The sequence below is a fragment of the Caldanaerobius polysaccharolyticus DSM 13641 genome (assembly GCF_000427425.1).
In the GTDB taxonomy this organism is placed as follows: domain Bacteria; phylum Bacillota; class Thermoanaerobacteria; order Thermoanaerobacterales; family Caldanaerobiaceae; genus Caldanaerobius; species Caldanaerobius polysaccharolyticus.
Genome location: NZ_KE386495.1, coordinates 57672 through 166632, shown reverse-complemented (window position 1 = coordinate 166632; position 108961 = coordinate 57672). Strand labels below are relative to the sequence as shown.

The window sequence follows — 108961 nt, the reverse complement described above, 5'->3', positions numbered from 1 at the left end:
AAAAGTCGAAGAGGTTATTCCTGGCGCACCAATACAGCTCAGGATGCCGGCAGGATGGAGAATGTCGCAAGATGGCATATATTCAATCAATGACAAAACAGGCCTCCCAGAGCGTGTTTGCAGAACACCTGTGCTTTTAAATAGTCGAATAAAATCTCTGGATACTGGTGAGGAGAAAATGGAGATTGCATTCTATCGCGATGGCAACTGGCAAAAAGAGATAGTTCAACGCAGTACGATATTCCAAAGCAGGACAATCACGCAGCTTGCAGACATAGGGATCACCGTCACATCTGAGAACGCAAAGCTTCTCGTAAAGTTTCTCGGAGCTCTCGAAGCTGAGAATATTGATATATTGCCGCTTAAAAAGTCAGTCAGTCAGCTTGGATGGTATGGAAAATATTTTTACCATGTCATAGTGGAGACCTGGTATTGGACATAGATAGAAACTCGAGAAGGTGGGTAGATGCATACAGTCCTGAAGGCACATTGGAACAATGGGTCGAAAGCATGAGGCCATACAGAGAAAATGTGATTTTCAGATTCATATTAGCCAGCTCATTTGCTGCTCCGTTATTAGAACCATTGAATCACCGAATATTCTTCGTACACAACTGGGGCGACTCAAGAAGCGGCAAAACTGCGGCGCTCAAAGCAGCTCTCTCTGTGTGGGGCGATCCAGAAGAATTAATAACGAGCTTCAACGCCACTAAAGTTGGACTTGAAAGAATGGCAGGATTTTTCAACGATCTTCCACTAGGCATCGATGAACGGCAGGTAGCAGGAAGCAAACAGGACTTTATAGATCAGCTTGTATACATGTTAGCTACTGGAAGCAGCAAATTAAGAGGTGCTAAAACTGGTGGATTGCAGAGCATGAAATCCTGGAGAACTATAGTCCTGACGACGGGTGAAGAACCGCTTACCACGATGAGCTCTCAAACTGGCGTAGCGACAAGGGCTATAGAAATTTGCGGAGCGCCTTTTGAAAATGAAAATGAAGCAAGAAAAATGCATGAAATTACTTCGCAGTATTATGGCACGGCGGGGCCTACCTTCATAGAAAAGCTCTTGCAGATATCTGATTATGAGAAAATGCAAGCAAGGCTTAAGGAAATTCAGGACAAGTTTACAGTTCAGTTTCCAGATAAACTGGGATCCCATATTTCAGCAGTTGCAATCGTAACTTTAGCGGATGAACTCATATCTGAGTGGATTTTTGAAGAAAGCTCGGAAAATTCCCTTGATATGGGGATGGAAATACTGGACATGCTGGAAAGCTCTCAGGAAGCTGATGTAGTGGACAAGGCCTATGAATTCATAAAAAGCTGGCTTCTGGCTAATTCGGTGCAGTTTACCGATGACGCAAGACCTCCGAGGTACGGCTATATCGAAAATGACACTTATTACGTCTTTCCTCATATTTTGGAAGACGAACTCAAAAAGCATGACTTTTCATACAGAAAAATCATGCGCGGCCTTGGAGAGAGAGGGTTAATAGGTGTGTCGGAAAACAAAAGAGAAAAGCAATACTCAGTTATAAAAAAGATTAACGGCAAAACTACAAGGTTTATATCTTTTGATCTATCAAAGCTGAACAATGAAGAAGAAACGCCACCATTTTAAATCTGGTTACACCTAATTAATTAGAAGTAACCACAAGTAACTTAGAAGTAACCTGCAAAAACCGCTTATAGAGCGGGTTATATATAAAAAGTTACTGGTAACTTCTAAAAAGTTCCTGTTTTCTATAAGAGTTTGTAACGTTTAGCAAATCAGATCATTTTCTCAACATTACAAAAAATATATAGGTATATTTTTAGAAGTTAGAAGTAACAAGTAACCACCTTCAAAAACCCGCTCGTAATGCGGAATGCAGGGTTTAAAGAGGTTACTTGTAATAGAAGTAACCATAAAAAAGCATTGGTATTTTGTAATCGGAAAGTAAAGGAAAGGAAATTATTAAAGAAGGGAGAGGAATATGAACGATAAAATCAAACTAAAACAACTCGAGCATTTAAAATCACGTCTCAAAAAAGCATATTCACTTCCCAAGCAAGAGCAATTAAAGTGGCAAAAACAGATAAAAGAAATAGAAGACCAGGTATCTACACTAGAACGTGAGCTAGGACTTTTCTCGGAAGACAAGGCCATAAATCTCATGACAGCTGCAATGCACAAAGTAGCAGAACTCGCATGGGATGATTTCAATCTCTTAGAATTCTTCAAAAAACATCCTGATATAGAACAAAGATATACTGAAGCAGAGGATAAAGTTAACCAGGCATTTAAAACCGGCGGGATCTCATACTTTGAGAAAGCACTTCAGGAATATATTGATGTTTTTGCTGAGATATATGCAATTCATAAAGGACAGAAAAAAGAAGATTCATATAAGCAATTAGGCTTTTTTGAGCTTCTATCTGGAGATCCGGAATATCAGGAAGCTATGGAGGTGTTTCGAAATTGGAACGCAAGTTAGAATCAAAGATTACGGCCGAAATAATGCAATATCTTAAAACTTTAGATAAATGCTTCTTTTGGAAAGAGCACGGTGGAATGTACGGCACGGTTGGAATACCAGATATAATCTGTTGCTATCATGGAAAATTCCTGGCCTTTGAAGTGAAGAGGCCGGTAGAGAGACCTACAAAGCTTCAGGGAAAAACGATAAAAGACATACAGGAGGCCGGAGGAATAGTTTACGTGGTGAATAGCGTCGATGATGTGAAGAAGTATTTTGAAAGTCTTAATAAGTCTTTGTGTAGGAAAAAGTTAAAGGAGGTAGTGTCATGACATTAAATGACTATCAAGTTATGGCGATGAGGACAAAGCCACAATACAAAGACTTTAAAGAGCAAATAGACAATGCATGTTTAGGCTTGGTTGGAGAAGTTGGGGAAGTTGTGGATATTGTGAAAAAGTGGCTTTATCAGGGTCATCAATTGGACAGGCAAAAGATTGGAGAAGAGCTCGGCGACATTTTATGGTACATTGCGCTTATGGCCGATGCGTTGGGAATTACAATGAACGATATAGGGCAGCAAAATATAAAGAAGTTACTCGAAAGGTATCCTAACGGATTTGAAACTAACAGATCTGTTCATCGAAAGGAGGATAGCAATTGAGATTAGAACCGGGCTGGGCAATAAAGACTTTGGAACATTATCTCTATAACTATTATGATGAAGTCAGAAAACTACATGAGATGAAGGAAGAAATTATAATGTCATCGCCGGCGCAATTTCAAGAGGTCGGCGGTGGTGGCATAAGCAGGCATAGTGATCCAACGGCATTGAAAGGGATTAAGCTAACAACCAATGCGGAGATTGTACGACGTGAAAAATGGCTTAGAGTAGTAAGGGACCTTGTTGAAGATATGAAAATAATTGATAAAAGAGAAGGCAAGAATTATACAGGTTTAATTCAGAAAAAATACTTTGACGAATTAGGTGAGGATCAGATATGTGATGAGTTACATATTGAACACACAACGTATCATCAATGGAAGAAAGACATTTTAAGGCACGGTTTGTTACTGGCAACCGCATTGGGATTGATTAAGTATGAAGAATTGAGAAAAGTATCTTGAAAAGTTCGGTACTTTTTAAAGTAGAGATATGTGGTATAATCTAAAATAGATGAATAGAAAGTTCAGCCCGGTTGCCCCCTTGCCGGGCTAAATTATTGTCAAATAGAAGGATTTTAGAAAGGAATACAGAATATTAAAGTGAAAAAAGGGGGCAAACAACATGATTGAAGATTATTTATCAAAATATGTTGTGATAGGTTTTATATTTTTTGTAATATTACTAATTTGGCATCCGAATTCATCTACATTATACGATTTAATAAGTACTGTAGTAGGTTCTGCTCTTGGTGCTCTTATTGCTATTGATGGTTCTATATATGTTTTTAATAGAACTAAAGAAAATGATCGCGCGAAAGAGATTAAAAAAAATGCAATGATAATTTATAATGAATTATCTATCTGTTTGGACAGTATTAAAAAAATGTATATAAGTTTTGTGAAAGATAAAAGTAATATTATATATGATATTCCTATAAGAGATATGTGGGTAGAAAATTTAGCAGTATTATTGGGTGCAATTAATTATGATGATTTTAACACGATAAGTGATTTATACCGTGATATTAATATTATTAAAAGCCGAATAGGTAATAAAATTGAAATAGAACAAACTTTTATTAGATTTGCTAATAAAGTGTTTAGTAAGTCTTTAATTGAATTTAATGATAAAAGTATAAGAAATTATTTCAACACAAAAGAAGATTTAAATACTAAGTATAGAGATTTATTTGATAGGTTATTTAAAATAGCAAGGACGGCATCTGAAATTGAAAGATATCCGTAAAAATGGAGGGAGCTCTAACAGGGCTCTTTTTTCATGCTATTAAGAAGGTGAGAAATATGTCAATAGATTTTAAAGAGATAATAAACCAGGTTAAAGAAAATCAAAATAAGCTAAACAGTTGCATTAAACATGATTTCTCTATAGATATAACACCGGAAAAGAAACTAGATAAAAGATATAGATGTATTAATTGTAATGGAGAAGTCAGTTCAATTGAAAAGTATTAGTATGAAAAGGGATTAGAACATGGAACAATGCATTAGCGGGTCCTTCTTATAGGGTGGGGGAGATGCGGGTCTGGCGAGGCCCAAAATTTCACCCAGTATGAAGGAAAAAATTCATGCAACTTTGCAACTTTTGATGGTGATATTTATGGATAAAAAAGTTGATATTATAGATGGAAAAATCTGCTTAAGCACAGGTGCAATGTGCGAGGTATTTAATATAAACAAGTCTACGTTAAAGCGCTGGGGAGATGACGGATGCCCTAAAGCTGCCCGTGGTTGGTGGCCGTTGGCTGATGTTTTGCGTTGGCGAGGCCTCGTTAGCGTTAGCGGCATACAGACAGAGAAGGACATTGAAAGGTTATCACTTCAGGAACAGAAACTGTATTATGAAGCCAAATATAAACAGGCCCAATCAGAGGCGGCCGAATTTAAAAATGCAATCCAGAGAGGGGAATATATCCTCAAGGATGATATAATTGCTGAGCTCCAGCGATTTTTTATTGTACTAAAAAGGTCTATGCTTGGTTACAGCAGGAGGATAGCTACTGAACTTGCGGGTTATGTAGACGTTGTTACTGCCAGGAGGATAGAGAAAATGATAACGGAGCTGACGCTGGATGCCCTTGAACAAATCAGCATTGACGGAGTCTACAAGCCGTCGAAGAAAAAACACAAAAGTTGAATGGTCTCCATGGTTGCAAAAAGCTCTGAAGGTATTCAAACCTCCTGAGCGGTTAACAGTTTCGGAATGGGCTGATAAGTATAGGGTGCTTGATGCAAAGACATCAGCCGAACCTGGGCCTTGGAGGACGGAAAGGACGCCATACCTGAGGGGTATAATGGATTCTTTTACTGACCCTGATATTGAAGAAATTATTTTTGTAAAACCTACTCAGGTAGGCGGTACAGAATGTCTTAATAACATCGTTGGATATATAATCACTCAGGACCCAAGCCCTGCATTAATTGTTTATCCTACCCTGGATCTGGCCGAATACACCTCCAAAAACAGAATCCAACCCATGATAAACCTCTGCCCAGTTTTAAAGGAAAGGTATCAGGAAAGAGAGAGTAAGATACTTGAATTACAGTTTGATGGCATGTATGTAGTGCTGTCCGGAGCAAACTCTCCCGCATCCCTGGCATCCAGGCCAATACGATACCTGTTCATGGATGAAGTGGATAAATTCCCTCCAAGTGCCGGTAAAGAAGCAGATCCAAGGAGTCTTGCCCGTGAGAGAACAAAGACTTTTGCCCACAACAAAAAAATATTTCAGACTTCCACACCTACTAGAAAGAATGGTCCAATATGGCAGGAATGGGAGAACGCCGATGATCAGCGGCGGTTCTATGTGCCATGTCCTCATTGTGGATATTATCAGACCTTAAAGTTCAAGCAGATAAAATGGCCCGAGACGGCCAAGACTCCTGAGGATGCCAAGGCAACAGCATATTATGAATGTGAGCAGTGCAAAGGAATTATTACCGACGGTCACAAACCTGGGATGCTTAGGGCTGGTAGGTGGCAATCCGAGAAAAAAACAGGCACTCGAAAAACAGCTTTTCATCTCAATGCTATTTATTCCCCCTGGGTGCGTTTCGGGGATGTGGCTTATGAATTTCTTAAATCCAAGGATTTTCCGGAGCTGTTAATGAACTTCATAAACTCATGGCTTGCAGAACCCTGGGAGCAGACAGAAGCCAAAATGAACTCTGATAAGGTTTTAGAAAAGCAATCTGAATATGAAGAAGGAGTGGTCCCTGATGGAACCCTGCTGATTACAGCAGGTGTAGACGTGCAGAAGGACCATTTTTATTATACGATTCGTGCCTGGGGTACTAGCATGACTAGCTGGAATATAGCTCATGGGATGGTAGATACTTGGGACCAGATAGAATATATCATGAATCTTCCATATCAGGATAGACAGGGGAACGCATATCAGGTTAACCTTTGCGCCATTGACTCCGGAGACCGAACTGATGAAGTCTATGATTTTTGTGCTTTTAACCAGGAATGGGCGGTGCCGGTAAAGGGTAGCAGTAATCCTTTGTTAAGCCGATATAAAGTGAGCACAATTGATAAAACAAGTAGCAGAGCTTATGGTATGAGGCTATACATTGTAGACGGTAACCAGTATAAAGACATGATTGCAGGCAGATTGAATCGCCCTAATGGGCCGGGATCCTGGATGGTATACAAAGGATGTGATAGAGAATATGCCGAACAAATTTGTGCTGAAGAAAAAGTTATTGAGAAAAAAGGCGGGAGAGAGGTCGAGATTTGGAAACCCAAGGCCATACATGCAGCAAACCATTATCTTGACGCTGAAGTCTATGCTGCACTGGCAGCGGACCTTTTGCATGTTAGATATTTACAGTCAGAGACAACACGGGATCAACCGGAAATAAATAAAACTCAGCCTGTTGAATATCAACAGAATAGTTTTATTAAACCTGACTATGACTGGATAAACCTGAAAGGCAGGTGGATATAAATGACGGTACAAGAACACCTTGACCAGATAAATAAAGCTATAAGTGCTATCGAGAACGGTGCCCAGGAATACCGAATAGGAAGCAGAACTTTGAGACGGCCTGATCTTGTTGTTCTTTATCGTGAGCGCAGGGAATTACAGCGCCAGCTATATGAGGAGAATGGTGGCGGTGTCTATGTTGCCGTCTTTGACCGGCGCTGAAAGGAGGTGACGGTTTGAATTGGCTTGACAAAGCGATATCTGTTTTCAGTCCTGCATGGGCATATAGACGTGTAGCTTGGCGAAATGCTCTAAGAGGTTTTTATGATTCCGGCGAAATAGACAGGCTTAATTCCAGATGGACGACCATAAACGCCACAGCTGAGCAGACAGACCAAGGGCAAAGAGATATAATCCGAGCAAGAGCAAGGGATCTCGAGAGAAATTCAGATATTGCAGAAGCAATCATAGGTGCTTTTGAGAGAAATGTTGTTGGTGCCGGAATAAGGGTCCAGGCAAAAGTAACAAAAGATAACGGAGAAGAAGATGATGAGCTAAACCAGCAGATTGAAAATTTATTTAATGATTGGTGCAGGGCAAGAAATTGTGATGTAACTGGTCAACAATCATTTCAGGAAATGCAGGCAATGGCAATAAGGCGCTTAATTGTAGATGGAGGCATCATATTTCAAAAAGTATACACAAATTCGGGTATAGTGCCGTTTAGCCTACAGGCGAGAGAAGTTGACGAACTGGATACATCAATGAATAGTTTGCCTAGAATGAATGGAAACCGTATTGTCGGTGGTATAGAACTGGACCAGTACAATAAACCTGTTGCATATTGGCTAAAACAGTTTACACCTGACGGCTTTTGGACAGGTAAATCTGAAAGAATAGATGCACAGCGCATTATCTTTCTCTGGAAAAAGACGAGGCCGACACAGATTCGAGAAATATCTCCACTTGCAAAGACACTACCACGTATCAGGGATGTAAATGAGTTTGTTGAGGCAGTTTCAGTTAAAGAGAGGATTCTTGCATGCTTAGCAGTTTTTATAACGAAACAGACTCCTGGTGGATTGGGACGGAATGTAAAGGTAGATCAACAAAGTGGATATCAGCAAAGGACTATATCACCGGGGATGATACAAGAATTACAACCAGGAGAGAGTGTTCAGGCGGTCAGTCCTTCCGGTCAGGCGAGCAATGCAAAGGATTTTATAAGCATACAGCAAAGACTTGCTGGTAGCGGGCAAGGGTTAAGCTATGAAGCAATCTCTAGAGATATGAGCCAGGTTAATTATAGTAGTGCAAGACAAGGCTTATTAGAGGACCAAAGGACATATTCAATGTGGCAGCAGTTCTTGATTGAACATTTTTGTTATGAAGTTTATACCGAATTTGTTATATCAGCTGTGTTATCCGGAAAACTAAATATCCCTGACTTCTGGCAGAACAAGCAAAAATATTTGAAACATATATGGATACCACCTGGCTGGAGTTGGATAGATCCCATGAAAGAAGTAAGCGCTAATCAGGTGGCATTAGAAACAGGACAGGAAACACTTGAAAAAATATGTGCAGAACGCGGTATGGATTGGAGAGAGGTATTAAAGCAGAGAGCTAAGGAAGTTCAAATGATGAATGAATTAGGGATAAATATAGGAGGTGGTAGTAATGCCGGATAAGCCAAAAACGGGAATACAGCAGAATAGAACAATTGAAATGGCTGTTAGAGAGGTCAAAGCAGAAGAAAGGCGAGTCACCGTTTCGTTTTCATCAGAGCAGCCTGTAGACAGATGGTATGGGATAGAAATACTCCAGCATGACGAAGGCAATGTCAATCTTGAACGACTCAACAGCATTGGCGTTGCTTTATTCAATCATAATAGAGATTACGTCATTGGAAGAATAGAAAATGCCAGACTTGCGGCCGATGAAAAACGGGCCTACGCCGATATAGTTTTTGATACCGACCCCGAAGCGGACCTGATATATCAGAAGGTAAAAAACGGGACTCTCAAAGGCGTATCTGTAGGTTATACCGTGGATGTCTGGGAGGAAGTAGCTGCAGGTAAAACATCAAGTAATGGGCGTTTTTTGGGTCCAGCATATGTGGCGACAAAATGGACGCCGCTGGAGATATCTATTGTATCGGTCCCCGCTGACGATACTGTCGGAGTGGGGAGAGAAGTGGAAGAACCAAAACCAATAAAGGAGGAAGAAAAAATTATGGGTGAAGAAAACAGAGATAAAACATTACAGGTTAGTGAACCTGTCGATTTGGAGGCAGAAAGAGAGAAAGTAATCCAGGCTGAAAGACAGCGTGTTTCAGAAATAACTGCTTTATGCAGGGATTTTGAAATTGCTCCCGATGAATATATTAAATCCGGAGCTACAATTGACCAGGTGAGAGCAAAAATCCTTGAAAAACTCAAAGCTGAAAGAAAACCGTCGGCAGCTCCGGTGCCAGATGTACGGATCGAAAAGGAAGAGGCTGATAAATTCAGAGAAGCGGCAACTGATGCAATTCTGCTGAGAAGCGGTATAAAACTTGATAAACCAGCAGATGGTGCAAGAGACCTTAGAGGAATGAAGCTCCGCGACCTGGCTATAGAGTGTCTAATCAGAGCAGGCAGGTCCAACGCACACCGATTGGACAATGATACACTGTTCCGGGAAGCTCTAACTCCCGATAGCCAGTTCACAAGCATCTTATCAAATGCAGTCAACAAATCAATGGCGACTGCTTATAAAGCCGCAACGACCACATATGAGGCATGGACAAGCAGAGGGAGCAATCCGGATTTTAAAGCGGCAACTGTCTATCAAATCTCTGAGGCAGGCGAGCTTTTGCCGATGACACAATCTGGAGAATTTAAGTTTGACGAAATGACAGATCAGGGTGTAACAAAAGCGGTGGCTACCTTTGGGCGTAGCTTTGGCATGACAAGACAGGCCCTCATAAACGATGATATAGGTATACTTACTAGGGTACCTGAGGCATATGTAAGGGCAGCACGACGAGGAATTAATAAGCTTGTATATAAGATGCTTGGAAGCAATCCGACTATTTATGATGGAAAGACATTATTCCATGCGCAACATAATAACCTTGCATCCACAGCTGGGGCAATAGGAACAGATACGATTGGTGAAGGCAGAAAAGCGATGCGTAAACAGAAGAATTTGGGGGGCAAAGAAACACTGAATATAAGTCCGGCGTTTTTAATAGTTCCGGCGGCCCTTGAAACTGTAGCGCAGAAATTTCTGATGTCTACAGCTGACCCGAATCAGGCTAACCCAGGTGTAGTTAATATTTTCAGGAATTCATTAAATCTTGTAGTTGATGCAGAACTTGACGACTATAGTGAGACAGCATGGTATCTAGCCGCTTCTCCCTCAGATATAGACACCATTGAGGTGACATATCTCAACGGGAATGATATGCCGATACTTGAAAGCCAGGTTGGATTTGACTTCCTGGGTATTAAATGGAGAATCTATATTGATTATGGTGTGACGGTTTTAGACTATAGAGGACTATATAAGAATCCTGGCGCATAAGCAAAGTTTATGCGCCTTTAAACATTGATTAGGAGGTAAATAATATGTCGAAAGGAATTTATATCCAAAAAGGCGAAGTTATTGACTTTACAAACAATACCGGCGCTGACATAGCTTATGGCGATGTAGTTCCTATTGGAAGCAGGATCGGTATAGCTGCTGAAACTATAGCTAATGGAGCAACAGGTTCATTGAATGTTACGGGCGTATATGAGTTACCTGCGGATAATACAGTCGCATTTAATATTGGCGATGAGGTTTACTGGGATGATACCGGAGACAAACTCACAAAAACTGTGGGCACATATAGAGCAGGTTGGGTTATTGAGCCTAAAGCTCAGACAGAAACCACTGCGAAAGTGAAGATCAACTGATGAACTTTAAAGATGTTATTCATTCAGATCTTGATGTGTTTTTCAACCTCGATGAATTTGCTGAATCTCATATAATTGATGGTAGGTCCCTTAAAATTGTCATAGACAATGACAGACTCCAGCAGAGAACACAAAAAGAATATGATGGTATATATGTTGGAGACATTCTTTATTATGTATCTTCTGCTGATTATGGCCCGGCTCCTAAAATAGATGAGATACAGATATTCGACGATCAGCAAATGCAGGTGTTTGATGTAAGGGAAGAAGCAGGTATATATGAAATCATTTTAAGGCGTAATCTTGGTGGTTAATATGGCAAGAGATATTTTTGTAGACACAAAGCAATTAAATAGAATCGCAATCGAATTAAAAAATTTAGATAATCAGATACCGGGTGCGGCATCTTCCGCAGTAAATCGCACCCTGGATTTTGTTTATACAAGAATAGGTAGATTAGTAACCCAAGAGTATGCAATAAAAGTATCTGATGTCAAAAAAACAATGACAAAATATAAAGCAAGCAAGACAATTTTGTCCGCGAAAATAATATCAAAAGGACATACATTATCGCTGGCCCATTTTCCCTTTTCGCCTAAGAAGCCCATGACAGGTGGAAGAAGGAAGGCAAAAGCGGTAAAAGTAAAGATAAAAAGGCAGGAAGGATACAAAACGATTAAAACTAATCCTCTGCCTTTTGTTGCTTTTACTGGCGCTAAATCAGCGGATAAGACACAATTTAACGTATTTAAAAGAGAAGGAAGTTCAAGATTACCTATAAAAGTTCTTAGAACTTTATCAATACCGCAGATGATTACCAATGTAAATGTATCTGACCAGATACAAAAATTAGCTCAGGAGAAACTTATGGAGAGAATTCAGCACGAAATAGAATGGCGGCTTGACAAAGCAGCCCAAAAAGTAAAGGAATGATATTATGACAGATAATATTATCCTCGAGGGATTACAAAAATATCTTATCGACAACGTATCTAGTAAAATAAAACTGCAAAAGCCTAATGACAACATTAAAGACTATGAACTTGTCCATCCTGCAGTATTTATCGGTTGGCTACCACCTAAAAACTATCTCCCGCCTGGTATGGAGTCAGAAATGCCATGTATAGTGGTTGGATTAGACGAGGGTACCGACGATGGGCAGGATGCAAGTTTAAACATCAGGATATCTTTTGCAGTATTTAGCCCTGGCCTTTACGATTCAACAGGGCAATATACACCTAACTTTGATGGATATAAAGATCTGTTAAATTTAATAACTCTAACAAGAATAGAATTGTCAAAGAGTATGTCGATTGGAACAGCAATAATTGAGAAACCTTTTAAATGGGGAATGTATGAGGAACAACCCTACCCTTATTGGTATGGATATCTCACTTTTTCTATCTCATGTGCGACTATGGACTATGTCCCCACCATTGAAGAACAATTATAAGGAAGGTGAATGTAATGGCTTATTTACACGGGGCTTATGGAGAGCTTGTGCCAACAAAGGATACTTTGCCTCCTTCCGGAGTAGGAACGCTCCCGGTATATATCGGTACAGCACCTGTGCAACAGTTGGCGGATTACTCGAATGCAATAAACAAACCAATTCATATCACTAGCTTTGATGATGCCAAGGCCAAGATCGGATATGATGATGATTGGGATTCGTTTACCCTTTGTGAAGCTGTATATGCACATTTTAAAAACAAAATACAGCCGATAGGGCCTATAATTGTCATTAACGTCATGGATCCTGCAGTGCATAAAACTGCTTCAACCGCAACTATAACACTAACTAATGGCCAAGGCTATCTTGACGAACCTGCAATTTTATCGAGTATATCTATTACTGGAGCCGTAAAAGGCACGGACTACAGCGTAGAATATACTACCGATGGCAGGGTGCTTATAAAAGATCTTACTGGATCTTTAATATCGCCTGTAACAGTAAGCTTTGACAGGATGGATAAAACGAAAGTTCAAAACTCCGACATAATAGGAGGAATAGATTCTGACGGAAAGCGTACTGGTATTGCCTGCGTAGACTTGATATACCAGACTTATGGCATGGTGCCAACGATATTGGCAGCTCCCGGTTGGAGCCACATTCCGGAAATCAAAGAAGAGCTTGTGGCGAGATCTAATAAAATAAATGGGCACTGGGACGCACAGGTGAATGTAGATATTGACAGCATAAGCGCTAAAACAATTGACGCCGCTAAATCGTGGAAGAGCAATAATATGTACACAGACACTAATTTAAAGGTATGCTGGCCAAAGGTAAAAAGCGGTGATAAAACATATTGGCTTTCTACTATGGCAACTGTACGTATGCAGCAGACTGACTATTATAATGACAATGTTCCATACGAATCGCCATCCAATAAGCCAATTGACATAAATGGGACTATATTGGGCGATGGTACATCAATTGATTTTGATGAATTACAGGCCAATGACTTAAACAGCAAGGGTATAACAACCGCCGTGTTTAGGGCAGGTAATTGGGTATTATGGGGACCTCATAACGGGAATTATGAATATGGTAAAGACATTGATGTTAGAGATAAATTTGACTGCAGTGTAAGAATGGTAAGATATCTTACAAATTCGTTTCAAAAGCGCTATATGATTGATGTAGATACACCTCTTAACAGATCAAAAGTTGATACTATACTCAATGATGCTCAGGTATGGCTTAATGGATTAGTTGGCGACGGTAAACTTCTCTATGCTCAGATAACTTTCAACGAAACGAGTAATCCGACTACAAGTATGGTGGAAGGAGATTTTGTATTTGACGTACAAACCACAACGACGCCTCCGGGGAAGAGCCTGACATTCTCAGTTCAATATACGCTCAAAGGATTAGATTCCTTGTTTGGAGGTGAAACCGCATGAGCAAGCTCACAAATAAGACAATAAATTATAGATTAAAAGCTACAGATGAAAATGGTGTACTACAGCTAATAGATGATTTGGCGGATGTACAGCTTCCTTCAATAGAAAAAATCACTGATGCCATTAAAGGTGCAGGAATAATGGGGGAGATAGATTTACCTGTATATGGTCAAATAGGAAGTATGACATTTACGGTGAATAATCGTGCTGATAATCCGAAATATGCAATACTATCTCGTCCAGGTGCAATAAAATTTGAGGTAGTATGGATAAATGATGTATTTGACTCAACAAACATTGCTATTGGCACTCAACAGAATAAAGTATTTATGATAGGATTTAATAAAAAGTATGATCCCGGTAAGATAGAAGTCGGGGCGGCATCTGATGGTTCTAGTGAATTTGAAATAATTTACTATCGCAAAATTGTAGACGGTAAAGAAGTATTGCTGATAGATAAATTAAATTATAAGTATGTTGTTAACGGTAAAGATTATATGAATGAAATTCGGGCAGCTCTTGGTTGAGCTGCCTAAAATAATCAGGAGGTAAGTGATGATGGATACCTTAAAACTTTCAAAGCCAATAATGATTAACGGTGAAGAAGTGAAAGAAATTAAATACGACTTAGATAGTCTGACAGCTCAGGACTTACAAAATGCCAGCAGGAAATATCAAAAAAATGGCGGAGTTATACAGGTACAAGAATTAGATCCCATATATCATCTTTATTTGTTTGCTGAAGCCGTTTCTAAAGTAAATCCCGAAATAGATTTAACAGATATATTAAGATTAAGTGCAAAAGATGCAATAAAAGCTGAAAGTTTGGTAAGAAATTTTTTCTTCTTAGATTTGGAGGATTCATATCAGTCGAATACCTCAGAGATGCGATTGCTGAATTAGCAATAAACAAAATTAATCCAAGAAGCGATAGCATGAATATGCCCTTAATTGATTTTGTTGAGTTTTATGAAACTCTGGCTGATAAAGCTGAAAAAATAAGAAATGAGATAAATAAAGGCGGCGCATAGTTATGGCCTCGAAAAAAGAACTTCAAGCCCTTATAACATTAGCCGGTAAAATTGATCCGTCTCTGCAAAGCGCATTAAGAAAAGCACAGTCGGAAACATTAAAAACATCAAGCGCAATGTCGAAATTATCAAAAACTGTTGATTCGGTATTTAAGGGAATAGGCAAAGCGGCATTATATGTTGGTGCTCCATTGGCGGCCGGTATTGCTCTAGTTGCTAAGAATGGATTACAATTAGCATCAGATTTAACCGAAGTACAAAACGTAGTTGATGTTACATTTGGATCTAATGCCAAGCAGATAAATCAATGGTCTCAACAGGCATTAAAAAACTTTGGGTTGTCAGAACTACAAGCCAAAAGATATACTGCCACTTTAGGTGCAATGCTGAAAAGCAGCGGATTAACAGGAAAAGCAGTTATAGATATGTCTGAGAATTTGGCGGGTTTGGCCGGTGACCTTGCTAGCTTCTATAATATATCTCAGCAAGAAGCTTTTGAGAAAATACAAGCAGGTATAAGTGGTGAAGTTGAACCACTAAGACAATTGGGTATCAATATGACGGTTGCTAATTTACAAGCATACGCGCTGTCTAAAGGAATTAAAGTAGCATATAAAGATATGGATCAGGCAACGCAGACTGCACTAAGATACAGCTATATCATGAGTGTTACAAAGGATGCTCAAGGTGATTTTAACAGAACGCAAGGCAGTTTTGCCAACCAGATGAGGTTGTTACAAAATAATATAGATCAATTATCTGCAAAAATTATGCAAACTTTACTTCCTGTAATTACGAAGTATGTCCAAAAAGCCAATAAATTTATTGATAGTATAGCGGGAGACCCCACGAAAATACAGCAGATTCAGAATGCCATATCGAATGTAGCTGATGCCATTATTAAGTTTGGCACAGATGCGATGCCATATGTAAGTTCTTTTGCTCAGTATATAAAAGAGAACTGGCTAACCATAAAAGATATAGCTATAGGAGTAGGCATTGCTTTTGCTACATGGAAAGTAGGAGAAACGGTATATGGCGCTTACAAAGCTGTAACAACATTTACACAGGCAATAAGAGAATTGAGCATGGCTATAGCTGCGGCTAAAATAGCTTATGCAACGTATTATTCATGGAAAATAAAGGATATGTTTACCACTTTGTATTTACAGGCTTTATATGCAAAAGACGCCATTGCAATGGGTATTAGAACAGCTGCAATGTGGGCAATGACAGCAGCTACATCCGCATGGACCGCAATAACCACAGTTGCTACTACAGTTGGATCGGCATTTGCTGCTGTATTAGCGTTTATAACTTCACCTATTGGATTGGTTATTTTGGGGATTATGGCATTGGTAGGCGCTATCATATTACTTTATAAAAATTGGGATTCAGTTTCTAAATTGTTTGTGGCATCATGGGAATGGATAAAAAATGCTTTTACAGTAGGGATAAATTGGATAGTAGATAAAATCAATTGGTTAATCCAAAAGATAAACTTAATTCCAGGGATAAAAATACCGCTTATACCAGAAGTACAAACAAGCAATAAAACAGGCCCTAAAATGCGCAAATACGCCAACGGCGGACTTGCTACGCAACCTTCAATTTTTGGTGAAGCAGGTCCAGAAATGGCTATACCTATAAAGTATAAAAATCCTCGAAGCTTATCACTTTTAAATCAAACCGCAAGAGCAATAGGAGCTCAACCTTATGGTACTGTGCCGAATTTATCTTTGAGCTTCAACTTTTATGGGCCTGTAAGCAATCAGAATGATGTTGTATCTGGTGTAAAAATGGCAGAGGAATATATAAGGCAGGTTGTTTCAGATATAATTGAAGAGAAAGAGAGGGTTGCCTTTGGACTTGAATGAATATTACGAATATGAAACGCTCCAAGGTGATACCTTTGATATGATCGCTTTAGATTTTTATGATGATGAAAAATATGCATCCTTGATTATTCAAGCTAATCCTGAATATAGAGATATCCTTATATTTGATGCAGGCGTAATCCTCAAAATTCCTATTATAGAAGAAACGCCTGCGGATACTTTACCACCTTGGAAGAGGTGAAGTGATGAACATAATATATGAGGGAGTGGATATTACCGATTCAATAGAAATAAGAAAAGTCGATATTTATGATAATGCCGGTGGAATAGCTGATAGCATCGATTTGATTTTTTTCGATATAGAAGGCTTATGGAGCAGGTGGAAGCCTCAAAAAGGGGACAAAATCGAGGTTAAACAAGATGGCTTTTCGAGTGGAATAATGTATATAGATCAAATAGAGCAGAAAAGAGGATATTTCATATTAAAAGCTTTATCTATACCGTTAAATGCAAAGACGCAGAATACAAAATCATGGGAAAATATTAGGTTTTTAAGTTTGGCCAAAGAGATAGCCGATAAATATAGTTTTAAATTACAGACATATAATGTTCAGAATTGGCTTTATGATAGGATAGATCAAGTAGAGCAAACTGATTTTGATTTTTTAGCATTTAGAAGTATGTTAGAGGGTTATATGCTTAAAATATGCAATCAAAGTATAATCATATATGATGAAAAATATATGGAGCAACAAGATTCAGCCAAGGTTATAAACATAGAGGATATTGACGGAGATTATCTGTTCAAAATCAAATCAAATGATTTATACAGTTCATGTAATATTCAGTATAACGGACCTAACGGCTTAATAAAATCAGTTTTTAAGCCTTCTAATGCTCCAATTGGTCCTGAATTAAAGATTCAAAATATATATTTATTCAACCAGGGAGAAGCAGATAGATACGCAAAAAACATATTAAGAAACTTTAATAAATATGAAAATACCGGCCGAATTCAAACTAAATTAGATACAAGTATAGCCGCAGGCAATAGCGTAGATATAAATAGTATTAGCATTTCAGACGGCAAATATTTTATTTCTCAGGCAGTATATAAATTGCTTGAGGAGAAAATGCAATTGACACTTAGAAAGCCATTGGAGGGGTATTAATGCAATTGAAGGGATTAATATCCAGTATTGAAGGGAATAAAGCAAGGGTAACATTTCCTGATAAAGATAATAGCGTTGCTTATCTACTGCCAATAGCATCGCATGTAATTGACCTTGAAGTAGGTAATAGGGTTGCGGTAATATTCTTTTCTAATAATATGGCTGATGGTGTCATAATAGCAAAATTTTGAGGGGTGATAAAGATTGCCTATAGCTGTATATGCAAATAAAACATTTCAAGTCAGTCAAAGTCAGGTATATACACTAAATGAATTTGCCTTGTCCAGTGGACTTAATACTGAAAAACAGGATGCAACAAATAAAAAGCCAAGCACTTATATAAAAGGACCCGATCTTGATACGATATCTTTAAGCATACCTCTTGATGCTTCACTTAAGAATAATATACGCGCTGAATATGAAAGTTGGGTAGCATTAAAAGATTCTCAAAGAGCTTATCCTTTTATCCTCGGTGGAAAACCTATTGGTAAAAATAGGTGGATTATCAAAAGTGTTGGTCTTAGCGATACTTTTATAGATAACAAAGGTAATATACGAAAAGCAAAACTACAGCTTGAATTTGAGGAATATGTAAGGGCAGGAAGCGCTAATAATAGTGCGTCAGCAGCTGTTAATAGCAAAGCGCCTGCAAAGAAATCTTCTCGTTCGAGTTCGGGGTCTGTAAATTTAGTAAATAAAATTATATCCGATAACAAATCAACACAAAAAAGAAATAATACTAATGCTAAAAGCGCTGTATCAAAGGGTACCGTATATGCAATGAAGCAAAAACAGTTATTAAATTATTAGAGGTGGGCGATTAATGCTAGTTACAATTGATACTTCTAATATTTCAAACATAAACTGGAGCACCTCTGGTACAGATAGAGTAATACAGAATGTAATTAATATTATAAAAACATTTAAATATGAAGTAGCATATGATAGGACAATGGGACTTACGGGAAAGTTTATTGACAAACCACTTGATGAAGCTATAGCTCTTGCAACAGCTGAAATAATTGAAGTAATTACAGAAAGAGAGCCAAGAGCTGCAGTTAAAGAAGTCAATTTTACCGGTTTGAACGATGATGGCAACATGAGTTTTGAGGTGGTGGTGGACGTTGGCTGACGATATACAATTTGTTGAGGTAGATTCTCAGGCTATACACGATAAACTTATTTCAGATTTCGAAAACGCACTTGGTGAAACATTATATCCTGGTGATGAACGCAGGATTTTTTTATTGCAGGAGTTACCGGTTATAGTTGGATTAAAAAATGATATAAACGAAAGTGCAAAGCAGAATCTTCTAAGATACGCTACAGGGGATAAATTGGACGTTTTAGGTGAATTTTATAATACGCCGCGACTTCCGGCCCAAAAAGCAACAACAACTTTGCGATTCACCTTATCATCAGCACAGCCTACAAATATTACAATCCCAAAAGGTACACGAGTAACACCTGACGGACTTTTATATTTTGCTATTACAAACGACTTGATTATCCCAGCAGGGCAAACAACAGGGGACGTAACAGCTGAGAGTATGGAGGCAGGTGCAAAGTATAATGACTTTGCGCCTGGTCAGATAAAAAATATAGTGGACCCTATACCTTACGTGGCAAGTGTAACAAATTTAGATACAAGCAGTGGCGGTGCTGATGTCGAGGACGACGACAGCTATCGGGAACGAATCAGATTGGCACCAGAAAGTTTTTCCGTAGCTGGTCCGGAAGGAGCTTATATATACTGGGCAAAAACAGCTGATGTAAATATTGTTGACGTTTCTGTGAGTTCTCCATCTCCTGGAGTTGTAAAAATAGTTCCTTTAATGGCTAATGGGGAAATTCCATCCCAGGTCATTCTTGATAAAGTAAGCGCTATTGTAAGCTCTAAAGACAAAAGACCATTGACTGATAACGTTCAGGTTACGGCACCTACCGAAGTTTCATATAACATAGAACTAACTTATTACATATCGGCAGAACGGCAAACCGAAGAAAACGCCATAAGAAACGCTATTGAAGGACCCGGAGGGGCTGTAGATCAATATAAGTTATGGCAGGCGGGGAAATTAGGACGTGCTATAAACCCTGATTATTTACGCCAGCTTATGCTCAATGCTGGTGCCTTTAGAATTGATATTACAAGTCCGGTATATACCGAGATTAATGTTGATGAAGTGGCTAAAGCCGCCACTGTCACCATAAATTATGGAGGCTTGATATAAATGATGGACCTTTCAAATGTTGACCTTTTGAATCTTCAAACCTCCTACATGAAACAGGACCCGACTACGCAGGCGCTTTGCTCGGCTTTGAATCCCCAATTTCGGCAACTAGCAGATGAAGTGAAAGCCTGTCTAATTTTTTCTCGTATTGATGAATTGGATGATGCCGCTTTGGATGAGTTGGCATGGCAGATGCATGTAGACTGGTACGATGCAAATGCTGATGTTGAGATCAAGCGGAACCTCATAAAAAGTGCTATAAAGGTCCATAGATATCGGGGCACGCCTTTTGCGGTGGAGGAAGTTATACAATCTTATTTCGGTGACGGCTACGTGCAGGAATGGTTTGACTACGGCGGAGATCCTTATAAATTTAAAGTAGTGACTAATAATCCATCTGTAACGGCAGAACAGGCAGATCAATTTATTAAGGTTTTAAATAAAGTAAAGAATGTCCGTTCACATTTGGAAACAATAATTGTTGCTCTCTCAGGAGAGATGGATTTATATTATGCCGGTGTAGTACACACCGGTGATTTTATAGAAGTAAGGCAGGTGGTCTGATTTGAGCGCATTTGGTGGTTTGATTTTGACAAATAGAGGTAGAAACTTGCAGGCGAAAGCCCAGGCAGGAGCGCAGTTGAATTTTACTCGGATAGCAATCGGTGATGGTGATTTAGGCGGAACTTCAATTTTAGACCTAAATGCGCTTAGGCACGAGGTCAAGTCGCTTTCTATTACTAAACTCAAGACCATGACCGGCGGGAAGGCAGTTGTGGGAACAACCTTTTCAAATCAAGATATTACATCTGGATTTTACTGGCGAGAGCTTGGCGTTTTTGCCCAAGATCCGGACCTTGGGGAGATACTCTATTGTTACGGGAATTCTGGAGCCAATGCCGAGTATATTCCGGCCGGCGGTGGCCCGGACACCATTGAGAAGAGTATTGATGTTGTTACCATAGTAGGGAATGCATCCAGCGTAACTGCAAGTATAGACCAGTCTTTAGTTTATGCTACCCAACAAGATTTAACAAATATACAGAATCAAATACCTACAAATATAAGCCAACTTAATAATGATGTTGGCTATATTACGCAAGCGGAGGTTCCTCCTGTTCCCGTACAAAGCGTAAACGGCAAAACTGGAGCAGTGACATTGACGGCGTCTGATATAGGTGCGGTATCGAGTGTAAATGGAAAAACTGGTACAGCAATCACTCTTAGTGCCTCTGATGTGGGAGCTGTTTCTACTTCTGCTTATACAGCTAGTGATGTACTTACAAAAATCAAGACGGTAGATGGCGCAGGTTCAGGGCTGGATGCAGACTCAGTAGACAATGTACACGTGACAGGTTCAGGTTCTACAGGACTACGCAAGATAACCACTTCTACATCAACCCCATCTGGTGGCTCAGACGGTGATATATGGATACAGTATTTGTGACAGGGTGGTGAGATTGTGGCTGTATATGTAAATGTAGGAGGTACGTGGGAAAAAGCGATTGGTGTATATGTGAATGTGGGAGGAGTGTGGAAAAGTTTCAGTCAATTAAATGTAAATATAGGTGGCATATGGAAAAGTGTATGGCTTGACCTTGATAAATGGACAACAAAGGCTCCAATGCCTACAAGAAGGTATAATCTTTCCGCAGTAGCCCCAGGTAATGGCAAAATTTATGCTATAGGAGGTAGAGTTAATCCTACCTCTACTGACTATACAAATATCAATGAAGAATATGACCCCCCCACTAATACATGGACTACTAAAGCAACAATGCCTACAGCAAGAGAAAATATGGCTGCTGCGTCTCCTGGGAATGGGAAGATATATGTTATTGGAGGTAACCGTAGTAGTACTGGTGTTACAAATAATGAAGAATATAATCCATCGACTAATACATGGGCAACAAAAACCGCGATACCTACACAGAGAGAAGATGCGGCAGCAGCTTCTATAGGTAATGGCAAAATATATGTTACAGGCGGGGCAAAAAGTGGGACTGTTACTATTTACGCAATTAATGAAGAATATGATAGTTCAACTAACACTTGGACAAGCAAAACAAATATGCCCACTGCTCTTTCAGGACATGTAGCAGTCCCACCAGGTAATGGGAAGATATATGCGATAAAGAGTACAGTTAATATAGAATATAATCCATCAACAGATACATGGACAACAAAGGCTTCATCGTCTACATCAAGAAGTGGCGCAGTAGGAGCTTCACCAGGTAATGGTAAAGTATATTATATTGGAGGAGATGTAAGTACTGGAGTTAATGAAGAATATAATCCCTCAACGAATACATGGACTACTAAAGCTACCATGCCTACACAAAGAGAACTTGCTGCTGCAGCTTCCATAGGTAATGGTAAAATATATGTTATAGGGGGCACCAACAGTTCTGGTGTTCTTACGACTAATGAAGAATATTCAATTTAATAGTAATTTATAAGGGGGTAGTTTTATGGTAAATATTTTACAACAGTTAGCAATTGACAAAAATTTAGCTGTTAGCACTCAGGAAATAACTGATTGGTATAATTCATTAAATCTGATGGATATTGAAAACACGATAAGACAATGGATAAGAGTAGAACTTTGGGATGGTGTAAGCCCAGTAAACGGTGTTCCAGCTGAAACTATAAAAAATTCTGATGGATTTCCGAAAGACCCAAATGCAAAAGGTTATTTTGTTTACATTGACAATAACTTAGTGTATTTCCAATATCACACATTGTCAGGCATGAACGCCATTACCGATGCTAACTTTGCAGAAGAATGTAATAAACATGTTAATCAAATAGTTGAGCAATTAAAACAACAGCAGATAACTCAAATGTTTTTGTCGGCTTTTGCAGATAGAACACAGGCAAATACAGTCAGTCAACAGCAACTTGATATGATGACTGCTTTAGCTGATATAGCAACCAAACTGGGGGTGATATAATGAGTTACTGGGTGAATATTTATTATACGCTTATAATCAATGGCAGAAAGACCGTAAATGATGTGCCTGCAAGTATAAAACAGGACGTAATAAATATGTTGATACAAAATGGATACACGATTAACGCTGATGGAACAGTGACAAAGTAACAGGACAAGTCTACACGCCATGAGGCGTTATTTTTATGCGTGAAAGGAGTAATGTATATGAAGTACGAAAACATATTCAAATCCGCTTGTAGTATTGGAGGTGCTCTCGCCTCCTATTTGTTTGGGGGGTGGAGCGCGTTGTTGGGAATTTTGCTTGCATTTGTTATTTTCGACTATGTCACAGGTGTTATTGCTGCTGGGATAGAAGGAAAACTCAATTCGTCAATTGGCTGGAAGGGCATATCTAGAAAAGTGATGATATTCGTATTGGTCGCAATGGCGCATCTTGTTGATACGGCGCTGGGAGATACGAATGTATTTAGGGACGCAACTATATTTTTCTACCTTGCAAACGAGCTTTTGAGCATCGTAGAAAACACCGGTCGTATTGGATTGCCTGTGCCTGACACGATACAGAAGGCTGTGGCAATTTTAAAAGGGAAGGGAGAGGTGAAACAATGATGCCAAAACAGCCATATATGAATATTCCCTTATATGCAATTTGTCCTGTATGTAGCAAAAAATTTAAATTGTCAGCAAGCCAGCGTTACACGTATAAACATAAGCAACAGCGCAGATTCTTCTGTAGCCAAGAATGCTATAACGAAAGCAAAATTGGTAATGGCAATCCTAAATGGCGTGGTGGTAAGACAATTTCAAAAGGATATGTATATATTTATTGTCCAAATCATCCTTATGCTACAGAGAAAGGATATGTTTGCGAACATAGACTTGTTATAGAACAACATTTAGGAAGATATTTAAAGCCAACAGAAAGTGTGCATCATATCAATGGCAATACTTTAGATAACCGTATTGAAAACTTATTATTAATTCGGAATGAAGCAGAACATAGGCGATTACATGCTAAATATCGCACACGTGATAGATTAGGACGATTTGACGGCCATAAAGAGGCCGTTAATTTTATATAAAGAAAGGATGTGATATTTATGTCGGGGATTAAAATATGCATTGACCCCGGCCATTAGCATGGTGGCAAGGATCCAGGGGCCGTTGCAAATGATCTGAAAGAGAAGGACATTACACTAGATATTGCTTTAAAACTAAATAACTTACTTAAAAGTTATGAAGTAAGCACGATACTAATAAGAGATAAGGATATTGATTTAGGACTTTCACAACGCGCAAACATAGCTAATTCCGCAAACGCTGATTTCTTTATTTCGGTTCATATTAATGCGGGCGGTGGTTCTGGTTTTGAGAGCTACCGACATCCCAACGCCAGTGATAAAACACAAGTGATACAAACTATTATTCATAAAGAAATTGCTAAATATTACGAGCAACATGGATTTGTTGACAGAGGCATAAAAACGGCAAATTATGCGGTACTCAGGGAAACGAAAATGCCAGCGATCTTGGTAGAAAATCTGTTCATTGACTCTGCTAAGGATGCCAACTTTCTAAAACAAGAGACTAACAGACAGGCAATAGCTCAGGCAATATGCAATGGAATCGTTCAGGCTCTGGGATTAAAGCAGAAAACGAAAGATAATCCACTAGACACTGTCATAGATGCCTTTGTAAAAGCAGGTATAATTTCAAGTCCAGAATACTGGAAACAAAATGCGGCACAAGGGAAACAATGTGATGGCAAATATGTCGCTGTGTTGCTGCAGAGAATCTATGAAAAGTATTTGAAAGCATAACGGCCCTTCGGGGCCTATTTTTTGTGTCTTTTTATAAAATCTATTGACACGTATGATAATACGTATTATAATATACTTGTAAGGGGGATTTGAGATGAAAGCATATTCATCAAGAGAGATAATAAAGATACTTGAGGCTGATGGTTGGTACATAGACGCAATAAGAGGTGACCATTATCAATTTAAGCATAAAACTAAAAAAGGCAAAGTTACGGTCCCTCATCCAAAGAAGAATATCCCAATAAAAACAGTTAAAAGTATTTTAAAACAGGCAGGGATTGAAATATAACAATTCCTGCGATCCCCCTGCAATAAGAATAAAAAGGGAGGTTATTTATATGAAAGATACTTATATTTTCCCTGCGATATTTACTTATGATGATGATGGAATATCAATAGAATTTCCTGATTTACCAGGTTGTCTGTCGTGCGCGGATACGACTGAAGAAGCGATGCATAATGCCAAAGAGGTTTTAGGGCTCTTTTTATGGGGCATGGAAAGAGACAATGAGCCAATACCTGAGCCGACTCCTATAAATAAACTAAAACTTGAAACAAATCAAATTCCTGTACTTATAGAAGTTTGGATGCCCCTTGTACGTAATGAAATGGATAATAAGTCCGTTAAGAAAACTTTAACTATACCTCAATGGTTAAACATTATGGCCGAGAGGAATAATATAAACTTTTCACAAGTTCTTCAAGAGGCACTCAAAGAAAAACTGGGAATTAGAGAATACAAACATTAAGCACTCTAATATGGGTGCTTAATATTTTTCCGTTTTTGAAAAGTACAGTAGACATTGTAAGGGACATACAGCAAAAATGAAAACGGCCTTTCGGGTCTATTTTTTTGTGCGCTTTAGAAAATTTAAGATAAATAAAGAGAAACAGAGATAAATAATGATAAATTAGAATAAATAAGGCTAAATAAAGAAAAATAAGGATGGACAGTTTTGTATCAGAATGATATCATTTTGTAATAAAAACCACTTAATATGGTAATACATATACTAGTATTATGGATTAAATAATAAATATTTATGGGTGGTTTTTATGGGAAAGGTGGTTTTTTTAAAAGGGGGATTACAAGTGGATAAACCTAGTATATTTGATGTGGCAAAAACATTTTTATTTATGGATTCAATGACACATAAGAAATTACAAAAATTGTGTTATTATGCTCAAGCTTGGCATTTGGCTTTATATAATGGAGAAAGGCTGTTTGATGCAAATTTTGAGGCCTGGATACATGGACCAGTTTGCCGAGAGTTATATAATGTATATAAGGTATATGGGTGGGATGATATTCCCAAGGAAAATAGTATACCATCAAATATAGATGAAGAAACATATGAGTTTTTAAAAGTTGTTTTTAATACTTATGGAGATTTTACAGGAGATGAATTAGAAAAATTAACGCATACGGAATTGCCATGGAAAGAAGCAAGGGAAGGCCTTGAGGAATGGGAACCCTCACATAATGTTATAAAAGAAGAAACAATGCAGAAATTTTATTGGGATATATATGAGCAAAGCCAAAACGATTAAAAAAAATGAAAAAGTTATTTTACCAAAGCCACAAAAGCCTCAAGTAGGGACAAAAAAATTCCCTATTCCTCAGGAAGAAATTAATGAACTTAAAAAATACAAAGAAGGAAAAATTATTTTTTCTTTTAGGTTTTTAGATTTAACACATGAAGCATTTAATTTAGGAGGAATTTGTATAAATTGGGTGAATGATTTATTTTTTATGCTTAGAGATGTATCAAAAATAACTAAAAAGCAATTATTGAATGAATTATATGAGCATTATCGGCCTCATGCCCATGATTGGTCTAAGCTTGATTATGATTTTGGATTTGATGAAGATTTTTATGAACAAGTTGAATGTAGACAAATTAGAATAGCAAAAAGCAAAGGTGGGATTCACGGGTTTCTAATCGGAAATATATTTTATATAGTGTGGTTAGATCCACATCATAATTTATATCCAGATGAGAATTATGGAGGTAGAAAATTTTTTAAGCCTCCTCAAACTTGTTGTAGCTATAGAGATGGTGAACTGATAAAGTTAAAAGAAGAAAACGATAAGTTGCGTTCAGAGATTTCTACTTATGAAGAATTATTGGATACATTATCTAATTCATGAAAAGAAGCAATATTTTATGATAACTTCTCTATACAGTTATAGACAAAAACATATAACTAAAAAAGAGGCTATTATGCCTTTTTTAATCATTCCCACACTATTCCCACATTAGTTTTAGATAACTTTAATTTTATACAGAATAACATAGTTGAAAAAGCCAGCATTTAAGCCACTTGCAGGGATTTATAGAAAACTATATATAGTACAAAATCGAATCTGGAGGTCGTAGGTTCAAATCCTACAGGGCGCGTAGGGAATATTGGGATGTAGCCAAGCGGTAAGGCACCAGACTTTGACTCTGGCATTCGTAGGTTCGAATCCTGCCATCCCAGCTCAAAAATAAAAGCCCATGGATAGGGGCTTATTTTTATATCTACCTGTTCTCAAATTTTATGATCTTTCGGAGTAAGTTGTATAAATCTTTTGGTTGAATTTCGCAATTATTAATTAATGCATTTACTTTGCTTAGGGGATCTGCGTTTATGTAAAATAAAGCTTGCGGATTTGCGCGCGATTATAAAAATAGTGTTGACAAACAGAAAGAGCTCTGATAAAATATAAGAGTGTTCGGCGAAAAAATGAAAAGCGCCATTAGCTCAGTTGGTAGAGCAGCTGACTCTTAATCAGCGGGTCTGGGGTTCGAGTCCCTAATGGCGCACTACTATTTATACGGGTTGGAGGGTATGGATTAAGTCCATATCCATTTTTTGTGCTTTTTTTGTCTTTGCATAGCTTTGCTTTTGTAAAAATAGTTGTAGTGTTTTCACATGGCAGATCACTAAAGATCAGGGAAGCATCATAACTAGCGAGATTGATGCTATGGAAAAGAATATAGAGCAAAACGGACTTTCCAGCATATTGCACAAAGGTTTTATGGAGAAAAGGCATTTTAACGAGCAGACCACAGAGGGCAATTCCTCCAGCAACACTGATTACGGTTCTGAGATATAAATGGATTAACCGGCTTTTACCTTCCTTTTTGGAGGCGAAAGTCGGTTAATTTTGTGTCTGATGATATGTTGACTTTTTAGTTTGATTGTTATATTATTCCTGGAGAAGGAGGCGCTTTAAATGATGGTAGAGATGGAGCTGGCGACCAGGCAGAGGGAAGAGATGATAAACATAACGGGGATGGTGCGAGAGGAGTTAAAAAAGCAAGGCGTACAGGACGGGATATGTTACGTCTTTGTTCCCCATACCACTGCAGGCGTGACTATAAACGAGAACGCCGATAGCGATGTGAAAAGGGATATTTTAAACGGTTTTAAGGCCATGGTTCCAGACATACCTTACAGGCACGTAGAGGGCAATTCAGATGCCCATATAAAAGCCTCTTTAGTGGGGTCCTGTGTGTCGGTTATTGTGGAGAAGGGCGAGCTTGTACTGGGGACATGGCAGGGTATATATTTCTGCGAATTCGACGGTCCCAGGAGGCGAAAGGTTTATCTTAAGTTCATTAAGGCAAGCTAAGTTATGGGAAAAGGGGAATTGACATGCAAGACAATGTGGTTCAGCAAGTGCTTAAAAGAGCTGTGCTTTACTTTGAATGCGATGCCAGGAGAATACACCATCTGCTTAAGGTCTACACCTTTGCCAGAAACATCGCTGTTTTAGAGGGGTTAGCAGGTAATGAGCTTGTTACAGTGGAGATTTCGGCGATTTTGCACGATATAGGCATAAAAGAGGCCGAGCGAAAGTATAACTCCTCCTCAGCGCGATTTCAACAGGAGGAAGGCCCAGGGATAGCCAGGGAGATTTTGACCCCTTTTGGCCTAGAGCCTGGGCTGGTTGACCGCGTGTGCTTTATAATCCGCCATCATCATACCTACACTAAAATCCACGGGATAGACTTTCAGATACTGGTGGAAGCAGACTTTTTGGTCAATATTTTTGAAGAGGGGATAAAAGACCCCGATGCGATCCGCTCTATAAAGGAAAAGTATTTTAAGACACCTACAGGCATAGCTTACATAGAGAGCGTATTTGGAGTAAGATAGATTAGCATAAATTAGATCCGCTGTGTGGATACAGCGAATTTTTTTCTTTATAAGTCTTATGCCAGGTGTTTTAAACAGTGAGCCGAAGTGCTTTATGTTTCCGTCGGGTAGGCTTATCAGAAAGAGAATGACAAGGCGAGTTCATAGGGGACTAAAAGCCTAACGCTATTCCTACAGCTATAGCACCTATGTAAAAAATACGTTTCAATTTTAACACCCATTGCATTTTTATAGATGTTATTATAGCATATTTATGTAGTACTGCTATAAACTTTTTGGATGGCGGCGATAATAAATTCCACAATATGGCGAATAATAGGTTTAGTGAAGTATAACTTGATAAAGTTATATCACGGGATTAAGTATTTGTCTCCGCGTTTATCGTTTTATTATGTAGAATTTATTGTAATCAAATTTTCTCATTTTGGAGGTGTATCCAATTGCAACACGGTAGAATAAAACCATTTCCAAAACATTTTTTGTGGGGTGCTTCCACGTCGGCTTATCAGGTAGAGGGAGCATGGAACGAGGACGGGAAAGGACTTTCTGTAATGGATGTGTTCCAGCATCCAAAAGATGTAACGGATTTTAAAGTCGCAAGTGACCACTACCACCGTTACAAAGAAGATGTCGCATTATTTGCCGAAATGGGCTTAAAGGCTTATCGTTTTTCTATTTCATGGACTCGTATTTATCCGAATGGCGTCGGAGAAATTAATCAAAAAGGGATTGATTTTTACAATCGTTTAATTAATGAGTTGAGAAAATATAAAATTGAGCCGATTGTGACTATATATCATTTTGATTTGCCTTATGCCTTGCAAAAAAAAGGTGGATGGTCCAATCGTGAAACAGTTGACGCTTTTGAGAATTATGCAAAAACGTTGTTTGAAAATTTCGGAGATCGTGTGAAATATTGGCTAACCATTAATGAACAAAACATGATGATTCTCTTTGGTGAAGTGCTTGGAGTCGTTGACCGATCAATGAAAAATACGAAAAAAGAACTGTATCAGCAAAGCCACCATATGTTTTTGGCCCAAGCCAAAGCGATGATCTTATGCCATAAGATGATACCGGATGCAAAAATTGGACCGGCCCCAAACATTTCTTCCATTTATCCCATTAGTCCAAAACCGGAAGATGTGTTGGCAGCCCATACATTTAGTTCTTTACGCAATTGGCTATATTTGGATGCAGCAGTCTTTGGTCGCTATAACAGTGTGGCATGGAGTTATTTCGAAAAAAATGGGTGTACTCCTATGATTCAGGATGGAGACATGGAGATATTAAAAGAGGCCAAACCGGATTTTATTGCATTCAATTATTATAATACGATGACTGTGGGAGCAAGCAATCCTAGCGAAGCAACTAAAAATAAAAATGTCGATCAACAAATGGTGTTAGATGAGCCCGGTTTTTATAAGGGGTATGAAAATCCGAATTTAGATAAAACAGCATTTGGATGGGAAATAGACCCAGTTGGCTTAAGAATGACATTAAGGGAATTAAATGAACGTTATCATCTTCCTCTCTTAATTACCGAAAATGGGCTGGGCACATATGATACTTTGGAAGAAGGTGATGTCATAAACGACGACTACCGCATTGAATATTTGAAAAAACATATTGAACAATGTCAATTAGCCATCTCTGACGGAGTGAATTTGATTGGTTACTGCCCATGGTCTGCGATTGACTTAGTCAGTACTCACCAAGGAATCAGCAAGCGCTACGGTTTCATCTATGTCAACCGTGATGAGTTTGATTTAAAAGATTTAAGACGCATTCCTAAAAAAAGTTTTTATTGGTACAAAAAGGTGATCGCTTCTAACGGCGAAGATTTATCCAATAACTAAATATAAGTAAGTTGGAAAGGAGATTTTGCTTTATACAAGGTGTGCGGCGTATTAGCCTCAAGGGTTAAAAATGTTAAGGCAAAGTGGTTATATTTTGAGGTGATATAATTGTCGATTGAATATATGATAGTATTGTGTTTTATAGGATTTACTGCTGCATTTATTGATTCCATAGCTGGTGGAGGAGGCCTAATAAGCTTGCCGGGGCTTATGATTTTGGGCGTACCTCCTGCTTTTGCACTTGGCACAAATAAATTTGCGTCAACATGCGCATCTTTTACAAGTTCTCTGACATTTATAAAGTACAGGGTATTTGATTACAATCTTTTGAAGTATCTGGTTTTTGGTACATTAATTGGCGCAGCAATTGGCGTCAAAGCAGTACTTCTGATTGACAGTTCGCATTTGAAGATTATTATAATTTTTTTGATGATTTTTGTTGCAATATATACACTTTTAGTTAAGAATATTGGCAACGAAAATAAATTTGAGGGCTTAAACAAAAAAACTGTTGCAACGGGACTTATAATATCACTAATATTGGGCTTTTACGATGGCTTTTTTGGTCCTGGTACAGGATCTTTTTATATATTTTTATTTTTAACGCTTCTAAATTACGATTTTAAAATAAGCGCTGGAAACGGTAAAATACTTAATTTTGTCAGTAATATAACATCATCGGTTTTGTTTTTCCTAAACGGAAAAATTATGTATTCTGTGGCTGTGCCAATGGCAATCGCGATGATACTCGGAGCGAGGCTGGGGACAAAAGTTGCAATAAAAAATGGAGCAAAACTGATAAAGCCTATTCTTGTTTCAGTGACATTTTTATATGCAATAAAGATGATTTTTGATGCTATATAATATATAATACTCTTGTATTATGTGCATCGGCGCTGAGGTGATTTTATGAATTCAACAAAAATGGCTATATTTGATTCGGCGATAAGGGTTTTTTCTATCAGGGGTTATGCAGGTGCTACCATGGACGAGATAGCGTCCAACGCAGGAGTAGCTAAGGGGACCTTGTATTACCATTTTAAAAGCAAAGAAGATATTTTTAAGTTTATTATCGTGGAAGGGTTGAAGGCAATTATAGAAAAATTAAATAAAGAGACAGAAGGCGAAGTAAATCCCATAGACAAAATCAAAATGCTGTGCAAAGTACAAATGGAGTTAGTGCACAATTACAAGGACCTCTTTAAGGTTATTATGAGCCAGTTGTGGGGGCAGGAATACAGGCAACTGGAGTTGCGAAAGCTGATAAAGGAATACATAGAAAACCTGGAGAAATACCTGGTAGAGGGTATGACCAATGGCGTTATTAGAAAAGGCGATGCCAATTTTATGGCTTATTCCTTATTTGGTTCCATATGCTCTGCTGTTGTGTTTGAGATGATAGGCAATGAGAGCAATCTGGAGGAATTTACAAAAAGCCATATAGACTTTATATTAAGCGGTTTGCAATCTTGATTATAGCCTTGAGCTTTTTAACCTTATTGACACGGGGTGAAAAAAGTTGTATAAACTATACTGAACGGTCAGTATAATAAATGGAGGTGGTTTGTTGAATATCTTAAGAATTGCATGGAGGGATATATCTTCCATCTTTAGAAACAGGTTACTAAGGGTTTCTGTCGCTGCGATAATCGTGGTGCCGTTGATGTACAGCTTTTTTTATCTTTACGCGTTCTGGGACCCTTATAGCAAATTGGACAGATTGCCTGTAGCGGTGGTGAACTTGGACAGAGGAGGTGTAAACCAGGAAAAGGAGATCAATTACGGCTCAGACATCGTAAAGGATTTAAAGCGCAACCACAGCGTAGGCTGGAGGTTTGTTTCAAAAGACGAGGCGTTAAAGGGATTAAAAGGGGATAAGTATTACGCTATGATCGTAATACCTGAGGACTTTACTAAAGATATTTTAAGCGCTAAAGATGGAAAGCCCCGAAAAGCTACCATTGTATACACCGACAACGAGAAGAAGAACTTTCTGGCCGCTCAGATTAACTCAAAAGTCGTACTGGAATTAAAAGATGAGATAGCCAAGAGAATAACCGATGAGTATACACGGGTTACCTTTGACAATCTGTATGATTTAAAAGATGGCCTTCAAAAAGCTGCAAAAGGCAGCGAGGATTTAAATAAAGGGCTGATGCAGGCCAATAACGGAAGCCAGGCGTTGTCAGATGGCGCAAAAGATTTAAAAGATGCCTCGGTAAATATTTCCACAGGGATAGGCCGTTTGTACGAGGGATCATATCAGTTAAATCAAGGGTTAAAAACAGCATACCAAAACATCGCAGGGATGTCTTCCCAATTGGACCAGTACCGGCAGCTGGCTTCATTGCTCAGCCCTGAAAATTTAAGCGCTTCCAGGTCGTTGATTTATGACGCCAGTTTTTTAAAGGATGCGGACACATCTGCACTAAAGCTATTGCCATCTATTTTAACGCCGCAGAATATCAACGCGTTTAACAGGATATGGTCCGACTACGCAGTGGCGAGCAATTCAATTAAAAACTTGCCTGTAAAATCGCTTCAGGAGGCGCTTTCAGTCAATAATCTGCAGAGCACGTCAAAGCTCATGCAGGATGCTTCGGATCTGGCTTACGTGGATATGACGGGGTTACAACCTATACTCGCTGTGGCGAAAAACGCTGATGCCATTCAGTTGTTGCTGGACGAAGCCCAAAAGCTCTCCAACGTGGACGCGGAAGGCATTGCTCAGTGGGTGACACAGCAGCAGCAACAAGCGCAGAAATACATACAAGCGGCCTCGGAATTGAATACGCCGCAAAATGTAGAGGCGCTGAAAAATGCTGTTGCCACCAATGACAAATTGGATTCTGCGCAGAAGGCACAGCTTTTAAAGCTTGTGGATGGCTATTACAACTTGACCAAGAGCACCGAGGATGCCATGGTTAAATCCCGCGAAGCTATGTCCGGCGTGGGTAAGAATTTGCAGACCCTTGAAGAGATGCAAAAATACATCCAAGGCAGCAAAGGCACGATAGATTCTATAAAAAGCGCGTTAAGCCCTGGCAATGTTGAGTATTTAAGCGCGGTCATGCAGAAGTTGATGGCGATACAGCAAGAACTAAAGCAAAACCAAAAGACACTGGTAAGTATTAAAAACACTCTTGAGATATTAAGCGATCCCTCATCGCAGCAGGCATTGGCCAGCGTCAGTAAGCTAATGAACGATGTGTCAAAGGCACAGGTTGCCATAAGCGCCATTCAACAGAAGTTTACGCCGCAGATGATGGATCAGATAGCCAGATCGCCAGAGCAGATTAATCAGCTCATAAAGATGCAAAATGACTTAAAAAGCAGTGGACAGGTACTGGAGCTGATTCAGGGCGCTTTAAGCGGCGACAATATCGCGATGGCGCGAAAGCTCATAGGCGCTATGCCTTCATTGGAAAACGGCATGAAACAGCTTTACAGCGGGTCTGACAGATTGAACGATGGCCTTAAAGAGCTTAACGATAATATGCCCTCCTTTGTAAGCGGCGCCAGCCGCCTGTACGATGGTTCTAGCAGTTTAAATTCCGGTTTGTTGGCACTTTCCAAGGGCAGCGAAGAGCTGTCCAGGAAATTGGGCGATGGTGCCCGGCAGTTAAGGGATAATCTCAAGAGCAGCAGCAAGGATATGGCCAGCTTTGTATCCCAACCTTTGGCTATAAGCAACAGGCCAATGAATAAGGTTAAAAACTACGGCGTTGGTTTCACGCCTTATTTCATCCCGCTCTCATTGTGGGTTGGAGCTATAATGATGTTCTTTATCATCACCGATGAGGTTGACCCCGATATAAAGGCGAGTTCAGCGTCATTGGTTTTAGGTAAACTTTTATCCTACGGTTATATAGGCATAATGCAGGCGGTGCTGGTGAGCATTATCGTCATGATACTAGGATTAAGACCTGTAAATATACCGCTTTTCTTCGCTTTCAATGTGTTTATGTCCTTTGTGTATATAGCCATTATTCAGAGCCTGGTATTTCTCCTGGGGCAGGCGGGTAAGCTTATATCCATAGTTCTCCTTATACTGCAATTGACTTCAGATGCAGGCACGTTTCCCATTGAGCTGGTACCCACGTTTTTCAAGGTCATAAATCCGTATATGCCTTTTACTTATGCGGTTTCCGGCTTAAGGGAGATCATCTCAGGCGTTGACTACGCTGTTTTAGCCCATGATGCCGTAATAATGGTTTTGTTTTTCTTCGCGTTTTTGATTATCTCTATAATGATGAAGGAGAGGATGGATAAAATAAAGAGTAAGTTAAATGCTATTTAATTCATAAAAAATTAATAGTTTTGTCAAGTGTTGTACAAATTTGATGGGTAAAATAACACCATAGAAAATAAATAAAGGAAAAAGGAGTGATTGCAGATGCGGAGAAAAAAGATCATGATTGTGCTGGCAGTGATAGTCGCTTTGGCAGTGCCGTTTTCGGTTTTTGCCGCCACATCTGACACCCAGGCTGCTAAAGCAGTAAGAGGTTTCTTGGGGATAGATACCTCCAAGCTCACTGCCCAACAAAAAGCTGATGTAGCTGATTTTAACCAGAAGTTGGCCGCTCTCCAGAAAGACTTTATCAACAAAATGGTCTCTGATGGGGCCATAACCAAAGAACAAGGAGATGCTGCTATAAAGAAGATCGACGATATGCTCAAGAAAGCCCAGGAGAACGGCTCGATCTTAATGTTTGGAATGGGAAGGCATGGGTTTAAAGATGAGGACTTTGGCTGGCTGGGGAAAATTGACACGTCCAAGTTGACGGATCAGCAAAAGGCCGCTTTAACAGCTGTATACGAGAAAATGGCCAACCTGCAAAAAGACCTGATCAACAAGCTGGCGAATGAAGGGCTTATAACCAAGGACCAGGCGAATGCTGCGACCAAGAAAATCGATAATATGTTGAGCAGTATTCAAAAGAATGGCTTTGCTAAGGGGATAATGGCAAAGGGATTAGGCGGCTTTGGCCACTTTATACTGGGCGGAATTGACCCGTCAAAGCTTTCCCAGCAGCAAAAAGATGAGCTGACGAATTATTTTAAAAACATGGCAGAGTTGCAAAAAGAGCTTGTAAACAAATTCGTAGCGTACGGTTTGATCACTAAAGACAAGGGAAGCGCTATAACCAACAAGATTGACGCCATGGAAAAGAAAATAGAGCAAAACGGCATTTCTAATATGCTACACAAAGGTTTTATGAAGGAGAAAGGGTCCACATCCCAGAGCAATTCCTCTAACAACACTGATTACGGCTCCGAGATATAAAAGGGTTAGCCGGCTTTCACCTTCCTTTTTCAGGAGGTGGAAGCCGGCTAATTTTATGGGTGATGTTGTGTTGACTTTTTAGTTTAATTGTTATATTATTCCTGAAGAAGGGGGGTGCTTGTAAGTGAAAATAGGAGTAAGTACATACAGCTTATCTAAGCTAATCTATAGCAGAGTGATGGACGTACTGGATGTGATACAGTGGATTGCAGACAACGGGGGAGAACATGTAGAGATCGTGCCTTTTGGATTTGACCTGTTTAAAAACCCGGAGCTGGTGGATGCCATAAGAAAAAAGGCCGAAGATGTGGGAATAGACATATCTAACTACGCAATAGGGGCCAATTTTATTCAGAAAACAGAGCAAGACTACGAAAATGAGATAAAGAGAGTTATGGGTGAAGTGGATGTTGCTTATCGCCTGGGCGTTAAATTTATGAGGCATGATGTAGCATGGAGACCATTACCTGAGGTCACAGTGAAGCAGTTAGACGAGGATTTGCCCAGACTGGCTGAAGCCTGTCGCAGGATAGCTGATTACGCTGCTCAGTACGGCATCACTACCAGTGTGGAAAACCACGGCTTTTTTATCCAGGGCAGCGAGAGGGTGCAGAGGCTTATACACGCGGTAGGCAGGCCCAATTTCAAGACGACGCTGGATGTGGGCAACTTTTTGTGCGTGGACGAGGATCCGGTGGTAGCAGTTAAAAAGAATTTGCCTTACGCGTCTATGATTCACTTAAAAGATTTTTATTACAGGCCGTTTTACAGAAACCCTGGAGAGGGATGGTTTCAGACAGCCGGTGGCAACTTTTTGAGGGGCGCTATTGTGGGACACGGGGATATTGACATGTGGAGCGTTATAAAGGCGATAAAGCGCTACGGCTATGACGGGTATATTTCAATAGAATTTGAGGGCATGGAAGACTGCAGGGTAGGTTCAAAAATAGGTCTTGATAACGCCCGAAGGATATGGAATGAGGTCTAATAAGATCAAGGAGGATATGGGAATGGGAGAAAAAATAAGGATAGGGCTTATAGGGGCGGGGAATATATGCCAAAACGCCCATATACCAGCGTACCTTAAACAAGAGGATGTGGAGCTGGTGGCTGTTTGCGACATAAATGAAAAGAGGGCCAATGAAGTAAAAGAGAAATACGGAATGAGGTACGCTTTTACGGACTTTCATGACTTGGTAAATTTGCCTGATGTGGACGCTGTAAGCGTATGCACGTGGAACAATTCCCATGCGGCTGCCACTATTGCTGCTTTAAAAGCCGGTAAACACGTACTGTGCGAAAAGCCAATGGCTATGAACCCTGAGGAAGCTGAGGCCATGATAAAAGCGGCAGAGGACAGTAAGCGTATACTGCAGATAGGGTTTGTAAATAGGTTTAAGGCCGAGAGCAAGTTGCTCAAGGAGTTTGCTGAAAAGGGGAGGTTTGGCGACATATACTTTGCCAAAGCCACTTATGAGCGAAGAAGGGGAACGCCTACAGGGTGGTTTACTAACAGATCTAAATCCGGCGGTGGCCCGGTAATCGATATAGGGGTGCACATCATAGATCTGACGTGGTACCTTATGGGAAGGCCAAGGCCTGTGAGCGTAACTGCCGCTGTATATGACAGGATAGGCGATTACAGCACAAAAGGCGTGAGCAGGTGGCATGCTTTTGATCCTGACGACGCCTTTGACACCGAAGATTCCGCATGCGCTTTTATAAGGTTTGAAAACGGGGCATGTATGCAGGTATCTGTGAGCTGGGCGCTGAACAACAAAGAGAGCATGAACAGCGAGATATTTGGCAGCAAGGCCGGCGCGTCTCTTTCACCTTTTGTGATTTACGACGAGCAGGAGAATTACCTTGTTAATTCTACTCCTGTGGTTGATAAAGAGGATCCTTTTTACAATGAGATAAAGGAATTCATCACGTGCATAAGAGAAGGCAAGGCCCCCACGGCTACAGGACAGGACGGCTTTCAGATTCAAAGGATATTAAATGGAATATACCAGTCCGCAAAGCTGGGAAGAGAAGTAGTACTGTAAGGTGGTGGTTTTGATGATAGAGCTGGAGCTGGCGACCAGGCAGAGGGAAGAGATGATAAACATAACGGGGATGGTGCGGGAGGAGTTAAAAAAGCATGGCGTACAGGACGGGATATGTTACGTCTTTGTTCCCCATACCACTGCAGGCGTGACTATAAACGAGAACGCCGATAGCGATGTGAAAAGGGATATTTTAAGCGGTTTTAAGGCCATGGTTCCTGACATACCTTACAGACACGTAGAGGGCAATTCCGATGCCCATATAAAAGCCTCCTTAGTGGGTGCCTGTGTGTCGGTTTTTGTGGAGAAGGGCGAGCTTGTGCTGGGGACATGGCAGGGTATATATTTCTGTGAATTCGATGGACCAAGGAGGCGAAAGGTTTATCTTAAATTCATTAAGGCAAGCTAAATTATGGGAAAAGGAGAATTGACATGCAAGACAATGTGGTTCAGCAAGTGCTTAAAAGAGCTGTGCTTTACTTTGAATGCGATGCCAGGAGAATACACCATCTGCTTAAGGTCTACACCTTTGCCAGAAACATCGCTGTTTTAGAGGGGTTAGCAGGTAATGAGCTTGTTACAGTGGAGATTTCGGCGATTTTGCACGATATAGGCATAAAAGAGGCCGAGCGAAAGTATAACTCCTCCTCAGCGCGATTTCAACAGGAGGAAGGCCCAGGGATAGCCAGGGAGATTTTGACCCCTTTTGGCCTAGAGCCTGGGCTGGTTGACCGCGTGTGCTTTATAATCGGCAATCATCATACCTACACTAAAATCGACGGTATAGACTTTCAGATACTGGTGGAAGCAGACTTTTTGGTCAATATTTTTGAAGAGGGGATAAAAGACCCCGATGCGATCCGCTCTATAAAGGAAAAGTATTTTAAGACACCTACAGGCATAGCTTACATAGAGAGCGTATTTGAGGGAAGATAAATTAGATCCGCTGTGTGGATACAGCGGATTTTTTATTTCTTTATAAGCCTTATGCCTATGAGCATCAATATGACACCTGCTATTCGGTACCAGTTTACGGGAGTTCTGGGCATGCCAAAAAGCCCGTAGTGGTCGATGAGCATGGTGACGGCCATCTGGACTGTAACTATAATGGATGCAAAGGTGGCAGCGCCTATAGCAGGTATGACCACTATAGACAGGTACACGATGGTGGCGCCCAGAAATCCGCCCAAAAGGAGATATGCAGGGGCTTTAAACAGTGAGCCGAAGTGCTTTATGCTGCCGTCGGGTAGGCTTATCAGAAAGAGAATGGCAAGGCCTAACAAATTGTTTAAGACGGCGGAGTTTTTAGGATTTGCTATTTTGCCCAATGCCGAGTTCATGGGAGATTGAAAGCCTAACGCTATTCCTACAATTATAGCTCCTATGTAAAAAATCCATTTCAATTTCAACACCCCTTGGCGTTTTATAGATGTTATTATAGCATATTTATGGTTGTTATAGCTACAGTGGCAAAAAGCGATATATTTTGACATGGTGGTGGTGCTATAATTGAGCTGGAGAGGAGGACTATGATATTATGAGGGTTCGCCTGGAATTTGATGCGGAAAAAGACCTGGTATTGCCTGTTCAATACAACAGCATACTTCAGGGGTTTATATACCATAACATAAGAGATGAGAATTACAGCCAATTTCTTCACGACGAAGGCTATAAATACGGCAAACGCAAGCTCAAGTTTTTTACGTTTTCCAGGATTGAGGGTAGAGTAAGGGTGGTGTCGGGTAAAATTTACATAAAGCCTCCTTTTTCACTGATCATATCTTCGCCTATAGAGCAGTTTATTCATGACCTGGCTGAAAATATATTCAGAAAGGACAGGCTTTACATAGGCAATCAGGGCGTGGTCTTGAGGAAATTAGACGTGTATTCACCCATAGAGTTTGGGAGCCGGGTTAAGATAAAGATGCTTTCTCCTGCTGTTATGTACAGCACCATAGATAGCCCGGAAGGCAAGTACACCCATTATTATTCGCCATGGGACAACGTGTTTTCCTACCTGGCGAGGCGAAACATAGAGATGAAATACGAGATAATAACAGGCTTTAGGCCTGAGAAGGCGGAGTTTCGGATAATACCTACAGGACCTAAAGACGACAGGTATCAGAAGGTGTTGAATTTTAAAGGCACGGTGATAAAAGGCTGGATGGGGACTTATTATCTGGAGGGCGACAGCGAGCTCATAAAACTGGCCTATGACGCGGGTATTTGCAGTAAAAACTCAGAGGGTTTTGGCTGCTTTGAGGTAATCAAATAAATTTTTATAACAGGACATATCATGACAACTTTATATTCTAAAATTGTATTTAGAAAGGGGGCAGAGGCGTTGTTAGAGGCTATAAAGGAGATCGGCGAGGTTATTTTAAGCCAGGGCGGCGATGAAATTTTAAGTGAAATGACAGTGGAGATAGAATTGTCCAAAAGCGACAAGACAAAGCAACATGTGGTTATAATTGACATCAATACGGATACAATGAAAGCGAGCTTTGATGTGGAAGAGCTTAAGCCTGACTCTGTAAAAAAGTACCTATGGGTAGGTAATGCAGTTTCTAACAGTCTTCAGTGGAGAATTACCACTGACAATATAGGCTATTTGTGTTCCCAGGCGCTACCCGCCCTTTGTGAAAGGCTAAAGGAAAGCAGTTTAAGGGAAAAAATCAAAAAGATCGTGGAGCAAGGCATGACGTCCTTTTCAGATAAAGTGGGCAAAAGATACAGGTATGTATGGGATCTTAACAAAATGGGCATTGAAAAGGGATTTGATGCCATAAGGTTAGAAGAGAAAATCTCTCAAAAAAGTCCAGGTGGAGACATAGATGAAAAATTGATAAAAAGCGTAGCCGATTGTATAGAGGGGTACGTGAGGGGCAGGTTCAACTTAGATGAGAAAAAAGACATGATATCCCTTTATACCCTGAAAATCGACGGAGACCTGGTGTGCCAGGATGAAGGTTATGTAAGCCTCATATATGACGAGAAAATCAACGATATATTCAAAGGTGTAAAGCAAGGGGTGTGTTCTGTTTGCGGTAGAAATGTCCCTGTAACCGCAGATGTCAGGAGATTTAAGCACAAATACTATAATACCGACAAGCCCAATTTTTCTTCAGGGGTCAGCGGGGATTTTTCCAAAAATTTTAGCCTGTGCCCAGACTGCTATAAAAGCATCCTGGTGACCGAGGTGTACATGCGCAATAATCTGGGCAGCAATATAGGCAGTATACCGCTTTACATCATACCAGGCTTTTTGTTTAAAGTCGATATGGACCGACGAACGCTGGATGAATGGGCAAAGTACGTCAATTACAACTTTAATTTTGTAGTAAGCTTTGAAGGCATGGACAAGTTTGTGGACGGCTTGAGGGAGTATCTATACTATGAGTCCGAGGGCAACAACTACATCCTCAACCTTCTCTTTTATAGAAAAAATCAACAGGAATTCAAGATTCTAAAGCTTATAAAGGACGTGCCTCCGTCCAGGATAAAGGAGATGATAGCTGCTAGCGGTGCCACGTGGGAGGTGGGCAAAAAACTACTAGGTAATTCTAAACTTTGGAGTATTGACTTAAATAAGATATATTACCTTATACCCCAGAGAAAAAAGCGCAACGAGCTTTTAGAAGTGTCCAAGTTATTGCAGGTTTACGACGGCATTTTCTCGCAAAAGCCTGTATCAAAGGCATTTCTCATAGATAAGTTTGTAGAGCTGGCGAAGATATACAGGCTTAAGAGGTTTGAGGGGTATAATATATCCGCCGGGGTGCTATATAATACTTCTCACGGCTACCAGACCCTTGATCTTTGAGGAAGGGGAAGCCATTGAGTTGCTGGATGACAACAGAAAGTATTTTGAGGCCCTGGACAGGGTTAAGTTGATACCTCGACTGGAGCCATTGACCCTTGACCAATTCGCTGATGAATTTGTGATGATGTACGAGGATGGTATATCCTATCTAGTGGTGTTAAACACCATAAATGCGTCGTTGAGGTTTTACCGGGCTATAAAAGAGAAGTTGCGCGATAAAGGGGTGGCGTTTTTTTACCTGTCCACAAATATTATACCTAGAGAAAGGAGAAAGAGGATACAGGAAATTCGCAGCGCTTTGCAAAAAGGGAAAAAGATCATAGTCGTCTCTACCCAGGTGGTGGAGGCAGGTGTAGACATCGATCTTGATGCCGTGGTGAGGGATTTAGGGCCTATTGACTCTATAGTGCAGGTGGCTGGTAGGTGCAATCGCAGTGGTTGGCGAGACAAAGGTCGTGTTTACGTTTTTAACCTTAAAGACAGCAGAAGCTATTCGGCAATGATATACGGGGCGTTGAGTACCATCGTATCTATAGACGTGTTAAAAGGAGAAACGGATGAAAACCGTTTTTACGAAATGATCAACGAGTACTTTGAAAGGGTAAAAGACAAAAAGAGTTTTCAAAAGTCCGACGACCTTATAGAGGCCATGAATAGCTTCTGCTTTGATGTAGACGATAACGTGGAGTGTTGCAAGCTATCAGATTTTCAACTGATAGAAGAAAACCGCGATTACGTAGATGTTTTTGTGCAAGTAGATGATGAGGCAGCAAAAATCTGGGATGAGTATGAAAAAGGCGTGTTGAAAGAAAAGGACTTTGTAAAACGGCAGGAAAATTACCTTAAGGTACGCAGGGATTTTAAAGATCATCTGGTATCGGTCCCGGTCAGGGTAGCAAAAGACCTTATAAGGCCCACGAAAAACTCTTCCGTATGGCTTGTTCCCCTTGAAAACAAAGAATACTATTACGACGATGAGACAGGCTTTAAGCGAGACATAGATGACGAAATTCTTATTTTCTGAATCAAGATTTATCCTGCGTGGAGAAGGGAGATGGGCTCAACAGCGATGGCGGAAACGGAAGAAAGGCGGGTAAACGGAACGCTTATCTGGTATTACTACGTGTGCAAGCGGGAGGTTTGGCTTATTGCCCATAATATCAGCGCTGATCAAGACAATGAATTTCTGGATGTGGGCAGGTTTATTCACGAGAATTCTTACAAAAGGGACAGGAAGGAAATCAATGTGGGCAATGTTAAGCTGGACGTATTACAGCGGGACGAGGGCCAGTGGGTGGTGGGAGAAGTAAAAAAGAGCAGCAAATACGTATTGAGCGCAAAAATGCAGCTTCTCTATTATCTTTGGATTTTAAAAGAAATGGGAATTGATGTAAAAGGAGAGCTGCTGTTTCCTGAGGAGAAAAAGCGCGTAGAGGTTTTAGCAGATGAAGAGTCTTTAAAAGAGCTTAAAAGGGCAGAAGAGGATATTGTGAGAATAATAAACCAGAGTATGCCGCCTGTGGCCCAAAGGATTCCCTTTTGCAAAAATTGCGCCTATCTGGAGTTTTGTTGGGCATAAAGAGGTGGTAGTTGTGAAAAAAAGCGTTTATATATTCAACGATGGAGAATTTAAGCGAAAAGACAACACGATATATTTTGAATCAGAAAACGGGAGCAAGTTTCTACCTGTGGAAAATATCAATGATATATTTGTATACAGCGAGACCGATTTTAATAAAAAGTTTATAGAGTTTATAGCCCAAAAGGAGATATTAGTACATTTTTTTAATTACTTTGGATATTACGTGGGTACATTTTATCCCAGAGAGCATTACAATTCCGGGTATATGATTTTAAAGCAAGCTGAGCACTATCTGGATACAGAAAAAAGGTTGAAGCTGGCTAAAAGTTTTGTAGTTGGGGCAGCGAGAAACATGCAGTAGATGAAAGGACAAAAAGGCCTCCACGGGATCCTTTAAACGCTTTGATAAGTTTTGGGAATTCACTTATGTACACGGTGGTGTTAAGCGAGATATACAAGACTCACCTGGATCCGCGTATAGGATATCTGCATTCCACCAATTACAGGAGGTTTACGTTAAACCTTGATGTAGCTGAAGTGTTTAAACCTATCATAGTGGATAGATTGATCTTTTCACTTATTGACAGAAAAATGATAACCGTTAATGATTTTTCAAGCACTATGGAAGGACTGCTGATGAGTGAAAGCGCCAAAAAGAAGTTCGTGACCGGATTTGAGGAAAAGATGAAGACCACTATAAAGCATCGCGCTATAAATAGAGAGGTTTCATACAGAATGCTTATAAGGATGGAGCTGTATAAACTGGAAAAACATCTTATAGGGGAAAGTGAATATACACCATTTGTAGCCAGGTGGTAGTATAGTGGTGTTAAAGGAGGTAAATAAAATAATTATTTACCTCCTATTTGATTTACTTTTTTCTCTTTTGCACGTCATTATATGTGAGTGAGAAAATTTAAAAGGAGGAGGGGTTGATGTGGCAGGATTTATACCGAATTGTATTTCACTATTTACTTAAACTAGGCGTGTCGCGTGCCGATGCGGAAGATATAGCGCAAGAAGCCCTATTATCTACATACCTGCATTTAGACAGCATCCAGGATGGAAAGTTGAAACCGTATGTTTTGGCAACAGCAAGAAATAAGTACATCGACTTTTTAAGGAAGAATAAAAAGGAATTCACCGTGTCATCTATTGGTAGTTTTTGTATAAGCAACTTCCCAGAAATTCATCAAATAGAAAATAAAGAGATAATAGAAAATGCAATTAATAAACTTAGTATTACCGAACAAAAGCTTTTTTATATGAAATACAGCCTAGGGATGACAAACCACGAAATTTCATTTGTGCTTAAAACCAGTACTGATACAGTTAAGGCAATGTCCTGGAAGTTAAGAAAAAAGTTAAAGGAATATCTGAAAGAGGAGGGAGGCAGTTAGATGTTACAAAATATAAATACAGGAAATGGCAGCGACGATATAAATTTCGATGAAAAATCCTTTTTGCGCAAAGCCCGCCTAAAAAGTATTCTGCGCATAATATTGATTTCTTTAGGGGTAGCTGTTGGTGTTTTTATACTGGCTTTTGTAGCTCCGGAGTTGATTCTGCAGAATCAAGAAAACCGCATAAATAGTTTTTATCCTGATCTTGTAAAATTTACCGAACCCAACACCTATGCCCTTTCAGGGGAAAATTACAGCGTCAGGTTGTTCGGTCGACAAAAGGAATATTACTTGGTAAGGTTAATCGGCAATAAGCCTTATCCTGCTGGAACAATAACTGTTGATTTTGACGTCTGGGGAGGAGAGCAAACCAAGGGGGACCATTCTTTTTGTATTTTAAACCTAGATGTTGATAAATCTTTGAATGCATATTCAAAAATATCCACAGCCATACCGGAAGTGACCAAAGAATATCTGGTTCCATATGCAGTTCCGAAGTTAACCTTCTATCATCCAGCGGTAAATTACGAAAAATTCATTAGAGAATTCAATATGCTGGAAAATATACCAGGAGATTATATTGTTGAAATGGCGTTATCTTTCAAAAAAACCTTAACGCTTGATGAAATGAAAACTTTGATGCCAGGAGATTTAAAGCTTATGTGGGGCGCTGTATCTGTTTTTAAAGATCAAGATTATAAGAAAAGCAATTATCTTGCAGAAAAGTTGCTCGGAAACCCTTATATTAATAGCATTGATGGCGAAAAAGAATTAATCAATGAACTTGAACGGCTCAGCCAAATTCCGAGCTATCATTCTGACAACCTGAAAAGAACAGTGAGTTTTTTAAAAGAAAATGGTGTAAAATATTATGGTGTTGTGGTAGTTGGATCTCCTGAAACCTTAAAAAAATTATCTTCTAATCCAATAATAACAGGTGCGGTTTTAGGTATAGTAACAACCCCTTATTAATATACTTTCCATGAAAATGCAGAGAAAATACATAAATGGGTATAGAGTAGAGCAGGGTTTACCCCTGTTTTTTTGTGTATATCTTTACCACATGATATAATTGATTAGGAGTTATTTTGTTTCAACTGCCGGCAAGGTAATGCAGGTATGCAACTGACAAAAACAAAAAGGAGGTCAGATATGAGATTAAAAGTGATTGCCTGTAAGGTTCTCCTGAGAGAGCTTTATTACCTGGCGTACAAATCCAGCAACATTGTAGATATTTATTGGCTTAAACAAGCCCTTCATAACGAACCTGAAAAACTTAAGAAGACTTTACAAAGGGCCATTCAGGAGATTGAAGCTGAAGATGAACGTTACGACGCTATTTGCCTGGGATAAGGAAAAATAGCAAGAAATTTTTTATTCCTATAATGGTGGGATTTACTGGTATTCACCAGGCTGGATTGAACATTCCATTCAACCGGGAAAAGAACGCTATGATATGGTGTATAAGAACTATGTTGAAAAATACGGAGAAGACAACGCCCAGTATCTCATGGATATGGAGCAGAATTGGATGAAGGCGTATGAAAATGCCATATATATTAATTGGAGCCAATTTGATACGTCACAATATATTGATTATACCCGTCAATGCGCAGAATTCTTAAAATGGAAGTGGGAAGTGGTAGAAGGATCTGACAGCTTACTGGGCGATATGCTGGAAGGTCATTGGGATGAGGAAAGATTCCTGGTGGTACCTCCAGGGAGAACCATAAAACCCACTTACCGGGATGATATTATTGGTGTTTCAGACCATCTTTTGATAGATTAACCACATAAATTAATGGAGGGATAAGATGAACAGCATATTATCTGTTAAAAATTTAAAAAAATATTACGGTAGAGTAAAAGCAGTTGATGACATTTCATTTGAACTTTATCCCGGTGAGGTTGTAGGGCTTATAGGCCCAAACGGTGCCGGCAAAAGCACTACTTTAAAAACTATAATGGGGCTTTTGAGAAAGACAGAAGGAGAAATAAAGGTAGGCGGTTACGACTATAAAGACAAGGAAGCGCGACTGAAACTTGCATACATACCTGAAACTCCCGATATATACCCAATGCTTACAGTCTGGGAGCATATGAAGTTTATTGCTCTTGCCTATAATCTTGACAATTGGGAACAAGAAGCTTTGAGATATCTTGAAGCTTACGACCTTATGGATAAAAAAGATGAATTGGGGGCTAATTTATCAAAAGGCATGAGGCAAAAAGTTATGGTGATTTGCGGACTTTTACACAAACCGGAGGTAATGCTCTTTGACGAACCTTTTGTAGGACTTGACCCTAAAGCAATTAGAGAGCTTAAAGTTACAATTCGGCAACTCAAAGAAGAAGGAAAGTCTGTACTTTTAAGCACACATATGCTGGATTCTGTACAAAACCTTGGGGATAGAGTACTTATTTTAAAAACAGGGAAGCTGGTCTATGAAGGGACTCTTGAAGAGGTTATGGTAAAAGCCGGTCCTGGAAGTACATTAGAAGACTTATTCTTGGAGGTAACAAAATGAGAGAGATGAAAGCTTTGTTTATTCTGGATATGTTAAAATTTAAGAATTTTTTGAAATATATAATCAAAAACCCCAAAAAAATATTTATATATTTATTCCAATTTATGTGGTATATGTTTATACTTATACCCGTTATAGTAAAAAGAGGAAAAACATTTAGCGAAATAAATGGGATAAAACTTACATATCTCAATGCTGGTATGACGGGTTTAATGTTTTTAGGAGTTGTTGCTTCTTTGTACAGTTCATTAAAGCAGCCAGGCATTGTTTTAAGAGAGGGAGATATTGGCTTTCTCTTATCTTCTCCTATAAAAGAAAGAATAGTCTTTTTATGGTATATGATAAGAGCAATTTTCAAAGGTTTAATTTTAGCTGTTCTATATGTTTTTTATTTACCTTTTTTGAGTGTGACTATGGAAGTCAGCAAACATTTTCAGAATTTGATTTTTGGATATTTAGGAATATTTACTTTCTTTTTGGCCTTGGCTCCTTTAAGCTTTTTGATTTATTCCATTTCAATGAAATTTAATGCGAAAAACGTCATTAAGTACTTTTTAAATGGTGTATTGGTTTTAATTGTTGGCTTTGCAGTGTATTTTGCGTATAAAGAACAAAGCCTATACGGTTTGGTTGATTACTTCACTTTAAAGATATGGGATTATGTTCCTATTATAGGACCTTCAAAACAAATGATATTGTCATATTTCACAGGAGACGCCACTCACAATATTGAATTTATAATTTTGCAAATAGCTACGATAGCCTTTTTGGTCTTAATCGGTGTATATTTTGCGAGAGATTATTATGAAGAAGTTACTACTTACAATGAAACCTTGAGGAGGATAAAGGAAAGGGCCAAAAAAGGCGATTATTATGGCGGAGTTGAAGGAAAGGCAAAGAAAGGAAAGAAGAGACGAAGAGTGGAAGTAAATTTTGTACCAAAAGGTCCATGGGCTTATGTATGGCTTAAAATGGTGGAAAACAAGAGACAGATGGGTTCTATCTATTTTAATTTTTACAACCTTCTTTTGCTGGCAATTTCAATTGCTTTTGGATATTTCCTTCCAAAAGATGACCACACTATAATATTTGCTTTGGCTTTCGTGTATGCCTATATGGCATGGCTTTTAAGCATGGTTTCTACGATATATGTGGAATTAAACAAAATGTACATTTACATAATACCCGGAAAAGGAATACAAAAGTTAATTGCAGTAAATTCAGTACCCCTTTTAAAAACATTTATAACGGCAATTCTCCTTATAGTACCTGCTTCGATTTTTATGAAACCCGGCTTATTAAATATTATAGCTGCTATACTCTTTATAATTGGTTTTTCAACTTTACAGAGTTTTTCTTCTGTTTTTTTGCAGGTTTTTTTACCCTCAAAAGAAGACCTTAAAGTAGCAATGCCATTTTTTAAGCTATTTGGGGTGTTATTTGTACTTATACCTGTAGGGGCAGTAGCCATTCCTCTTGGTATGGTAACAAAAAGCATGGGAATAGGGGTTTTATCATCCTCTATAATGATGTTTTTGGAATCAGGGGTGTTTCTGCTTTTTGCAAATTTTATATTTGAGCGATTAGAATTAAAGTGAAGTTGCCGTGTGTAGATTTTTAAAATTGATTGAGGGCATAGCTTAGCGATATCACTACCAATTTGGTGAACCAACAAAAATCGTGTCGTATGATTCAATATAATCGATTTTTGATTTTAATGGAGGCTTATAACCCGCCTGTATTTCTTTCTTTGCTTGCTCCACAACCGCACGGTATGAATTGGGATAAGGCACTGCAGGTTGTATCTCACAAATAGTTCTACCAATCTCTTTGTGAATTAGATTTGCAATTTTACGCGTGTTTCCGGACCAGGTAAAATATGCGACAAGGATTTGTTTAGCCATATTTACTCTCCTTTCAAAATATTTATCTAGGAGGATGCGTCGTTTAAAGCACTTAGTCCCTCTGGAGCCAGCTCAATATCTGCTGCGCCTATGGCTGCTGATTTATCAAATAGGCCCAACAATTCGATGAGGTACATATGGCTCTTCCAAATAGGCAACTTCCTCTGGGCTCAGAGAAACCGTTAAAGATGCCACCGCTTCTTCTACATGGGAAATCTTTGTTGCACCTATAATAGGAGCAACCACCGGTTCTTTCTGCAATAACCAAGCCAATGCAATCTGCGCCTGAGATACTCCGTGTCTTTGTGCCACTTCCTTTACCCGATCCACTATAATCTTATCCACTTCATACGTCGAGTCATATTTGGATTTCGCAATTTGGTCGGTTTCATAACGTTTAGTTTCCGCTGACCAATCTCGGCACAACCTTCCTGCTGCCAGTGGACTATACGGTGTGACGGCTATCTTTTCAGCTTTGCACAACGGCAACATTTCTCTTTCCTCTTCACGGTAAATGAGATTATAGTGATTTTGCATGCTTACAAAACGAGTCCAGCCGTTCTTTTCTGCCGTGTAAAGCGCCTTTTGGAATTGCCACGCATACATCGCAGAGGCACCTATATATCTGACTTTTCCTGCCTTTACAATATCATGCAATGCTTCCATCGTTTCTTCAATTGGAGTATTGTAATCCCAGCGATGAATAATATACAGATCAACATAATCCATTCCCAAGCGTCTCAAGCTATTGTCGATCTCCCTCATAATTGCCTTCCTGGAAAGGCCTCCACCATTAGGCCCATCAAACATTTTGCCCCATACCTTTGTGGCAATAACAACCTCATCGCGGTTTGCAAAGTCCTTTATTGCACGTCCTAGAATCTCTTCGCTTATCCCAAGCGAGTATACGTTAGCCGTATCAAAGAAGTTAATTCCAAGCTCAAGAGCTCTTTTAATAATAGATCGACTCTCTTCCTCATTAAGTACCCATTTATGATGCCATACATTAGGGTCTCCAAAACTCATACACCCTAGGCAAATCCGAGATATCTCAAGCCCTGTGTTACCTAATCTTACATATTCCATTCTTTGACCCTCCTGCCAATAATATAGTTTATTTTAACTCCACAATTAAAGTATACATGCTGGAGTTAGCTCCAAGTCAATACCCCTTTAAGGCTATAGACTATAGGTTTACATAATAGCTTGCATTACATAGTTGTATTTTGCTTTGCCATTTTATAAAGAAGATCTTTCTAGACTTTTTCTGCACTTTTGGTGACAACGAATGGCAAGCTCTCTGCCACTGCCCGTTGGGAATGCAGTGCGTTGAAGCAACCTACCACTACGAGCTAGTACCACGCCGTATCAAGAAACAATTAGAGAATGTCGGATAAGGAGGTGCCAGGAATATTCTGGGTTGTCTGGTCGCTGGTAACTTTATCGGTGGTAATGAACTGCTATATTTACTTGAAAGAAAACAAAACCACAAGTTAGCACGTGAAAATATCGTTGTATTAACGTTTATAAGTCTCTATGCACCTAGAAACTTTTTTCATCAACTATTTTTATACGCGGAAGGAAAAACCAATTTAAAATCAAGGGTGACAAGAACCTGACCGTGAACCTGTTCAACTACGTTAGAGCCGATTCGGGAGCTTGGCGACCGCATTCTTTACCTACGGCTTGACGGTAGAGACATCCCGCCGCTGACCGATTCTCGTGGGAGGGTCACAGACAGAGCCATCGAGGTTTACGTCAACCCGGAAACCTTCAAGATGACGACCACCGGATTTGTGGTGAGGGTCGAGGATACCTCTACCCGTGGCAAGGTGCTGGAACTCATTAAGCAGAGCGGCGAGGACGGGATAGTCTTCAAAGACATAGTCCAGGAACTGGGAGTGAGTGAGGAAACCGTGCGGCACTACATCCGGGAGATTCAGGACAGGAACATGCCTATAACGGAGGAAGGCGGTAAGGGGTAGAAACCCAAAATCTACCGCTGGGTTGGGAAGCGGGAGAAAGATGCAATTGTAACCGAAACCCCGTAAGCCCCAAACCCAAGTAGAGTTGGCCTAATGTTGGCCCAAACCTTGGCGCTACCCTTGGGCCTACTCGTACTCCCTGTTTGAGCTCATCACACAACAGCCCGTCTTTTTATAGACTAGCTGTTGTGTACCAATCTTTTTAAGTTGTTTTCTGCCGGAATAAGTTTAGTCTCATATTCTTCAATTTTAAAATTTAACCTTTCCAGCGCTCTCTCCATTTCTTCAATGCGGGAAAGAAGTTTCTCCCGTTGCTCGATAAGAATTTGTTTTCTGGCCTCTATAGTTTTGTCGCCTTGCTGGAGCAGTGTAACATACTCGACCAGCGTTGCAACGTGAACACCTGCGCTGCGCATACATTTAATGAATTCAATCCACTTACAGTATTCCTCCGTATAATCCCGGATACCGCTTTCGTTGCGATTTACCCTGGGGATCAGGCCAATACGCTCATAGTAGCGGAGAGTATCCGGTGAAAGGCCAAATTTTTTGCTTACTTCTGCAATCGTCATGTAGTTTCACCACCAATGTCCAATATTATCTAATACTTTGAGTTAGCTCCAAGTTAAGGGTTTTAAAATAGTAGCACTATCCGTGCTACTATTTTTAAAAACGAAACTTCTAAATCAAGTTTGCCCTATATATTATGCCTCTTCTTCTATTTTAAGTTGCAAATACTATGATATCAAACCGAGTCTCTTAAGCCAGTCTGCAATATCTTTATCTGCTCTGTTAACATTGCTTCCTCGAATGGCTACACCGGGCAGTACCTTTGCGTTCGGGCAAAGTTTCTTGATATCGCGCTCACTGCTTCCCATTCCGCTGCCTTCATGTGTGCAAAATGGAACAATGGCCTTCCCCGCGAAATCATAAGACTCTAAAAATGTAAACACAGCCATCGGCATCGTTCCCCACCAATTGGGGTAGCCGAGGAAAATCACATCGTAAGAATTTATGTCGTCTAGCTTATTTGCAAGTTCTGGCCTGGCATTCTGCCTTTTTTCTTCCTTTGCTACTTCTATTGTTTCTGTATAATCTTCCGGATATGGCTTTACCGTTTTAATTTCGAACATATCACCACCAATAAGTTCGTGTATCTTCTTCGCTATTACCTCTGTATTTCCAATCGGCAGATTTAAAATACTGCCGCCTACATAAATATTTCCTCTGCGAGAAAAATAAGCGATAAGAATCTTTGAATACGGCAATTCCTACACTCCTTTCAAAATCACTGTTTTTCATTTACCCACTATATATCAAATTTAAGTGTGCCAAGCCATTTCACAGTTTCCGGATCATTATGCGATAAGAACAGGCTCTTTTTTGTGTCCAATGCTGCAATCTTTTCCACATCCTCTTGACTTAATTCAAAGTCGAATATGTCAATGTTTTCAATCATCCTCTCTTTGTGCACAGTTTTCGGGATTGTGACTATCCCTCTTTGAATCAGCCACCGCAAAATCACCTGTGCAACTGTTTTATTGTACTTTTTGGCTATAGATGCTAAAACTTCATTCTGAAAGATGTTGTTCCTGCCTTCTGCAAAAGGACCCCAGGCTTCTGGCTGTACATTATATTTCTTCATGAACTCGATGCTTTCTGTTTGCTGGCAGAACGGATGTATTTCTATCTGGTTCACAGCAGGAACCACCTCGTGGTGAACTATTAAATCCATCAAACGGTCTGGTTGGAAGTTGCTAACACCTATTGCTCTAATAAATCCTTCACGGTATAGTTCCTCCATAGCCCGCCAAGCACAATGCACATCACCAAAAGGTTGATGAATCAAATAAAGGTCGATATAGTCAAGCTGAAGCCTTTTAAGCGATTTTTCAAATGCTTTCTTGGTCGACTCGTAGCCTGCGTCTTGTATCCAGAGTTTTGTAGTAATAAATAGATCTTCTCTTTTTACTATACTTTCCTCAATTGCTCTCTTAATAGCCTTCCCAACCGCTTTTTCATTCATGTAAGCGGCTGCTGTATCGATCAACCGGTAACCCGCTTTGATAGCATCATAAACACACTGTTCGCACTGTTCAAGATCAGTGATCTGATAAACACCGTAGCCCAAAATGGGCATCTCAACGCCGTTGTTCAAAACTACCTTTTGCATGTTAACCCCTCCTACTGAATTAATTACATTGCCATACGCAGTATTTCTACAATATCTTCCTTTCGCAAAGGTGGATGACCTGGAAGTCTTCCTTCTTCATCCTGAAGCACTTTCAGCGTTTCTTCCGCATAACGGAAAAACATTTCCTCGGTAATTTCTCCAATGCCCAATTCTGGCAGACGCGTAGGACAACCTATAGAACGCAAAAACTCTTCAAACCTGTTAATGCTTTCTAAAGCCAAACTCAAATTGTCTTTGCCGATTGCTGACAGCCCAAATATGCGCTGAGCAAATTGGGCAAAACGTTCGGGACGGAATCTTGCAGCAAAGCGCATCCACGCCGGATTCACTACTGCCAGCCCTGCTCCATGAGGAATATCATACAGTGCAGAAAGTGTGTGTTCAATCTGATGCACTGGATAAGGAGCCTTAACCCCTGCTTGAACCCAACCGTTTAGCGCAACAATTGAAGCCCACTGCACTTGTGCACGTGCTTCTAAATCGCTTCCATTGCTAACTGCTTTTGGTCCCCACTCTAAAACTGTGAGTATAACTCCTTCAGCAAATCTATCTTGAATAGGAGTTCCGTCTATACCATTAAAATAACCTTCTGTTACATGCGTTATTATGTCACAAACACCATAAGCTGTATAAGCTTTAGGAACTGTTATGGTAAGTTCAGGATCTACAACAGCTACTTTAGGATATAGAACTTCAGTTTTAACAAATGTCTTTAGTTTTTCTTTTTCATCATCAATTGTTATTACAGCGCCGCAGTTCATCTCAGAGCCTGTTGCTGCAAGCGTTGGAACTGTTATAATTGGAAGAGCTCGCTCCGGAAGTCTGGGCGCTTTTCCTGCCCGTACAAGCATATCCTTAGGATCACCTTCATAAAGGACTGAGGCTGCAATTACTTTTGAGGCGTCCATGACGCTACCGCCACCCATACCTATAATCACATCACAAGCTTCTTTTTTTGCCAGTTCTGCAGCACGTACCACAGTTGACAGCCGTGGATTTGGCTCAACACCAGAGAATTCCACCACTGAAACAGCCGCTGTTTTCAAGCTGGATACCGCTCGGTCAAATGCTCCGCTTTTCTTTATACTTCCTCCACCAATGACAAGCAATGCTTTTTTACCATATTGACTAACTACTTTCCCTAACTGTTCTAATGAACCTGCACCAAAGATTAGTCGGGTTGGATTATAAAATTCAAATTCCATTATGGGTAACACCTCCAACACAAGTTTTTTGTGGCATTTATTCATATTAACGAATACTATAATTAAAAATTTTTCTCTCGAGCAAATAAAACGCACTTAAGCTGATATAAACAAAAAGATTTTTCTCATTTTGCATCAGTGAGTTCCATGTTAACTTTTTTAAGAAGAGAAGGAATTTCCAATCTTTGCGGACATTTATTAAGGCACTCACCGCACTCCTTGCAGAAAGACGCAGATGTCTTCTGCCCCTCAAACCATTTGTATATTCCTCTTCCACCTTCCCAATTTCCAAACACGACGGTTTCATTATACAGTTTGAAATTTTCAGGAATATCCACACCGCTTGGACACGGCATGCAGTAGCCACATCCTGTGCAGTTTATCACTGCAAAAGATCCCAGTGTTTTTCTCGCCTCCTCGATCAGTTTCAAGTCCTCTTCAGTCAAGTTATTTGGGATTACATTTTTCATGATTTCAACATTCTCTTTCACATGTTCCAAAGTGCTCATTCCACTTAGTATAACAGAAACCTCCGGAAAGTTTCCAAGCCATCCGAAACTCCACTCCACCGCAGACCAGTCTTTCCCACTTCTTTTGAGAATATCTTGCACTTTTTGTGGAAGTTTTGCTAGTTTTCCACCCTTCAATGGTTCCATTATTACTACTCCAAGTCCCTTGGAAGCAGCGTACTTTAACCCTCTCACTCCTGCCTGGTAGTTGACATCCATGTAATTTAGTTGGATTTGACAGAAATCCCATCCATCGTAGCCATCCACTATCTCTTTAAATGTGGGGTATTTGTCATGGAAGGAAAATCCTGCAAATCTTATTTTTCCTCGTGCTTTTGCTCTCTCAAAGAATTCGAAGAACCTCAAAGTTTTTATTTTTTCCCATCTTTCTTTGTTGAGAGCGTGCATAAGGTACATGTCCACATGGTCAGTTTGGAGTTTTTCCAGCTGTTCATCCAGAAATCTGTCAAAATCTTCGTGCTTTTCTACCTGCCATACGGGAGATTTAGTGGCAAGGAAAACTTTTTTCCTGTATCCATCCTTTAGCGCTTCCCCAACTAATTTTTCACTGTTTCCCCGATGGTATGGATATGCAGTGTCAACATAATTTACACCATGTTCGATGGCATATCTAATCATCTCTATTGCCTTTTCTTCATCGATCTGAGATACATCTTCCCCAACGATAGGAAGCCTCATAGCACCAAATCCCAGAATAGAAGTTTTTACACCCGTTTTCCCAAAATCGCTGTATTGCATTATCTTTTCCCCCCATTATCCACATTAGCATTAAAGTAATTGGTATTTTTTAATTTCATTTAAAGGATTTATCGATATGTCATTCTTTCTACCTCCTCCGGATATTGCCCACCCTGGATAGGAATTCTCTTCAGTAAATGTTATAGATACAGCACCTATATTTTCTTTGAGTCGTTCAGGTCTTGTTGTACCAGGAATTGGAACAATCCAAGGTTTTTGAGCTAAAAGCCAAGCTAAAGCTATTTGTGCAGGAGTTGCTTGCTTTCTGCGGGCAATTTCCTTTATGAAGTCAACAAGTGCAAGGTTTGCTCGTATTGCTTCAGGTTGAAAGCGAGGAATACTGCTACGTATATCTGTTGAATCAAATTGAGTTTTCTCATCTATAGTTCCTGTAAGAAATCCCTCCCCAAGCGGACTGTAAGGAACAAAACCAATACCCAATTCCTCACATGTTGGTAGTACTTCTTCCTCAGGCTTCCTTCACCATAGAGAATACTAACTTTGAACAGCGGTAACTGGACAACAGCATGAGCTCGGCGAATAGTTTTTGCACTTGCCTCCGACAATCCAAAGTATCTTACTTTCCCTTCCTGGATGAGATTCTTTACCGCTCCAGCCACGTTTTCAATGGGTACATTTGGATCCACACGGTGCTGGTAGTAAAGATCAATCGCGTCTATCCTGAGCCGCCTGAGAGAACCTTCTACAGCTTTTTTGATGTGCTCTGGTCGGCTGTTAAGTCCACTCCAACCCGGTCTTCCGTCAGGATATAAATCAAATTCCGGAAACATCAAAGCCAGATTTTCCCAGTTTTCGCTTTACCATAGATAACCCCCCTATGTTTTTACCTACAATTAGAGTATACTTGCTGGAGTTAACTCCAAGTCAATACCTTTTGTAGTATAAATCTTAGCAGCTATCCTGGGGCCTACTTCTAGCTTGCTTTTTTCTGCCGCCAATGGTGAGAATTCCCCAAAACTACTTTTCCACGCTCGCTTGGTACCATTGGAATTGGAAATGAGGTGATGCCAGATGGCCACTGAGATTACAGAAACCTCTTTGGAAAGATAGCGCAGCATAGTGAACAGGGTGCTAGAAAACCCTATCCATCCCGAAGACTGGACTTACAAGGACAGAGTAGAGCGGCAACCTTCCAGCACGAAATCGATACAATTGATTCAGTTGTATCCTTCCACAATGAAGGTGTTTTCCGCATTATCCTTACCGACCTGAAGAACTTTAAATTTCGGCATGGGTGACAAAGCTACCCGGGGTGATACCGCTGAAGAGGTCAGCTTTTGAAACCAGCTCGTTACTCTATTATTGGAAAGGTTTCAAAGGAAAATTGTTGGAGCCGGTTCAGAAAAAATACCCGTTGTAACTCAGCTCGAAATACAGCAGCAAATTCAGCACCTGTGCACGCTGCGCTTTACAGGAGAGTTGCAGGGTGGCTGGTTTGACGGGAGTGGCAACTGACGACATTTAGTAACTTAAATGGAGGTGAGATTATGGCCACCGAAAAAACATGAGAGGCGGAACGGCCAATAGAGGAAGCCATGATGTTTTCCGTCCTCCTTAAATGAGATTGATGAGTTTGAGTTTCAATTGGATGAGGAAGCCATAACGCTGGCGTTTGCCACCCAAAAGGGCAATGACAGCGAAGAACGCTTGGGTGACACTTACCGTTATCTTCATTATCTAAAGGCTCAGTTGGAACTCATAAACGCTGGATTGGGGACGCTGGGAGAACCACCAAACTTGGAACTTTACAATGATGTAGCTAGTCGGCTTAGTTTGTGGAGAGCCGTTGTCAACGCTGCGTTGGAACGAGTAAGTACGATTATCGCTGACTAGGCCAGCAAAACTTTTCATGCGAAAAAGTCCTGTCAGTTAAAAAAGGCTCATCGGAGCCTCTTATTTTTGTATCAATAATTTACGACACATAAGACGTTAGATTTTCCTATAAAGGAAGGAGATGGTTCTATGACCAAACGAGAAGTATTCAAAAGAGTACGAGACATCATCCTATATCTGGAGCATCAACAAACGCTACCTACAAAGACAACCTGCTCTGTGGTGGCTGTGAAAGAAGCTCCAGCTTCTTTTGTTTATGACCTTTCCTGCATTCACAGCCAGCTTCTCCACTCCAGGGACGACGTAGGCATTCTCCTGAACCGACTGAAGCAACTCATACATAACAAAGAGAGGTAATTACTGTAACAGCAAGCGTCAAGAGCGAACCAATCGGCATGGGAATAGGAGGTGTAATATGGAGTTTCAATCCCTCATAGGTATACTCAAAACGACAGTTTCAACGGAACCGGCAGCAACTGCCCAGCAGGTTTCAACGAACTAATCTTGAATTTCCCTCAAGTATCGGTTTCCTGATTACCATTAAAGCAGCCTAATCATTCATTGCAAGGGAGGTGTTTTCAAGATGTCGTTCGTTGATTGGGTCGAAGAAAAAGTCAATACCGAATTCGGCCCAGCAATTAAGCGATTTAATCCAGTAACAGGCGAGACTGCCTTTTTCGCTCCACACGGAGAGCAGATTGGCAAGTCGTTTATTGACCCGCTTGCGAAACGCACAATCAAGAAAAATACCACCAATGAGGTAGAAATCGCTCGAAAACTAGCACGGGAACAACTGAACCAATTCCCGCAGGAAGATGCCTTCGTTCAATACGTTAAAAGCAGTTTAGAAGAAGCTCAAACAGTGGAACGCATTGACAATTTGATGCGCCTTCTCTCTCAACATTTTATCACTAAAACCGCAAGCACGGTTACTGTTTCAAAATCTCAAAAGGAGGGGTCAAATATGCGAAATGAGATAAGAAAGCGTTACGAAACCGATGAGATATTCCGCAAGAAAGTTGACAAGGTTGCAAAACAATGGCAGGCATTGAGAGGCAGCAAAAACTCTCTGGAAAGCTACGTGGAAGTAGTTCTCCGTAACTACGAAGTAGCGAAATCTGTTGTTAAAGGGACATCCTTTGCCCTTTCAGACGATGAAATCCTTCAGGGACTCTTAGATTCTGTTAAGAAGGATGTTGTCCAGAAAAATTTCAGGCGAGCTACCGCTTTGCAGCGAGAGGTTGAAGAAGGAAGCTACGATTTGGAGCGCATCGGCCGTTTCCTCGAAGATACCTACGGGATAAAACGTCCACCGTTTACTCCTGATGATTTTGCAAGACTGTCTAAGGACAATAAGGAACATTACGAACCCTACCCGTCAAGTATGTATCGCGCAGTAACGCTGCAAGCAAAAGATTTGCAAGGACGGTTAAGCCAATGGTTGAAGGAATTACCAAACGCTCTCAGCTATCGTGACCAACTCACCTCCACCGCAAAGGAAAGGATTGCTAAACAGCTAACCGATATTCTCTCCATGCTGATGACCGTAGATACTTTGGATGATGCCACAGTCGATAAGGTTTCTACGCCCACCCGAAAACGTGACAGTGCCACATACACGCAGATGGAGATGGAAGAGTTCTTCAAGAGAGGCCAAGAGCTTGCCAGCAATTGGTACACCTTCGTTAAGAGAGTTCAGGCTTCCGTAGAAAAGGAGAAGTCCGAAAGAAGTTACCTCTCCGGAGACTTGAAAATTTTGTCCAACGTGGCACGCTGGCAGTATCCTAACAACCTTCAACCGGATATTGAAAAGCGTGACGATAGCGGTTTCTGGAGCGGTGTTTTTAGAGCATTACCACCTTCTCACGAACTCAACAGGCTGATTAACCAAAAAATCTTTAACGAGTAACCGAAAGGAGATGAATATGATGCTACCCATTTTCTACTGGATTAAGTGGAATGACCTTATGAAAGATGAACTGGCTGAGAAGTTGTCTCAAACCTGTTTTGGAAATTTCGGGTATGACTTTCTCTGCGCCTTTGGAGATAACGAATGGCAAGCTTTACGTCACTGTCCATTGGGAATGCAATGCTGCGAAGCAACTTACCATTACGAGTTAGTACCTCAACATATAAAAAAGCAACTGGAATATGCTGGATAAGACTTTCTCCTCCGAAGAAAAAAAGTTGCTCTCTATAAAGTTCCGTTGGTATAACCTAAAATTTTATCCATTAAAAGAAGCTAAGGAGGTGAGATAATGCCTCTACCTAAAAGAGGAACACCTGAATATGAAGTATGGCGTAATTCTCCAGCCTATGAAGAGTGGCGAAAAAAGACAAGTCAAGTAGTAAGGAGCCTCTGGCAAGACCCTAACTCAAAATTACGTCAAAAATTGCAGTCCGATGAATATAGAGAGAAAAAACGCCATTTTTTGAAAGCGCAATGGCAAGACCCTAACTCAAAAATTCGTCGCGCTTGTCAGTCGGAAGAATTCCGGAAAAAAGTAAGTCGCGGGGTAAAAGCAGCGTTGAACGACCCGGATATAAAATCACGACAAATCGAGGGCGTAAAGCGAGCTTGGGAAAATCCGGAGATTAGAGAAAAGTATCTGAACTACCTCCGTGACCCAGAAGCTAACCAAGAACGCAGGAAACGCATTTCTGAAGGAATGCGAAAAAGCTCAAAACGTATTGGCAGACCACCTAGGGATGGTGATAAAGAATGTTCTGGCTGATATGGTCACTGATAACTCTATCTGTAATCGGAATCGGCTATCTTTATTTGAAAAGAAACAAAATCGTATTTTAGCACATGAAAATATCGTTGGATTAACGTTTATAAGCCTCTATGCACCTAGGAACTTTTTTCATCAACTATTTTTATACGTGAAAAGAAAAACCAACTTAATTTAAGGAGGTTCGATAACTATGCAACGAGAGCCCTTCTATACAAAGGACTTGCACTTCGCTGCTTACTTAATGTTAAACGGTTATGAACCAGAAATCAAAATTCCATACTTTAAGGCAAGAAGGGCGATATTCCTTTACCCAGATGCTGACTTCTCCACCCTTCGGGACTTGCGGACGAAGTTTGAGGGTGATAAAAACCTGACCGTCAACCTATTTGAATACGTGAGAGCGATGCGAGAGTTAGGAGACCGCATTAACTACATTAAACGAGAGACATTGAAGAAGGAGGCTGGTCAAAATGAACACAGCGAGGGCGTTGGAATGTAACGTTCAGGATAACTTGCTGCAGCTACTTTCACCACTATCAATGGAAGACCTGAAACGAAGCGGACTAAATGAAGAAACCATTAAGAAGATGAACGTTAGGGATGCCACAGACGTTGAAAGGAACTTGACTCCATTCCCGCAAAGCACAGGTTACGTTATTCCTTACCTCAACAAAGATGGAAGTGCCATTTATGACCGGCTTGTTACTGGTGAGAAAGAAGAAATACCCTTCTTCCGTATTCGCTACCATCAACCGACGGTCAATTCAGAAGGAAAACAGATTAAATACGCTCAACCAAAGGATACTGGAGTTCACGTTTATGTACTACCGGAAATATGGAAGATAGCCAAAGATACATCTAAACCGCTTGTTATAGTGGAGGGCGAAAAAAAGGCTGCTAAAGCAGTACAGGAAGGCATTCCCGCTATTGCTCTTGGCGGTGTTAATAATGTCAAGCACGGTAAGTACAGAATTAAGCCTAACGAAATTGAAGAAAGCAAAAGAGGCTTTATCACTTTTACGATAAAGGATGCTGATGCTATCCAGTTGCTGGAAGAAAATGTGGCTCCAGAACTTCTTGAGTTTGACTGGAGACAGCGGACAGTATACATCGTCTTTGACAGCGATTCAGCAAGTGGCTTTCCAGTCAAAGAGCAAGTTCAGCAAGCAGCCTTTGATTTCGCCTTCTGGTTGTTCAAACGTGGTGCTGATGTAAAACAGGTAATTCTACCTCATCCGGAAAAGGAAGGAGAAAAGATTGGACTGGATGACTTCTTGCTGACTCACACCGCTGATGATTTTTGGGAATTGGCTAAACAGGCTCGTTTTCCGATACAACCGCAACTGCGAAGCTGGTTGCAAAGGCACCTAAGAAAACGAGGTCTAAACCGGGACGATTACGAAATGGCAGCTACGGCAATAGTAGCCGACCTTGATTATGAAGGACGACGTTATCGTGATGAAGCGGATAACAGAAAATTCTACTATTTTGACGGGAAAGATAAACTTCTTTACGAAGTAGACTGGACTGAAAATGCGAATGCTTTCCGGGTTGGAGAGTTTGCGGAGTTAATCACAGCTAAATACGGTATTGGAACCGCTGATAGAGAAGTCATAAATCGTCTGTCAACAGCTTTCATACAGGGCTGCCCTCGTGTGAGGACTCGCAGGGTCTCATACGTAAGCGAACCACCAAAAGTATCAACGGATACCTTATACGTTCAGCTTAGCGATTCGGCAGTTGCAAAGGTAACTAAAGATGCTATCACTTTGGAGGATAATGGCGTTGACGGAGTGCTGTTTAAGAAAGGAATTGTTAAGCCGGTTAAGATAGACTTCCAAAACCTGCCATCACGACCAAAACGGTTATGGCGTCAGGTAGTGAACACTCTCAATCTTGACAATCATTCTATTTTTACGGACGAAGAACAAAGAGCACTGCTTGAAGTCCTTTGTTACCTCTCCCCTCTTTTCCGGGACTGGAGAGGATTGGAGTTGCCAGTTGAAATGGCTATTGGTGAAGCTGGTTCAGGTAAATCTCGTTTTTACTATGTTCGGACAGGAGTTCTTGTTGGAGAGATAGGCGTCGGAGTCACTCCAAGGGATATTCAAGAGTTGCGAACTTTCCTTGCCAGTGCTCGTGGGATTTACGTTTTTGATAACGTCAGACCAGGTAGCCTGAGAAATTACCGGGAACAGTTTGAAGAGGAAATCGCAAGGGCGGTTACGCTTAAGAAAATCCAATATCGTCCGCTCTACTCTAACACGGATGTGACAATTAAGACAGACTGCACTTTCGCTATTACTGCTACCCGTTTACCTATCCACGCTTCAGATTTGATGGAGAGGTCGTTGGTTTTTCGATTCAAAAAGATACCGGAAGGACAAAAAGTAGATGACTGGGAGTGGAAGGTTCTTTATGATACGCCGGGAAGAGAAGCCTTGCTCTCCGATATGCTCGTTGCCGCTCAACGTTTCTTCCAGCTTGTGGACACGAAATTTGAAGCCTACCGACGTAAGAGTATACGTCTTGAAGGCTTTGAGAGAGCGTTGCTGCTTATGGCAGAAGCTCTTGATGAAAGCAGGCAGCTACTTTCCACAATGGAATCAGTGGTTGATAAGCTGCCACAGGTGATACGGGAAACACAATACCAAGCCGATAACGCATTGATGGTGCTGAGAGAATTTGCAGTACGAAGAAGGCAGGAAGTAGAAGCAGGACAAAAGAAACCTATCTTCCAGCTTAGAGAAATTACTGATTGGGTACTCGCTAACTCCAATGGCCCAAGCACCATACCTTATCCCTTCCATAATCCGCAGGAACTCGCTGGTTACATTCGGGAGCAGGAGGAGCTGGTAGCAGAAGTTACTGGAATTCGAGTTCACCGAAGAGACCAGAACACTACCTATTATACCTGCTAAAAACGTTCTCTCGTTTAAGCTCAGCTAAGCGATAATGCTTGGCTGGGCTTTTCTGTTGGTTCTCACACCTAGCTTTGCTAGCATCGAAGCTAGCTAAGCTAGCACGAAGCTAGCAATCGAAAATCCAATAAAATCAATAGTTTGCAGCGTTTTTGCTAGCTTTTTTAGCTTTTTTAGCATATCTCTTTATATGGAATTTTTTAAGAGAGGTGTTTATAAAAACTATATATAGAGATATACCCAAAAACCTAATATAGCTAGGCGCGAATCGTAAAATACTTGCAAATAGTATATTTGCCGTTGTTAGCTTCGAGCTAGCGGGTGCTAGCCCTAAGCTAGCAAAGCTAACAATAAGCTCTTCTGAAATGCTGCTACTTCCACCTCTTCCGAAGTAAAAAAGTTCCTCCCTATAAAGTTCCTGTCAAGCCATTTATAATTTAATCATTAACAGTAAATGGTAGGTGATTGATTAAATGAGCTTGACGAGTAATGATGTTCAACGCAAGAAAGCTGAAGAAGCACTCAAACGCTGGATGGAGAAGTGGAAGAGTCTTGAAGGAAAGTGGTTCCATATCCTTGACGAAGATTGTTATACAGTTGACCGCCAAGGGCATGTTCTTAGTTATCTTGGTGACGGATATTACGTCATTCAGTACTACGATTTTCTAATGGGAGCTCCCTCTAATATTTCAGTAGTGCACATCAGTGAGATGGCCGAGCCTCTGCACAGTCCATCAAAGCGGTGGGTGTTTTATGAAACAGCCGAAGATATGAGAGACGCCTATGAGTGTAACTACTCAAAGAAACCGCCTGAGCGTACAACATAGAATTTGTGGAGGTGATTACTATGCCCTACCCTGTTCTTAAAATAAGCGACTGCGACTCTACCTCTTATCAAAGGTTTGAAACATACAAGCAAGTATGTTACAAAAACAGTCTTCCAATGATTATTGTAGATTTCCAGACGGAACACAACTACTGCGAAGTTACCCTTGACCTCTCATCCACCGGACTAAAATTTCTCCCATCCGAGATGAAGGCTCTGGAAAGAATTAGCAAGCGTCACGGATGGCTTGCCTGTGTTGACATTACACCTACGAAGGCAAGATTCTTATACAGTAACTGGAGTGACCCATCAGAACAGGAAGACTATAGCTTCCTTCTGGAAGACATTTTGAAGTGGGTGGATAAAAACATACCTCGTTCTTCCATTTTTACTATTCTTACCGCTCCGGTTTATGCTACCATTCAAGTATCCGTTGGCTGAAAAACCGTAAAGCTCAGCAGCGTATCGAAGCTAAATTGATGGAATTCCGTCCTCGTAAGTAACCTCCTCTTCCTTATCCGGTATTGTTTTCTGACGGTGAGCCTTAAAAACAGGCTCTTTTTTCTTGTAAAGTTTTCGACATTATCCGACAAAAAATCTGGTTCCCCTCTTTTATTCATGACTGACCTATACTATAATATAATCATAAAATGTTAAAATTTTCCAACAAGGAAAGGAGATGATTCTATGACCAAACGAGAAACACTCAAAAGAGTACGTGACATCATCCGATGTCTGGAACACCAACAAACCCTACCTACAGATACCTGTTCTGTGGTAGCTGCAAAGAAGCTGGAGATGCTCGTGAAAGAGGCTCCAGCTTCTCTCGTTTATGAGCTTTCCTGCATTCACAGCCAGCTTATCCACTCCGGAGAGGACGTAGGCACTGTCCTGAACCGACTGAAACGACTCCTACATAACGAGGGGAGGTGATTACCGTGGCACCAAGAACCAAGAGCGAGCCGGTTGAACCCAAGCAGTCTTTAGTAATCCCAGCAGGTAATACCCCACCGGAATTGCAAGCATTACGGTCAAAAAGAGATGCTTTCCGTGCTAACCTCCAGTACGCTATCAGGCAGGAGGAAGTTTACCGCAAGAAGTTTGAAGCTGGCGACGAACTGGCAGAACTGAAGATGCTGGAACAAAGGCTACGGGTTGACTGGTACTCAAAAAAGATTGCCGAAGTAGAACAGGAAATCCAGCGATACTATCTCAAGCGTAAAGCGGAAAAGAAAGAACCGGAACCTGAACAAGAAAAAGCCAAAAAGGAAGGCGTTGCGTAAAGAAAAGCGTGGCGCCTTCTGGTTTTTCTCTCTTGCAAACCAATTATACGACTCTATGCCCTACGGAACTTTTTTCATCAATATTTTTATACTCCTACGGTTATTAGCAACTTTCTTGGGAGGTGATACCATGACGAAAATACGTACCTGCAAGACCTGCCCTCTCTACAGTAGAGAGCTTTCCCGCTGCCGGGTGGGTTTCGTTAACCCCTCTACCAAACAGGCTACAGAAAAGACAGCAGCTACTTACGGTGGCAATTACGTCTGTCACTACAACCGTTGGAAGAATTCTGGTGCATTAAAGTATCAGCTTTATCTATAAGTAGCCCAACCCACCTCGATTTACTTTCCGTAGTTGGCTTTCGTGATAGACTTTGATATAATTTCTATCAGAATACATCAAGTTGATTGAGGTGGGTTATATGGCTCCTAAGAAAGCGGAACCACGTACTAAATTAGTAAGCGTTACCTTTACCGAAGACGAATACGAAGCCGTTAAGAAGGCAGCGTTGATGACCGACCGTAGTCTGGCTGCCCTTGTCCGGTGGGCTGCGATAAAGTACCTTAGAGAGGTGGACCTGCTTCCAAGCGGAGAAGAATTCGGGAAGGAGAAAGTAGATGATGAAAAGTTGGTATAAATTTGTTATCCCGGTAGTGATAGTTGCCGTTGTTGCCAGTGGATACTTGATTTTTTCCAAGCCTGAGATAACAAAACAGCCAGCAAAAAATAATCAGGTTCAGGAAGTAGTTGAAGGATACATTTATGATGAACAAACTGGACGGTATACTAACAAAACTACCGGTGTTTGGTATATCGTTAAGGACGGATATAAGGTAATACCACCCGAAGAATATTTCCCTAAAGAAGTAGTCATACCTGAAGGTATCAACATCTCAGAGCGACCTAATGATGTATGGGAGCTAAAAGAGGTACGGGAGATAACCATTCAATCAGGAGATACGTTGGTTGACATTATCAACCCGTACTTTATGAATGAGCATTTCAGAATGAATTATGAATGGTATGCCAAACAGGTTTTGAAACTTAACAACATTACCGACCCTCACTTTATCAAGGCGCTAGACACATTGAAAATACCAATTTATATCGATAAAGAAGCTAAGTAGTTGCTGGTTTATCGTTTTGACAAAGGTGTAGCTGCTCTTCCCTATTAGAAGGGTGTGGAGACGTATTTTGGAACACTAGGTGTTTTAGTTTGGTTTTTATGGAAAGGGAGGAAAGATAGTTGATCCTGTTATTATCTATTTTGTTACTTCTGGCCACTTTTTCGACCAAACTGATCTCTCGATTCGGCGTTCCCGGTTTAGTGATTTTTTTGGGCTTGGGAATGCTTTTCGGGAGCGATGGCCTTAACCTAATATATTTTGATGACCCTTTACTAGCCCAGCGGATAGCCAATGTAGCCCTCATTATTATCCTTTTTGAAGGTGGCTTTAATACCAAAAGAGAGGAATTACAGTCGTCCTTCAAACCAGCTTTTACCTTGGCGACGGTAGGTGTCTTTATTACCGCCGTAACTCTAGGACTGGCCACCCACTACATCGTTGGGCTCAGCCTCGAGGCCTCCCTACTGGTAGGGGCCATCGTTTCTTCCACCGATGCTGCAGCAGTTTTTTCTATTTTTCGCAATAAGAGCATTCAGCCCAAACTGGCCACCACCCTGAAAGCCGAATCTGCCTCCAACGATCCAATGGCCATTATCCTGACCATAGATCTGCTCGACTATATGAAGAATACAAATTTCAACCTTTTTCCCTTTATCGCTCACTTAATGTGGCAGATTGTGGCCGGAATTGGTGTGGGGTACTTGTTCGGTAAGCTTGGACCCTATCTCTTTAACCGGGCCCGCCTTGAATCGGGTGGTTATTACTATGTTTTGAGTCTCGGTTTCTGCTATTTGAGCTTCGGAGTAGCGGAGATAATCAAAGCCAACGGCTTCCTTGCTGTATTCATAGCTGGTTATTTGCTGGGGAACAGCAAGTTCGTCTACAAGCAGGGAATAGCCCGCTTCCTAGAAGGCACCTCCACTTTCTGCAACATCATTCTCTTTCTAATGCTGGGGCTGCTGGTCTTTCCTTCGCAACTTCCCGCCTTTATCAAGGAGGGGGTGTTTATTGCTCTGCTGCTAATGCTAGTGGCACGGCCGACAGCGGTCTTTTTAACGACACTGTTCTGGGATTACAACCTCAAGGAAAAATTATTCCTCTGTTGGGGAGGTATAAGGGGCGCAGTCCCCATTGTACTGGCCACTTACCCCTACGTTGCAGGAGTCGACCACAGCAACTATTTTTTTAACGTCGTGTTCTTCATCGTTTTACTAACAGCCTTAATCCAGGGGGCATCCCTCGACATTTTAGCCCACAAGCTCAAGTTATTTGCTGGAACCAAAAAGACTTCTCCCCATTCCCTGGAGTTAATCTCCACGGAAAATACCAAATGCGAGTTGTTGGAGTTTGAAGTGGAAAAAGGGTCTTCTTTGATCGGTAAGCGTTTGGAGCATATCCCTCTACCAAAGACCACGCTGGTTACTGCCATTGTAAGACATGACGATATAGTACCTCCCAGGGGTGACACGGAGATCCAGGAGGGAGATATCTTATTTATCCTGACCTACCAGGAAGATAAAGAGCACCTGATAGCTCTGCTGGAGTAGCCTAAGATAAGAGATTCTTTATTGCATTGTTTCTCGCCTAGAATTGGCTAAACTAAAATCTATTATCCGAGAAATTGACGATAGCGCTTTCGTAGCCATAGAAAATGTTCACGAGGTACTTGGGGGAGGGTTCCGCAAACGAGTAATTCATTAAATGTTCAGCCGGTAAGAGTAGCTATTGCCTAAGCTGGGCGTGTCGAAACTTGTGAGATTTTTTGGAAGCCATCTTTTAAGTTGCTAGCATACATCCTATAATAATAACATAGGAGGTGAAATCTGGTGAACGAGCTACTTACTACCAATGAAACGGCTGAAATCCTCGGAATATCGCCCATTGCGGTCGCCAATCTCCTTCGGGATAAGAAACTGCCGGGTATCAAGAAACGAGGTGATGACGGGATTGACCGCTGGTTCATCAGACGGGAAGACGTTGCCCTCTACTGCGCTGGGTTGGCTATTTTCAATATGCTCCAGCACAAAGCCAGAATTAGAGGGCAAGCTGTGGAAGAAGGTGTCCCATTGTGACTAAAGCTGTAGGTTACATTAGAGTAAGTACGGAAGAACAAGCGCAACACGGTTATTCTCTTGAGGCTCAAGCAGAATCTATCAGTAATTACTGTAAGGCAATGAGATGGGAATTAATCAAAATTTATCGAGATGATGGCTACAGTGCAAGTTCACTAGACAGACCTGCACTTCAACAATTGATTGCGGATATTCCCCTGCGCTCTTTTGACACTGTTGTATCGTGGAAGCTTGATAGGTTAAGTCGAAGTCCGAAAGATACCTTATACTTATTAGAAGATGTCTTCGAGAAAAACAGTATCACTTTTGTCAGTGTACAGGAACCGTTCGTTAATACTAAAGACCCAACATCAAAGATGTTTACCACAATTCTCGCTGCTTTCGCACAGCACGAGAGAGAAATGATTACCGAAAGGATGAAGATGGGAAAATACCAGAAGGCACGAATGGGTCAGTTCCCAGGTGGTCACATCTTATACGGTTACCGGAAAAACCCACTAACCGGAGAGTTCGAGATTAACGAGGAAGAAGCGAGAATTGTCAGGCTCATCTATCACTGGTACGTGTACGGTGATGAGACAGGTAAGCCACTGGGAATGGAAGCTATCGCTGATAAGTTAACGAAGATGGGTGTTCTTCCTCCTTCCGCTGTCCGTGGAGTTCGGGTAGGAGTAAGAGGTAAGAGAGGTCAAAAAGGTGAATACGTCAAACACTGGTCAAACGCTACTGTCAGACAGATACTTACTCATCAGGCATACATAGGTAAAAACTACTTTGGTAGGAATGGTAAGAATGCCGAACCAGACAAGGTTGAAGATGACTGGATTGTTATTCCATTCCCACCCATCGTAGACGAGTACACCTATCAGTTAGCACAAGAAAGAAGAAACAGAGCAAAGTTCTGGCAGAGAAAGCACGAAACGCCTTTGCTTACTGGGATTATTCACTGTGGAATATGCGGGTTGCAATTTAGAGGAACCTATGACCACGGGAAAACAGCAGTTTACTCCTGTTACGGCAGGCTTAAACGCTACCACAGAGATGGGAGTCCTACATGCGATTCGCCAAGAATTCCTGCCGACTGGCTTGACCAACAGGTTGTGCTGAAGGTATTTGAAGCTTTGCAGAAACCAGAGCAGATGAAAGAAGCGATTATGGCTCACTTAGAAAGCTGGGAGCGAAGAAAACGGGAACTGGAGCTTATAGTTGGGCCTTCAGTAAAACAGATGAAGGAATTGCAGGATGAGCAGGAAAGGTTGAACTACCTCTTCCGCAAAGGAAGAATATCGGTATCAGAATACGAGAAGGAAGCTTCTACGCTGGATAAGAAGATAGCTGAACTTCGTGAACAGCATAAACACCAGACGAATGAACTTCGCCACCTGCAGAAGCTCGAAAAGGACTTAGACTTCATCAAGCAGGCTCTTGAGAACGGTTACTGGAAAGTAGAGTACGAAGCACTACAAAGCGAATTAAAAATGATGTGGGATACTGCTCTAACCATTGACAATAAAACAGGGGAGGTAGTTGTTACCACTCCCAGACAGGAAAAGAAAGTTACTATTGATTTTAGCGAAGCTGGTAAACAAGTTCAAGAACAGGAAGAATTATTGACTTTTGCAATACACGGAGGTGGCAAGATTGCAACACGTCAGCTATTTGATAAGCTCCATATTACCGTTCACGTATACAATTTAATGATATTATAATCTTCCCTCTAAATCAAGGTTTTTTTTATAAATAAGTATGTCGTCTAACCCCTGGTATTTTTGCATTATCATGGGTCGACGACATTAAATCGAGCATTAAAAGCTTAAATTTATATGATTATGTCATCTCCGCCTTTTTTTATTCCCAGCGTTTCTCTTTCTGAGTACTTTGTGGTCCTGAGTATGTAAAATATTACAGAATCTTCTTCTTTATCGATGACCTTTGACAACTCTATTTTTAGTTTTTTATAATTGGCTTCAGAAATTTCCCCCTCCAGAACAGAATTTTGTACCCAGTTTAGATATTTGCGGCATGTTTTAAGAACCTTTGCTACCCGCTTTTCTCCTACATCGTAAACAAGTATTATAAACATAGCTCATTCCTCTGTGCTTAAAAATGTAAATCATATGGCTTGTTCAAATGTACTTTGTAATTTTAACAGCTTGCGACTATTTTCCCATAGTATTTTCTCTTTTTCCTCTGTGCTCAATTTTAATTTCATGAAGCGCTCTAATTCGCTTTTGTGAGAAGTAATAGGATAATCTGTGCCAAAAAGTACCTTCTCCACACCATGTTTTTTTATGAGTGTTACAGCTTTTTTTGCATCCAACCTCCAGAGTGAACTGGATGTATCTATATAAATATTTTTGCCAATTAGATATTCCATTGCTTCATCCCATCTGGCATAACCCCCTAGATGAGCGCCGATTATAATCATGTGGGGGAAATTCTTTATCACGCGGGCCAGGCGCCTGGGGCTTGAGTAATCAAGGCGTTCATCTCCTAGATGAAACAATACAGGCATTCTGGAACCAATCAACTCGTAAATAGGCATCATCTTAGGGTCGTCTATGTAGAAGCCTTGAAAATCTGGATGCAATTTTAAGCCTTTAAGTCCCAATTTCAAAATGCGACAGAGTTCTTTTTCTATAAAAGGATAATCAGGGTGTATCGTGCCAAAGCCTATAATTCCATTGCCAGTAATAGAAGCTATCCAGTTGTTTACGCTCTCTACCTGTTGTGGGTTGGTTGCTGTGGAGTGTACTACTATGCGGCATATGCCTCCTTCTTTTGCGCTATTAATCAGGTCTTTTAATGTTCCCTTTCGCTCTATTTTCAACGAATAATGCTTGCTTAAATTCGCCACAGCTTTTGATGCCACTTTATCAGGAAAAGCGTGGGCGTGAAAATCTATAACATTCTTCAACCTTGCATACTTCCTCTCTAGTAGCTTTGCATAAAGTATAGCATCATTGTGAGAATAATACAATAATAAAAAGATGAGGTAAATGCTAATGGTCTACCTCATCTTTTTTAACCAAAACATTAAAGTCCTGACTGATAATCATATACTATTCGAGAAATATCGGCAAGGGTTTGAAGCGATGCGTCTTCCCAGCCGTTTTCTGTGAATATGGTTATGATGTAAGGTCGATTTCCAAATACGATGCCTACGTCGTGGAATTTGTCATCAAGGGCTCCCATCTTATGAGCTACGACTACTCCTGAAGGCAATTCCTGAGGTATCCCCTCGCTGAAGATGGAGTGTTCCATATAATACAGTACTTCATTTCCCAGATCGTAGTTTTCATCTCTAAATGCCAATAACTCACTCAAGTATATATCCATATCTTTAGGTGTGGTTACGCTTAGGCCGTTGACAAGGCCTGTTGCGTTGGCACCCAGTGACTTTTCAAAAGCCGTTAAGTTATCTTGGCCTGCGTAGTCCAACAACATCTGCCAGGCCACGTTGTCGCTGTACTCAATAGCCAGTCGCGAAAGTTCTCTTATAGTATACTGGCCACCAAAGGGCTGTCCTTGGAGGATACCTGTTCCCTGCATGTAATACTTCGGCGTATAAGTGAGCTTTGTGTTGAGATCTATTTTCCCTGCAGCGGCCTGCTCATAAAGATATAGCACCAATGGCAGTTTTATTGTGCTGGCTGCTGCGTACACATTGTCTCCGCCGATGCTTAGAGTCTGGCCTGTGGTCAAGTCGTGAACGTATACACTTATCTGTCCCGGGCGTGTGCTTATATAACTTTGCAGTTTTGCCTTGAGGGCATTGTAATCGGGATAAACTATATTGTTTACTCCTGTGCCCCACTCATAATGGCTGTCCGATGTCTTGATGTAAACTATATGGTTTACTTTATCCCATTGTATATTGGCGCCAAAGGCTTCTTTAAATAGCGTAAGGGGCACATACAACCTGTTGTTGCTCATAAATGAAAGGACAGGCATTGTTATTACCTTATTGTTGACCACTGCCCATTTTTGCCCATTTTGCACCGTAGCGCTTTGATCGCCTTTTACCGCTGTCATCGTCTGCGACGATGAGTCCCAATACACATCTGCGCCCAGTGCTTCAGAAATACCTCTGAAGGGAACTGTTATATATCCGCCTACGACCATGGGCTTTGGAGTTATCTGTATCAAATTCCCGTTTATAGATATAGATATATCAGGATAGTTAGCTGAAGCTGGTAGCATAATGGCAATGACAGCTATTATCAAAGCAAAAGAGATTACAGCTTTGTATATCTTATTACCCTTCATGTTTCTCCCCTCCTATATACATTAAGATATATAGAATTATATATTAAACTTATCCGTTGTTCCATGGTGTTTTAATGGTAATTCATATCGATGTCTTTGCATATAATGGTCTGTAATAACCACAGAAGTGGAGGAGGATGTCTATGGGTAAAGGTTATATCAAAGAGGTGTTTCCTGGCGGAAATACCGCCTATGGTTTTTATTCATTTTATAAATACATAATTGGCGACGATGCCAAAAGGATTTTCATATTAAAAGGGGGGCCGGGTACAGGGAAGTCCAGTTTTATGAAGAAAATAGCCTATGTCATGGTGGATAAAGGGTTTGATGTAGAATTTCACCGTTGTTCCTCTGATAATAATTCGCTGGATGGAGTTGTAATCCCCCAAAAAGGGATTGCGTTAATTGACGGCACAGCGCCTCATGTGGTGGATCCGGTTTACCCTGGCTCCCTTGAGGTGATTATAAACCTGGGGCAGTTTTTAAATGAACAAGAAATGCAAAAACACAGAGAGGCTATTGTGGCACTGAGCGAGGAGATAAAAAGGTTGTTCAGCAGGGCGTATAAATACCTAAGCGCAGCAAAAGGGTTAAAGGACGATGCCGTAAGTGTCATGGAGAGGTGTGTGGACTGGGCCCGCGTTAATAAAGTGGCCTACGGTTTAATAAACAGCATGTTTGCAGGCATGAGCATTTCGGATCGATTAGGGAAAGAGAGGCATTTGTTCGCTAGCGCGATAACCCCTGGCGGCGTTAAAGATTACGTTGAGACTATTGTAAGGCCTTATTCAAAACGATATGTGATAAAAGGAAGGGATGGCACAGGAGGCACTCTGATATTAAAGACCCTTTTGGAGCAGGCTAGGATAAGAGGCTGTGACGTAGAGGCGTACCATTGCGCGCTGGACCCTGAGGTCATAGAACACCTATTAATACCAGGGCTGGATGTGGCCATTACGACATGGGAGAAATTTGAGGACAGCGGCTTAGTGGTTGATTTGGGTGGATGTGTGGATGAACAAAAACTTCGGCATTATAAAGAAGAGCTGGAGGCAGATCTTGAGTATGCAGGCATTATGGTCCAAGAGGCTGTGAAATGTATAAATAAAGCCAAAAAAGCTCACGACGAGCTGGAAAAGTATTACGTAAGCTGCATGGACTTTCACGCGGTGGATCAGCTGAGAGAGGATGTTTTGAAAAAGATATTGAGATGTTGACAAAAGCGCTGAAAAGCGCTTTTTTTCACTTTAATGAAATAAAGCTACCGTTATGGTATAATAGTTTCAGAGTATTAAAGCAGGTGGTGGAAGGTGAATGTACCAGTCCAGGATAAAGGACAAAATGATAGATGAGCTGTTTGAAGCCATATTGTGTTTGAAGGATATAGATGAGTGCTACATGTTTTTTGAGGACGTGTGCACTATAAACGAGATTAAGGAGCTGGCCCAGCGCTTTAAAGTGGCCAAGATGCTTAAAGATAAAAAGACGTATAACGAGATAGCAGAGGTAACAGGGGCCAGTACCGCTACTATAAGCAGGGTAAACCGGTTTTTGAATTACGGTTCAGGAGGATACCGCATGGTACTGGAGCGCATAAAGTCAAAGGGCGGCCCGGAAAAGGATTAATGCCATTGTTGCTGAAATGTGATATAATATCTCTATAAATTGATGGGCGGGAGGAATTTTTTTGAATTTAATAGAGTCATTAAACGAGGCCCAGAGAAGCGCAGTGCTTACCACGGAAGGGCCTTTATTGATACTGGCAGGTGCCGGCAGCGGCAAGACCAGGGTGATAACCTACCGTATCGCATACCTGATTAAAGAAAAAGGCATAAGCCCGTATAATATCCTCGCGATCACATTTACCAACAAAGCGGCCAGGGAGATGCGAGAGCGGGTGGAAAAGCTTCTGGGTGGAGAAGCCAGAGACATATGGATTATGACCTTTCACGCAGCCTGTGTGAGGATATTGAGGAGGGACATAGAGCGCATAGGCTATTCCAGAAATTTTGTGATATACGATACGTCGGATCAGATGGCCCTTTTAAAAAATTGCATTAAAGAGCTGAACTTAAATGAGAAAATGTACGAACCTGCGGTTATTATGTCTGCTATTTCCAGGGCCAAAGATAAGATGATAGCTCCTGAAGACTATTTGGATGCCTATGGCGACGACTTTAGGAACAGGAAGATAAAGGACATTTACAGCCTTTATCAGGAAAAGCTAAAGAAAAACAATGCGCTGGATTTTGATGACATTATATTAAAGACTATCCAGCTGTTTAAAAGCGATCCAGAGGTGCTGGACTACTACCAGAGGCGCTTTAAGTACATCATGGTAGACGAGTACCAGGATACCAACGCGGCTCAGTACCAGTTTATAAAACTACTGTCTTCGTATCACAGGAATTTATGCGTGGTAGGCGACGACGACCAGAGCATTTACGGCTGGAGAGGCGCTGATATAAGAAACATACTGGACTTTGAAAAGGATTTTGAAAACACCACGGTGGTTAAGCTGGAGCAAAATTACCGTTCCACAAAACAGATACTGGAAGCAGCCAATGAAGTAGTATCCAACAATAAAGGCCGCAAGCCCAAAAGACTCTGGACGGTCAACGGCGACGGCATGCCCATTACGGTTTATACGGCGGTGGATGAGCACGACGAGGCTGAATACGCTGTGACGCGTATCCTTGAGGGTGTGGCCCGAGGAAACTCGTTTGGGAGCTACGCCATACTGTACAGGACCAATGCCCAGTCCCGCGTCTTTGAAGATGTGCTCAACCGAGAGGGTATCCCTTACAGGATGGTAGGGGGCTTGAGGTTTTACGACAGGAAAGAGATAAAGGACATAATCGCGTACCTCAGGGTTTTGCAGAATCCCCTGGACGATGTGAGCTTGAGGAGAATCGTAAATGTGCCCAAAAGGGGTATAGGAGAAGGCACATTGAGCAAATTGGAAGAGTATACTGTCCATAAGGGCATTAGCCTTTACGACGCCATGTTAGAGTGCGGGGAAGTGTTGTCGGCAAGAGCGGCCAAGGCCGTAGAGAATTTTGTGGAGATGATGACCGAGCTCATGGCCGTCAAAGAGGTAGTGGACGTAACCCAGCTGATAGAAGAGGTGCTGGAAAAGACGGGCTATGTCAAGGAGCTGGAAAAAGATGAAAGCGAAGAGGCCCAGTCCAGGATACAGAACCTGCGGGAGTTTCTCACGGTAGCCCAGGAGTTTGAGGCGCAGAGCGAGGATAAGTCCCTCCAGGCGTTTCTTGAGAATATATCGCTGGTTACTGATGTAGACGAGCTGGATGAAAGCCAGGACGCTGTGGTATTGATGACACTGCATGGAGCTAAGGGCCTGGAGTTTGACAATGTGTTTATTGTGGGAATGGAAGAAGGGATTTTTCCCATCTCCAGGGCTATGCTGGATGAGGCCCAACTGGAAGAGGAGCGCAGGTTGTGCTATGTGGGCATAACCCGCGCTAGAAAAAAACTTTACATCACCCACGCCCTGCAGAGGAGCACCTATGGAAGCGTGAGCTATAACCCTGTTTCGCGGTTTGTAGAGGAGATACCTGAATACCTTGTGGAGCACGAAGGATATGGAGGAGGCTCCATACCTCGAAGTGAGAGGAAGTATATCGCTGCTACAAGAAAATCTTCGCGGGACAGTCAAGCATATATAATAGGTCAGAAGGTACAGCACGCTAAATGGGGGATAGGCACGGTTATAGAAGCTAATGAATCAGAGGTTGTGGTCGCCTTTGATAGCGTGGGAACCAAGAGGCTTGCCGTGGATTTTGCGCCGTTAAAGATTGTAGGTCCATGAGGGGTGATAAAGTGATATTGTTTTCAAGCGCCTTTTCCTTTATGATAGGGATTATACTGCTGGCTTTTGTGCTATGGCTTTTCAGCAAATCCATAAGGTTTCTTTTTAGGTTTATTCTAAATTCCATAGTGGGTTTTATATTCCTTATCATCTTCAACTTCTTTGGCGGGATAGTAGGGCTATACCTTCCCGTAAATGTCATAACGGCATTTGTTGCAGGGGTATTGGGCATACCTGGTATAATCGTCCTGTTGCTGGCCAAATACTTTTTCCACTTCATTTAAAATTTAGAGAGAAAGGATTTGTATGTTACTGCCGTGCACTTTTGGCTGCAGCGTAAGCAATTCCCGGTGCATGGGGTTAGCGGGATGAGGACTTTGTTGCACCGGGGGCACCTCTTTGCAGTCTCATCTACATTGTATCCACATTGGGGACATGTCTTCATAAATATCACCTCACAATATGATCTGCGCTAGGGTACCGCCGATTAAGAATGCCAAAAACACCGAGCCCAACCAAATGGTCAGGGATTCAGCTTTGCTTCTCTCTTTAAATATAATCATGGTAGCGGCTATACACGGTACGAATAGCGTTATGGTTACCAGTGCCACCAGGGTCTGATTGGGGCTCAGCTTGAGCGCATAGAGTCCGGCGGCTCCAAAGTCGCGCCTTACAAATCCCATTATAAACGCGTTTGCCGCTTCTTTGGGCAGTTTTAACCACCCTGTGGTCAGAGGAGCTGCTAATCTTTGTATAAAATCTAAAACACCTGTATACTGCAGTATAGCGATGCCAAGAGATCCTAACGCAAACAAAGGAGCGGCGTCCTCGAGAAACATCTTTGTCTTTGTAATGGTCTTTTTTACGACGTTGTCTATGCGGGGTACTTTTAAGGTAGGCAGGTCTATCAAAAGGTCTGTGGATTCACCGGGCAGTACCTTGTTGAGGGTGGTGCCTATGGCTACGAATATAGCTACCAGTATTATCACATAAGAGATTATATACTTAGGGCCTAGAGGCGCTATCATGCTGGTTATGACGGCCAATTGCGCTGAGCAGGGTATCGCCAATCCCAAAAGCATGGTGGCTATAAATCGCTCTCGCCTTGATCCCAGTATCCTTGTGGTAATGGTGGCCATGGTGATACAGCCCAGGCCCAGTATGATAGGGATTATAGCTTTGCCGTTTAATCCCAACTTTGTAAGCACTCTGTCCACCAGTACGGCTATTCTGGGAAGGTATCCAGAGTCCTCCAACAGCGACAGGAAAAAGTAAAAGCCTATGACCAGAGGAAGAAGCAGGCCTACGATGTAGATGACGGTCATGGTGAGAAGCCCGAATTCCCCGATCAAGATATTGCCTAGAAACGACTTTTGAGGTATTACGCTTCCAACCACTTTCTCTATAAATGGCTTGTAGAGGCCGTTCATCACGGTGTCTTCAGTAAAGCCTACCACGGTCTGGGCGATAAATACCCCGATGACCTGGTACATGATAACGAGAGTTATTATCAATAAAGGAATGCCTGTAACGGGCTTGAGCATGAGCTTGGCCAGTTTTGTAGAAAAAGAGGCGTGAGCGTATTGCTCGCTTACGACGGAGCTTACAATCTGGTCTACCCTTTTGCGCCTTTCGGTGTAGATTTCTTCTCTGAGGCCAGGAGGGTTTGCTATGCCATTTCTCGCGCACACGTTTTCGTCATCTTCCAATATCAGCAGGATTTCGCTGTGGTCTATACCTTTGCCCTCATAAGCCCTGTAGTTTTCTTCTACTATTTTAATAGGCTTTCCCTTTCGCGCGTTGTACAGGTTTTTTTTCACTTCGCTTATGCCTACGTTCTTTGTGGCTATACAGGGAATCACGGGGACGTCAAGCTCCTGAGACAATTTTTCAACATCTATGGAAATCCCGTTTTTCTCGGCTTCGTCCATCTGGTTTAAAGCCACTATAACGGGCTTTCCCATGTCGATCAACTGTTGGGTGAGGAAGAGATCCCTCTCCAGGTGCAGGGCGTCTACCACGTTCAGGATTATGTCAGCGCTTAAAATCACATCTCGCGCTACCCTCTCTTCGTCGTTGAAGGAGGATACGCCGTAGACACCGGGCGTGTCTATTATTACGTCTTTGCCGTACATCCCATGGCTTATGTCCACAGTAGTTCCTGGATAATTGGATACGTCCACGTACATCCCGGTGAGGGCGTTAAAAAAAACCGATTTGCCCACATTAGGGTTTCCTACCAGAACGATTTTTTTCGCGTTTTCAGGTATATCGATTTTAATGGGCGCGCAGCAACTGCTCATTTTAACCCTCCTTGACTTCTTTGATCTTGATTTTTTCGGCCAGTTTCCTGCCTATGGCTATTTCCTGCATGCGGTTCTGTATAATAACAGGGCCTTTTGGCAACTTTTCCACGCACTTTACCAAGGAACCCTCTGATATACCGAATCGCAATATCTGTATTTTTACTCTTTCGTCGTCGATTTTGTCTATGATGAGTTTATTTCCTATTTTGGCTAGGTCCAGTGTCATTGGGCATACCTCCTTTTAAATTTCTGCTGGTAAATAGATGATTGAAATGGATCGTAGAACAGAGATGAGGCAGATGAATCTGAGATTCATTCTCAATTCGTTCTAAATATATTATAATTATCCCGGTATGATTTGTCAATGAGAAGTGCTATAATATTGTTAAAAAGAATCAGGATAGCTATAGAGAGGGAGTATACATGAGGGACAATGTAAAAGAGCGCATTGAAGAGCTGAGGAAGGTAATATCCTATCACGATTACATGTATTACGTGTTGGATTCTCCGGAGATTTCCGATGAAGAGTACGACAGGCTTATGAGGGAATTAAAGGATCTTGAAAGGCAGTATCCAGAGTTTATCACCCCTGATTCGCCCACCCAGAGGGTTGGAGGCCAACCCCTTAAAGAATTTGCAGAGCATCAGCATACCATTCCCCTGCTTAGCCTTGACGATGTCTTTAATGAAGGTGAGCTGAGGGATTTTGACAGGAGGGTAAAGGAGGCGGTAGGGGATACCGATTATGTTTTGGAGCTTAAAATCGATGGCCTTTCTGTGGCCCTGCAGTACGATGACGGCATATTTATACGGGGGGCGACCAGAGGGGATGGATATACAGGAGAGGATGTGACGCAGAATCTCAAGACCATAAGGTCAATTCCGCTGAGGCTTAAAGAGGACGTGACCCTGGAGGTCAGGGGAGAAGTGTACATGCCCAAAAAGTACTTTGCCGAGCTTAACGAGGCGCGAGAAGAGGAGGGACAGCCCCTTTTTGCAAACCCTCGAAACGCCGCCGCTGGCTCTCTAAGGCAGCTGGATCCTGCTGTGACGGCCAGACGGCAACTTGACATATTTGTGTTTAACCTGCAGAGGGTTGAGGGAAAGGCGTTTAAAACCCATATAGAGGCTTTGGAGTATTTAAAAGACATAGGGTTTAAGATAAGCCCTTATTTGATACATATAAAAGACGTGGAGGAGGCGCTGGGGTACATAGAGGAGTGGAGGGAAAAGCGGCACCAGCTTCCCTTTGAGATAGACGGCATGGTCTTAAAAGTAAACGACCTGGCCAAAAGGGATGTACTGGGGGCTACAGCAAGGCATTATAGATGGGCTATTGCCTACAAATTCCCCGCGGAAAGGCAAAAAGCGAAAGTAGAGGATATCATCGTCCAGGTAGGCAGGACGGGGGCTATTACCCCGACTGCTGTGCTGACCCCTGTCAGGCTGGCTGGGACCACTGTGAGCAGAGCTACCCTTCACAACGAAGACTACATAAAAGAGAAGGACATAAGGATAGGGGATACGGTGCTGGTTCAAAAGGCGGGGGATATAATCCCTGAGGTGGTGGAGGTGGTAAAAGAAGAGCGCACGGGCAAAGAGGTGCCTTTTGTCATGCCTGACAGGTGCCCGGAGTGCGGTGCTAAAACCGTCAGGATAGAAGGGGAAGCCGCTGTGCGCTGTCCCAACCTCAACTGCCCTGCCCAGATAAGGCGAGGCATAATACACTTTGCTTCACGGGATGCCATGAACATTGAGGGATTAGGCCCTGCTATCATATCCCAGCTGATTGATAACGGCCTTGTAAAGAACATAGCGGATATTTATTACCTTAAGTATGAGGACCTGGTTAAATTGGAGCGCATGGGGGATAAGTCTGCCAACAACCTTTTGACGGCTATTGAAAACAGCAAGAAAAACGGTTTGGACAGGCTGTTGTTTGGCCTTGGCATAAGGTACATAGGCTCAAAGGCAGCGGAGGTTCTATCTTACTGGTTTAAAAGCATGGACGGAATTATGAACGCGAAGCAAGAGGACCTGGTCCAGGTTCCTGAGATAGGCGAGAAGATGGCTGAGAGCGTTGTGGCCTTTTTTGCCGATGACCACAACAGAGAGATGATTGAACGGCTAAAAAAGGCCGGCGTCAATATGAGTAGCTTGGAAAAAGCCAGCGTGAGCAACAAATTTGACGGCATGACATTTGTGCTCACAGGTACCCTAGAGAAGTACACCCGCGCACAGGCTACAGAGATCATAGAGCAGAATGGAGGTAAGGTATCCTCCAGCGTCAGCAAAAAGACCAGCTATGTGTTGGCAGGCAAGGATCCCGGTTCCAAGCTGGATAAGGCGCGAAAGCTAGGGGTGCCTGTTATAACCGAGGACGAGTTTGAAAAAATGCTTTCGATTTGATAAAATATGAACATAATTGGCGAAGAATAGTGAAAAGGGGTGAAAGGTGTGATCGACAGGGAGACGGTTTTGCACGTGGCCAGGTTGGCCAGGCTCAAGCTTAGTGAAGAGGAGATCGAGAGGATGTCGGTAGAGCTGGGCAACATTCTCGATTACATAAACAAATTAAGCGAGCTGGACATAGAGGGGGTAGAGCCCACAGCTCACATCCTTCCTGTAAAAAATGTGTTCAGGGAGGACGTGGTGTGCAAGTCACTGGATAAAGATAAGGTGCTCATGAACACGCAATACCAGGAGGATGGCTGTTTTAAGGTTCCTAACATAATCGAATGAAAGGGTGTGAAAACATGGAACTACATGAGTTGACTGCCCACGAGATACGGGATATGATCCTGAAAAGAGAGGTCAGTTCAGAGGAGATCACAGCCCTTATGCTCCAGAGGATAAAGGCCGTTGATGATAAGGTTCAAGCGTATATTACGGTGTGCGAAGAGCAGGCTTTGGAGCAGGCCAGAGCGGTTGACCGGAAGATAAAGAGCGGAGATCCGGTGGGTAAGCTGGCTGGCATTCCCATGGGTATAAAAGATAACATGTGCACCGAGGGCATATACACCACCTGTGGCTCCAGGATGCTAGAGAACTTCAGGCCTCCTTACACCGCCACAGCAGTGGACAGGCTTTTAAAAGAAGATGCCGTGATGCTGGGAAAGCTGAACATGGACGAGTTTGCCATGGGCTCGTCTACCGAGACCTCTTACTTTAAAAAGACCCGCAATCCCTGGGACTTAGAGAGGGTGCCTGGGGGCTCCAGTGGAGGTTCGGCGGCTGCGGTGGCTGCCGATGAGGCTTATTTTACTTTGGGCTCTGATACAGGTGGTTCCATACGCCAGCCTGCATCGCTGTGCGGTGTGGTGGGGTTGAAGCCCACCTATGGACTGGTATCCAGATACGGACTGGTGGCTTTTGCCTCGTCACTGGATCAGATAGGGCCGCTCACCAAGGATGTAGAGGACTGCGCTATGGTGCTGGATGTCATAGCGGGTTACGATAAGGCTGATTCCACGTCCATTGACGGCAAAAAGCAGGATTACCTCTCTGAGTTAAAGAAAGGAATAAAGGGCATAAAAGTAGGTATACCGAAAGAGTTTTTTGCGCAAGGAGTAAGCGATGGAGTAAAAGAGAGGATATACGAGGCGGCAAGAGTGCTGGAAAATCTGGGAGCTGTGGTAGAGGAGACGTCCCTGCCTTATTCGGGGTATGCCCTGGCGGTTTACTACATAATAGCCTCAGCGGAGGCCAGCTCCAACTTAGCCAGGTACGACGGCATAAGGTACGGCTACAGGGCTGAGGATTACGAAGACATGGTTGACCTCTTTATGAGGACCAGGAGCGAGGGATTTGGCAAAGAGGTAAAGAGGAGGATAATGCTGGGCACCTACGCGTTGAGCTCGGGTTATTACGACGCCTATTACAAGCGGGCTCAAAAGGTCAGAACCCTTATAAAGCAGGATTTTGACAGAGCCTTTGAAGCGTACGATGTCCTTATATCCCCTACTTCGCCGGTACCAGCCTTCAAAATCGGCGAGAGGATGAACGATCCCCTTCAGATGTACATGTCCGATATATGCACGGTACCTGTGAACATAGCGGGGATCCCGGCTATTTCCGTACCTGCGGGATTTGAAGGCGGGTTGCCTGTGGGGCTTCAGATCATGGGTAAGCCCTTTGACGAAGCAACTGTTTTGAGAGTCGCATACGCCTATGAGAAAAACTCGGGCATTGAGAAAAAAAAGCCGGCGCTGGAGGTGAAATAAATGGAGTACAAGACCATTATAGGGCTGGAGGTTCACGCGGAACTTCTCACAAAAACCAAGATCTTTTGCGGCTGTACCACTGAATTTGGAGGAGAGCCCAATACCCACACCTGTCCTGTATGCCTTGGGCTTCCCGGCGTGTTGCCTGTCCTCAATAAAAAAGTTGTGGAATTCGCAATAAAGGCAGGGCTGGCTACCAACTGCCAGATATCAGAGTACAGCAAGATGGACAGGAAAAACTACTTTTACCCTGACCTCCCCAAAGCCTATCAGATATCCCAGTACGACCTGCCTTTGTGCCACAACGGTTACGTGGAAATAGAGGTAGGCGGCAAAAAGAAGAAGATCGGCATAAGGAGGATACACATAGAAGAGGATGCGGGGAAGCTGATGCATACCAGGGACGGATCGTTGGTGGATTACAACAGGGCCGGGGTTCCGCTGATAGAGATCGTGTCAGAGCCCGATATAAATTCTCCTGAAGAAGCCTATGCGTACCTCACCAAGCTTAAAAGCATACTCCAGTACATAGAGGTATCTGACTGTAAGATGGAAGAAGGCTCTTTAAGGTGCGATACCAATGTGTCGTTGATGCCTGTAGGAGCCAGTGAATTTGGCACCAAGATCGAGCTTAAAAACCTCAACTCCTTCAAAGCGGTACAAAGGGCGCTGGAGTACGAGATAAAGAGGCAAAGGGATATACTGGAGTCAGGGGACAAAGTGGTGCAGGAGACCCGCCGCTGGGATGAGACAAGGGGCATCACTACGTCCATGAGGACAAAAGAAGAGGCCCATGACTACAGGTATTTCCCGGAACCTGACCTGGTTCCCATTGTGGTGGATAGGGAGTGGATCGACAGGATAAAAGCCGAGCTGCCGGAGCTTCCGGACCAAAAAAGAGAGCGATTTGTGAGGGAGTACGGCATACCTGAGTACGATGCCGAGGTCCTCACCGGGAGTAAGGCTCTTGCGAAGTTCTTTGAGGATACCGTAAGGCTTCACAACAACCCCAAGGCCGTGAGCAACTGGATTATGAGCGAAGTCCTGAGGATATTAAACGACAAAGGCATAGAAATACAGGAGCTGAATTTAAAGCCTGAACAGCTGGCGCAGCTTTTAAACCTCATAGAAAATGGCACCATAAGCGGAAGCATAGGCAAAAAGGTCTTTGAAGATGTGATCGAGACGGGAAAAGACCCTGAGGTCATAGTCAAAGAAAAAGGGCTGGTGCAGGTAAGCGATGAAGGGCAGATAAGGGAGATAGTAAAGCAGGTCCTGGAGCAAAACCAGAAGTCAGTGAAGGACTATAAGAGCGGAAAGGAAAAGGCCTTTGGATTCCTGGTAGGTCAGATAATGAGGGCCACTAAAGGCAAGGCCAATCCCCAGGTTGCCAATAAGATATTAAAAGAAGAACTGGATAAAATTGAGTAAACTTTAGGATATTTATGCATTGTGTCAAGGCCTGACACAGGATATATCGCGTCAGGCCTTTAAATTTATAAATTAAAATGTATTTTTATGCATAAATTTTATGGGTTCAAAAAAATTAGCATATGAAAATTTTATTGAAATTTGTTTACAGTGAGTATATAATAGTGTTGAATTTATATTTACAACATAATTCATTTTACCCAAACATACGGGCAGTAGTTGCTATATTTTTTTGAGCATTTCAACGAAATTTTGAAATGCGCCTCGGTTGCATTTCAAAATAAAAAAAATTCTTAAAATAAGGGGGCAATTCTATGAGTAGGAAAAAATACCTGGCTCTATTCGTGGCTGTGGTCATGATGTTGGGAATATTGCTTACAGGTTGCTCTTCTGGTAAAAAACAGAGCAGCACCACGAGTAGCAGTTCTGAAGGCAAATCTTATGATGAGCTGGTCAAAAAGCTGCCGACGCTCAAGTACCTTACTGACGATCAAACCCAGGCCAAGATAAATGCACAGGTCTTTCAGCAGATGTGGAAAAAGAACCTGGGCGTTAACGTGGAGATTGAAACCGTGCCGTTTAAGACCAGGCTTGAAAGGATGAACAAATACGATTATCAGATCGTTATGGCCGGTTGGGCACCCGACTACAATGACCCAATGACGTTTATGGACCTCTGGACCAGCTGGTCTGCTAACAACAACTCGGGTTGGACCAATTCCGAATACGACAATCTCATAAAAGATGCTCAGAACACCAACGACAACGCCAAGCGCATGGAGGATTTTAAGAAGGCCGAAAAGCTGCTTTTGGACGAAATGCCCATAGGCCCTGTGTATTACAGGTATATATCCTATTCGGTAAAACCTGACGTTCAAGGCCTTGTGAGGAGGTTTGTGGGCGGAGATGTGGACTTCTACTGGACCAGCACCAAGAGCGGCACTTTAAGGTACAATCTGGGTGAGGAACCCCCTCAGATGGATCCCCAGCAGACCCAGGATGCCGTTTCTATGAACGTCATAAACGCTGTTATGGAAGGGCTTATGAGGTATGATCAGAACGGCAAGGTCATGCCCGGTATTGCCGAGAGCTACACGGTGTCAAAGGACGGCCTTACCTACACCTTTAAGCTCAGGGACGCCAAATGGAGCAATGGCGATCCGGTGACGGCCCAGGACTTTGAGTACGCTTGGAAAAGGGCTTTGGATCCTAAATTGGGCGCTATATACGCTTACATTATGTATCCTATAAAGAACGCAGAGGCGTATAACACCAAGAAGATAACAGATCCCAACCAGGTAGGGGTAAAGGCCCTGGACGCCAAGACGCTGCAGGTCACCCTCGAGAGGCCTTTGCCATACTTCCCGGATTTGACAGCTTTTGCTACGTACATGCCTTTAAACCAGAAGTTCTACGAGACCGTAAAGGACAAATACGGTTCAGAGCCTGACAAGATGTTATACGATGGGCCATGGGTCATAAAATCCTGGAATCACCAGCAGAAAATGGTTCTGGAGAAGAATCCTAACTACTGGAATAAAGACGCGATTAAACTCAACAAGATTGAGTTCTCTATGGTAAATGATAGAAATACCGAACTCAATATGTTCCTCACAGGTCAGCTGGACGTGGCTCAGGTGGCTAGCGAACAGTTTGACCGGGTTAAAAAAGCCGGATACGAGATAAAGAGCTTCTCAGACGGTTCCTCGTGGTATTTCCAGTTTAACACAAAAGATCCTGTGCTGAAGAATGCCAATATAAGGAAGGCATTGACGCTGGCTGTTGACAGAAATACCTTCGTCAAAGACATATTGAAAAATGATTCAAAGCCAGCTACAGGATATGTGCCTGACATAATGTGGGGAAACAAAGACACTTTCAGGAAAGAAGCGGGAGACTTACTACCCAGCAGCGATGTAAAACAGGCGAGGGAACTGCTGATAAAAGGCATCAAGGAATTAGGGCTTGATAAATAAAGTAGATGCTTTACAGGGTATATGCTGATGCATATACCCTGTAAACTGTAAAAGGGGTGATGGATATTTTTATATATATCTTAAAGCGTATAGGCTATGCACTTATAACTCTTTGGGTGATACTTACGTTTACATTTATTCTCATGCATTTGCTTCCGGGCAAGCCCTATATAGGGATGAAGCAGGTGCCCGTTGAGATACAGCGAAACCTGGACGCCAAATACGGTCTGGACAAGCCTCTTATCGTGCAATATTATAAATATGTCGCCAACATCCTGCGAGGGGATTTTGGTATGTCAATGCTTTTCCAGAACCAGAGCGTGAAGGGCATTATCGCGCAAGGCTTTCCCGTGTCTGCCTCATTGGGGATTGAGGCTATGTTTTTTGCAGCCGTGTTGGGAATACTGCTGGGGATAATAGCCTCTGTTAGGCATAACAGCGGATGGGACTATTTTTCCACCGTCATTGCCGTCATAGGCGTATCCGTACCCAACTTTATAATAGGCGCACTTCTTCAGTACTTTTTAGGGGTGAAGATAAGGCTATTTCCCGTTGCCGGATGGGAGAGCTTTAAATACACCATCCTTCCTTCTTTCTCGCTGGGGCTTAGCATGCTGGCGACAGTCTCCAGGATGATGAGGGCCAGTATGCTGGACGTGTTAAATCAGGACTATATAAAGACGGCCAGGTCAAAGGGCTTGTCCAATGCCGCTGTCGTATGGAAGCACGCCGTGAGGAACGCCATACTCCCTGTGGTGACCACATTTGGTCCCATATTTGCCATGGTGGTTACGGGTACCTTCGTAGTGGAGAATATCTTCGGCGTTCCCGGTTTAGGTAAACACTATGTGACCAGCATCAACAGCAACGATTACACCCTTATAATGGGCCTCACCATATTCTTTGCGGTGATACTGATAGGGGTAAATCTGCTGGTGGACATATTGTACGGCGTAATAGATCCCAGGATAAGAATTGCCAAGGGGAAGGGGTGATGGTATGCAACTGGAACGCAGTAAATTTGAGCCCATAGGATACGACTTGAAGTCCAGCGAGAAGATCGTAAGGCCCAGCGTGTCCTTCTGGAAGGATGCGTACAGAAGGTTAAAGCAGAATAAGATGGCTGTAATAAGCTTTTATATACTGCTAATTATCATAATCATGGCTGCAATCGGCCCTTATTTGAGGCCCTTTACTTACGATGAGCAGGATTACACGGCGATATTCAAGCCACCCAACGCCGTCCACTGGTTTGGCACGGATAACCTGGGAAGAGATCTTTTTGTCAGGTCGTGGCTGGGTGCAAGGGTTTCGCTGCGGATAGGGTTTATAGCAGCGGTGTTAAACATGGTGGTAGGAGTTATATACGGCGGTATTTCAGGTTATTTCGGAGGCATAACCGATGAGATCATGATGAGGATAGTGGACGTGCTTTATTCTATACCCACCCTCATTATAGTGATCCTCCTCATGATCATAATGCAGCCTGGGGAATTTACCATTATATTGGCCATGGCTTTGACCGGCTGGGTGGACATGGCGAGGCTTGTAAGGGGCCAGGTGCTTCAGCTAAAAGAACAGGAGTACGTGCTGGCAGCCAAGACGCTAGGGGCTGGTCCGTGGAGGATCATAACAAAGCACCTCATACCCAACGCGTTAGGACCTATCATCGTGAGGCTAACCCTTAACATCCCATCGGCTATATTTACAGAGGCTTTTTTGAGCTATATAGGACTGGGCATAAGGTTGCCTCAGGCCAGTTGGGGTTCCCTTGCCACAGACGGGACCACTTATTTGCAAAACGCGCCGTGGCTTCTGGTATTCCCGGCGGTTTTGATAAGCCTTACCATGCTGGCATTTAACATATTGGGCGACGGCATAAGGGATGCCCTTGATCCGCGGATGAGGAAGTAGGTGATAAAATGGGGAACAAATTGCTGGAGGTAAAAGATCTGGAGGTTTCGTTTTTCACATATGCCGGAGAGGTAAAAGCGGTAAGAGGCGTTAGCTTCTCGCTGGATCAAGGGGAAGCTATAGCTATCGTAGGCGAGTCCGGCTGCGGCAAAAGCGTAACCGTCCATTCCATTATGAGGCTTATACCATCGCCGCCTGGTAAGATAAAAAAAGGTTCCATCGTATTTAACGGCCGGGAACTGGTAGGTTGTTCTGAAAAGCAGATGCAGGCTATAAGGGGTTCGGAAATAGGAATGATCTTTCAGGACCCCATGACCTCCTTAAACCCTACCATGACCATAGGGCAGCAGATAGCCGAGACGCTTGTAAAGCACCAGAACATGAGCAGGAGTCAGGCGCTGGAGCGGGCTGTGGAGATGTTAAAGCTGGTCCAGATACCTAATCCCCACAGGCGCATTCACCAGTATCCCCATGAGTTCAGCGGTGGCATGAGGCAGAGGGCGATGATCGCTATTGCACTGGCCTGTAATCCCAAGCTTTTAATAGCCGATGAGCCTACTACAGCCCTTGATGTTACCATACAGGCGCAGATCATCGATTTGATGAAGGAATTGCAGCAAAAGATGGGAACATCCATAATACTGATAACCCATGACCTGGGCATAGTGGCCGATATAGCTCAGAGGGTGATCGTCATGTACGCAGGCCAGGTGGTCGAGTACGGCAACCTTGACGATATATTCTACAGGGCAAGGCATCCTTATACATGGGGGCTTCTTCAGTCAGTGCCAAGGCTTGATGTAAAAGAGAATAGGAGGCTTATCCCCATAGATGGTACGCCGCCGGATTTACTGGCGCCCCCTAAGGGTTGTGCCTTTGCGGACAGGTGTAAGTACGCCATGAGGATATGCAAGGAGGAACAGCCGCCGGTGTACGACCTGGGCAGCGGGCACGGATGCGCATGTCATCTCCTGCATCCCCAGGCTCCAAAAGTCCAGCCGCCTCAGTTGAATGGAGGTATAGCGTCATGAGTGGGGAAAAACTGTTAACGGTGCAGAACCTCAAAAAGTACTTCAATGTGGGTAAGGGCGCTGTGTTAAAGGCTGTCGACAACGTGACCTTTGATATATACAGAGGAGAAACCTTCGGGCTGGTAGGCGAGAGCGGCTGCGGCAAGTCCACTACAGGGAGGACGATCATAAAGCTTTACGATATAACCGATGGCAAGGTACTCTATAGGGGAAAAGACATAAGCAAGTTCAATAAAGCCGAAAACAAGGAGTACACGAAAAAGGTTCAGATGATATTCCAGGATCCTTATGCTTCCCTAAATCCCAGGATGACCGTGGGGGATATAATAGGCGAGGGAATCGACATCCACCACCTCTATAGAGGAAAGGAACGCATGGAGAGGATATATCAGCTGCTGGAGCTGGTGGGGTTGAATAGGGAGCACGCCAACAGATTTCCCCACGAGTTCAGCGGAGGTCAGAGGCAGAGGGTAGGTATAGCCCGCGCTTTGGCTATCGAGCCCGAGTTTATAATCTGCGACGAGCCTATATCTGCGCTGGACGTGTCAATACAGGCTCAGGTCGTCAACCTGCTGGAAGACCTTCAGGACAGGATGGGCCTTACGTACCTGTTTATAGCCCACGACCTGAGCATGGTAAAGCACATAAGCGATAGGGTGGGCGTCATGTACCTGGGAAGCCTGGTGGAGACGGCCAAGAGCGATGAGCTCTATGAAAACCCATTGCATCCCTATACCCAGGCGCTGCTTTCAGCCATACCCATTCCCGATCCTGAGATCGAGCGCAGGAGGGAAAGGATTATACTCCAGGGGGATGTGCCCAGCCCCATAAACACGCCGCCAGGTTGCAAGTTTCAAAATCGGTGCAGCCACTGCATAAAGATATGCAGGGAGGTAGAGCCAGAGCTTAAAGAAGTGGCTTCAGGCCATTTTGTCGCATGCCATCTTTACAATAAATAACAGAAAAGTGACGAAAAAAGCACTTATCCCTTATGGGATAGGTGCTTTTTTACACCCCTTTTGCGACATATAAATATAATATATTAAGCGCGCACGAAGGGGGTGTTAGTTTATGGACAGGCAGGAATTGGGCTCAAGGCTGTTGATGGAGGGCATGGTAGGTCACGACGTGATGCAGCTTCAATTGATACTGCAGAGTTTGGGCTACGATCCCGGCCCTATTGATGGCATTTTCGGTCCCAGGACTAAAAATGCCGTGATGCGATTACAGCGGGACTACGGCATAAGGGTTGATGGAATAGTGGGACCTGAAACGCTGAACGTGATATATAAATTGTACCCATGAGGGCGATATAATCCCTTTATTTCATACCGAACATCTCTTCTTTTAAATCCAGGTAATAGAGGTAATCTTCGGGTTTGACGTTAGGCGGGCAACGGTGATCGCAGAAGGGTATATAGCCGCCCCTTTCCACCAGTGGGACCAATGACTCCAGATATGACTTTATGGCTTCTCTCCCCCTTGCCAGCACCATTTTGTCCACGCCGCCCATTATCCTGAGGTCCTTGCCGTATTCGTTTAAAAGCTCCGCAGGATGGGCGCAGGAATTTACCTCGAAGGGGAACAGGCAGTTTATGCCTCCTTCTAGAAAGTAGGGGAGAAGCGGCCTTACGTCTCCATCGCAGTCGGTGTACCATATGTCAATGCCGTACTGATGCAGTTTTTCACTTATGCGCTTGTAACGAGGGACCACCACGTTTTTGAAAAAGTCTACGGGGACGATAGGGCCATTTTTAAAGCATATATCCTCCCAGCCGGAGGCAAAATCAAAATCTATGTGGGGCAATACCTGGTCCAGAAAATCCTCTACCAGTACACACGCGGTTTCCACCATGTCTTCTACCATTTCAGGGTAGTCGTAACAGGCGTAGATGAGCCCCTCGAAGGTGAGCATATCCCTTATCTTGCCTATCATGGAACCGCAGTGGACGCCCAGGGGATAATCCCTGTCAGGGGGATGAGCTTTTTTAAGTGCCTCTACGTCTACTTTCCTTGATGGATCATCTCTGCGAAACCGCTGCTCCTTGCATTTTTTCCAGTCGTCAGGGGTTACGATGGTGGGCTTTATGAAATGGGGAATGGTGTCGTGGTCGTCTTTGGGTACTTCTGCCAGCAACCCATCGGCGTTCATGATGATTTTGGTGGTGTCGGTTTGGCCTACCACCTTAGACTCAAAAGGCGGCGACATCCACACGTTGCCGCTTATGACAACGATTTTATCAAAGTTAAAAAAGATGTCAGCTTCTTGGTTGTTGGTTATGCCGTTTTGGTAGAAAAGAGGCCATTCTTTAAAATTTTCGTTCCAGTATCCAAATTCCATGTTAAAACAGCGATCAATGGGCCTGTAATGCATCTGGTTGTTAAATCTCTCACGGTCGGTCATGGTGCCTTTCCATTTTTCTCTTATAGGTTTTATTTCCACTGTATCTCCCCCTTGGCTTTATTTGTAAAATATTATTTTAATTGATATTATTATAATACAGAAAAAGGCGGTTACCAAATTTTCTATTTGATTTTCAGAATCATTTTGAGTTATACTATTCACGTCAAGATAACTTCCTGTTTCTAAAGAGTAAGGTGATGAATTTGTTGTTTAAAAGGCTTTTGCTATCGTATATCACAATAACGCTGCTGCCGCTTTTAGTCGTGTCTTTTTTTTCAAGTTACATTTCCACAAAAGTTATAAACGAAGAGGTTTACAAATCCACAAGGCAAACGCTAGAACAGGTTAATCGAAATATTTCAAACATATTGGATAACGCTGTCGGCACGCTGCTTTACGTCTCAATGAACCGAACATTACAGTACAACCTAACAAAACCGTCAGATAACACCCCTTTTGAGATAAACAGAGAGGTTACGGCTATCCGCGACGCACTATTATATCCCGGTATATTTAACAACGATTATTCGTCCGTAGAGGTATATGCGCTAAGCAAAGCCGAATACCCTAATATCTTTGCGCAAAATGACGTTATGTCCTATAAAACGGCAGCAGATAGACCGTGGTACAGGCCCGTGATTAACCTCAAAGGCAGACTTTACTGGCATATTTCTACAGACTTTCATATACCGCAAGTATCCGTAAAACGCCTGGTAATGGACGTAAAGGATTTTAAGAATCCTATAGCTATAGTGTCTGTAGATATAAATATATCTACATTGCAAAATGTAATAAATAATATACGTTTGGGTGAGACAGGTAAGATTTATATTATCGATAATACAGGTGTTTCTATTGCGCCATATAATGTGAAATTCCCTTATATCAGCAAGCTGAAATCAGCCAGCGGAATAACATCGATTACAAATAGAAACCAGAAGAATGTAGTGTTTTACAGCACCATTAAGCAAACCGGCTGGAAAATAATCGGCATAGTTCCTGAGGCTGAGCTTACAGCCAAAGCCAAGTTGATCAACAAAATAATATTTACTATCGGCATTATATTTATTGTAATAGCTGTCCTTTTATCACTGTATATGTCTCATACCATATCATCACCTATAATGAGGTTGGCAAAAACAATGGATAAAGTCAAAGAAGGCGATTTAAACGTAAACCTCACAAATAAACCCAGGGGGGAGATAGGTACCCTTTACGAAAGCTATAACTCGATGATAAACAGGATAAACCAGCTTATAAACGAAGTGTATATAGCCAACATGGAAAAAAAGGATGCAGAGCTCAAAGCACTGCAAGCTCAGATAAATCCCCATTTCCTTTACAATACCCTTGATTCCATCAACTGGCTTGCTGTAAAATACAAGGCTTATGATATCAGCAGGATGGTTACTTCCCTCGCTACTCTGTTGAGGTATAGCATCAACAAAGGCGAGGACAAAATAAAGTTGAAAGACGAGCTAAGCCAGGTAAAAAGTTATATAACGATACAACAGATAAGGTACAAGGATAAATTTGACGTAACGTACAATATAGACGAAGACATCATGGATTGTATAGTGATTAAGCTGATATTACAGCCTTTGATTGAAAACGCTATAATTCATGGAATAGAGACCTTTTCGGGTAAAGGATATATTGAAATACGAGGATACAAAGACGGTGAAAGTATTGTTTTAGAGGTGCACAACACTGGAAACCCTATAGACCTGGAAGAAGTAAACAAATTGCTGTCCACCAATTTGAATAGCGAGCATTATGGGATAAAAAATGTCAATGACCGGATAAAATTTACATTTGGGGAAACTTACGGATTGAGTTATAATTATTCCGATGGAAAGACCGTTGCCAAATTAACTATACCTTACATCAGGGGAGAATGATATTTATGTTTAAACTCCTTATTGTAGATGATGAAGAAATCGTGAGGGATGGTCTTCTGAACTTGATAGATTGGAATAAAGTAGGTGTTTTAATTTCGGGGGCTGCTGCCAACGGGCTGGAAGCACTGGACATATACGAAAAAAAAGGTGCGGATATAGTTTTAACAGATATACGGATGCCTCATATGGACGGCCTAAAACTAATGGAAGAGCTCAAAAAGAGAGATCCTTCTATCGTGATAATTGTACTCAGCGCATATGATGATTTCAGCTACGCTCAGGAGTCGCTGAAGATTGGCGCCTTTGATTATATATTAAAGCCTATAGAGATACAAAAACTGATTGATGCAGTTAAGAAAGCGGTAGAAGTTAAAAGGCAAGAATACGAACGGGCAAAAAGAGAAGAAGTGATTAAAAAACAGCTAAAAGAAAGCATGCCGTTACTGAGAGAAAAATTGTTTATGCAGTTGATAAACGGCCCTGTAAATAATTTGAAGGATAAAATTCAGTATATGGGAATAGATATTTGGGCCAACTTTTATACGGTAATAATACTCAAGATCGATGATTTCAGCAAAATTGCCGAAAACTACAGCGAAGAAGATATGCAGCTTACTGATTTTATGATCAAAAACATCGTGGATGAAACCCTTGAATCCGTTAAACATTTCATTCTAACATTAGGCGAAGGGGTTTTTGCCGTTATAACCTCTCTAGAAAATACGGACGATATTAAAGGTACTATATTATCACAGTGCCACAGAATAAGAAGCAATCTAAATAGATATACATCATTAAACGTCACCCAGAGCGTTGGCAGAATCGTAAACGACCTCAACGATATTCATTATTCGTACAAAGACGCTGTGCTGGCCATGGAATATAAATTTTATCTGGGCAAAAACCAGATAATATTTTACGATGAAGTAAAGCCTTTTGAAGCTGGTGGGATTTACTATCCCATAAAACTGGAGGAACAGCTGGTCTTATCCATAAAAAAAGCAGACCCGGACCTAGCGTTAAAGATACTAGATGAAATCTGGAGTGACTTTAGCAAAAAAAATTTGCCCGTCGATGGAATTAAAAGATGGTGCATAGAACTGGTGGCACTGATAACCCGCAGTCTGATAGAATTGGGTGAAAACCCCGATATATTTTTTAAAAACACCGATCCCTGGTCTGTGATAAAAAAACTCGAGACAATTGATGATGCTAAAGGCTGGGTTAAAAATGTGATTGACGTGGTAATAGAGTACATCGCATTAAAGCGCAAATCAAAAAATAAAAAAGTAGTAGAAGAAGTTTTAAAGATCATAGAGAATGAATATTCAAACAAGGACTTGACGTTAAACGATATCGCTGAGAAGCTGTATATCACCCCAAATTACCTGAGTTATCTGTTTAAAAGCGAAACAGGTGAAAATTTTATGGAATACCTAACTAAGGTACGTATTGATAAGGCTAAAGAGCTTTTGAAAAAACTGGACATGAAGATATATGAAATAGCCGATGCCGTTGGCTACGCGGATGCCCACCATTTCAGCAAAGTATTTAAACGGGTAGAAGGGATAACCCCCACCGAATACAGAGAGAGGATGTAAATTGCAAAATCCTTAGAAAAGTACACAAAATTGTAGAACCTCCTAATTTAATTGTTTTCTCATTTTTTCTAAAATATAAGCAGAAAACAATTTCAAAAGGAGGTTCATTTTTATGCTAGCAAAGTATAAAAAGGTTATTGCGCTGATGCTGGCTGTAACCATGATAGGACTTATACTAGCAGGATGTGGAAATAAGACGAACAAAAGCGCATCTTCAGCAAAAAATCAACCAGTTACGATAACTTACGCAGCAGGCAAAGATTCGACACCTGCAACTAAAGCTTTAATAGATGCCTTTGAGAAAAAATACCCAAATATAAAGGTAAAATTTCAGGAAATGCCTCAGTCAACCGATGACCAGCATAACGCGTATGTGACGGCATTATCAGCCGGCGATTCCAGTATAGACGTAATTGCCATGGACATCATATGGACTCCGGAATTTGGCGCTGCAGGTTGGACACTACCTCTGGATAAGTACGTAACGAAAGACATGGAATCCAAATTCTTACCAGGACCCATGGAAGCGGTTAAGTACAACGGCCATATATACGGAATGCCGAGGTTTACCGACGCTGGTGTGCTTTATTACAGGAAAGACATCATAAGCACTCCGCCAAAGACATGGGACGAGTTGATGCAGATGGTAAAAGCCAATGTGGGTAAAAATGGCACAAAATACGGTATAGTATTTCAGGGCAATCAATATGAAGGCCTTGTGTGTGACGCTCTAGAATTTATCTATAGCAATGGCGGAAGCGTCTTAGACGGAGATAAGGTCACGATAAATTCTCCCCAGTCCATTGCCGGACTACAGTATATGATTGACATAGTAAAAAATAAGATGGCACCACCGGGTGTAACCACGTATATGGAAGAAGACGCGAGAAATATATTCCAGCAGGGAGAAGCTATATTTATGAGAAACTGGCCGTATGCGTGGGCCTTGCTCAACGCCGATGATTCTCCTGTCAAAGGGAAAGTAGGTATCGCGCCAATACCCTATGGTAAAGATGGAAAAGTCGGTATGTCTGTACTCGGCGGTTGGAATCTGGGTATAAATAAGTACTCAAAGCATCCGGATGAAGCCTGGAAGTTCATTCAATTCGTAACCAGTGAGGAAGGCCAGAAGATAACAGCGTTACAAGGCGGCAATTTGCCTACTTTGAAATCGCTGTATCAGGATAAAGATGTGTTGGCGAAAAATCCGTACTGGGCAGACTTTTACAATGTGTTTATAACAGCAAAGCCAAGGCCTGTGTCGCCGTTCTACCCCAAGATGTCTGATTTCATGCAGATCAACTTCCACAAAGCTCTCACAGGAGAGATGAGCGCTCAGCAGGCCATCGAAAAAGTGGAGCAGGGCATAAGCAGCATTATAAAAAACAATGGAGGTAATTGACAAAAAGACAAAAGTCGGGATGATCTATCCCGACTTCGTCTAATTTTAAATTAATACAGAAAGAAGGGATATAGATGAAGACAAAAAAGCCCCATAGGTTTGAAATAAATGAGGCGATGCTGGGATATTTGCTGGTGACGCCTGCGCTGTTGTGCATCATAATAATTGCTTTATATCCTGTATTGCAGACATTTTGGTTGAGTTTGCACTCCATGAAACTTCAATTTGCCAATATGAGCAGGTTCATCGGGTTATCCAATTACGCCGCTTTGCTAAAAGATATGAGGTTTTGGTCGGCTACAAAAAACACCTTTGTCTTTACCGTCGTATCGGTATTATTTGAGTTGGTACTGGGCCTCATTATGGCCATGCTCATGAACAAGGAATTTAAAGGCAGGGGTTTAATAAGAGCTGCGGTCCTTATCCCGTGGGCAATACCCACTATTGTCTCAGCACTGATGTGGAAGTTTATATACAACGACCAGTTAGGAGTGTTAAACGACATCCTCATGAAGCTTGGCTTAATACACGGTTATAAGGCGTGGTTAGGTACGCCTTCATCGGCCATGGGCGCGGCCATATTTGCTGACGTCTGGAAGACCGCTCCTTTTATGGCGCTGCTGCTGCTGGCGGGTTTACAGGTTATACCTAGAGAGCTTTATGAGGCAGGAAAAGTAGACGGCGCTAGCCCCATAAGGCAATTTTTCAGCATAACGTTGCCCCTTTTAAGGCCTACCATTATGGTGGCGCTTATATTCAGGACATTGGATGCCTTCAGGGTCTTTGACTTGATATACGTTATGACAGGCGGTGGCCCGGGAAATTCCACAGAAACCCTATCCATATATGCGTACAAGACCATGTTTAGAAACCTGGACTTCGGCATGGGCTCCGCTATGGCAGTGATAATCTTTATATTTGTATTTCTCTTTGCGCTGTTCTACATCAAATTGTTGGACAGAGACACACTGAGTTAGGAGGTGCAGACTATGAAAACATCAAAATTGTTAGGTCAGGTGGTTTTCGCCGCATTTGTAATCTTGTTTCTGGCATTTATAATATTTCCGTTTTTCTGGCAAACCCTAACATCTATAAAGCCACCTTCGGAGCTTTGGAGTATACCGCCTAAATGGATACCCAGCAAGTTTTACACAGGATATTATGTATCGGTGTTCGTAAAAAGGCCTTTCGGCACGTACCTTAAAAACAGCGTTATAGTGGCATCGGCTACGACTTTATTCAGCCTTTTTGTGTCGTCGTTTGCCGCATACGCTTTAGCTAGGCTGAAGTTTAAGGGCAAAGCTATAATTCTGTCGCTGGTGCTGGCCGTTTCTATGTTTCCTGGCATAGCTATAATAACGCCTTTATTTCTGTTTTTGAAAAACGTGGGCTTGCTTAATACCTATATGGGATTGATACTGCCATATACGACATTTACGGTTCCATTGTCTTTGTGGATTCTGACTACTTTCTTTAAGGAAATACCTTTTGACCTGGAAGAGTCCGCAAAGGTAGATGGCGCAACGCCCATGCAGGCATTCCTCAAGATAATATTCCCCCTGGCGACGCCGGGAATGTTTACGACTGCGATTCTCACGTTTATCGCCGCGTGGAATGAGTTTATATTTGCGCTGGTGTTTAATACCCAGGATGCTATGAGGACTGTGCCTGTGGGAATAGCCATGTTCCCAGGGGAACACGACATCCCGTGGGGTGATATGGCTGCCGCTTCGGTAATCGTAACAGTACCGCTTATAATACTGGTTCTGATATTCCAGCGACGCATCATATCTGGCCTTACCGCTGGAGCAGTAAAAGGTTAATTGTCTTTAAAATCATTCTTAAGGAGGAGAAATAACTAATGAACAAGAAATGGTGGAAAGAAGCCGTAGTTTACCAGGTATACCCCAGGAGCTTTTACGATACCAACGGCGATGGTATAGGCGATTTGAGAGGAATTATTCAAAAGCTGGATTATCTCAAAGATCTGGGCGTAGATGTAATCTGGCTTAATCCGGTGTATAAATCGCCCAATGCCGATAACGGTTATGACATTAGCGACTACTACGACATAATGGACGAGTTTGGCACCATTGCGGATTTCGATGAGCTGCTAGAGGAAGTGCACAAAAGGGGCATGAAGCTCATAATGGATCTGGTGGTAAACCATACCTCTGACGAACACAGGTGGTTTATAGAGTCCCGATCTTCAAAGCACAGCCCTTACAGGGACTATTATATATGGAGGCCCGGCAAGGATGGTCGAGAGCCCAACAACTGGGTCTCCATATTCAGCGGACCCGCCTGGCAATACGATGAAAAAACGGGAGAGTATTATCTGCATCTGTTTGCCGTCAAGCAGCCTGACCTTAACTGGGAAAATCCCAGGATGAGAAAAGAGATCTACGAGATGATTAACTGGTGGCTTCAAAAAGGCATTGACGGTTTTAGACTGGATGCCATCAATTTGATCTCCAAAGCGGAAGGGCTTCCCGACGATCCCGATCCCCATGGCCAGAGATGGGCCGGTTCTAAGTATTATTTGAATGGGCCCAAGGTTCACGATTATCTGCAGGAGATGTACAGGGAAACCTTTAGTAAATACGATATAATGACGGTGGGAGAAATTTCAGGTGTAACACCGGAGATTGGCAGGCTTTACGTGGATGAGGGCAGAAAAGAGCTGAATATGATCATACACTTTGAGCTTATGGATGTGGACTGCGGACCTGGAGGGAAATGGGATATAGTTCCCTGGAAACTCACTGATTTCAAAAGGATAATGTACAACTGGTATATTACATTGAAAGACCGAGGCTGGGTGGCCCTTTACCTTAACAATCACGACCAGCCCAGGATGGTATCCCGTTTTGGCGACGACGGCCAGTACAGGGTGCAATCGGCGAAGATGCTGGCGACACTTCTGCACACATGGCAAGGAACGCCCTTTATTTACCAGGGCGAGGAAATAGGCATGACCAATGTGGCTTTTGACAGCATTCAGGACTATAGGGACGTAGAGACTTTAAACTGGTACAACGAGATGATAAAACAGGGAGATAACCCTGAAAGGCTGATGAAAGTCATACACGCCAGGAGCAGGGATAACGCCAGGACGCCCATGCAGTGGAATTCTGGCCCCAATGCGGGATTTACCACAGGTACCCCATGGATAAAGGTAAACCCCAACTACAAAGAGATCAACGTGGAAGACGCCCTTAAAGACCCCGATTCGATATTTTATTACTACAAAAAGCTCATTGAGCTGCGCAAAACCCATCCATCGATAGTGTACGGGGAGATTAATATGATCCTTGAAGATGATGAGAATATATTTGCTTATACCAGGGTCCTGGGAGACGAAAGGCTGCTGGTGGTTCTCAATTTCTTTGAAAATGAGGTTGAGTTTGTGCTCCCCGATGAGGTGGAGTTCAAAGATTATAAGCTGCTGCTGTCCAATTATCCAGTGGAAGGAGATTTAAAAAAGGCGATTTTGAGGCCTTACGAAACAAGGGTTTATAGATTATTTTAGGTTATTTTACTAAAAAATAAAAATAGCTTGAGATCAGCTGCGCTGGAAATATTGATATTTTGAATGTAGAAATATATAATATATGTTAGACTGCGAAAAAAAGGGGAATAAATATGGCGATAAGTCTAAGTGGTAAGCTACAAAACGCGTTTCCGGCTCTTACCCATAGAAACTTCAGGCTTTTCTGGATAGGCCAGTGCATATCGCTGATAGGTACGTGGATGCAGAACATCGGGCAGGCGTGGCTGGTACTCAAGCTGACCAACTCTGCGTTTAAACTGGGGCTGGTAAGTGCCTTACAGTTTTTACCTATGATGTTTTTATCTCTGTTTGTTGGAACACTTGTGGATAGATTTCCCAAGCGAAAAGTCCTCCTTTTTACCCAATCCAGCTTGATGATCCTTGCAGCGGTGCTGGCGACCCTTACGTATTTTGACGTGATAAGGTACTGGCACGTGTTGGTATTGGCTTTGCTTTTGGGCTTTGTCAACACCCTGGATAACCCCACCAGGCAATCTTTTATAATTGAGCTGGTGGGGAGGAAAGATTTGATGAACGCCATTGCCTTAAATTCGTCTATATTCAACCTCGCCAGGATATTGGGACCTGCTGTTGCAGGTGTGCTCATAGGCGTTTTAGGGATCGCCGTGTGTTTTTATCTCAATGCTTTAAGCTTTATCGCTGTTTTGACCGGTTTATGGCTGATAGATGTTCCCGACAGGGTGTATGAGAAAAAAGAGTACAGCGTGTTAAAAGACTTGATGGAAGGACTTATATACATATCGGCCAGGCCCATCATATATCTTCCCTTGATACTGCTGGCCTTTATAAGCACTTTTGTCATGAACTTCAATGTGATAATCCCTGTTTTTGCAAAACACGACCTGCATAAAAACGCCATGGGGTACGGTTTTTTGATGACATCAATGGGCATAGGCTCCCTAATTGGAGCGTTGACTTTAGCGGCCAGAAGCCGTATGGGTCCTAGGATAAAGGTGCTCATGGGAGGAGCACTGGGCATGTCGGCTTTTCAGATAGTGTTGAGCTTTGAGAAAAATTACTGGCTGGCGGCTTTTACGCTGCTGGTTGTGGGCTTTTGCTCTATTGTCTTTACGGCTTCTGTCAATACCACCCTGCAGCTTAACTCTGATGATCACATTAGAGGTCGCATTATGAGCGTTTACGCACTGGTGTTTGGCGGAGTGACCCCCGTGGGCAGCCTTTACGCAGGAAAGCTCACCGAAGAGTGGGGAGCTTCTACGGGATTTGCCGTGAGCGGTTTGATAGGGGTTTTGTCCGCCCTGGCGGTGATGTATATGTATTTCCTAAAAAAAGGTTCAAAGAAGGCTGTGCTGTGATTTGGATGAGTCCATTAGTCCATTATGATGACAGCGATGAATTCCAGAGGCTCATTTCCGGTGTTTTCAACAGAATGGCCTGTTCCATTGCCTGTTTTAAGGGCGTCGCCGGCAGATACCTTGTGGGATTGCCCGTTATCGTTGACTACCCCTTGGCCTCGTAGAAAATAGAATATCTCTGTCTCGTTTACGTGCTCATGAAATCCTATTGAGCAGCCCTTTTCCAAAGTCATGTGTGCCAGGAGGCGGCTTTTGCTTGGAAGTTCGCCTTTGTCAAAGATATGTAGTATTTTGACGGTTCCATTACCTCCCCGCATCTTTTCTCTCAGTTCTATTTCCATGTCTTGAGCTCTTTTAATCATGATGATTACCCCTCTCTATTTTGTGCTATAGATATTCTATCACAATTAGATATTAATTGCTATACTGGTTGCTTATTACAGATTCAATCAGATGATACGGACTTATTGATACACTTTGTTTCTACGACAGTATTTAAATTGACAGCACAAGAATTAAATGTTATTTTTTAATAAAAAAAGTTGTATAAAATGAGGAGGAATGGAATATGCGAAAAAAGGTTACGTTAGCCTTGATAGTATTTTTTTTACTGAGCATAATATTGCCGGTGTACGGTCATCAGAATAAGAATAAGGGGGATAAATCCGTAAAGTTAAGCGCCGTTAAAAAAGTGGTGGAGCAAAAGAACGAAAGGTCTTATGAGAAAGAGAAAAAGTATGAAAAGAAAAGCAAAGGCGTTGTAAGAGTAAATGGTGTCTTAATTAAGTTTGATGTACCTCCTGTTATAAAAGAGGGAAGGACGTTAGTTCCCGTCCGAGCTATAGCAAATGGATTTAAAGCCAGTGTAGAGTATGATGCCCAAACTTCTACGGTAACCATTACAAAAGGTGATATAGTGGTTAAATTAGACCTTATCAATAATGAAATGTATGTAAACGGCAAGAAGCTTGATAATAATGTTGCTATACAATTAATTAGCAACCGCACTTTTGTGCCTTTAAGATTGATAAGTGAGATTTTTGGCGCAAAAGTAAATTATAACGGAGAGACTGGCGATATAGATATAGAGGAAAATGTCGATGAAGAGAATAACACTGTGTCAGAGAGTGTTTATGGAAGTGTTTATGAAAATGTTTACGAAAATATAAGCAGCACAGTTCATTTTTGAAGTATAAAATTTATCTCTTCCCTGTGATTTATTTAGTGAAAGAGGTAAGCCACTAAATAAACGGGGAGGAGATTTTTATGTTTAAGGGGCTACACAAAGGCGAAGGCGGATATTTTAAAGTGCCTGTGGAGATACTGGATCAATGCCTCGCACAGTTAAACGGCGCCGAGTTAAAAATCCTTTTATACATACTGAGGCATACATGGGGTTTTGAAAATTACAATGGACCGGTGCGCCTTACGGTAGACGAAATAAGAAACGGGAGGTACAAAAAAGGCCGAATACGCATGGACAGGGGCACAGGTCTTTCCAGTGGGGCTGTGAGCGAGGCTTTAAAATCTTTGATGGAGAAGGGCTTTATCATCTGCTACGTCGATAATACTGACAGAGGCAGAATAAAGAGGTATTTTATGCTAAGGCCAGACGAGAAAGCTCCCAAAGAAGTGATGGCGGTAGATGAAAAAGGCGATGGGATGCCATTAGAAAAATGGCTTGATGTTATAATGGGGCAGGTGTCTGTGCAAAAAAATGAAGGCAGGCAGATTCAAAGTCAACCTCGTACCCAATGGGATGATAAGATAGATATGATAGATAGAGTATCTATCAATCCATCAAATAATATATATCGGGAAGGGGCGAAAGAAAGTGAAAACGTAGACTCAATAAAAGAAAGGCTAAAAGCCAAATATGGGCTAGACGATCGGGATATGGAAATATGCCTTAGCAGGATGCGGGACAGGGAGATAAAAAACCCGGTAAAGTTTCTGGAAAAAGTGGTAGAAAATTATGCTATGAAGGAGAAAGTATTAAACGAAGCCGCAAAAAAAGCGATTGTAAAGCCTCTAAATTATTTTAATTGCTATAAGGATCAGAGGAAGTATAACATAGCGGAGCTGGAAAAGAAGCTGCTGGAGCGGTCCCGCAAAGAAGACCCTTGAGAGATTGGATTTGACAGGAAAGGAAAATTATATGATAATTGTTAAAGGAAGATCTTGAGGATGGACGTGAAATAAAATTTTCAAGGAGAAGGGATTGTCGTGAAGAGAATGCAGGGTTACATGGCAGGGGTTAACCTGGGGGGATGGCTGTCCCAGTATAGGGAGTACAGCTATGAGCACTTTGATACGTTTATAACGGAGCAGGATATAAAGCGGATATCTTCGTGGGGAATGGACCACGTGAGACTTCCTGTAGACTATCCCCTTCTAGAGGACGATGATGCGCCTTTTAATTACAAGGAAGAGGGCTTTAAGTACGTGGACAAATGCGTCCAGTGGTGTAAAAATCACGGCTTAAACGTAATACTGGATCTCCATAGGGCGCCTGGTTTTAGTTTCAGTACCCCGGATAAAAACCGCTTGTTTGACGATCCGCTATTGCAGGAACGCTTTGTAAAGTTGTGGCAATATTTTGCAAAAAGGTACGTAAATGAAAGGGATAATGTGGCTTTTGAGCTGCTCAATGAGGTGGTTGAACCTGACAGCAAAAGGTGGAATGTGCTGTCTCACAGGGCTATGAGGGCTATAAGGGAGATCGACCTGGATAGGATAATCATAATCGGAGGAAATCGCTACAATTCCGTGTTTACGCTCAAGGAGTTAGAAATTATTGACGACCCCAATGTGGTGTACACCTTCCATTACTATGAGCCCATGCTTTTTACTCATCAGAAAGCCTCATGGGTGGATGTATGTGCGGAATTCAATCAGGGGCAAGAATACCCGGGCAGGTTTGTGGGATTAAAGGAATTTTTAAGAAAAAGGCCTGAGTACAAAGGATGGGAAAGCCAGGTGGATGTGGTTAATGACAGGGGGCTTATGGAGAAAAACCTTAAAGTGGCGGAGGATTTTATGAGGTCTACGGGCAAAGAACTTTACTGTGGAGAATATGGCGTTATAAGCGATGCTCCTCTCCAGAGCAGGATAAACTGGCACAGGGATTTTGTAGATTTGGCAAGAGAACTTAATATAGGCAGAGCATGCTGGTCGTACAAAGAGATGAATTTTGGACTGGTAGATGCCGATGGTTGCGTTATAAGCGATGAATTGATAGAGGTGGTAAGCAAAAAGTAAGATATTTTCAACTAAAAAGCCCTGGGCTCACCTGTTGCCAGGTGATGCCATCAGGGCTTTAAATGTGTCTATGACTCTGGCCAGCTCGTTTATAGATCGGGTAAGGCTGTCCAGCTTGTTTTCAATGCGCACCAGCAAGTATACGCTTATCACGATGGGGAATCCCAGGTTGGAGATCTGCGATAATATGTCTTGCATAGAAATACCTTCTTTTACAGCACAAGGTCAAATTCCTGCGTCTGAGTGGTGATTATGCTGGCGCTTACAGGTTCTTTTAACTCGCCTCCTGATATCTCAAATACGTTTTTAGAGACGAGGGCTTCCATAGCGTTCTTTATCTCCGCTTCGGTTATATCGTCTCTTACGTTATCCACGTTTACTCTCACGAGGCGCCCTACGGTATTCCGAAAAACCATCGAAAGAGTTTTCAAGGTTATACCTCCTTTCTTTTCCAAGGCTAATTTGACGGCTTTACCGTGTTAAGGTTGCTGAGTAAGAATACCGGTGTTCTGCCTAAGAATCTGGTTTACTTGGTATTTTTGTAGACCAGCTATGATCAAAGCCGCATCCATGGCGTCCTGGTCGGTGGCATCGGCTTTTATGTTATAATTGCTCCTTACGGTTATCTTTCTGCCCTGAGCGTCGATACCTCCGTCGTATTCAATGGTCAGCCTGGAAGCGTTGAGGTTGAACAGAACTGCCATCGTCCTCACCTCCTTCGCTATATAAGTCGCGTTGAGGTGAGGCTTTTTATACATATGTAGAGTCAGAGTTTTTTTGCTTTTTGGTTTTAAAGCACCCGGCTTCTCCTAGTTTACAAAAATTACCATTAGGTGATTTTATATTCTTTTTAAGGTAAATTGCAAGCTCGTTAAAGATTGATATTAATTTGGTGCGAAATGTATCTTCTATGAAAACGAATTCCACGCCGTAGCCAAATATGTCGGGTTCAATTTCTTCTATTCGAACTATTGTTCCATACACTTTTAAAGTGGTATTGAGAATGTTTAATTCAAATTCCAGCACGATGTTGGGATTAGCCTGTAATTTTAAATTTGAAAGGAATTTCAATCCCCCTGGGCCGATGTCGTTAACGCACACATTGGCATAACCTGTTTTTACAGCTTTTCCGTATACGTATTTAATTGTCATTTTTGCACATAAAGGGTTGTGCAATTTCACCCTAAAGTATTTGCGCCTATTTTTCAAAGTCATCACCCTTTAAATTTTTTATAATGTATTGGAGAGGTGCAGGTTTGCCTAAAATATATCCCTGGGCGTATTTCACACCTAGATCTCTGATCACGTGAAGTTCATCTTGGGTTTCTATTTTTTCTGCGATGAGATCAGCGGTATTCTCGAAAAGGTTTAATAGGCTTTTTATAACCCGCTGCTTCCGGTTGTCTTTTGTAAGGTCATTTATGTAATACCCGTCCAGTTTTACAAAATCGGGATTTAGGTCGCACCAGTGCCTTAAAGAAGAATAGCCTGTGCCCATGTCGTCGATGGCGATTTTTACTCCTCGGCGGTGCAATTCGCTCACTGTGTATTTAAGATCAGACCAATTGGCAACTGGTTCTATTTCTGATAGTTCCAAAACGATAGGAGCAGAGAGGTTTATATGGTTGTCCCACCATCGGATAAAGTTTTTGTTAAGCAGTGTAGAGGGGAGGACGTTTACAAACAACGTGTTTAACATAGAATTGGCGTTTTTCATAGCCAGTTGTAAGGAGTACGTGTCCAGCTTAAGGCTGATGCCCGCCTTTTTGGCGTATTTGAAAAGGTTCTGTGGGGAAACGTATATGTTCAGGACGTTTCTTAAAAGAGCTTCGTATCCCAGTATACTGCCCGCATCTAGTTGAATAATGGGCTGATACCAATGGATTATATGGCGACTCATGAGGATTTCACTCCTAAGTATAAAATTTTTAAAACGTATAAAAAATTTTAAGAAACAAAATAAAGATTTTGTTGCATTTAATATTTAAATTCAATTGCAAAACTTTGTTGTTTTTTATATAATCTTAGTAGATACTCAAACCGACAAAAGATGACACGGAGGCGCATCATGACAGTAGAACCTATAAGAAATAAGCTTAAGATCAAGAGAATGTATTACTACCTAAACGAAAAAGATCCCAAGTACGGTTTGTTGTTCAAATTTGGCTTGAACACAGGTCTGAGGATAAGCGATATATTGCCCATAAAGGTAAAAGATATCTTCAACAGTGATGGAGAATTTCGCGATTATCTGGTAATCAAAGAGAAGAAAACCAAAAAAGAAAAAAAGATAAAATTAAATAATGCTCTGCGGAAAGCTATTAAAGATTATGTGGAACAGCAAAGATTATCACCAGACTCTTATCTGTTTCACAGCCGAAAGGGAAGTTATTTTGGCAGGGTGCAGGCGTACAGGGTGTTAAAGGAAGCCGCAAACGCCTGTGGCATTGAGAACTTTGGAACCCACAGCCTGCGCAAGACGTGGGGGTACTGGACGTATAAAATGTCAAAGTACAATATAGGCTTAATCATGGATACATTTAATCACAGCAATCAAAGTATAACTCTTCGCTACATAGGTGTAAGCCAGGACCAGAAGGACGAGCTTTACTCTCTTGTACAGTTTTAAATTAGGTTTGAATGCAACAAAATCTTTATTTTGTTGCATATTTTTTTTCCTTAAATTGCAATATTAAATGCGACATATTTTTTGGAAACCCGAATGATGTTGGATTTCGAAATCATGAATTTTGAAACTCAGAAGTTAGCCGTTCTATTTCCCTGAAAAAGAGCTTTGCTGGCTGGCGGTAACCAAGGATTTTTCTGGGCAAGGTATTACACCAATTCTGTGCCCGCTCAATTTGTGAAAGCGACAATTCACTGATAGCTGTTCCCTTAGGAATCGACCGCCTGACTAGACCATTGTGCCGCTCATTAGTGGCTCGTTCCCAGGCGGAATAGGGGTGAGCATAGTAAATATCAATCCCATGGACGTTTAAATTGGCAAACTCACTACCGTTATCCGCAGTGATGCTCTTAAACACCCGAGAAAACATATGGCCATACTGGCTTTTTAGCCGCTTTAACGCTTCATCCACTGCCTCAGCAGTTTTGCTTGCCAATGGGAGGAGCAGATGATAACGAGTTTTCCTTTCTGTTAGGGTCAGCAGAACATGATCATTAGAGCGTCTTCCGAGAACAGTGTCGATTTCCCAATGGCCGAACTCCTCACGCTTTTCAATGCTATCAGGCCGCTCGCTAATACTCTTGCCGAAAAGGCGCTTGTGTTTTCTCAAAGAATTTCTTCTTCGGTTTACGTCTGGTTTTTATGAAAAGGTCTATATTGCGGACTTTAAGCAAGCAGCGGTCGATATAGTTGTATAGGGTTTTGGTGCAAACCATGGACGAAGGGTCAAAGAGTTTTTCTCGCCGAGCAGCTCCTACAACAGCATCAGGGACCATTTGTCTTGAAGTATCTTTT

Annotated in this window: 125 protein-coding genes, 2 tRNA genes and 3 pseudogenes (1 of these 130 running past the window's edge); 106 read left to right on the top strand and 24 right to left on the bottom strand. The window is 41.8% G+C overall.

The window, feature by feature from the left end; all coding sequences use genetic code 11:
* The 53 genes and pseudogenes from CALPO_RS15115 to CALPO_RS0106855 form a co-directional block, all read left to right on the top strand.
* A partial coding sequence (locus CALPO_RS15115; protein WP_218915169.1) for a DUF927 domain-containing protein occupies positions 1–442 on the top strand: 442 nt, incomplete at its 5' end.
* Entirely contained in the window at positions 433–1626 is a 1194-nt protein-coding gene (locus tag CALPO_RS15110; RefSeq protein WP_051585905.1) for a DUF927 domain-containing protein, read from the top strand. The genes CALPO_RS15115 and CALPO_RS15110, both read left to right, overlap by 10 nt.
* Before the next feature lie 355 nt (positions 1627–1981).
* Positions 1982–2482: a hypothetical protein gene (locus tag CALPO_RS0107110; RefSeq protein ID WP_026486699.1), complete on the top strand. Its 501-nt coding sequence runs from the start codon at positions 1982–1984 to the stop codon at positions 2480–2482.
* Positions 2467–2796: a VRR-NUC domain-containing protein gene (locus tag CALPO_RS0107105; RefSeq protein WP_026486698.1), complete on the top strand. Its 330-nt coding sequence runs from the start codon at positions 2467–2469 to the stop codon at positions 2794–2796. The genes CALPO_RS0107110 and CALPO_RS0107105 overlap by 16 nt, the downstream gene beginning before the upstream one ends.
* A complete protein-coding gene (locus CALPO_RS0107100) occupies positions 2793–3128 on the top strand; it encodes a nucleoside triphosphate pyrophosphohydrolase family protein (RefSeq protein ID WP_026486697.1) in 336 nt (111 codons plus the stop codon). Before CALPO_RS0107105 ends, CALPO_RS0107100 begins: the two co-directional genes overlap by 4 nt.
* Positions 3125–3592: a DUF1492 domain-containing protein gene (locus tag CALPO_RS0107095; protein ID WP_026486696.1), complete on the top strand. Its 468-nt coding sequence runs from the start codon at positions 3125–3127 to the stop codon at positions 3590–3592. The genes CALPO_RS0107100 and CALPO_RS0107095 overlap by 4 nt, the downstream gene beginning before the upstream one ends.
* A 160-nt stretch (positions 3593–3752) precedes the next feature.
* On the top strand, positions 3753–4376 hold the full coding sequence (locus CALPO_RS0107090) for a hypothetical protein (protein ID WP_026486695.1): 624 nt from the start codon (positions 3753–3755) through the stop codon (positions 4374–4376).
* A 56-nt stretch (positions 4377–4432) separates the two neighbouring features.
* The gene (locus tag CALPO_RS14655; protein ID WP_156940159.1) at positions 4433–4603 is read left to right on the top strand and encodes a hypothetical protein; all 171 of its coding nucleotides are present in this window, start codon (positions 4433–4435) and stop codon (positions 4601–4603) included.
* Between the two features lie 145 nt (positions 4604–4748).
* Positions 4749–5285 (top strand): hypothetical protein, encoded by a 537-nt coding sequence (locus tag CALPO_RS14835; protein ID WP_218915168.1) that lies wholly within the window; start codon positions 4749–4751, stop codon positions 5283–5285.
* 13 nt (positions 5286–5298) lie between these two features.
* Positions 5299–7101, top strand: coding sequence for a phage terminase large subunit family protein (locus CALPO_RS13510; RefSeq protein ID WP_218915167.1), 1803 nt, complete (start codon positions 5299–5301; stop codon positions 7099–7101).
* The gene (locus CALPO_RS0107070; protein ID WP_026486693.1) at positions 7102–7302 is read left to right on the top strand and encodes a hypothetical protein; all 201 of its coding nucleotides are present in this window, start codon (positions 7102–7104) and stop codon (positions 7300–7302) included.
* A 14-nt stretch (positions 7303–7316) separates the two neighbouring features.
* Positions 7317–8771 carry a phage portal protein gene (locus tag CALPO_RS0107065; protein ID WP_026486692.1) on the top strand — a complete coding sequence of 485 codons (1455 nt, stop codon included), beginning with the start codon at positions 7317–7319 and terminating at the stop codon, positions 8769–8771.
* The gene (locus tag CALPO_RS0107060; protein WP_026486691.1) at positions 8761–10650 is read left to right on the top strand and encodes a prohead protease/major capsid protein fusion protein; all 1890 of its coding nucleotides are present in this window, start codon (positions 8761–8763) and stop codon (positions 10648–10650) included. Before CALPO_RS0107065 ends, CALPO_RS0107060 begins: the two co-directional genes overlap by 11 nt.
* Positions 10651–10694: 44 nt before the next feature.
* Positions 10695–11024 carry a DUF2190 family protein gene (locus CALPO_RS0107055; protein ID WP_026486690.1) on the top strand — a complete coding sequence of 110 codons (330 nt, stop codon included), beginning with the start codon at positions 10695–10697 and terminating at the stop codon, positions 11022–11024.
* A complete protein-coding gene (locus tag CALPO_RS0107050; protein ID WP_026486689.1) occupies positions 11024–11338 on the top strand; it encodes a hypothetical protein in 315 nt (104 codons plus the stop codon). Before CALPO_RS0107055 ends, CALPO_RS0107050 begins: the two co-directional genes overlap by 1 nt.
* Position 11339: 1 nt before the next feature.
* On the top strand, positions 11340–11957 hold the full coding sequence (locus CALPO_RS0107045) for a phage tail protein (RefSeq protein WP_026486688.1): 618 nt from the start codon (positions 11340–11342) through the stop codon (positions 11955–11957).
* Between the two features lie 4 nt (positions 11958–11961).
* Positions 11962–12477, top strand: a complete 516-nt coding sequence (locus CALPO_RS0107040) for a hypothetical protein (RefSeq protein WP_035172457.1) — start codon at positions 11962–11964, stop codon at positions 12475–12477.
* A 14-nt stretch (positions 12478–12491) separates the two neighbouring features.
* Entirely contained in the window at positions 12492–13931 is a 1440-nt protein-coding gene (locus tag CALPO_RS0107035) for a phage tail sheath family protein (RefSeq protein ID WP_026486686.1), read from the top strand.
* Positions 13928–14458 (top strand): phage major tail tube protein, encoded by a 531-nt coding sequence (locus CALPO_RS0107030; RefSeq protein ID WP_026486685.1) that lies wholly within the window; start codon positions 13928–13930, stop codon positions 14456–14458. The genes CALPO_RS0107035 and CALPO_RS0107030 overlap by 4 nt, the downstream gene beginning before the upstream one ends.
* Positions 14459–14486: 28 nt before the next feature.
* Positions 14487–14834, top strand: a complete 348-nt coding sequence (locus tag CALPO_RS13505; protein WP_051585903.1) for a phage tail assembly protein — start codon at positions 14487–14489, stop codon at positions 14832–14834.
* 130 nt (positions 14835–14964) lie between these two features.
* Positions 14965–16839 (top strand): phage tail tape measure protein, encoded by a 1875-nt coding sequence (locus CALPO_RS0107015; protein WP_026486684.1) that lies wholly within the window; start codon positions 14965–14967, stop codon positions 16837–16839.
* Entirely contained in the window at positions 16826–17041 is a 216-nt protein-coding gene (locus CALPO_RS0107010; RefSeq protein WP_051585902.1) for a tail protein X, read from the top strand. Before CALPO_RS0107015 ends, CALPO_RS0107010 begins: the two co-directional genes overlap by 14 nt.
* A 4-nt stretch (positions 17042–17045) precedes the next feature.
* Positions 17046–17972 carry a phage late control D family protein gene (locus tag CALPO_RS0107005; protein ID WP_026486682.1) on the top strand — a complete coding sequence of 309 codons (927 nt, stop codon included), beginning with the start codon at positions 17046–17048 and terminating at the stop codon, positions 17970–17972.
* Positions 17972–18163 (top strand): hypothetical protein, encoded by a 192-nt coding sequence (locus CALPO_RS0107000; RefSeq protein ID WP_026486681.1) that lies wholly within the window; start codon positions 17972–17974, stop codon positions 18161–18163. The genes CALPO_RS0107005 and CALPO_RS0107000 overlap by 1 nt, the downstream gene beginning before the upstream one ends.
* Before the next feature lie 13 nt (positions 18164–18176).
* On the top strand, positions 18177–18782 hold the full coding sequence (locus CALPO_RS13500) for a phage tail protein (RefSeq protein WP_035172455.1): 606 nt from the start codon (positions 18177–18179) through the stop codon (positions 18780–18782).
* 13 nt (positions 18783–18795) lie between these two features.
* A complete protein-coding gene (locus CALPO_RS13495) occupies positions 18796–19104 on the top strand; it encodes a hypothetical protein (protein WP_051585901.1) in 309 nt (102 codons plus the stop codon).
* Complete coding sequence (locus tag CALPO_RS0106985; protein WP_035172454.1) at positions 19097–20206, top strand: baseplate assembly protein; 1110 nt, start codon at positions 19097–19099, stop codon at positions 20204–20206. Before CALPO_RS13495 ends, CALPO_RS0106985 begins: the two co-directional genes overlap by 8 nt.
* Positions 20207–20770: a phage tail protein I gene (locus CALPO_RS0106980; RefSeq protein ID WP_026486679.1), complete on the top strand. Its 564-nt coding sequence runs from the start codon at positions 20207–20209 to the stop codon at positions 20768–20770.
* A gap of 1 nt (position 20771) precedes the next feature.
* Entirely contained in the window at positions 20772–21653 is an 882-nt protein-coding gene (locus CALPO_RS14200) for a phage tail-collar fiber domain-containing protein (protein ID WP_051585900.1), read from the top strand.
* A gap of 15 nt (positions 21654–21668) precedes the next feature.
* Positions 21669–22652: a Kelch repeat-containing protein gene (locus CALPO_RS13485; RefSeq protein ID WP_051585899.1), complete on the top strand. Its 984-nt coding sequence runs from the start codon at positions 21669–21671 to the stop codon at positions 22650–22652.
* Between the two features lie 25 nt (positions 22653–22677).
* The gene (locus tag CALPO_RS0106965) at positions 22678–23160 is read left to right on the top strand and encodes a hypothetical protein (RefSeq protein ID WP_026486678.1); all 483 of its coding nucleotides are present in this window, start codon (positions 22678–22680) and stop codon (positions 23158–23160) included.
* Positions 23160–23309 carry a CD1375 family protein gene (locus CALPO_RS14645; protein WP_156940158.1) on the top strand — a complete coding sequence of 50 codons (150 nt, stop codon included), beginning with the start codon at positions 23160–23162 and terminating at the stop codon, positions 23307–23309. Before CALPO_RS0106965 ends, CALPO_RS14645 begins: the two co-directional genes overlap by 1 nt.
* 57 nt (positions 23310–23366) lie before the next feature.
* Positions 23367–23771: a phage holin family protein gene (locus tag CALPO_RS0106955; protein ID WP_026486677.1), complete on the top strand. Its 405-nt coding sequence runs from the start codon at positions 23367–23369 to the stop codon at positions 23769–23771.
* Positions 23768–24244 carry an HNH endonuclease gene (locus CALPO_RS13480; protein ID WP_084295227.1) on the top strand — a complete coding sequence of 159 codons (477 nt, stop codon included), beginning with the start codon at positions 23768–23770 and terminating at the stop codon, positions 24242–24244. The genes CALPO_RS0106955 and CALPO_RS13480 overlap by 4 nt, the downstream gene beginning before the upstream one ends.
* A gap of 69 nt (positions 24245–24313) precedes the next feature.
* Positions 24314–24982: pseudogene (locus tag CALPO_RS14440) on the top strand (N-acetylmuramoyl-L-alanine amidase); the annotation flags it as partial.
* Between the two features lie 94 nt (positions 24983–25076).
* Positions 25077–25271, top strand: coding sequence for a type II toxin-antitoxin system HicA family toxin (locus tag CALPO_RS0106940; protein ID WP_026486676.1), 195 nt, complete (start codon positions 25077–25079; stop codon positions 25269–25271).
* Between the two features lie 49 nt (positions 25272–25320).
* Positions 25321–25731 carry a type II toxin-antitoxin system HicB family antitoxin gene (locus CALPO_RS0106935; protein ID WP_026486675.1) on the top strand — a complete coding sequence of 137 codons (411 nt, stop codon included), beginning with the start codon at positions 25321–25323 and terminating at the stop codon, positions 25729–25731.
* Positions 25732–26038: 307 nt separating this feature from the next.
* Positions 26039–26533, top strand: coding sequence for a Panacea domain-containing protein (locus CALPO_RS0106930; RefSeq protein WP_051585896.1), 495 nt, complete (start codon positions 26039–26041; stop codon positions 26531–26533).
* On the top strand, positions 26511–27134 hold the full coding sequence (locus CALPO_RS13470) for a hypothetical protein (protein WP_035172453.1): 624 nt from the start codon (positions 26511–26513) through the stop codon (positions 27132–27134). Before CALPO_RS0106930 ends, CALPO_RS13470 begins: the two co-directional genes overlap by 23 nt.
* A 260-nt stretch (positions 27135–27394) precedes the next feature.
* A tRNA-Gln gene (locus tag CALPO_RS0106920) sits at positions 27395–27466 on the top strand.
* 253 nt (positions 27467–27719) lie between these two features.
* A tRNA-Lys gene (locus tag CALPO_RS0106915) sits at positions 27720–27792 on the top strand.
* A gap of 161 nt (positions 27793–27953) precedes the next feature.
* A complete protein-coding gene (locus CALPO_RS15105) occupies positions 27954–28085 on the top strand; it encodes a hypothetical protein (protein WP_281172750.1) in 132 nt (43 codons plus the stop codon).
* A gap of 123 nt (positions 28086–28208) precedes the next feature.
* Entirely contained in the window at positions 28209–28604 is a 396-nt protein-coding gene (locus tag CALPO_RS0106905; protein ID WP_026486673.1) for a secondary thiamine-phosphate synthase enzyme YjbQ, read from the top strand.
* A 23-nt stretch (positions 28605–28627) separates the two neighbouring features.
* Positions 28628–29131 carry an HD domain-containing protein gene (locus CALPO_RS0106900; protein ID WP_026486672.1) on the top strand — a complete coding sequence of 168 codons (504 nt, stop codon included), beginning with the start codon at positions 28628–28630 and terminating at the stop codon, positions 29129–29131.
* Positions 29132–29571: 440 nt separating this feature from the next.
* Positions 29572–30990, top strand: coding sequence for a glycoside hydrolase family 1 protein (locus tag CALPO_RS0106895; protein WP_026486671.1), 1419 nt, complete (start codon positions 29572–29574; stop codon positions 30988–30990).
* 108 nt (positions 30991–31098) lie between these two features.
* Positions 31099–31854, top strand: a complete 756-nt coding sequence (locus CALPO_RS0106890; protein WP_026486670.1) for a TSUP family transporter — start codon at positions 31099–31101, stop codon at positions 31852–31854.
* 45 nt (positions 31855–31899) lie between these two features.
* Positions 31900–32463 carry a TetR/AcrR family transcriptional regulator gene (locus tag CALPO_RS0106885; protein WP_026486669.1) on the top strand — a complete coding sequence of 188 codons (564 nt, stop codon included), beginning with the start codon at positions 31900–31902 and terminating at the stop codon, positions 32461–32463.
* A gap of 94 nt (positions 32464–32557) precedes the next feature.
* Positions 32558–35290, top strand: a complete 2733-nt coding sequence (locus CALPO_RS0106880; RefSeq protein ID WP_026486668.1) for a YhgE/Pip domain-containing protein — start codon at positions 32558–32560, stop codon at positions 35288–35290.
* A 96-nt stretch (positions 35291–35386) separates the two neighbouring features.
* The gene (locus tag CALPO_RS0106875; protein WP_026486667.1) at positions 35387–36277 is read left to right on the top strand and encodes a YckD family protein; all 891 of its coding nucleotides are present in this window, start codon (positions 35387–35389) and stop codon (positions 36275–36277) included.
* A gap of 124 nt (positions 36278–36401) precedes the next feature.
* On the top strand, positions 36402–37265 hold the full coding sequence (locus tag CALPO_RS0106870) for a sugar phosphate isomerase/epimerase family protein (protein WP_026486666.1): 864 nt from the start codon (positions 36402–36404) through the stop codon (positions 37263–37265).
* A gap of 22 nt (positions 37266–37287) precedes the next feature.
* Positions 37288–38325, top strand: coding sequence for a Gfo/Idh/MocA family protein (locus CALPO_RS0106865; protein ID WP_035172451.1), 1038 nt, complete (start codon positions 37288–37290; stop codon positions 38323–38325).
* Between the two features lie 13 nt (positions 38326–38338).
* Positions 38339–38734 carry a secondary thiamine-phosphate synthase enzyme YjbQ gene (locus CALPO_RS0106860; protein WP_026486664.1) on the top strand — a complete coding sequence of 132 codons (396 nt, stop codon included), beginning with the start codon at positions 38339–38341 and terminating at the stop codon, positions 38732–38734.
* Positions 38735–38757: 23 nt separating this feature from the next.
* Positions 38758–39261 carry an HD domain-containing protein gene (locus CALPO_RS0106855; RefSeq protein ID WP_026486663.1) on the top strand — a complete coding sequence of 168 codons (504 nt, stop codon included), beginning with the start codon at positions 38758–38760 and terminating at the stop codon, positions 39259–39261.
* A gap of 32 nt (positions 39262–39293) precedes the next feature.
* Here CALPO_RS0106855 and CALPO_RS0106850 read toward each other — a convergent pair whose 3' ends face one another.
* Positions 39294–39728 (bottom strand): DMT family transporter, encoded by a 435-nt coding sequence (locus tag CALPO_RS0106850; RefSeq protein ID WP_035172449.1) that lies wholly within the window; start codon positions 39726–39728, stop codon positions 39294–39296.
* Positions 39729–39862: 134 nt separating this feature from the next.
* Between CALPO_RS0106850 and cas6 the strand changes: the two genes are divergently transcribed.
* The 11 genes and pseudogenes from cas6 (at position 39863) to CALPO_RS0106790 (ending at position 49259) form a co-directional block, all read left to right on the top strand.
* Positions 39863–40600: a CRISPR-associated endoribonuclease Cas6 gene (gene cas6 / locus CALPO_RS0106845; protein ID WP_026486661.1), complete on the top strand. Its 738-nt coding sequence runs from the start codon at positions 39863–39865 to the stop codon at positions 40598–40600.
* A gap of 69 nt (positions 40601–40669) precedes the next feature.
* On the top strand, positions 40670–42148 hold the full coding sequence (locus tag CALPO_RS0106840) for a TIGR02556 family CRISPR-associated protein (RefSeq protein WP_026486660.1): 1479 nt from the start codon (positions 40670–40672) through the stop codon (positions 42146–42148).
* Positions 42078–43172 (top strand): CRISPR-associated helicase/endonuclease Cas3, encoded by a 1095-nt coding sequence (locus tag CALPO_RS13465; protein ID WP_156940157.1) that lies wholly within the window; start codon positions 42078–42080, stop codon positions 43170–43172. The genes CALPO_RS0106840 and CALPO_RS13465 overlap by 71 nt, the downstream gene beginning before the upstream one ends.
* 30 nt (positions 43173–43202) lie before the next feature.
* Complete coding sequence (gene cas4, locus CALPO_RS0106830) at positions 43203–43727, top strand: CRISPR-associated protein Cas4 (RefSeq protein ID WP_245589919.1); 525 nt, start codon at positions 43203–43205, stop codon at positions 43725–43727.
* Positions 43728–43740: 13 nt separating this feature from the next.
* Positions 43741–44549, top strand: a pseudogene (cas1, locus tag CALPO_RS13460) (CRISPR-associated endonuclease Cas1).
* A 116-nt stretch (positions 44550–44665) separates the two neighbouring features.
* Positions 44666–45130 (top strand): RNA polymerase sigma factor, encoded by a 465-nt coding sequence (locus tag CALPO_RS0106815; protein WP_026486658.1) that lies wholly within the window; start codon positions 44666–44668, stop codon positions 45128–45130.
* The gene (locus CALPO_RS0106810) at positions 45131–46105 is read left to right on the top strand and encodes a sigma factor regulator N-terminal domain-containing protein (protein WP_051585894.1); all 975 of its coding nucleotides are present in this window, start codon (positions 45131–45133) and stop codon (positions 46103–46105) included.
* A 180-nt stretch (positions 46106–46285) separates the two neighbouring features.
* On the top strand, positions 46286–46486 hold the full coding sequence (locus CALPO_RS15100; RefSeq protein WP_026486656.1) for a DUF1638 domain-containing protein: 201 nt from the start codon (positions 46286–46288) through the stop codon (positions 46484–46486).
* Positions 46487–46502: 16 nt separating this feature from the next.
* Positions 46503–46922 carry a DUF1638 domain-containing protein gene (locus tag CALPO_RS15095; protein WP_084295222.1) on the top strand — a complete coding sequence of 140 codons (420 nt, stop codon included), beginning with the start codon at positions 46503–46505 and terminating at the stop codon, positions 46920–46922.
* Positions 46923–46947: 25 nt separating this feature from the next.
* Positions 46948–47661: an ABC transporter ATP-binding protein gene (locus CALPO_RS0106795; RefSeq protein ID WP_026486654.1), complete on the top strand. Its 714-nt coding sequence runs from the start codon at positions 46948–46950 to the stop codon at positions 47659–47661.
* A gap of 5 nt (positions 47662–47666) precedes the next feature.
* Positions 47667–49259 (top strand): putative ABC exporter domain-containing protein, encoded by a 1593-nt coding sequence (locus tag CALPO_RS0106790; RefSeq protein ID WP_245589918.1) that lies wholly within the window; start codon positions 47667–47669, stop codon positions 49257–49259.
* 54 nt (positions 49260–49313) lie between these two features.
* On the opposite strand, the gene CALPO_RS13455 is transcribed toward CALPO_RS0106790, so the two are convergent.
* Positions 49314–49565 carry a flavodoxin gene (locus CALPO_RS13455; RefSeq protein ID WP_035172666.1) on the bottom strand — a complete coding sequence of 84 codons (252 nt, stop codon included), beginning with the start codon at positions 49563–49565 and terminating at the stop codon, positions 49314–49316.
* Between the two features lie 105 nt (positions 49566–49670).
* On the bottom strand, positions 49671–50651 hold the full coding sequence (locus tag CALPO_RS0106780) for an aldo/keto reductase (RefSeq protein ID WP_026486652.1): 981 nt from the start codon (positions 50649–50651) through the stop codon (positions 49671–49673).
* A 692-nt stretch (positions 50652–51343) separates the two neighbouring features.
* Here CALPO_RS0106780 and CALPO_RS0106775 point away from each other — a divergent pair.
* Positions 51344–51550 (top strand): HTH domain-containing protein, encoded by a 207-nt coding sequence (locus CALPO_RS0106775; protein ID WP_026486651.1) that lies wholly within the window; start codon positions 51344–51346, stop codon positions 51548–51550.
* Between the two features lie 179 nt (positions 51551–51729).
* Here the strand turns inward: CALPO_RS0106775 and CALPO_RS0106770 are convergent, their stop codons facing one another.
* From CALPO_RS0106770 to CALPO_RS14640, 8 genes are all read right to left on the bottom strand, one after another.
* Positions 51730–52122, bottom strand: coding sequence for a MerR family transcriptional regulator (locus CALPO_RS0106770; protein WP_026486650.1), 393 nt, complete (start codon positions 52120–52122; stop codon positions 51730–51732).
* A 165-nt stretch (positions 52123–52287) separates the two neighbouring features.
* Positions 52288–52818 carry a flavodoxin gene (locus tag CALPO_RS13450; protein ID WP_026486649.1) on the bottom strand — a complete coding sequence of 177 codons (531 nt, stop codon included), beginning with the start codon at positions 52816–52818 and terminating at the stop codon, positions 52288–52290.
* 41 nt (positions 52819–52859) lie between these two features.
* Positions 52860–53723, bottom strand: a complete 864-nt coding sequence (locus CALPO_RS0106760) for an aldo/keto reductase (RefSeq protein ID WP_026486648.1) — start codon at positions 53721–53723, stop codon at positions 52860–52862.
* Positions 53724–53746: 23 nt separating this feature from the next.
* Positions 53747–54952, bottom strand: a complete 1206-nt coding sequence (locus CALPO_RS0106755) for an iron-containing alcohol dehydrogenase (RefSeq protein WP_035172662.1) — start codon at positions 54950–54952, stop codon at positions 53747–53749.
* Between the two features lie 122 nt (positions 54953–55074).
* On the bottom strand, positions 55075–56217 hold the full coding sequence (locus tag CALPO_RS0106750; protein WP_026486646.1) for an aldo/keto reductase: 1143 nt from the start codon (positions 56215–56217) through the stop codon (positions 55075–55077).
* 30 nt (positions 56218–56247) lie between these two features.
* Positions 56248–56658 (bottom strand): aldo/keto reductase, encoded by a 411-nt coding sequence (locus tag CALPO_RS15345; RefSeq protein ID WP_026486645.1) that lies wholly within the window; start codon positions 56656–56658, stop codon positions 56248–56250.
* Complete coding sequence (locus tag CALPO_RS15340; protein ID WP_281172778.1) at positions 56598–57008, bottom strand: aldo/keto reductase; 411 nt, start codon at positions 57006–57008, stop codon at positions 56598–56600. The genes CALPO_RS15345 and CALPO_RS15340 overlap by 61 nt, the downstream gene beginning before the upstream one ends.
* 63 nt (positions 57009–57071) lie before the next feature.
* Positions 57072–57257, bottom strand: coding sequence for a hypothetical protein (locus CALPO_RS14640; protein WP_156940155.1), 186 nt, complete (start codon positions 57255–57257; stop codon positions 57072–57074).
* A gap of 565 nt (positions 57258–57822) precedes the next feature.
* On the opposite strand from CALPO_RS14640, the gene CALPO_RS0106730 reads away from it, so the two are divergent.
* The 16 genes from CALPO_RS0106730 (at position 57823) to CALPO_RS0106650 (ending at position 70748) form a co-directional block, all read left to right on the top strand.
* Complete coding sequence (locus tag CALPO_RS0106730; RefSeq protein ID WP_026486644.1) at positions 57823–58071, top strand: hypothetical protein; 249 nt, start codon at positions 57823–57825, stop codon at positions 58069–58071.
* A 583-nt stretch (positions 58072–58654) separates the two neighbouring features.
* The gene (locus CALPO_RS0106715; protein ID WP_026486642.1) at positions 58655–59980 is read left to right on the top strand and encodes a hypothetical protein; all 1326 of its coding nucleotides are present in this window, start codon (positions 58655–58657) and stop codon (positions 59978–59980) included.
* A gap of 16 nt (positions 59981–59996) precedes the next feature.
* A complete protein-coding gene (locus tag CALPO_RS0106710; RefSeq protein WP_156940154.1) occupies positions 59997–60233 on the top strand; it encodes a hypothetical protein in 237 nt (78 codons plus the stop codon).
* 96 nt (positions 60234–60329) lie between these two features.
* Positions 60330–60806: a hypothetical protein gene (locus tag CALPO_RS0106705; protein WP_026486641.1), complete on the top strand. Its 477-nt coding sequence runs from the start codon at positions 60330–60332 to the stop codon at positions 60804–60806.
* Between the two features lie 193 nt (positions 60807–60999).
* Positions 61000–61308, top strand: a complete 309-nt coding sequence (locus tag CALPO_RS0106700; protein ID WP_022587831.1) for a hypothetical protein — start codon at positions 61000–61002, stop codon at positions 61306–61308.
* Complete coding sequence (locus tag CALPO_RS0106695) at positions 61280–63730, top strand: DUF3854 domain-containing protein (RefSeq protein WP_026486640.1); 2451 nt, start codon at positions 61280–61282, stop codon at positions 63728–63730. Before CALPO_RS0106700 ends, CALPO_RS0106695 begins: the two co-directional genes overlap by 29 nt.
* 473 nt (positions 63731–64203) lie before the next feature.
* Positions 64204–64557, top strand: coding sequence for a hypothetical protein (locus CALPO_RS0106690; protein WP_026486639.1), 354 nt, complete (start codon positions 64204–64206; stop codon positions 64555–64557).
* Between the two features lie 20 nt (positions 64558–64577).
* Positions 64578–64997, top strand: a complete 420-nt coding sequence (locus CALPO_RS0106685; RefSeq protein WP_026486638.1) for a hypothetical protein — start codon at positions 64578–64580, stop codon at positions 64995–64997.
* Between the two features lie 497 nt (positions 64998–65494).
* Positions 65495–65839 carry a hypothetical protein gene (locus CALPO_RS14190; protein ID WP_051585893.1) on the top strand — a complete coding sequence of 115 codons (345 nt, stop codon included), beginning with the start codon at positions 65495–65497 and terminating at the stop codon, positions 65837–65839.
* A gap of 130 nt (positions 65840–65969) precedes the next feature.
* Complete coding sequence (locus CALPO_RS14635; protein WP_156940153.1) at positions 65970–66161, top strand: hypothetical protein; 192 nt, start codon at positions 65970–65972, stop codon at positions 66159–66161.
* Between the two features lie 190 nt (positions 66162–66351).
* On the top strand, positions 66352–66477 hold the full coding sequence (locus CALPO_RS15080; protein ID WP_281172748.1) for a hypothetical protein: 126 nt from the start codon (positions 66352–66354) through the stop codon (positions 66475–66477).
* The gene (locus CALPO_RS0106665; RefSeq protein ID WP_026486635.1) at positions 66458–66967 is read left to right on the top strand and encodes an OCRE domain-containing protein; all 510 of its coding nucleotides are present in this window, start codon (positions 66458–66460) and stop codon (positions 66965–66967) included. The genes CALPO_RS15080 and CALPO_RS0106665 overlap by 20 nt, the downstream gene beginning before the upstream one ends.
* Positions 66968–67086: 119 nt before the next feature.
* Positions 67087–68514, top strand: a complete 1428-nt coding sequence (locus CALPO_RS0106660; RefSeq protein ID WP_026486634.1) for a potassium/proton antiporter — start codon at positions 67087–67089, stop codon at positions 68512–68514.
* Positions 68515–68527: 13 nt separating this feature from the next.
* The gene (locus tag CALPO_RS15075; protein WP_081698990.1) at positions 68528–68668 is read left to right on the top strand and encodes a YitT family protein; all 141 of its coding nucleotides are present in this window, start codon (positions 68528–68530) and stop codon (positions 68666–68668) included.
* Between the two features lie 125 nt (positions 68669–68793).
* Positions 68794–69039 carry a helix-turn-helix domain-containing protein gene (locus CALPO_RS0106655; RefSeq protein ID WP_022587841.1) on the top strand — a complete coding sequence of 82 codons (246 nt, stop codon included), beginning with the start codon at positions 68794–68796 and terminating at the stop codon, positions 69037–69039.
* On the top strand, positions 69036–70748 hold the full coding sequence (locus tag CALPO_RS0106650; RefSeq protein ID WP_026486633.1) for a recombinase family protein: 1713 nt from the start codon (positions 69036–69038) through the stop codon (positions 70746–70748). Before CALPO_RS0106655 ends, CALPO_RS0106650 begins: the two co-directional genes overlap by 4 nt.
* A gap of 110 nt (positions 70749–70858) precedes the next feature.
* Here CALPO_RS0106650 and cas2 read toward each other — a convergent pair whose 3' ends face one another.
* The 3 genes from cas2 to CALPO_RS14185 all read right to left on the bottom strand — a co-directional run bounded on the left by cas2 (position 70859) and on the right by CALPO_RS14185 (position 73308).
* Complete coding sequence (cas2, locus tag CALPO_RS0106645) at positions 70859–71122, bottom strand: CRISPR-associated endonuclease Cas2 (protein WP_026486632.1); 264 nt, start codon at positions 71120–71122, stop codon at positions 70859–70861.
* A gap of 30 nt (positions 71123–71152) precedes the next feature.
* Complete coding sequence (locus CALPO_RS0106640) at positions 71153–71956, bottom strand: amidohydrolase family protein (protein ID WP_026486631.1); 804 nt, start codon at positions 71954–71956, stop codon at positions 71153–71155.
* A 119-nt stretch (positions 71957–72075) separates the two neighbouring features.
* Positions 72076–73308, bottom strand: a complete 1233-nt coding sequence (locus CALPO_RS14185) for a serine hydrolase (protein WP_051585892.1) — start codon at positions 73306–73308, stop codon at positions 72076–72078.
* Between the two features lie 143 nt (positions 73309–73451).
* Between CALPO_RS14185 and CALPO_RS0106630 the strand changes: the two genes are divergently transcribed.
* From CALPO_RS0106630 to CALPO_RS0106615, 4 genes are all read left to right on the top strand, one after another.
* A complete protein-coding gene (locus CALPO_RS0106630; protein WP_026486630.1) occupies positions 73452–74525 on the top strand; it encodes a PRK06851 family protein in 1074 nt (357 codons plus the stop codon).
* A gap of 97 nt (positions 74526–74622) precedes the next feature.
* Positions 74623–74934 carry a YerC/YecD family TrpR-related protein gene (locus CALPO_RS0106625; protein ID WP_026486629.1) on the top strand — a complete coding sequence of 104 codons (312 nt, stop codon included), beginning with the start codon at positions 74623–74625 and terminating at the stop codon, positions 74932–74934.
* A 61-nt stretch (positions 74935–74995) separates the two neighbouring features.
* Positions 74996–77140: a DNA helicase PcrA gene (pcrA, locus tag CALPO_RS0106620; protein ID WP_026486628.1), complete on the top strand. Its 2145-nt coding sequence runs from the start codon at positions 74996–74998 to the stop codon at positions 77138–77140.
* A gap of 11 nt (positions 77141–77151) precedes the next feature.
* On the top strand, positions 77152–77424 hold the full coding sequence (locus tag CALPO_RS0106615) for a pro-sigmaK processing inhibitor BofA family protein (RefSeq protein WP_026486627.1): 273 nt from the start codon (positions 77152–77154) through the stop codon (positions 77422–77424).
* A 171-nt stretch (positions 77425–77595) separates the two neighbouring features.
* On the opposite strand, the gene feoB is transcribed toward CALPO_RS0106615, so the two are convergent.
* Positions 77596–79443 (bottom strand): ferrous iron transport protein B, encoded by a 1848-nt coding sequence (gene feoB, locus CALPO_RS0106610; protein WP_026486626.1) that lies wholly within the window; start codon positions 79441–79443, stop codon positions 77596–77598.
* 1 nt (position 79444) lies between these two features.
* Positions 79445–79672, bottom strand: a complete 228-nt coding sequence (locus CALPO_RS0106605) for a FeoA family protein (RefSeq protein WP_026486625.1) — start codon at positions 79670–79672, stop codon at positions 79445–79447.
* Positions 79673–79869: 197 nt separating this feature from the next.
* Here CALPO_RS0106605 and ligA point away from each other — a divergent pair, with 197 nt between their 5' ends.
* The 10 genes from ligA to CALPO_RS0106555 all read left to right on the top strand — a co-directional run bounded on the left by ligA (position 79870) and on the right by CALPO_RS0106555 (position 91326).
* Positions 79870–81855 (top strand): NAD-dependent DNA ligase LigA, encoded by a 1986-nt coding sequence (ligA, locus tag CALPO_RS0106600; protein WP_026486624.1) that lies wholly within the window; start codon positions 79870–79872, stop codon positions 81853–81855.
* A gap of 48 nt (positions 81856–81903) precedes the next feature.
* Positions 81904–82188 (top strand): Asp-tRNA(Asn)/Glu-tRNA(Gln) amidotransferase subunit GatC, encoded by a 285-nt coding sequence (gatC, locus tag CALPO_RS0106595; protein WP_026486623.1) that lies wholly within the window; start codon positions 81904–81906, stop codon positions 82186–82188.
* A 14-nt stretch (positions 82189–82202) separates the two neighbouring features.
* The gene (gene gatA, locus CALPO_RS0106590) at positions 82203–83669 is read left to right on the top strand and encodes an Asp-tRNA(Asn)/Glu-tRNA(Gln) amidotransferase subunit GatA (RefSeq protein ID WP_026486622.1); all 1467 of its coding nucleotides are present in this window, start codon (positions 82203–82205) and stop codon (positions 83667–83669) included.
* Positions 83670–85100: an Asp-tRNA(Asn)/Glu-tRNA(Gln) amidotransferase subunit GatB gene (gene gatB / locus CALPO_RS0106585; protein ID WP_026486621.1), complete on the top strand. Its 1431-nt coding sequence runs from the start codon at positions 83670–83672 to the stop codon at positions 85098–85100. It begins immediately after the preceding gene.
* Positions 85101–85414: 314 nt separating this feature from the next.
* The gene (locus CALPO_RS14180) at positions 85415–87076 is read left to right on the top strand and encodes an ABC transporter substrate-binding protein (protein WP_051585890.1); all 1662 of its coding nucleotides are present in this window, start codon (positions 85415–85417) and stop codon (positions 87074–87076) included.
* A 59-nt stretch (positions 87077–87135) separates the two neighbouring features.
* On the top strand, positions 87136–88071 hold the full coding sequence (locus tag CALPO_RS0106575; protein ID WP_035172441.1) for an ABC transporter permease: 936 nt from the start codon (positions 87136–87138) through the stop codon (positions 88069–88071).
* 4 nt (positions 88072–88075) lie between these two features.
* A complete protein-coding gene (locus CALPO_RS0106570) occupies positions 88076–88990 on the top strand; it encodes an ABC transporter permease (protein ID WP_026486619.1) in 915 nt (304 codons plus the stop codon).
* 8 nt (positions 88991–88998) lie between these two features.
* Positions 88999–90021, top strand: coding sequence for an ABC transporter ATP-binding protein (locus tag CALPO_RS0106565; RefSeq protein ID WP_026486618.1), 1023 nt, complete (start codon positions 88999–89001; stop codon positions 90019–90021).
* Entirely contained in the window at positions 90018–90980 is a 963-nt protein-coding gene (locus CALPO_RS0106560) for an ABC transporter ATP-binding protein (RefSeq protein ID WP_026486617.1), read from the top strand. The genes CALPO_RS0106565 and CALPO_RS0106560 overlap by 4 nt, the downstream gene beginning before the upstream one ends.
* A gap of 112 nt (positions 90981–91092) precedes the next feature.
* A complete protein-coding gene (locus tag CALPO_RS0106555; RefSeq protein ID WP_026486616.1) occupies positions 91093–91326 on the top strand; it encodes a peptidoglycan-binding domain-containing protein in 234 nt (77 codons plus the stop codon).
* A 16-nt stretch (positions 91327–91342) separates the two neighbouring features.
* On the opposite strand, the gene CALPO_RS0106550 is transcribed toward CALPO_RS0106555, so the two are convergent.
* Positions 91343–92464 (bottom strand): uroporphyrinogen decarboxylase family protein, encoded by a 1122-nt coding sequence (locus CALPO_RS0106550; protein WP_051585889.1) that lies wholly within the window; start codon positions 92462–92464, stop codon positions 91343–91345.
* A 158-nt stretch (positions 92465–92622) separates the two neighbouring features.
* Between CALPO_RS0106550 and CALPO_RS0106545 the strand changes: the two genes are divergently transcribed.
* From CALPO_RS0106545 to CALPO_RS0106515, 7 genes are all read left to right on the top strand, one after another.
* Positions 92623–94326 (top strand): sensor histidine kinase, encoded by a 1704-nt coding sequence (locus CALPO_RS0106545; RefSeq protein WP_245589917.1) that lies wholly within the window; start codon positions 92623–92625, stop codon positions 94324–94326.
* Positions 94327–94331: 5 nt separating this feature from the next.
* Positions 94332–95927 carry a response regulator gene (locus tag CALPO_RS0106540; protein ID WP_169736187.1) on the top strand — a complete coding sequence of 532 codons (1596 nt, stop codon included), beginning with the start codon at positions 94332–94334 and terminating at the stop codon, positions 95925–95927.
* Positions 95928–96039: 112 nt separating this feature from the next.
* Entirely contained in the window at positions 96040–97329 is a 1290-nt protein-coding gene (locus CALPO_RS0106535) for an ABC transporter substrate-binding protein (protein WP_026486612.1), read from the top strand.
* 74 nt (positions 97330–97403) lie between these two features.
* On the top strand, positions 97404–98306 hold the full coding sequence (locus CALPO_RS0106530; protein ID WP_035172439.1) for a carbohydrate ABC transporter permease: 903 nt from the start codon (positions 97404–97406) through the stop codon (positions 98304–98306).
* A gap of 12 nt (positions 98307–98318) precedes the next feature.
* Positions 98319–99152, top strand: a complete 834-nt coding sequence (locus CALPO_RS0106525; protein ID WP_026486610.1) for a carbohydrate ABC transporter permease — start codon at positions 98319–98321, stop codon at positions 99150–99152.
* Positions 99153–99190: 38 nt separating this feature from the next.
* A complete protein-coding gene (locus tag CALPO_RS0106520; protein ID WP_026486609.1) occupies positions 99191–100861 on the top strand; it encodes a glycoside hydrolase family 13 protein in 1671 nt (556 codons plus the stop codon).
* A 113-nt stretch (positions 100862–100974) separates the two neighbouring features.
* On the top strand, positions 100975–102219 hold the full coding sequence (locus CALPO_RS0106515) for an MFS transporter (protein ID WP_084295221.1): 1245 nt from the start codon (positions 100975–100977) through the stop codon (positions 102217–102219).
* 14 nt (positions 102220–102233) lie between these two features.
* Here CALPO_RS0106515 and CALPO_RS0106510 read toward each other — a convergent pair whose 3' ends face one another.
* Entirely contained in the window at positions 102234–102581 is a 348-nt protein-coding gene (locus CALPO_RS0106510; protein WP_026486607.1) for a cupin domain-containing protein, read from the bottom strand.
* A gap of 206 nt (positions 102582–102787) precedes the next feature.
* Between CALPO_RS0106510 and CALPO_RS0106505 the strand changes: the two genes are divergently transcribed.
* The 3 genes from CALPO_RS0106505 to CALPO_RS0106495 all read left to right on the top strand — a co-directional run bounded on the left by CALPO_RS0106505 (position 102788) and on the right by CALPO_RS0106495 (position 105480).
* Positions 102788–103408, top strand: coding sequence for a copper amine oxidase N-terminal domain-containing protein (locus CALPO_RS0106505; RefSeq protein WP_026486606.1), 621 nt, complete (start codon positions 102788–102790; stop codon positions 103406–103408).
* A 77-nt stretch (positions 103409–103485) separates the two neighbouring features.
* Positions 103486–104346, top strand: coding sequence for a hypothetical protein (locus CALPO_RS14175; protein WP_026486605.1), 861 nt, complete (start codon positions 103486–103488; stop codon positions 104344–104346).
* Positions 104347–104454: 108 nt separating this feature from the next.
* Positions 104455–105480, top strand: coding sequence for a glycoside hydrolase family 5 protein (locus CALPO_RS0106495; RefSeq protein WP_026486604.1), 1026 nt, complete (start codon positions 104455–104457; stop codon positions 105478–105480).
* A 27-nt stretch (positions 105481–105507) separates the two neighbouring features.
* On the opposite strand, the gene CALPO_RS14430 is transcribed toward CALPO_RS0106495, so the two are convergent.
* The 5 genes from CALPO_RS14430 to CALPO_RS13415 are packed head-to-tail and all read right to left on the bottom strand — an operon-like array spanning position 105508 to position 107380.
* Positions 105508–105678 (bottom strand): YvrJ family protein, encoded by a 171-nt coding sequence (locus CALPO_RS14430; protein ID WP_084295220.1) that lies wholly within the window; start codon positions 105676–105678, stop codon positions 105508–105510.
* A gap of 14 nt (positions 105679–105692) precedes the next feature.
* A complete protein-coding gene (locus CALPO_RS0106485) occupies positions 105693–105911 on the bottom strand; it encodes a DUF2922 domain-containing protein (RefSeq protein ID WP_026486603.1) in 219 nt (72 codons plus the stop codon).
* A 48-nt stretch (positions 105912–105959) separates the two neighbouring features.
* Entirely contained in the window at positions 105960–106184 is a 225-nt protein-coding gene (locus CALPO_RS0106480; RefSeq protein WP_026486602.1) for a DUF1659 domain-containing protein, read from the bottom strand.
* A 46-nt stretch (positions 106185–106230) separates the two neighbouring features.
* Positions 106231–106689 carry a PilZ domain-containing protein gene (locus CALPO_RS13420; RefSeq protein ID WP_051585888.1) on the bottom strand — a complete coding sequence of 153 codons (459 nt, stop codon included), beginning with the start codon at positions 106687–106689 and terminating at the stop codon, positions 106231–106233.
* A complete protein-coding gene (locus CALPO_RS13415) occupies positions 106679–107380 on the bottom strand; it encodes an EAL domain-containing protein (RefSeq protein ID WP_051585887.1) in 702 nt (233 codons plus the stop codon). The genes CALPO_RS13420 and CALPO_RS13415 overlap by 11 nt, the downstream gene beginning before the upstream one ends.
* A 168-nt stretch (positions 107381–107548) precedes the next feature.
* Here CALPO_RS13415 and CALPO_RS0106465 point away from each other — a divergent pair, with 168 nt between their 5' ends.
* Complete coding sequence (locus CALPO_RS0106465) at positions 107549–108109, top strand: tyrosine-type recombinase/integrase (protein WP_026486601.1); 561 nt, start codon at positions 107549–107551, stop codon at positions 108107–108109.
* Positions 108110–108221: 112 nt separating this feature from the next.
* Here the strand turns inward: CALPO_RS0106465 and CALPO_RS13410 are convergent.
* A pseudogene (locus CALPO_RS13410) lies at positions 108222–108961 on the bottom strand (IS30 family transposase); it runs 312 nt beyond the window's last position.

Bases quoted from the DNA above. Each gene is read 5' to 3' on its own strand.
- CALPO_RS0106555 (WP_026486616.1), top strand. From the start codon at position 91,093: ATGGACAGGCAGGAATTGGGCTCAAGGCTGTTGATGGAGGGCATGGTA.
- CALPO_RS0106885 (WP_026486669.1), top strand. From the start codon at position 31,900: ATGAATTCAACAAAAATGGCTATATTTGATTCGGCGATAAGGGTTTTT.
- CALPO_RS0107030 (WP_026486685.1), top strand. From the start codon at position 13,928: ATGAGCAAGCTCACAAATAAGACAATAAATTATAGATTAAAAGCTACA.
- CALPO_RS0106955 (WP_026486677.1), top strand. From the start codon at position 23,367: ATGAAGTACGAAAACATATTCAAATCCGCTTGTAGTATTGGAGGTGCT.
- CALPO_RS15080 (WP_281172748.1), top strand. From the start codon at position 66,352: ATGACCGACCGTAGTCTGGCTGCCCTTGTCCGGTGGGCTGCGATAAAG.
- CALPO_RS15340 (WP_281172778.1), bottom strand. From the start codon at position 57,008: ATGTTTCCGGAATTTGATTTATATCCTGACGGAAGACCGGGTTGGAGT.
- CALPO_RS0107110 (WP_026486699.1), top strand. From the start codon at position 1,982: ATGAACGATAAAATCAAACTAAAACAACTCGAGCATTTAAAATCACGT.
- CALPO_RS0106625 (WP_026486629.1), top strand. From the start codon at position 74,623: ATGTACCAGTCCAGGATAAAGGACAAAATGATAGATGAGCTGTTTGAA.
- CALPO_RS0106980 (WP_026486679.1), top strand. From the start codon at position 20,207: ATGATGGACCTTTCAAATGTTGACCTTTTGAATCTTCAAACCTCCTAC.
- CALPO_RS0106525 (WP_026486610.1), top strand. From the start codon at position 98,319: ATGAAAACATCAAAATTGTTAGGTCAGGTGGTTTTCGCCGCATTTGTA.
- CALPO_RS0106770 (WP_026486650.1), bottom strand. From the start codon at position 52,122: ATGACGATTGCAGAAGTAAGCAAAAAATTTGGCCTTTCACCGGATACT.
- CALPO_RS0106510 (WP_026486607.1), bottom strand. From the start codon at position 102,581: ATGATTAAAAGAGCTCAAGACATGGAAATAGAACTGAGAGAAAAGATG.
- ligA (WP_026486624.1), top strand. From the start codon at position 79,870: ATGAGGGACAATGTAAAAGAGCGCATTGAAGAGCTGAGGAAGGTAATA.
- CALPO_RS0106935 (WP_026486675.1), top strand. From the start codon at position 25,321: ATGAAAGATACTTATATTTTCCCTGCGATATTTACTTATGATGATGAT.
- CALPO_RS0106665 (WP_026486635.1), top strand. From the start codon at position 66,458: ATGATGAAAAGTTGGTATAAATTTGTTATCCCGGTAGTGATAGTTGCC.
- cas4 (WP_245589919.1), top strand. From the start codon at position 43,203: ATGGGCTCAACAGCGATGGCGGAAACGGAAGAAAGGCGGGTAAACGGA.
- CALPO_RS15100 (WP_026486656.1), top strand. From the start codon at position 46,286: ATGAGATTAAAAGTGATTGCCTGTAAGGTTCTCCTGAGAGAGCTTTAT.
- CALPO_RS0106965 (WP_026486678.1), top strand. From the start codon at position 22,678: ATGGTAAATATTTTACAACAGTTAGCAATTGACAAAAATTTAGCTGTT.
- CALPO_RS0106695 (WP_026486640.1), top strand. From the start codon at position 61,280: ATGAACACAGCGAGGGCGTTGGAATGTAACGTTCAGGATAACTTGCTG.
- CALPO_RS0106535 (WP_026486612.1), top strand. From the start codon at position 96,040: ATGCTAGCAAAGTATAAAAAGGTTATTGCGCTGATGCTGGCTGTAACC.
- cas6 (WP_026486661.1), top strand. From the start codon at position 39,863: ATGAGGGTTCGCCTGGAATTTGATGCGGAAAAAGACCTGGTATTGCCT.
- CALPO_RS0106760 (WP_026486648.1), bottom strand. From the start codon at position 53,723: ATGCAAAAGGTAGTTTTGAACAACGGCGTTGAGATGCCCATTTTGGGC.
- CALPO_RS0106530 (WP_035172439.1), top strand. From the start codon at position 97,404: ATGAAGACAAAAAAGCCCCATAGGTTTGAAATAAATGAGGCGATGCTG.
- CALPO_RS0106900 (WP_026486672.1), top strand. From the start codon at position 28,628: ATGCAAGACAATGTGGTTCAGCAAGTGCTTAAAAGAGCTGTGCTTTAC.
- CALPO_RS14430 (WP_084295220.1), bottom strand. From the start codon at position 105,678: ATGCAAGACATATTATCGCAGATCTCCAACCTGGGATTCCCCATCGTG.
- CALPO_RS0107060 (WP_026486691.1), top strand. From the start codon at position 8,761: ATGCCGGATAAGCCAAAAACGGGAATACAGCAGAATAGAACAATTGAA.
- CALPO_RS0107040 (WP_035172457.1), top strand. From the start codon at position 11,962: ATGACAGATAATATTATCCTCGAGGGATTACAAAAATATCTTATCGAC.
- CALPO_RS14645 (WP_156940158.1), top strand. From the start codon at position 23,160: ATGAGTTACTGGGTGAATATTTATTATACGCTTATAATCAATGGCAGA.
- CALPO_RS14175 (WP_026486605.1), top strand. From the start codon at position 103,486: ATGTTTAAGGGGCTACACAAAGGCGAAGGCGGATATTTTAAAGTGCCT.
- CALPO_RS0106775 (WP_026486651.1), top strand. From the start codon at position 51,344: ATGACGACCACCGGATTTGTGGTGAGGGTCGAGGATACCTCTACCCGT.
- CALPO_RS0107000 (WP_026486681.1), top strand. From the start codon at position 17,972: ATGCAATTGAAGGGATTAATATCCAGTATTGAAGGGAATAAAGCAAGG.
- CALPO_RS0106715 (WP_026486642.1), top strand. From the start codon at position 58,655: ATGTCGTTCGTTGATTGGGTCGAAGAAAAAGTCAATACCGAATTCGGC.
- gatB (WP_026486621.1), top strand. From the start codon at position 83,670: ATGGAGTACAAGACCATTATAGGGCTGGAGGTTCACGCGGAACTTCTC.
- CALPO_RS14180 (WP_051585890.1), top strand. From the start codon at position 85,415: ATGAGTAGGAAAAAATACCTGGCTCTATTCGTGGCTGTGGTCATGATG.
- CALPO_RS0106545 (WP_245589917.1), top strand. From the start codon at position 92,623: ATGAATTTGTTGTTTAAAAGGCTTTTGCTATCGTATATCACAATAACG.
- CALPO_RS0106540 (WP_169736187.1), top strand. From the start codon at position 94,332: ATGTTTAAACTCCTTATTGTAGATGATGAAGAAATCGTGAGGGATGGT.
- CALPO_RS0106795 (WP_026486654.1), top strand. From the start codon at position 46,948: ATGAACAGCATATTATCTGTTAAAAATTTAAAAAAATATTACGGTAGA.
- CALPO_RS0106515 (WP_084295221.1), top strand. From the start codon at position 100,975: ATGGCGATAAGTCTAAGTGGTAAGCTACAAAACGCGTTTCCGGCTCTT.
- CALPO_RS0106685 (WP_026486638.1), top strand. From the start codon at position 64,578: ATGCCCTACCCTGTTCTTAAAATAAGCGACTGCGACTCTACCTCTTAT.
- CALPO_RS0106940 (WP_026486676.1), top strand. From the start codon at position 25,077: ATGAAAGCATATTCATCAAGAGAGATAATAAAGATACTTGAGGCTGAT.
- CALPO_RS0106875 (WP_026486667.1), top strand. From the start codon at position 35,387: ATGCGGAGAAAAAAGATCATGATTGTGCTGGCAGTGATAGTCGCTTTG.
- CALPO_RS0106790 (WP_245589918.1), top strand. From the start codon at position 47,667: ATGAAAGCTTTGTTTATTCTGGATATGTTAAAATTTAAGAATTTTTTG.
- CALPO_RS0107070 (WP_026486693.1), top strand. From the start codon at position 7,102: ATGACGGTACAAGAACACCTTGACCAGATAAATAAAGCTATAAGTGCT.
- cas2 (WP_026486632.1), bottom strand. From the start codon at position 71,122: ATGTTTATAATACTTGTTTACGATGTAGGAGAAAAGCGGGTAGCAAAG.
- gatA (WP_026486622.1), top strand. From the start codon at position 82,203: ATGGAACTACATGAGTTGACTGCCCACGAGATACGGGATATGATCCTG.
- CALPO_RS0106505 (WP_026486606.1), top strand. From the start codon at position 102,788: ATGCGAAAAAAGGTTACGTTAGCCTTGATAGTATTTTTTTTACTGAGC.
- CALPO_RS0106700 (WP_022587831.1), top strand. From the start codon at position 61,000: ATGCAACGAGAGCCCTTCTATACAAAGGACTTGCACTTCGCTGCTTAC.
- CALPO_RS0106710 (WP_156940154.1), top strand. From the start codon at position 59,997: ATGATGCTACCCATTTTCTACTGGATTAAGTGGAATGACCTTATGAAA.
- CALPO_RS0107090 (WP_026486695.1), top strand. From the start codon at position 3,753: ATGATTGAAGATTATTTATCAAAATATGTTGTGATAGGTTTTATATTT.
- CALPO_RS0106570 (WP_026486619.1), top strand. From the start codon at position 88,076: ATGCAACTGGAACGCAGTAAATTTGAGCCCATAGGATACGACTTGAAG.
- CALPO_RS0106495 (WP_026486604.1), top strand. From the start codon at position 104,455: ATGCAGGGTTACATGGCAGGGGTTAACCTGGGGGGATGGCTGTCCCAG.
- CALPO_RS0106630 (WP_026486630.1), top strand. From the start codon at position 73,452: ATGGGTAAAGGTTATATCAAAGAGGTGTTTCCTGGCGGAAATACCGCC.
- CALPO_RS0107100 (WP_026486697.1), top strand. From the start codon at position 2,793: ATGACATTAAATGACTATCAAGTTATGGCGATGAGGACAAAGCCACAA.
- CALPO_RS0106750 (WP_026486646.1), bottom strand. From the start codon at position 56,217: ATGCAATACAGCGATTTTGGGAAAACGGGTGTAAAAACTTCTATTCTG.
- CALPO_RS0106860 (WP_026486664.1), top strand. From the start codon at position 38,339: ATGATAGAGCTGGAGCTGGCGACCAGGCAGAGGGAAGAGATGATAAAC.
- CALPO_RS14655 (WP_156940159.1), top strand. From the start codon at position 4,433: ATGTCAATAGATTTTAAAGAGATAATAAACCAGGTTAAAGAAAATCAA.
- CALPO_RS13495 (WP_051585901.1), top strand. From the start codon at position 18,796: ATGCTAGTTACAATTGATACTTCTAATATTTCAAACATAAACTGGAGC.
- CALPO_RS0107005 (WP_026486682.1), top strand. From the start codon at position 17,046: ATGAACATAATATATGAGGGAGTGGATATTACCGATTCAATAGAAATA.
- CALPO_RS13455 (WP_035172666.1), bottom strand. From the start codon at position 49,565: ATGGCTAAACAAATCCTTGTCGCATATTTTACCTGGTCCGGAAACACG.
- CALPO_RS0106865 (WP_035172451.1), top strand. From the start codon at position 37,288: ATGGGAGAAAAAATAAGGATAGGGCTTATAGGGGCGGGGAATATATGC.
- CALPO_RS0106810 (WP_051585894.1), top strand. From the start codon at position 45,131: ATGTTACAAAATATAAATACAGGAAATGGCAGCGACGATATAAATTTC.
- CALPO_RS14185 (WP_051585892.1), bottom strand. From the start codon at position 73,308: ATGAAGGGTAATAAGATATACAAAGCTGTAATCTCTTTTGCTTTGATA.
- CALPO_RS0107055 (WP_026486690.1), top strand. From the start codon at position 10,695: ATGTCGAAAGGAATTTATATCCAAAAAGGCGAAGTTATTGACTTTACA.
- CALPO_RS0107050 (WP_026486689.1), top strand. From the start codon at position 11,024: ATGAACTTTAAAGATGTTATTCATTCAGATCTTGATGTGTTTTTCAAC.
- CALPO_RS13505 (WP_051585903.1), top strand. From the start codon at position 14,487: ATGATGGATACCTTAAAACTTTCAAAGCCAATAATGATTAACGGTGAA.
- CALPO_RS0106815 (WP_026486658.1), top strand. From the start codon at position 44,666: ATGTGGCAGGATTTATACCGAATTGTATTTCACTATTTACTTAAACTA.
- feoB (WP_026486626.1), bottom strand. From the start codon at position 79,443: ATGAGCAGTTGCTGCGCGCCCATTAAAATCGATATACCTGAAAACGCG.
- CALPO_RS0106520 (WP_026486609.1), top strand. From the start codon at position 99,191: ATGAACAAGAAATGGTGGAAAGAAGCCGTAGTTTACCAGGTATACCCC.
- CALPO_RS0106575 (WP_035172441.1), top strand. From the start codon at position 87,136: ATGGATATTTTTATATATATCTTAAAGCGTATAGGCTATGCACTTATA.
- CALPO_RS14835 (WP_218915168.1), top strand. From the start codon at position 4,749: ATGGATAAAAAAGTTGATATTATAGATGGAAAAATCTGCTTAAGCACA.
- CALPO_RS13470 (WP_035172453.1), top strand. From the start codon at position 26,511: ATGAGCAAAGCCAAAACGATTAAAAAAAATGAAAAAGTTATTTTACCA.
- CALPO_RS0107035 (WP_026486686.1), top strand. From the start codon at position 12,492: ATGGCTTATTTACACGGGGCTTATGGAGAGCTTGTGCCAACAAAGGAT.
- CALPO_RS0106690 (WP_026486639.1), top strand. From the start codon at position 64,204: ATGAGCTTGACGAGTAATGATGTTCAACGCAAGAAAGCTGAAGAAGCA.
- CALPO_RS15105 (WP_281172750.1), top strand. From the start codon at position 27,954: ATGGAAAAGAATATAGAGCAAAACGGACTTTCCAGCATATTGCACAAA.
- CALPO_RS13415 (WP_051585887.1), bottom strand. From the start codon at position 107,380: ATGAGTCGCCATATAATCCATTGGTATCAGCCCATTATTCAACTAGAT.
- CALPO_RS0106705 (WP_026486641.1), top strand. From the start codon at position 60,330: ATGCCTCTACCTAAAAGAGGAACACCTGAATATGAAGTATGGCGTAAT.
- CALPO_RS0106905 (WP_026486673.1), top strand. From the start codon at position 28,209: ATGGTAGAGATGGAGCTGGCGACCAGGCAGAGGGAAGAGATGATAAAC.
- CALPO_RS0106560 (WP_026486617.1), top strand. From the start codon at position 90,018: ATGAGTGGGGAAAAACTGTTAACGGTGCAGAACCTCAAAAAGTACTTC.
- CALPO_RS0106565 (WP_026486618.1), top strand. From the start codon at position 88,999: ATGGGGAACAAATTGCTGGAGGTAAAAGATCTGGAGGTTTCGTTTTTC.
- CALPO_RS0107045 (WP_026486688.1), top strand. From the start codon at position 11,340: ATGGCAAGAGATATTTTTGTAGACACAAAGCAATTAAATAGAATCGCA.
- CALPO_RS0106780 (WP_026486652.1), bottom strand. From the start codon at position 50,651: ATGGAATATGTAAGATTAGGTAACACAGGGCTTGAGATATCTCGGATT.
- CALPO_RS0106480 (WP_026486602.1), bottom strand. From the start codon at position 106,184: ATGGCAGTTCTGTTCAACCTCAACGCTTCCAGGCTGACCATTGAATAC.
- CALPO_RS0106465 (WP_026486601.1), top strand. From the start codon at position 107,549: ATGACAGTAGAACCTATAAGAAATAAGCTTAAGATCAAGAGAATGTAT.
- CALPO_RS14635 (WP_156940153.1), top strand. From the start codon at position 65,970: ATGACGAAAATACGTACCTGCAAGACCTGCCCTCTCTACAGTAGAGAG.
- CALPO_RS0106930 (WP_051585896.1), top strand. From the start codon at position 26,039: ATGGGAAAGGTGGTTTTTTTAAAAGGGGGATTACAAGTGGATAAACCT.
- CALPO_RS0106605 (WP_026486625.1), bottom strand. From the start codon at position 79,672: ATGACACTGGACCTAGCCAAAATAGGAAATAAACTCATCATAGACAAA.
- CALPO_RS0106855 (WP_026486663.1), top strand. From the start codon at position 38,758: ATGCAAGACAATGTGGTTCAGCAAGTGCTTAAAAGAGCTGTGCTTTAC.
- CALPO_RS0107015 (WP_026486684.1), top strand. From the start codon at position 14,965: ATGGCCTCGAAAAAAGAACTTCAAGCCCTTATAACATTAGCCGGTAAA.
- CALPO_RS13480 (WP_084295227.1), top strand. From the start codon at position 23,768: ATGATGCCAAAACAGCCATATATGAATATTCCCTTATATGCAATTTGT.